Raw genomic sequence first — 113,803 nt, 5'->3', positions numbered from 1 at the left:
ACCCAGGCATGGAAAGCGGTGCCCTTACGCGCCGACATGCCCGGTTCGCGCGGAACCGGCCTCCGGAGACGCCCCAGCACGCCCGACGGGTCCTCGCCGAGGTCCACCAGGGTGGATGCAGAAATATGCCCGGGAAGGTGCACATCCTGGCCGCCGGCCCGTCGGAAGCGCCGTTCCAGCAACAGCTCCGCTTCAGTGGCCCACCCTTCCGCGTTGCCCCTTAGCCCCCGCCCGCCCGCGCCACGGTTGGCTGCCGGGGGTTCCTGCTTGTTCGATCCGCCCTCCGGGTGGTCATCTTCTGCCAGGGCCGCCAGCACCCGCGCAGCGGCAGTTTCCATGGCCGCACGCCGGCCAGGAACAAGCCGAAGCCTTTCGCCGGTCCGGGGATCCACCGGACCTTCGAGTGGGTCGTATGGCCATACTGCCACCTCTGTTTCCAGGGTCAATGGACTCTGCTCCGGTAGGGAAAGCTCATCCACGGAGGCTGGATGAACCACGGCAGGGCTGATTTCCGTACCCTCCCCCGCCTCGGTGACGAGCGGTTCCAGCTCGGCGAGGAAGGGCGACATCTCGGCCCGGCCCGCCCTGGAACCCACCCAGGCGGCACTCGAGACCCAGAGGATGTGCTTGGCACGGGTGAAGGCCACATACGCCAGGCGTCGTTCCTCGGCCTCAACATGGCCCTGAACAGCTGACTTGAAGTCCTTCTCTGCGTCCAGCCAGCCCTTCTGATCCGGCTGGTCAATGTCCCACTGGGGCAGGTCCGCACGGTCCCCGCGCAACGGCCAGGGCAGGGCCGCGGATCCGCTGCTCCACCGGGAATCCCGGTTGCTGGGAAAGGCGCCGTCGTTGAGGCCCGGCACAAAAACCACGTCCCATTCCAGCCCCTTTGAGGCGTGGACGGTCAAGAGCTGCACGGCTTCACGGTTCACCTCGGCCGCCGGCGCGTCCAGGCCGTTCTCTTCCGCCGCCGCGGCCTCCAGCCATGCGAGGAATGCCAGGACGTCCACGCGCTGGGATGTCCGCAGGAAGCCGGCAGCCGCATCCTGGAACGCGTCCAGGTTCCGGCGGGCCTGGTGGATGCTGGTGCCCGGGCGGGCCGCCACTTCGACATCCAGCAACATGGCCCGTTCCACTTCGCCGAGGAGGGTGGTCAGGTCATCCCCGAGGTAACCGCGCAGCTGCCGCAGCTCCAGGGAAAGCCGCGTGAGCCGGTGCCGGGCTTCCCCACTCAGCGCCCGTCCGTGTGAGGATGTCCAGCCGTCGCGGGGCAGCCAGTCCAGGGCTTCCACCAGGCTGGCGCCATCAGTCAGGTCACTTTCGATCACCGGATCTTCGCGGACCCCGGTTGTGCCTGTGTCGGCCGGACTTCCGTCAACAGTTTTCCCCCGCCTGCGGGCAAGCTGGCTGGACCAGTCGCGGAAGGCCATCAGGTCCGCAGTACCGATCCGCCAGCGAGCGCCGGCAAGGAGTCGCATCAACGAGTCCGAACGTCCAGGGTCAGCGAGCACCCGAAGCGTGGCGACCAGGTCAACGATCTCCGGGGTATCGAGTAGGCCCCCCAGGCCAACGATCTCGGACGCGATTCCCCGGTCCTCGAACTCGCGGCGAATGGTCTCCATCTGGGCGCGGCGCCGGCACAGGACGGCGAGCGCTGGAAGCACGGGCGTGCCGTCTGCCTTGTGCTCAAAGTCAGTGACACGGTATTTCAGCACATCCTCGGCCAAGGCGGCGGCTTCCTCTACTTCCGTCCCGAAGCGGCCGAGCACCACCCGTCCGTCCGCCGCGAAAGGGCTGGGCTGGAGCGGCGGCACGTTCGCCGCCGCGGGTGTACCCGCAGCTGCACCGGCCGGCTCCCTTTCCTTCGCCGCCCTGCCCAGAGCCTCAGACATGACGTTGGCCGCCGAGAGGATGGAACGCCCGTTACGCCACGCCGTCGTCAGATACGACGTCGGAGCAGGAGAAAATTTCCCCTGCCCGTCCGTGTCTCCGAGGCGGACGGGAAATTCGCGGACAAAGTGAAACAGCTGGCCAGCGGAAGCGCCACGAAAGCCGTAGATGGACTGGTTGGGGTCGCCGACCGCCGTGACTGCATGTCCGCCGCCGAAGAGCCTCGAAAACAGAACGAGCTGGGCGTAGGACGTGTCCTGGAACTCGTCGAGGAGAACGACCTTATAACGCTGCCGTTCCATGTCCCCAGCGAGCGGAACCTCCCTGGCCACCCGGGCAGCCAGGGCCACAAGGTCACCGAAATCAAGAGCTCCCTTTGCACGCTTGGCGGCGGAATACCGTCCCACCATGTCAGCGACGCTCGCCCTGGTCCGCAACATGGCTGCCAGTTCGGAGGCGGCCTGGGGAGCATTCTTTTTGGCCCCGGCCATGTACGGCAGCCTCTCAAATTCCGCGAGCCTCGCCATCAGCCAGGCCTCGACGTCGGCCGGCTCCTGCAGGTGCTCTGCACATTCCCCCGCAAGCTGGATGACCGCCTTCACCAGCGTGGACTTTGCCGCACTGAAGTGGCGATACTCGCCGTCGAACGCCTCAACAACTTCGGTGGCAAGCTGCCAGGCCTGGGCTCCACCCATCAGCACCACATCACGTTCCACCCCGAGCCGGAGCCCGTAGTCCGACACGATGCCGCTGGCAAACGAGTGATACGTGGACACCTTCGGCTCAAGCGCGTCTGTGCTGAGCAGTCCTTCCGGGAACACAGCGTGCCGGGTGTCCTGGGCCGCGATGCGCTGCAGTGCTGCCAGTTTGGCGCGGATCCGAGTGGCCAGCTCACCGGCAGCCTTCCTGGTGAATGTGACGCCGAGGACTTCCTCCGGCCTGACCCACCCGTTGGCGACAAGCCAGACCACACGGTCGGCCATGGTGGCAGTCTTGCCCGACCCGGCGCCCGCGATCACGAGTCTGGGCGCCAGCGGTGAGGAAATGATGGCGGACTGTTCCGGGGTTGGCGTGTTCTTCTCACCGAGCATCACGGACAGCTGCTCCGGGCTGAAACGTGGCGGGTGAACCTGTTGCCGCGAGCTCATTCCGTCACCTGCTTTCCACGCACACACAACGGACAGATCTCGGGAAGCCGGCAGCCGTGGCCTCCGTGGCCGCCCTTGGAAGGATCGTGCCGCGCCTCGAAGCTGCTGCCCGACATCACGCCCGCAGCCCCGGTGACCATCTCCAGCGCCCAGTTCTCCCGGGGATCGAGTGGTTCTTGCTGCTGCACACCGGGGTTCTTTGTGCCCGTACCCAACTGCGCCAGTACGGCGCCGCCCGGCCGTGCCGTGAGGGGCATGCCAGGGGCATCCTCGAATCCGCCGGCAAGGACTGCCGCCTGATAGGCACCAAGCTGGGGGTGCCGGGACAGATCGGCCTTGCCCGGCTGGCGTTTGCCGGTCTTGAGATCCACAATGACCAGCCTGCCCTCCGCGTCAATCTCAAGCCGGTCCACCTGTCCGCGGAGCACGGCGGAACGGGACGGAGCGCCCATGCCTGTTTCCCTGCCGGCGTCAGCGACTCCTGTGCCATCACCGCGCGCGTCCTCAGTCAGGTCCGGGAGCCGGACCTCAAAGTCCTGTTCAACCCCTAGCAGGCTCCTGCCCTCGCTCCTCATGACAAGGACGTACTGGGCGAGCTTGCGCACCATGGCCTCGGCCCGCTGGAAATCGAGCTTGCCTTCCCAGTTGTCCTTCATTCCCAACGCAGGCCACCGGCGGGCGAGCTCGGCCACATACTCGGCGCCGGAGGCTTCCGGAAGGTCCTGCGCGATGGCATGGACGAGGGTGCCGAGGCTGCGGGCGAAGTCGGTGGCTGCTTCGCCACCGGCGGCCTGCACAAACCAGTCGAGGGGTGATTTCTGCACGGATTCCACTTTGGATGGTGATACATAAACTGTTCCGTCCGGCGGCACCACAGCCTCCGTGGTTGTCAATGGAGCCAGGCCCCACCAGCTGTCAGGGTGGGCACCGGGAACGGGGGGTGCAGCGGCAGCAAGTTTGGCGAGCACCCTGGTGGCCTCGGCTGCCTCAGGGGCGTACTTTCCGTCCAGTTGGGCATACTGCCGGAGCTCCGCCACCAGGGCGCGGAGTGTCATGGGCCGCTCCACGGGCGTAAATCCCCGGACTTCCTGAGCGGGGTCCAGCGGGGCCACGTAGTCGAGGAAAGAGGACGGCTGGTCGTCCTCGGAGGAGACTGCCGTGCAGATCAGCAGTTCGCGGGCCCTGGACACGGCAGTGGAGAAACTCCGAAGTTCGTCATAGCGGATGTCCCGCAACCGGCTCAGGGGGTCCAGTTGGAGGGCATAGGCAACACTGTGCTCCACTGCGTCGGCATAAAGGGTGCTGCCCAGCAGTTCGCCGCGGAGCCGGGTGTTGGGCCATACGCCCTCCTGCAGTCCCGCCACGATCACTACCGGCCACTCCCGTCCGGCGGCGCTGGCCGGCGTCATCAGTTCGACGGCGTCGTCCACCTGTGCCCGTGCTGCCAGCGTGTCCATTGGCAGTTCTTGATTCAGGAGGTACTCGAGGAACTGTTCCGGTCCGGCACCCGGCATCTGGTCCACATATCGTTCAGCGGTGTGGAAGAGTGCCATCATGGCATCAAGGTCCCGGTCAGCTCGGGCGCCGTGGGTGCCACCGGACAAGGCGGCTTCGGTCCAGGCGTTTGCCAGGCCGGTGGAGTGCCACAGGGCCCAGAGCACGGTTTCGGCGTTGGCTCCGGGTTCAGTGGCGGCGATCCGGCCAGCTTGAATCATGCGGGCTGTTCGCCGGGCTGCCCGGCCCTCCATGCCGAGGGTCCCCAAGGCACCGGGTTCCAGAATTGCTTCAACAAGCAGTGCGTCGCTGGTCCGTCCGCCGCCGCCCAACAATTCCTCGCGCCTGAGGGACTGCCTGAGCCTACGCAGTTCAAGCGATGTGGCGCCGCCGATCCGGGAGGTGAGCAGGGAAACGGTGGCCTCGGGTGTCAGGAGGGTGGGGTCCAGGACGATCGCATACGCGTCCAGGAGGGGCCGGACTGCCACTTCATCGCGCACAGCGGATTCAGCCACCGGTACCCGCACCGGAATTCCTTGGCCCGCCAGGTAACGCTGGAGCTCGCTGAGCTGCCCGCCGTTGCGTACGATCACGGCGATTTCGCCGAGATCGCGGCGGTGGTTGATGTGCTGGTCCAGGATGCGCTGGGCAACGTAGCGCAACTCATGGACCGCCGACGGTACAAGGTGGGCCTCCACCGCCCCGGGGGGCCTCTCTTTATCTGCTGCTTGCGCGGGCTCTGGCTGCTCCAGCCGCCGGGCCAGCTGACCGCCGGCCCGCTGCGAGATCCGGCCAGCGACTCCAAGCCACGCCGTGGCAATCGCCGGTGCATGCCGATGGGTCCGCCACAATGGCCGTTCAATCACGCCGGCCCCCGCGGACAGCAGCCGCGGAAGCTCCGCCACAAGATCGGGCCGGGCCCCGCGAAAACCCTGCACCACCGTGTCCGGGGAGGATGCAACGTAGCAGTCCTTCCCCGCGGCGATGTCAGCGAGGAGTTCAAACACCGCAGGGTTTGCTTCCTGGACATCGTCCACCAGGACCAGTTGGAGGCGGTCCCGCTCCTCGGCCAGGAAGTCGGGCGCGTCCTGGAAAATCTGCCGGGCAGCTGTGATGATGCCCGCGGGGTCGAATGCCTCCGGCATACGCAGGTCAAGAACGTCCCTGTACTCGGCATACAGGGCGGCCGCAGCAATCCAGTCCGGCCTGCCGCACTGGCGGCCGAGCTCCTCAAGATCGTCTGCCGTCCGGCCTGATTCAATAATGCGGTCAAACAGCTGCCGCACTTCCTGGCGGAAGCCCCGTGTTTCCAGGGCGGCTTCCAGGTCCCGGGGCCAGGGAAGCTCCAGTCCCGGCATCCTGTGGCCGTCCAGCAGTTCCTTGATGATCAGGTCCTGCTCCGGACCCGACAGGAGGCGGGGTGGGCGGGGCAGCGGAAGAATTCCTTCCGCCTTGGCACGACGGATCAGGTCAAATGCATACGACGCCCAGGTGCGTGCGGGTGTAGTGCTGAGGCTTCTGTCCAGCCTTGCCGTAAACCGGTCCCGGAGCGAGTCCGCGGCCAACCGGCCGGGGGCCAGGATCAGGATCCGTTCAGGATCCACGCCATCGTGGAGTGCCCGGCGGACCGCCGCTTCGATCAGGACGGTCGATTTCCCGGTTCCAGGCGCTCCAGGAACCAGCACGGGTCCGGAACCGTGCGGCACCTCCACGGCGTCCCGTTGGTCGGCTGACAGCATCGGTACGTCAGCGTGGACCTCGCGCGGAGGAAGCAGCCGGAGCCCTGTTCCAGTCCGGGCTTCAGCCGGAGATTCGTTCTCGGATGCAGCAAGCGAGTCTGTGTGGGCGTCATTGAGGGGGTCAGTCTGCGGGAGTGTTACCGTCACACAGACATTCCATCATCAGCCACCGACAATCCGTGCAGCCGCCGCTCCAACAGCTCCACAATCGCATCTATGCGGTCGAAGTCGTCCTCGCCGGGCGCCCATCGGGCCGCTCCCAGGTCCACCCTCCAGCGGCCCTCGCCCGTGCGCAGATATTCGTGGTGGTGGCCCGCAAGCGGCGTCCCCTCCTGCTTGTAGTGGCCGAATGCTTCAGCTTCATGACCTTCCGGCGCGTGGCCGCTGGCCTTGAGGACGCGCCACCAAGGCACGGCACTGCCGTAGTGACTCATCACGTTGCCAACCTGCCGCGGGCCGCCTGATCCCAGGAGCTCAGCGACATCTCCATAGGCCACTGCGGTACCGGGAGGGACCAGCTCCACGACGGCCAGCACCGCCTCGACATACTCAGTCCGCATGGATCCAGAGTAGCCGCAGTGGCGCTGCAGGATACTGTCGGTGCTGGCCGGTAGCGTTGCAGCATGAGCACTTGGAACACTCTCCCCCGCGCAGCCTTCGATCTCGAAACCACAGGACGCAATTCACGCGCCGCACGGATCGTCACAGCGTCGGTGACCGTCGTTGACCACAAGGGCGATGTCATCACGGAACATGAATGGCTGGCCGATCCGGGTGTTGAGATTCCCACCGAAGCCAGCGACGTGCACGGCATCACCACCGAGCAGGCGCGGCGCGATGGCCGACCTGCCCACGAAGTGACAAGGGAGCTCGCCACCGTCCTCCAGGAACTCTTTGATACCGGTGTACCCGTCATTGCCTTCAACGCCAGCTATGACTTCACCGTCCTGGCGGCTGAATCGGCCCGCTACGGCGTGCGCCAGCTGAGCCGGTTTCCTGTCTTGGACCCGTACATCATGAACAAGCAGGTGGACCGGTACCGCAAAGGCAAGCGCACGCTCACCGCACTCTGCGAGGAATACGGCGTCAGTCTGGACGACGCCCACACGTCCGCCGCAGATGCCCTGGCCACGCTGAGGATGCTGGACGCGATGGCCATCAAGTTTCCCAAGCTGAGGATGCCGGCAAGCCAGCTCCACCAGCTCCAAGTGGACTGGGCTGTCAGCCAGGCCGCAGATTTCCAGGGCTACCTCCGCAAGACCAAGCCAGCCGCCGTGATCGAAGGCGATTGGCCGGTCCTCCCACCGGAAGATGCTAGCCGGGGCGACTTTTAGCTGCGAGGTAATTCACACTCCGCTTTGTGCCGTATGCGTCCTCAAGGGAAACGCTTGGGATTCGGCTCCACGCCGTCAAAGGCTGCAGCTCAGACCGTCCACGATCAATGCACAGAACAATATTCGCCATTCCATCATCGCGGCGGACAGTTGTTCATCTAACTGCCCGATTATTCGGAAGTGAGATGATTAAGTTTTGCGGTCACCCCTTGCCCCGGCCTTCCGTACAACGCCGGACAGACGCCAGGCGCCACCGCGCGGCGTTGCGGCCCGGTTGATCTTATGACTCAGACGAAAGTGACTACCTGATGAAAACCAAAGCCATGAAATGGCTGACCAGCGTTCCTGTGGCGATTGCGATGGCTGTCGCCCTGGCCGCCTGCGGAGGAACAGCGGGGCAGCCCAGCGGAGACCCCACCGATGCCCTCGCCGGCAGCGACCAGCAGACCCTGGACAAGTACACCACCGCCGACGTCACACCCCTGGACCAGATCGACAAGAGCAAGCTTGGCCTGAACACCGAGGGCAAGCTTGAGGTCGGCACGCTGTCCGACGCCCCGCCCAACATCTTCATTGACCCCTCAGGCAAATTCACGGGCTATGACAACGAGCTCCTGCGCGCCATCGCCGCCAAGCTTGGCCTTGAGGTTGAATTCGTGGCCACAGACTTCTCCGCCCTGCTGTCCCAGGTCCAGAACAAGCAGTTCGACGTCGGTTCCTCCTCCATCTCCACAACGGACAAGCGCCGCGAGAACGTCGGCTTCACCAACGGTTACGACTTCGGCTTCATGGCAGTCGTGGCCAAGACCGACAGTGACGTCAAGGGCTTTGACAGCCTCGATGACAGCCTCCGCATCGGCGTGGTCCAGGGCACCGTCCAGGACGACTTCGTCACCAACACCCTGAAGCTGGAACCGATCCGCTTCCCTGACTACAACACCGTGTACGCCAACGTACGCAACGGCCAGGTTGATGCCTGGGTTGCTCCGTCGCAGCAGGCAACCGGCCAGGTCAAGGAAGGCGACGGCACCGTCATCGCTGAGTCCGTGGTCAACACCCAGAACTTCACGGCGTACGCGGTCAACAAGGACAACAAGGCCCTGATCGACGCACTCAATTCAGGCCTGGACGCCGTTATTGCTGACGGCACGTGGTCCAAGCTGACCAAGGAGTGGTACCCGGACCGCGAAATGCCGAGCGACTGGAAGCCGGGCAGCAAGGCTGTCACGGTTCCCCAGAGCTGATCTGGGTAACTGAACCTATGGACACACTGGAACAGCTTGCCGACACCTTCTTCAACTGGGGTGCCATGGCCGAGGTCCTGCCGTCGTTGATCATGGTGGGCCTGCCCAACACCATCATGCTGGCGGTGTCCTCGGCCGTGTTGGGGTCGATCCTGGGCCTGGTCCTTGCTCTCATGGCCATCTCCCGCAGCGGCGCCGCCCGTTGGGTTGCACGGATCTATACCGATCTCTTCCGCGGCCTGCCCGCTATCCTGGTGATCCTGGTCATTGGCATCGGCCTCAGTCCGATTGCCCGCGACCTCACGGGGTCCAGGAGTCCGTACCCCCTGGGCATCCTTGCACTGACCCTGATCGCAGCAGCGTACATCGGCGAGATCTTCCGCTCCGGCATCCAGAGTGTGGAGAAGGGCCAGCTGGAAGCCTCGCGGGCGCTGGGGTTCAGTTACGGCAGTTCGATGCAGCTTGTGGTGGTGCCGCAGGGCATCCGCCGGGTGCTGCCGGCCCTGATGAACCAGTTCATCTCCCTGCTGAAGGATTCCTCCCTGGTCTTTATGCTCGGCCTCGCCTCTGGGGAGCGGGAGATCTTCCGGATCGGTAACGATGCGATGGCCAACTCCGGGAATCTCTCCCCGCTGGTGGCCGCCGGAGTGCTCTACCTGATCCTTACTGTCCCGTTAACGCACTTTGTGAACTTCATCGACAACCGGCTGCGCACAGGCAGGCCTGAGAAGAAGGAACCGGACGAGTTGGCGGCACCGATTGGCAAGGGGGCACAGGCATGACGGAATTTACCTCCGGCACCCTGACCGGCAAGAACCTGCACCTCTCCTTCGGGCACAACCATGTTCTCCGCGGCATTGATCTCCACGTCGAGAAGGGCACCACGGCGTCGGTGATCGGTCCCTCCGGCTCCGGAAAATCAACGCTGCTGAGGGTCATGAACCGGCTGATCGAACCAGACCAGGGTGATATTCTCCTGGACGGCCGATCGGTACTTAAGGACAACCCTGACGAGCTGCGCCAGCGCATCGGCATGGTGTTCCAGCAGTTCAACCTCTTCCCGCACAAGACCGTGGTGGAGAACGTCTCACTGGCCCTGCGGAAGCTCCGGAAACTGTCCAAGGAACAGGCTCGTGCCGAAGCCCTTGAACAGCTGGACCTGGTGGGCCTGAAGCACAAGGCTGATGCACGCCCCGCGAATCTCTCCGGCGGCCAGCAGCAGCGCGTGGCGATCGCCCGAGCCCTCGCGATGAGGCCAGAGGTGATGTTCTTCGACGAGGCCACCTCAGCCTTGGACCCTGAGCTTGTCAAGGGTGTTCTGGCACTGATGGCCGACCTCGCCAAGGGCGGCATGACCATGGTCGTGGTGACCCATGAAATGGGTTTCTCCCGCAATGTCTCGGATACCGTGACCTTCATGGATGCCGGTGTTGTGGTGGAATCCGGGCCGCCCGAGCAGGTCTTTTCCGCGCCCGAAACGGACCGCCTGAAGGACTTCCTCTCGGACGTGCTTTAGACGCACCGGCAGTAATCCCCGCCCCCCGGACCTTTCCCCCTCGCATGCGGCGGGGATTTGTCCGGGAGGCGGGGATTTCCAACTTAAGACGTTGTCAACGTCCGACGTCGGAACTAGACGTTCGCGGCGGCCGCAGCCTTCGCCGCAGCCGGCAAGGCCTCAAAGATCCGGTTCATCGCGGCGTCGTCATGGGCTGCAGACAGGAACCACGCCTCGAACACCGACGGCGGCAGGTAGACGCCTGACTCCAGCATGGAATGGAAGAACGGTGCATACCGGAAGGTTTCCTGGCCCTGGGCGTCCGCGTAGTTGTGGACCCCCGTGGCAGAGGTTCCAAAGGCAACGGAGAAGAGGTTCCCTGCAAACTGGATGGAGTGGTCCACTCCCGCGGCATCCAATGCTGAGGACAGCGCGGAGGACAGTTCCAGCGAGCGGGTGTCGATGAACGAGTACACGTCCCGTGTTGCCTGAGTCAGGGTGGCCACGCCTGCCGCCATGGCGACGGGGTTACCGGACAGCGTTCCGGCCTGGTAGACCGGTCCCAGGGGTGCGAGGTAGTCCATCACCTCGGCACGTCCGCCAAGGGCCGCCGTCGGCATTCCGCCGCCGATCACCTTTCCGAAGGTCAGCAGATCCGGCGTCCATGGTTCTGCGGCATCGGCGGCACCGCCGGTGAGGCCCCAATAGCCGGAGTAGCCGGTCCGGAATCCGGTGAGCACTTCGTCAAGGATCAACAGCGCGCCGTGCTCCCGGGTGATGCGTGACAGACCCAGGTTGAACCCTTCTCCGGGAGTCACCACGCCCATGTTGGCAGGGGCGGCTTCGGTGATGACGGCCGCGATGTTGGGTCCGTGCTTGGCGAAGGCGGCCTCGACGGCGGCGAGGTCGTTGTACGGCAGCACCAGGGTTTCTGCGGCCGTGGCTTCGGTGACACCGGCCGATCCCGGCAGGGCAAGGGTTGCCACGCCGGATCCGGCGGCGGCGAGCAGGCCGTCCAGGTGGCCGTGGTAGCACCCGGCGAACTTAATAATCAAGTTGCGGCCGGTGAATCCGCGGGCCAGCCGGACCGCCGTCATGGTGGCCTCGGTGCCGGTGGATACCATGCGAACACGCTCCGCGGCAGGGACACGCTCCTGCACGATTGCCGCCAGGTTGGCCTCATCCGGGGTGGAGGCGCCGAAGGAGAGGCCACGGTCAACGGCGGCATGGACGGCTTCCAGGACGGCCGGGTGCGCGTGTCCCAGCAGTGCCGGCCCCCAGGAGCAGACCAGGTCGACGTACTCCTGCCCGTCCGCATCCGTCAGATACGGACCCTTGGCTGAGACCATGAACCGCGGGGTACCGCCAACGGATCCGAAGGCGCGGACGGGCGAGTTGACCCCTCCGGGCATCAACTGGCGGGCGCGGTCGAAGAGTGCCTCGTTGCGAGGGTTGCTGGAATTCATGGATCCTATTCTTTCAGGTGCTTTCACTGGGCCGGTGACCCTCCGGCCAAAAGGGCGGCCACACGCGGGGCCACTTCGGTGCCGAACAGCTCGATGGAGCGCATCATTGCCGCGTGGGGCAGCGTGCCGTTGCTGTACTTGAGGTCGAATCGATCGACGCCCAGGTTCTTCTTGAGCAGGACGATCTTCGCCGCGACTGTTTCCGGCGAGCCGACGTACAGGGCTCCCTCCGGCGTGCACATCGCGTCGAATTCTCCCCTGCTGGCCGGGCCCCAGCCGCGCTCACGCCCGATCCGGTTCCGCTGTTCCAGCCAGTGCGGAAAGAACTCTTCCCGGGCCTCCTCATCGGTGGCCGCAACGTGGCCCGGGGAATGTGTGGCCATTTGCTGCATGGGATGGCCGTACTTTTCCATAGCCTCGCGGTAGAGGTTGGCAAGCGGCGTGAAGGACCGCGGTTGTCCGCCGATGATGGCGAAGATGATGGGATAGCCGTACTGGGCGCACCGGAGTACGGATTCGGGCGTCCCTCCCACCCCGATCCAGGCCGGCAGCAGGTGGTGTTCCAGCGGCGGATAGACGCTCAGGCCATTAATTGCGGACCGCGTGCGCCCTTCCCAGTGCACGGGTTTCTGCGCGCGGACCTTGTCAAAAAGCGCCAGCTTCTCCTCGAACAGGAGCTCGTAGTCCGCCAAGTCGAGGCCGAACAGAGGGAAGGACTCGATGAAGGATCCACGGCCAAGCATAATCTCCGCCCGGCCGTTGGCCAGGGCGTCCACAGTAGCGAAGCGCTGGAACACCCGGATGGGGTCATCCGAACTGAGCACGGTCACGGCCGAGCCCAACCGGATGTTCTTGGTCCGGGCCGCCGCAGCCGCGAGGAATACTTCCGGCGCCGACACCGCGAAGTCCTTGCGATGGTGCTCCCCCACAGCAAAAGCGTGGAGGCCAACCTCGTCCGCGAGTTCGGCCTGTTCAAGGAGCTGGCGCAGCACCTGGGCGTGCGGGACGGGGTGCCCGTCAGGGAAAACTCCCACGTCGCCGAACGTGTTCAGGCCCAGCAGGATCCGGTCCGGACCGACCGGCGCCGTGGTATTGCGTTCAGAAATCACCGCCGGGCCTGCGGGAGCGGTTTCGGGGTTCTCCGCCATCAGGATTCCTTCAGCCAGCCGGCGAGCTCGGACGCCCAGTAGGTCAGCACCATGTCCGCGCCCGCCCGCCTGATGCCCAACACGGATTCGGTAATGGCTGCACGGCGGTCAATCCAGCCGTTGGCGGCGGCGGCCTCGATCATGGCGTACTCCCCGGAAATCTGGTACGCCGCAACAGGGACCGGGCTCATGGCGGCCACGTCGGCCACGATGTCCAGATAGCTCATGGCGGGTTTGACCATCACGATGTCCGCACCTTCGGCGAGGTCCAGCTCAACTTCCCGGATGGCCTCGCGGCGGTTTCCGGAATCCATCTGGTAGGTCCGCCTGTCCCCCTTGAGCTGCGAATCCACGGCCTCGCGGAACGGGCCGTAGAACGCCGAGGCGTACTTGGCGGCGTACGCCACCACGGACGTGCTGGTGTGTCCGGCCTGGTCCAGCGCCCGGCGGATGGCCGCGACCTGGCCGTCCATCATCCCCGAAGGGCCCAACATGTGGGCTCCGGCGTCGGCCTGCGCCACGGCCATTCTGGCGTAGATCTCCACCGTCCGGTCGTTGTCCACGTACCCTGCGGCATCCAGCACTCCGCAGTGTCCATGGTCTGTGAATTCGTCCAGGCAGACATCACTCATGATCACCAGCTCATCGCCCACTTCGGAGCGGACATCGCGGATTGCCTTATTGAGCACTCCGTCGGGATCCAGGGAGGCACTGCCTTCGGCATCCCTGACGGCCGGTATACCGAAGAGCATGATGCCTCCGACGCCGAGCTCAACGGCCTCTGCAGCGGCCCGCTTGAGGGTGTCTGTGGTGTGCTGCACCACGCCGGGCATGGACGTGATCGGGTTCGGCTGCGTGAGGCCCTCCCTGATGAAGGCAGGCAGAATCAGCTCAGCGGGGGCCAGCCGGGTTTCAGCGGTCAACCTGCGCATCGCCGCGGTGGTGCGGAGGCGGCGCGGGCGTTGGTTGGGAAAACTCATGATCTGTCCTTCACGTCGTTTCAGTGTGCGTTGGGAGTCCTGCGCTGCGGCCCGGATCAGGGCGGCGCTTTGCGGGAGTTCAAGGCTTCGGAAATGGCGATGACCAGCCCTTCCGGCGTGGGCCTTGCCGCAACGGCCGCCACCTCAAGGCCAAGTGCGGCAGCCTCGTCCGCCGTCGACCGCCCGATGGCCACAAAGCGGCAGCCGCCCAGGGGCGAAAGCGCGCCGTGGATGCGCCGTACGGCGCTTGGTGACGCGGCGACGACGGCGTGCAGCCGGCCGGCTGCCACCTCCGCCCGGGCGCCTTCCGGACTCAGCAGCTTGTACGACGGCGGGGCCGGGGGACGTCCTGACTTCCCGGGCGGTACGTCCACCGGCGGATTGAGGGGCAGCCTGCGTTCCTCGTCCGCCGGATAGTCCACGGTCCGGTACGCCGGGACGACCGTCACGGCTGCCCCGGCGGCAGCCAGTCCCTCCGCCAGCCGAGGGGCGGCGATGTCGGCCTGCGGCAGGAGCACTTTTCCTGCATTCTCCGGCCAGACGGCCAGCAGGCCGGCGGCGGACTGCGAATCTTCGGGTGTCAGCGCCACGGCAACGCCGTCCGCTTCAAGCAGGCTGCGGGAGGCGGGTCCGATGGCGGCCACGCGGGTTGAGGCCGGCATCCAGCCGCCAAGGGTGAGGCCCCGTTCGGCCGCCTTGTCCCTGAGGACATGCACAGTGGTGGCGCTGCTGACCACCAGCCAGTCAAAGGCGCCCGCGCCCAGCGCGTCGCAGGCCACGTCAAGGGAATGCTGGTCCGGGGCGCGCTCAAAATCAATGAGCGGAAGCAACAGGGCTTCTGCACCGGCCTGTTCCAGGGCCGCGAGCAGAGTCAGTGACCGTTCGGGGCTGCGGGTGATCAGGACACGTGCATGTGCCAGCGGACGATGTTGCGGCTGGCGCCCTTCGATGCTGTCCTGGCCTGCCATCTCAAGCCGCCCGGGGCCGCGTACGCACGGCCCGGATCAGGAGGCCTGGAGGTCTGCGATGTCGGCGGCGCCGCCGGCAAGGAGGACCTCGGCCAGTTCAATGCCAAGCAGCGTGGCGCCTACCTCGGTCAGTCCGTCTGTAGCACGCTTGTCGCGGACCGAAGCCGTCCCATCCACAGCACAGACCACGGCTTCGAGGTGCAACATGCTGCCCTTGCGGTACGCATAGGCGCCCACCGGCGCGGCGCAGCCGGCTTCGAGCCGGGCAAGGAGCGCGCGCTCGGCGGTGACGGCAAGCCTGGTGTCCGGATCGTCCAGCGCCGCGAGGGCCTGGGCAAGGACGCCCTGGGAGCCTTCGGTTGAACCTGCCTTGCGGGGCGCGTCGGCGGTCCGGCATTCAATGGCCAGCGAGCCCTGTCCGGCAGCCGGGAGCATCACATCCGTTTCGAGGAACTCACTGACAGCGTCCAACCTGCTGATCCGCTCAAGCCCCGCCGCGGCCAGGACAACGGCGTCAAGGTCGCAGGATTTGCCCGGCACAACCTGGTCCGTGGTGTTCCCCGGCAGCCCGGGAACCCGGCCCAGCCGGGTGTCCACGTTGCCGCGGATATCGATGATCTGCAGGTCCGGCCGGGCCGCACGGAGTTGTGCCGCACGGCGGGGCGAACCTGTTCCCACGGTGGCGCCCGAAGGCAGGTCTGACAGCTTCAGGCCGTCGCGTGAGCAGAGGACATCACGCACATCGACCCGGCGTGGCGTGGCTGCCAGCGTCAGTCCAACGGGCGCGCCGGTGGGCAGGTCCTTGAGCGAGTGGACCGCGACATCGCACTCGTTCCGCAGCAGGGCGTCACGGAGCGCGGTCACAAATACCCCCGTGCCACCCATCTGGGACAGCGAACCTTTGAGGATGTCGCCGTCGGTGCGGATGCGCACCAGTTCAACCGCGAAACCTCCGACGGCGGCCAGCCGGTCAGCAGTCTGCTGTGTCTGCGTCAGGGCGAGCTTGCTTGCCCTGGTTCCGATCCGGACGGTCACTGGATGCCTGCTCCCCCGGCCAGGCCTGCCGTGGCAGCCGGGTACGCGTCGTGTCCGGTACCAACGGTGGTGTCAGCGCCGGCGATGGTCGGCTTCTCACCGCGGAAGTTGGCGCAGCACCCAGGCTGGCAGACGTCATACCAGGGACCCAGCTTGGTCATGGCCGGGCGGTCGCTGATGTTGTTGGACAGCGTCCGTTCCGAGATGAGGTCCACCAGCCCGCTCACGAAGGTGCGGTGCGTGCCGGGGGTGGGTACGCGGATGGCGGCAAGGCCCAGCTTGCTGCAGGTCTCCAGGGCTTCGGTGTCCAAATCCCAGACAACCTCCATGTGGTCGCTGACGAATCCCAGCGGCACAATGACGATTCCCTTGACACCTGTCCCAGCCAGTTCCTCGATGGCATCGTTGATGTCCGGCTCCAGCCACGGGACGTGCGGGGCGCCGGAGCGGGACTGGTACACCAGGGACCACGGTGCGGTCTGGCCTGATTCGGCCTCAACCCGGCTCATGACTGCCGCGCCCGTCGCAAGGTGCTGGGCGACGTACGCCGACCCTTCTTCGAAGTCGCGCGGCTCGGCCTCCGAGCGTCCGGCGGCCTCGGCGTCGCGGGTGGGGATGGAATGCGTGGCGAACAGGATGTGCATGGGGGCGTCCGGGCTGCCGGCAGCGGCCAGCTGGGCACGGACCTCGGCCAGGCCGGCAGCCGTTCCTTCGATAAACGGCTCCACGAAGCCAGGGTGGTCGAAATACTGGCGTACCTTGTCCACCTCAAGCCGGCCGTCCAGTCCGGTTTCGGTCAGCGCCATGCCGATGTCCTCGCGGTACTGGCGGCAGCTGGAGTAACAGGAGTAGGCGCTCGTGGTGATCATGAGCAGCTTGCGGTGTCCGGCGTCGTACGCTTCCTGCAGAGTCTGCGGGATGTAGGGGGCCCAGTTGCGGTTGCCCCAGAGCACAGGAAGCACAATGCCGCGGGCGGCGAGCTCCGCTTCCAGGGCGGCCTTGAGCTCGCGGTTCTGCTGGTTGATGGGGCTGATGCCGCCGTTGGCGCGGTAGTGGTGCGAAACCTCTTCGAGCCGCTCATCCGGGATGCCGCGGCCCCGCGTGACGTTACGGAGGAACGGGATGACGTCCTCTTGGCCCTCGGGCCCGCCGAAGGAGGCGAGCAGGACGGCATCGTAGTCTTTGGGCGCCATCCGTCCGGCTTCGGTAACGGGATTCACCGTGGTCCCGGCGGCCGCCGTTGTCCGGGGATCCAGCGGGCTCACGCGAGGACCTCGGCAATCTCCGCTGCTGCGATGCGGCGGCCGGTGTAGAACGGGATTTCCTCCCGCACGTGGTTGCGGGCCTCGGTGGAACGGAGGTGCCGCATCAGGTCAACGAGGTCAACCAGGTCGGGAGCTTCCAGGCCCAGGATCCATTCCCAGTCCCCCAGCGCGAAGGAGGACACCGTGTTGGAGATGACCTGCGGGAACTCGCGGCCCAGCATTCCGTGGTCGCGAAGCATCTTGCCGCGCTCGGCCTCGGGCAGGAGGTACCACTCGTAGGAGCGAACAAACGGGTAGACGCAGAGCCATTCGGCCGGTTCGACACCGCGTGAATAGGCGGGCGTGTGGTTCTTGGCGAACTCGGCCTCGCGGTGCACGCCCATGGCGGACCAGACAATTTCCGTCCCCGCGAAGAGCTTGCTGCGGCGGATATCGCGGATGGCCTGCTGCAAGGCTTCGGGCTTAGCGCCATGGAGCCACACCATAACGTCGGCGTCGGCGCGCATGGCCGAGACGTCATAGCTTCCGCGGTGGGTCACACCGGCCTCGGCCAAGCGGGACAGCAGCGCATCGAAGTCTTCGGCAGCATCGCCGCTGCGCAACACGTCAGCAGACCGCTTGAAAACAGTCCAGAGGGTGAAAAACTGCTCGGCTGATTCATCGGTTTTAGTGACAGATTCGGCAGAAGTGTGGCTCATGCTTACCAGTTTGCCCCTTCCTCTGCGCCAAGTCGAAACTGATGACTTCTACATGGCGTAGAAGTGTTGTATTTCACAGATTCAGGTCCGGCCATCACGGGAAGGACGGTCCGCGCCGGCTAGATCCGTCGGATCCTGGCGAAGACAAGTCCCGCGGCTCCCGCTGTACCCAGCAGGCCCACTCCCAGCCATACTTTGGCTGCCTCCACCGCCGGCTGCGGCGCGGGAGCCATCCCCTGCCGGCTGACCGCCGGGGTTCCTGCGGCCTGGAGGCTGGCGCTGCGGGACGTGGATCCGGCCGTTGGAGCGGTTACGCCGGGCGTGGGTTCGTCGGTCGCACCGGACTCTGCCGCGGCAGGGCCTTGCTGGTCAGCGGGCTGCTGCTCGGAGCCTGTCTGGAGTCCGGAACCGGCCCCCTGAGGTGACGGCACTGTCCCCGAGGCAGCACCCTGCATCGTACCCGTGGGGACGGCCTGGGCGGCGTTGGTGCTGCTGGTGGCAGGCGGCTGGGAAACGGCGGTGGGAGCCGGGGCAACTGGCGATATGGGAGTCGGCGACGGGGAAACAGTGCCGGCAGGCGAGGAAGTGGTGGCGGTAGGTTTCGGCGAGGCCGGTTGGGTGCCGGAACCGAGCAACCCCTGCAGCAGTCCGTCCACTACTGCCAGCTCCCCAGTAGCGGTGACCTGGACTTCCGGCTCTCCGGAATCAGGACTGCCATCTGCTGCCTGTGACGCGGGAATCCCCGCCGAAAGGACCAGTACCGCCCCGACTGCGGCGGCTGCTGTGCCGCGTCGAATTCCCCCATGGATACCGGTCCGGGAACGTGAAAGTTCGGACCTGTAATCAACCATAGTTACCGACCCTAGCCACATCGGCGGGTGAAATGAAAGTCAGCGGCGGCACTGTCGGAGCATGTTTGAGGGGCTGGCAGCGCGCTGAACAAGGGCAACGCTCAGTTGAGAAGCCTGCGGATCTGGTCCCGCGTGTCGTCCACAACGGCCGCAAGTCCGTTCCCTGCCACCCATCCGCCCACCACGCTGAGGCTGCCCGCCTGGGTGCAGGTTCGTCGCACGTCTGCCACCCGGGCCTTGTGGCCCACGGCAGCGAAGGGCAGCGCCCCCTGCCATCTGACCACGTCCCAGCCGATGACGTCTTCCGACTCGACTGGCACGTCCAGCAGCGCCGAGGCGTCCCGCAGCGACGCGGCCAGCAGTTCATTGTCGGTGGAGGGTCCGCCGGTGCCGGACGGGGACCCGTCGACGCGCCCGTACGAGAGGCGAAGGACGTGCGTGCCCGGCCCCGCCGCGGCAGCGAGCCAATCCCACTTCCCGGTTGCATGGGTCAACGCTTTTGCCTCGATGCCTCGGGTCTGGGGGGCCACCAGGATTCCGGTGCCCCGTGGCCTGCGGTCCAGTTCCGGAACGTCCACCACGAGTGTGACGAGCCTGACATCGGGTCCGCCTTCCGGGCTTTTCCCGGCGAGTCCGGGCAGTGCCTCAGCCAGCAGCCCGACGGCGGCGGGGCCGTCGAGCGCCACCACTAGCAGACCGGCGTCGTACGTTTCATGTCCCGCTGTGACGCGCCAACCGGCCGCTGTCCGGGCGACCGCGTCCGCACGGCAGCCATGCAGCAGCGTTACGCCGCGGTCCCGGAGCACGCCCAGCAACGCGGAGATCAGAATATGCATGCCGCCTTCAAGGCCGGCGACGGCTGAGCCCGCCTTGGCAATCGACGGCGCGGCAGGTGGTGACGGCGCGGCCGACGGCGGAGCTTCAGCCGGCGGCGGAGTGACGGGGCCGCGGCGTTGGGCGGCGACGGCGGCGGCCAGCGAGCCATGCAGGCGGAGTCCCGCCCGAAGCCCGGGCGCCACCATGTCCACGTCGAGGAGGCCTGGATCGGCGGAGTGCACTCCCCCCACCACCGGAGCCACGAGTCGGTCCAGCACGCGGCGGCCCATCCGTGCGCGCACCAGCGATGACACGCTGGTGACGTCGGCCGAAGTCCCAAGGGATGCGGGCAGGTATTTGTCCAGAGACGCCCGAAGCGAGCCGAGGAAACCCAGTGAACGCCGCACCTCCGGGTCCCAGGGGTTGGCGGGAATACCCAGGACGCCGGTTTTGGGCAGTTCGCGGGGACCGTCCGGAAGCTGGACCCAGGCCCCTCCCGGCCGGGGGGCAACGATTTTTTCGGCCAGTCCCAGTTCGGCGGCAAGGTCTGCCACCGCTGAGGAGCGGGTGGCAAAGGACTCAGCGCCGCTGTCGAGCGTGAGGCCGGCCACCACGTGGCTGCCGACACAACCGCCCCAAGTGTCGCTGGCTTCGAGGACTGTCACGGCGTACCCGGCCATGGACAAGTCCCGTGCGGCCAGCAGGCCTGAAATCCCACCCCCCGCCACGAGTGCAGTCTTGGCCGGTGAATCACCCACGTCAGCGCCTCGTCCCGTTCTCTCAGGCGAGTTGTCCACGGGCCTACTCCGGGGAAATGGAGTGGATGAGTTCAACAACCCGGGTCAGGACGGCGGGATCTGTTTCTGGCGGCACACCGTGGCCGAGGTTCAGCACATGCCCGGGCGCTGTGGAACCGGCCGCGATCACTTCACGGACATGGGTTTCCAAGACCTCCCAGGGGGCGGACAGCAGTGCGGGATCGATGTTTCCCTGAAGGGGCACGGTGCCGCCAAGACGGCGGTTCGCCTCATCCAGCGGAAGGCGGTAATCCACCCCCACCACATCCACGCCCACGTCGCGCATGGCCACCAGCAATTCCGAGGTTCCGGTGCCGAAGTGGACCAGCGGCGCACCGAGGTGCCGGACGTGGTCCAGTGCCCGCGCAGAGGCGGGCGCCACGTACTTGGTGTAGTCGGCCAGCCCCAGCGAACCGGCCCAGGAATCAAACAGCTGCCCCGCGGAGGCGCCGGCTTCCAACTGGGCGCGGAGGAAAAGTCCGGAGGCGTCGGCAGCCCAGTTGGCCAGAGCCGTCCAGGTGTCCGGATCTGCGTGCATCATGGTGCGCGGCCCCAGGTGGTCGCGGGACGGCTTGCCTTCAACCATGTAGGCGGCCAGTGTGAACGGGGCTCCAGCGAAGCCGATGAGCGGGGTCTTGCCCAGTTCCGCCACGGTCAGGCGTACGGCTTCCCTGATGGGTTCCAACGCTTCCCATGTGAGCTGCGGCAAGGCGGCAACATCGGCCGCGGTGCGCACCGGCTTCTCCAGTACGGGGCCCACCCCCGGCACAATGTCCACACCGACGCCGGCGAGCTTCAGCGGAATCACAATGTCGGAGAAGAAGATGGCCGCATCGACGTCGTGCCGGCGCACCGGCTGCAGCGTGATCTCCGATGCCAGTTCGGGCCGGAGGCAGGAGTCCAGCATGGCCACGCCTTCACGTATCTTGAGGTACTCAGGCAGCGAACGCCCGGCCTGACGCATGAACCACACAGGACGGCGGGACGGCTTGCCGCCCCGGTACGCCGTGATCAGCGGAGAATCTGCGGTGCGGCCGTCCATCAACGGATGGCCTGCAGCAAGGGCACCGTCATTAGACACGGCATGAGGCACGGCAGGGCTAGGAGTCATGCCTTCGATTGTGCCCAAAATCGGCTGCAAAAGATAACGACAGTCTGTCATCTGGAGCACTTCCGCCGGTCCCGTGGCAGGGATCACATCGCCAGCCGGCCGGTCCAGGCCCGGCGGGTTGTTCTACCGAGCAACGAAAAAGCTATGATTGATCTGCTGTGGTTCTTTTTTCATTGGTGGCTACACACGCCGACATCGACCTTGAGACCGTTGCTCAACTGAGCAACGGTGCTTCCGGGGTCGCCACATCCGCACTCTCCGGATCGCCGGCAGTGACGGGTGCGGTGGTGCTTGCCACCTGCAACCGCTACGAAATCTACGGCGAAGCGCCCCATGCGGACGATGTGGAGGCAGCCCGCGCGGCACTGGTGGCCCAGATCAGCGATCTCAGCGGCCTCAACGAACAGTTGGTATCCCGGTCCTTCAGTACCCGGACCGGCTCCGAAGTCAGCCAGCATCTTTTTGCCGTCAGCGCCGGACTCGATTCCGCCGTGGTTGGCGAACGCGAAATCGCCGGCCAGGTTCGGCGGGCCCTCATCACGGCGCAGCACGAAGGCACGGCCAGCTCCGGCCTGGTCCGGCTGTTTCAGGCGGCTTCCAAAACCGCCAAGGACGTCGGTGCCCAGACTGCCCTCGGCTCCCGGGGGCTGTCCATTGTTTCGGTGGCCCTGGACCTGGCAACGGATCTGTCCGAGAACCGGGACTGGTCAGCCAAGAAAGTGGTGGTGTTCGGCACCGGAGCCTACGCCGGGGCCACCATGGCTCTGCTCCGTGAGCGTGGCTGCACGGACATCTCGGTTTTCTCGTCCTCGGGCCGTGCGGAGGGCTTTGTTGCCACCCGTGGCGGCACTGCGCTGGACAACGAATCCCTTCGGCCGGCCGTGGCCGCAGCCGACGTGATGATCGGCTGCAGCGGTTCGGACACCCGGGTGGAGGCCGATGAGCTGGCAGAGGTCCGATCAGGGTCCACGCAGCCCCTGATCGCCATCGACCTCGCACTCACCCATGATTTTGACCCGGAGGTCGGAGAGCTCGACGGCGTTGAGTTGCTCACGCTGGAATCCGTGCGTTTGGCCGCGCCCCAGGAGCAGGCCGAATCCCTGGCCCAGGCCAGCGGGATCGTTTCCGGCGCGGCCCGGGCCTTCGAGCAGGAGCGGGAGGCCCGCTCCGTGGATTCAGCCATTGTTGCCCTGCGCCGGCACACCATGAATGTCCTCGACACGGAGATGGAAAAGGTGCGCGCCCGGCACGGCTGCACCGCCGCCGCGGAGGAGGTGGAGTTCGCCCTCCGCCGGATGGTGAAGCAGTTGCTGCACGTCCCTACGGTGCGGGCACGCGAACTTGCCTCAAACGGCCAGCAGGACGATTACGTGGCCGCCCTGGAAACCCTTTACGGCATTACAGTGGAGCAGCCTGCCGCGGCCGCGCAAGCCGAGTGCCCAGTGGACCGTCGGGGCCTCGAAACCGCCTGACCGGCGTCGACGCTCTCTCACTTCCTGCGGCTTCCCCAGCAACGCTCTCTCACTTCCTGCGGCTTCCCCAGCAACGCTCTCTCACTTCCTGCGGCTTCCCCAGCAACGCTTTCTCACTTCCTTCGCGGAAGTGAGAGAGCATCGTTGAAATAGGGGCAATAAGTGAGAGAGCGTCGTTGATGGGCTCAGGTTAGTACACGGGTTTGCCCGGCTCCACGTCCCTGACCCAGGCGAGGATACCGCCGTCGAGATGGCTGACCCGCTCGTATCCGGCCTTCCGGGCGGCCTCCAGGACATTGGCTGACCGGGTCCCGGCCTTGCAGTGGAACACGATGTCCCTGTCCTGGGGAAGCTCAGCCCAGGCCTCCCCCGCCAGGATCCTTCCCTGCGGGATCAGCACGGATCCGTCGATGCTCACAATGTCGTGCTCACCAGACTCGCGGACATCCACCAGGTCAAAATCCTTCAGCCCTGCCTTCCGTGACGCCAGCATTGTGGCCAGTTGGGTAGCCGTCACTGTGTGTTCGGTGTCCGCGGACGCGGCGGGGGCAATGCCGCAGAAGGCGTCGTAATCCGTCAGCTCAGTGATGGGTTCCGCGGCCGGGTCCTTGGACACCCGGATCTCGCGCCAGCTTCCGCCCAGGGCATCGAAGAGTGCCACCCGGCCCAGGAGTGAACGCCCGACGCCGGTGATCAGCTTGACCGCTTCCGTCACCATGAGTGAGCCAACAGCCGCGCATAGCATCCCGAACACGCCGCCCTCTCCACAGGAGGGGACGGATCCGGCCGGCGGAGCCTCCGGATAAAGATCGCGGTAGGTGGGTCCATGCTTTTCCCAGAAGACACTGACCTGGCCGTCAAAGCGGAAGATCGAACCCCAGACGTAGGGCTTGCCCAGGATGGCTGCGGCGTCGTTCACCAGGTAGCGTGTCGCAAAGTTGTCCGCACCGTCCAGGATGAGGTCGTAGTCGGCGAAAAGCTCCAGTGCGTTTGTTGCATCCAGCCGGACGTGGTGCAGCCGGACGTCCACCAAAGGATTCAGCCCGGCAATCGTGTTCCGGGCTGATTCGATCTTGGGCTGTCCCACATCCGCCACGCCGTGGATGACTTGGCGCTGCAGGTTGCTGAGGTCAACGGCGTCGTCGTCGATGATTCCCAGCGTGCCGACACCTGCGGCTGCGAGGTACAGCAGTGCGGGCGAGCCAAGTCCCCCGGCGCCGATCACCAGCACCTTGGCGTTCTTGAGCCGGCGCTGACCTACTGCGCCGATCTCGGGAATGATGAGGTGCCTTGAATAGCGTTCCACTTCCGCGGGCGTCAGATCAGCCGCAGGCTCCACCAACGGTTCAAGCGAAACGGAAGAAGCCTTAGCAGTGAATGTCGAAGCCATACTTCAATGTATGCCCCGAGATACCGCCCGGTCATATTACCGCGCAGTAAAGTGGAGGTAACTGCAATGGAAAGTAGGACAACTGTGGTCCATGAAGCACGGACTGACCGGGCGTCCATCGGCGAACCGGCCGCCCCGCAGCGCGCCGCCGGCCAGCGATCCGCCCGGCTTCCCCGCGACGAGCGCCGCGCGCAACTCCTCGCAGCCGCGCAGGAGGTGTTTGTGGCCAATGGCTACCACGGCGCAGCGATGGATGAGATCGCCGAAACGGCGCATGTCAGCAAACCTGTGCTCTACCAGCACTTTCCCTCCAAACGCGAACTGTATCTGGCCTTGCTGGACAGCCACCTGACGTCTCTCACGGAGCTCATGCTGGGTGCCCTCAGCTCCACCACGGACAACGATGAACGCGTTCAGGCCGTAATGCGGGCGTACTACCGGTTCATTGCCAGCGATGACCAGGCGCACCGTCTGGTCTTCGAATCGGACCTTATCAACGATCCCGATGTCAGCTCCCGCCTGGAGACCTTCAACAAGACTTTCGCGGACGCCGTCGCCCGGGTGATCGCCGAGGACACCAAACTGCCGCCCATGGAGGCGCAGCTGCTCGGGCGGGGACTGGCCGGAATGGCACAGGTCAGCGCGCGCTACTGGCTGGAAACGGACGGAAACCTAGACCTCGACGTGGCCAGCGACCTGATCTACCGTTTAGCTTGGCGCGGAATCTCTCGCTTCCCCAAGGAAACCTAGACTACAAATAAGAGAACACCCTGAAACTTTTGATTGGCTGGGAGGCCCCGCTTTGGAAATTAAGATCGGCGTACAGAACATTGGCCGCGAAATTGTGCTGGAATCGGCGCAGGATGCTGACACCGTTGCCAAAGTTGTCGAGGATGCCATCACCAATGGCAGCGAGCTGCGCCTGAAAGATGACAAGGGGCGCGTGATCATCGTTCCCGGCAACGCCCTGGGCTACGTGGAAATCGGCGCCGAAGAAGCGCGCCGGGTAGGTTTCGGCCAGTTCTAGCACACCGCCGCGGCTGACCGCATTGCCGGGCATCAGTTGCATTCCGAGGAGATTCCATGCTTTCGCTGACCATCGTTGTCCTGGTGACCGCCGCCGCAGGCTTTATCGTCTGGGCCAATGACAAGCGCCACGCCAAATACGGCATGGGGCTGCCCGCAGGTGTTGCCGTTGCCGTGGGCGCCTTCAGCTGGATCATTTTTATGGCTGCAGGCTTTGGTTACCAGCCCGGCCTGACGTGGATTCCGTGGATCCTGCCGATGGCCCTGGGCGCCGCAGCTGCGGTAGGGGCGGTGATCTACATCGGCCGGACCCGTGCCCGCCACGACACCGCACGGCTGACGGCCGCGCTCAAGCTGTAAGGACCAGGCTCAAGCTGTAAGGATTAGGCCTGGCCTGGTTCTAGCCGCCAGGCTGGTAGCCTTCCTCCGTGCACAGGCAGAGACGGTTTTCCTGCGCATCCGTGACCACCACCCAGTCGGGTGCGTGGTCACGGTCCATTAAGGCTCCGGTGGCTTCCGTCTTCGCCAGGACAGGATCCGATTCGGCTTTGCTCCGGTGAATGTCCACATGGATCCGGCTGCTGTTGGGTGTCTGCGTTTCCTGGAACCACACCGACGGTCCGCGGCCGTAGGGGTCCACCAGATCGCCGCCCTGGCCCTTTTTGTATCCCAGGGCCACGCGCCACACCTCGGAGATCTCCCCGGCGTCGGGGGTGTCGATCGCCAGTTCCACGGTCCGGTACAGTCCTGGTTCAGCCGTGGCCCCGGCGTCCGAAGCAGCGGCGCTCACGGCTGCCGCCGCCGCGGTATCACGCTCTGTGACCTCGCCTCCTGCGTCGTGGGAGGTGAAGCGGATGAACACCCGGTTGTAGCGCCAGTCGAGGTCCGGATGATGGTTCTGCTCTTCCGCCAGACGCCCGACGGCGGCCATCAGCTCCAGCGCGGCGGCCGCCGTCGGCGCCTTAAAGACCGTGACCAGTCCGCCCAGGCGGTAGCGCCAGTCGGGCAGCGCGTTGAGGGCTTCGTCGATCCGGGTGCGGGTGAGAATGTCTTCCTTGCCGGCCATCGCTGACTCCTTGGCTCGTCCTGGATGAGCCCGGTCCCGGCCAACGGCACTGGGAGCCGGTCTAGAGGAACTCTGCCCGGCCTTCCATGGCCGATGACGCCAGGGCGTGCTCGCGGCGCGGTATCCGCCCGGCCGCCTTCGCCAGCCTACCGGCGATGACGGCGTGTTTGAAGGCCTCGCCCATCCGGGCCGGATTCTGCGCACGGGTCACGGCGGTTGCCAGCAGGACTGCGTCGCAGCCCAGTTCCATGGCAAGCGCTGCATCCGAGGCCGTGCCGATGCCGGCGTCCAGCACTACGGGAACCGAAGCCCGGGAAACGATCAGCTCGATGTTGTGCGGATTCAGGATCCCCAGGCCGGTCCCGATGGGCGCTCCCAGCGGCATCACGGCGGTGGCCCCAAGGTTCTCGAGCCGCAGGGCCAGGACGGGGTCGTCGTTGGTGTAGGCGAACACTTTGAACCCGCGGTTGACCAGCTGCTCCGTGGCGTCCACGAGTTCTACTGCGTCCGGGAGGAGGGTCTGCTCGTCGGCGATGACTTCAAGTTTGACCCAGTCGGTCTCCAGCGCTTCGCGGGCCAGTTCCGCCGTCGTGATGGCGTCCCGCGCGGTGAAGCAGCCGGCAGTGTTGGGCAGGACCCGGATGCCATGGTCCACCAGGAGCTGGAAAAGCGATCCTGTTTCGGCCGGCGAATACCGCCGCATGGCCACTGTGGTCAGCTCGGTTCCGGACGCGAGCAGGGCGGCACCCAGCCCGTCAAGGCTGGGCGCACCGCCGGTGCCCATGATGAGGCGGGACCCGAGCGTGACGCCGTCGATGACCAGGCTGTCCGCGTGCTCCGGCTGGTTCAGTGTGCTGATGCTGCTGGTTTCTGTCATGGTGTCAGCCTCCCTGGACTGCTGTGACCAGTTCCACGTCGTCACCCTCGGCGAGCGCCGTGACGTACCACCGGCTGCGGGGCACTACTTCGGAATTGTGCGCCACGGCCACGCCGAGTTTCTGCCCGTCCGTCGCCTGACCGTCGGCGGCGAGCGGGCGGCCGGTGATCTGGCTGACCAGGGCGGTGATGGAGGCGCCGTCGGCCACGGCATGCTGCGAACCGTTAAGGGTGATGTTCATGCTGATTCCTTATGTAGGTCAAAGGTGTCCTGATGCCTGCGGGAAAACCTGGCGGGGCTGAAGGCCCGCCAGCGGGCGTCCTCGCTGCCGTCCATCAGTGACCGGCAGACGGCGGCCGCTGCTGGAGTGAGCAGTACGCCGTGGCGGAAGAACCCGGTGGCGATGATCACCCCGGCCACGTGTTCCGGGCTTCCGGGGACCTGTACCCTGCCCAGCAGCGGGGCGTTGTCCGGGGTGCCTGGGCGTGCCCTGGCTGTGCTTTCCAGGAGTTCCAGCTCGGCGACGGCGGGCACCAGGACCTGGGCGTCCCGCAGCAGCCGGTAGACGCCGCCGGCGGAGACCGCCTCAGCCCCGGCTGCCGACGGCGCGTCCTCACGCTGGGTGGCCCCGATCACTACAGTGCCGTCCTGCCTCGGAACGATATACACCGGAACACCGTGGACCAGGCCGCGTACCGTGGACGTGACCAGCGGCCGGAGATGCTGTGGAACCGCCAGCCGGAGGATGTCCCCATAGACCGGGCGCAGCGGCAGCTTGAGCCCTTCCGGCAGGTCCTCCAGGGAAGCCGCCTGAAGCCCGTTGGCCACCACTGTTTCGCCGGCAAGCACCGTCCCGCCGCCCGCGAGCCGCACACCGCTCACCCGGCCGTCGTGCCACAAAAGGGACGTTGCCCGGTCTGCGACGGCGAACCCTTCGTGGGCACCGTCGACGGCGGTTCCCGAACCACCCTGCTGGGCAGCCAATGCAAGCCGCAGGCACGCCACGAGCCTCCGCGGGTCCACCTGATGATCGGAGGGGATGTCCAGGGCACACGAGACAGCCGGGCTGAGGAGGGCCTCCCTGCTCCTGGCCTCGCGAACGGTGAGGGGTTCTACCGGCAGGCCATTGGCCTGCTGCACTGTCCGCAGGTCCATGAGTGCCCTGCGGTCCGCGGCGTCCGCGCCGACGGCGATGGTCGTCGTCGTCAGGTAGCCGGGATCCCGGCCCGCTGCCTCAGCAAGGTCCGCTGCGAAGGCCGGCCACTGGCCGGAGGACTCGAGCATGAGCTCCAGGAGGTCTTCCTCCTGGTAGTGCAGCTCGCTGACAGGGGCGAGCATGCCGGCGGCTGCCCAGCTGGCGCCGGAGCCTGGCGCGTCATCGATCAGGACCACGGAACGCCCGGAGCGCTTGGCTTCCCATGCGATGCCGTGGCCGATGACTCCGCCGCCGACCACTGCCACGTCGGCGCGCAGCGCCTTTGGAAGGCTGCCGGACGGGGCCCTGCCGGATGGGGGGATCATGGGTTTCCTTCCCTACGCCGGTACTAGCCGGATCAGGTCAAGCGGTCGGCTCTGACGCCCTCTCAGCCCGGCCGCTTTATGACAGCTGCCACGGGCTCCCGCAGTACCAGCCCAGTTTAGAGGAACTAGGCTGGTTTCCATGAACCCCGCCCTTTCCGCCAGCACAGCCCTTTCCACGAGCACAGCCCCTTCCGCCGGCCCTGACGCCACCGGCAGCGGTGCGCCCAGCGGGTCGGTCAGCAGTGCACGGCTGTACCTGTGCACCGACGCCCGTCGGGACCGCGGCGACTTCGCCGACTTCGTGGATGCGGCGTTTGCCGGCGGTGTGGACATCATCCAGCTCCGGGACAAGGCCATCGAAGCGGCGGAGGAACTGGAACTTCTGGAGGTCCTGAAGGCTGCTGCCGCGCGCCATGGCCGGCTGTGGGCGGTCAACGACCGTGCTGATATTGCCGTCCTTTCCGGAGCCCCGGTGTTCCATATCGGGCAAAAGGACCTTCCTTTGGCGTCAGCACGCACGCTGATCGGCAGGACGGGCCAGATCGGATTGTCCACCCACTCCACGGGGCAGATCGACGGCGCCATCACAGCCTCCGCCGCCGCAGCCGGTACCGACGGCGGTCTGGACTATTTCTGTGTGGGCCCCGTTTGGGCCACCCCCACCAAGCCCGGCAGGGCCGCCGTCGGCCTTGACCTGGTGAAGTATGCGGCCCGGGCCGTCCGCGAAGCCGGCGCCGGCACGGCCGCAGGCACGGTCCCCTGGTTCGCCATCGGCGGTATCGGTCTGGACAACATTGAACAGGTAGCGCAAGCCGGAGCCGACAGGGTGGTGGTGGTCCGGGCCATCACGGAGGCCCCGGACCCCGCAGCGGCGGCCGCGGCCCTGCTTGCCGCGCTGGACGCAGCCGCGTCCTGAAGCTCCCGGACGAGCCCCGCGCTACTGCAGGGGCCGATGCCCTGCACTATCGGAGGAATTCGGGCTAACCTGATTTTCGTGTCACATCATCGCCTGTCTCCTAACGTCCATGAGCAGACAAACGCCCTCGCGGAGGCGCTGAGCGCTCTGCGAACCGAGCTGGAGCTGCCGGGTCCGTACCCTGTGGAAGCGGTCCGGGATGCCGAGGCCGCCGTGGCTTCACTGCAGCTGCCGGCCTCCGATATGACTGACGTTGAGTTCCTTACCATTGATCCGGAGTCCTCCACGGACCTGGACCAGGCCCTGTTCATCGAGCGCGCAGCCGGAGGCTACCGGGTCCTTTATGCCATCGCGGACGTTCCGTCCTTCGTTGTTCCCGGCGGTGCGCTAGACACCGAGACCCGACGCCGCGGCCAGACGTTCTACGCTCCGGACGGCCGGATTCCGCTCCATCCCGAGGTCATCAGCGAGCAGGCCGGCAGCCTCCTCGCCGGGCAGCTGTGCTCCGCTTTTGTGTGGGAGTTCGACCTGGATGATGCCGCCCAGGTCACTTCCGTGGCTGTCCAGAGAGCCCGGATGCGCAGCCGCGCCAAGCTCAGCTACAAGAGCGTCCAGGCCGAGCTCGACGCCGGAACCGCCTCCCCGGTACTGCAGCTGCTGAAGGAAGTGGGACTCAAGCGCGTGGATCTGGAGCGTACGCGCGGCGGAGCCAGCCTGAACATGCCCGAACAGGAAATCGTCCAGCTTCCCGACGGCGGCTACCGGATTGCCGCGGCGCCACAGCTTCCAGTCGAGGACTGGAATGCCCAGATTTCATTGATGACCGGCATGGCAGCGGCCGAACTGATGCTGGAGGGCAAGGTGGGCATCCTGCGCACCATGCGGGCGCCCGACGAGCGCTCCCTGCTCCACTTCAGGCTACAGACAGAGGCCTTGGGCAGGCCCTGGGACGGCGAAATCAGCTACGGCGAATTCCTCCGCACCCTGGACCCGGTAGACCCGCGGCAGCTGGCAATCCTGCACTCGGCCGGCATGCTTTTCCGTGGCGCCAGCTACACGGCCTTTGACGGCAGCGTGCCGGATGACGCTGCGCAGGCCGCCATCGGCGCCGCGTATGCGCACACCACGGCTCCGCTGCGGCGGCTCATCGACCGCTTTGTGCTGGTGATCTGTGAGGCGCTCAGCAACGGCCGGCCTGTACCGGACTGGGCCAGGGACGCCCTACCCTCGCTGCCGGTGATCATGGCCGGATCCGACCAGCTGGCATCGCGGATGGAGCGCATGGCGCTGGACACCGTGGAGGCCGCCCTGCTGGTCAACCACATCGGGCAGGAATTCGATGCGATCGTGATCTCCGGGTCCAAGCCGCAGCGGGACAACGGCAGTGGCGACGGCAACGGCAATGGCGCCAACGGCACCGGAAGGAACGGGAACGGCAACGGCGCCAACGGCAGGAACGGAAATGGCAACGGCGCCTCCGGGATTATCCAGATTGCAGAGCCCGCCGTCACGGCGCGGTGCGTCGGCGACCTGGAATCCGGCACCAAGGTCCGCGTGCGGCTGATCTCCTCGAACATAGCCACACGGGAAGTGCACTTCGAGCTGGTCGTGTGAGCCTCTGGGTCTTGCCGTCGGTGGCTTGCCGTCTGGGCCGCGAAACGGGCCAAAGCCAGCTTTCCGGCTCCGTGCGGCTAGACTGAAGGAGTAGATATGGATGCCCGGTCGTTGATTTCCTTGATTTTGAATTCAACAAGCCCGCCCCTACGCGATCTTGAGATACACCCGTTGGTCACCAGTGCCAACATTTAGATAGCCCGCGATCGGCTTCCACTGGATTTGCTTGCGCGCCAGAGCGTGCTCCGGAACGGCCACATCGGCCGGTCCGTTGAGCAGGCAGCGCCAATGCCCAAATGAATAAGGAAACTCCCCTGTGAGTGAATTGCATACCCACCAGCTTCTGATTGACGATTCCGGCATCGAGACCATCGAGCCTGAAGAAACCATAATCTCGGATGAGAAGCCGCACGAAATCGAGGAGAAATCCTTCGCCGACTACAACGTCCGCGCCGATATCGTTGAGTCCCTGGCCGACGCCGGCATAACCCACCCGTTCCCCATCCAGGCCATGACGCTGCCCGTTGCCCTGTCCGGCCATGACATCATTGGCCAGGCCAAGACCGGTACCGGCAAGACGCTGGGCTTCGGCATTCCGGCCCTGCAGCGGGTCGTTGGCCCGGATGACGCCGGCTTCGACAAGCTCCCCGCTCCGGGCGCACCGCAGGCCCTGGTCATCGTTCCTACCCGCGAACTGGCGGTCCAGGTTGCCAATGATCTCCAGAACGCGGCCCGCAAGCGAAACGCCCGCATCACCACCATCTACGGCGGCCGCGCGTATGAGCCCCAGGTTGAGGCGCTGCAGAAGGGCGTCGAGGTTGTTGTCGGCACGCCGGGACGGCTGATCGACCTTTACAAGCAGAAGCACCTCGTCCTCAAAAACGTGAAGATGGTCATCCTGGACGAAGCCGACGAGATGCTGGACCTGGGCTTCCTGCCGGACGTTGAAACCCTGATTGCCGGCACTCCGGCCGTACGCCAGACGCTTCTGTTCTCGGCCACAATGCCCGGCCCCGTCGTCGCTATGGCCCGTCGCTACATGACCCAGCCCACGCACATCCGTGCGGCCGATCCGGATGACGAAGGCCTGACCAAGCGCGACATCCGCCAGCTCATCTACCGCGCCCACAGCATGGACAAGATCGAGGTTGTCTCCCGGATCCTGCAGGCCCGGGGACGCGGCCGCACCATCATCTTCACCAAGACCAAGCGCACCGCCGCCAAGGTTGCCGAGGAACTGGTGGACCGCGGCTTCGCTGCAGCTGCCATCCACGGCGACCTCGGCCAGGGAGCGCGCGAGCAGGCCCTTCGTGCCTTCCGCAACAACAAGGTGGACGTCCTTGTGGCCACCGACGTCGCCGCCCGCGGGATCGACGTGGACGACGTCACCCACGTCATCAACTACCAGTGCGTCGAGGACGAAAAAATCTACCTGCACCGTGTGGGGCGCACCGGCCGCGCGGGCAACAAGGGCACTGCCGTCACGTTTGTGGACTGGGACGACATGCCGCGCTGGGGCCTGATCAACAAGGCGCTGGGCCTGAGCGTTCCGGAGCCCGTCGAAACCTATTCCTCCTCGCCGCACCTCTTCGAGGACCTGGACATCCCGGAAGGCACGAAGGGCCGCCTGCCCCGTAACAAGCGGACGCTGGCCGGCGTTGACGCCGAGGTCCTTGAGGACCTGGGCGAAACCGGCAAAAAGAACACCCGTCCGGGCTCAAGGGACGGCGGACGTGACAGCGGCCGTGACAGCGCCCGCGGTGGCGGACGCGACGCCGGCCGATCCGGCAGCCGGCGCAGCGGCGGCGAGACAGGCGGACGCTCCGGTGACCGCCGTCGTCGTCCAGCCGATACTGAGGCCACGGCCGGAGCAACGGCTCCGGCGGCAGAATCCGTGGCGCCGCCAGCCGCCACAGAGGTGGACCGGGCCACCCGTGCCCGCCGCAGCCGGACCCGCACGCGCCGCCGCAACGGCGAGGTGGTGGCCGGAGGCGACAACGGCGCACAGCCGGGCAGCGCCGAGGCGTAACAGCCTCAATGACTGACTTTGTCTGGGCGCCGGACGGCAGCAACTTGGTGGTACACGCGGACAACGCGGAATTCCTCCCCTCGCTGCCGGACGGCGCCTTCACTCTCATTTACGTGGACCCGCCGTTCAACACCGGCCGGGCCCAGCGGCGCCAGGAAACGAGGATGGTGGCCAATGCTGACGGCACCGGCGACCGTGTTGGCTTCAAGGGGCGCTCGTACGACACCATCAAGGGCGCCCTGCATCGCTACGATGACGCCTTCAGCGACTACTGGTCCTTCCTGGAGCCGAGGCTCGTCGAAGCCTGGCGGCTGCTGGCGGATGACGGAACACTGTACCTGCACCTTGACTACCGGGAAGTCCACTACGCCAAGGTAATGCTCGATGCCATTTTCGGCCGCGAGTGCTTCCTGAACGAGATCATTTGGGCCTACGACTACGGTGCACGCGCCAAATTCCGCTGGCCCACCAAGCACGACAACATCCTCGTGTACGTCAAGAATCCGGCAAAGTACCACTTCGATAGCGCTGAGGTGGACCGCGAGCCATATATGGCGCCCGGCCTGGTCACCCCTGCCAAACGCGAGCTCGGCAAGCTGCCCACGGATGTCTGGTGGCACACCATCGTCTCGCCCACGGGCAAGGAAAAAACCGGTTATCCGACGCAGAAGCCAGAGGGCCTCATCCGACGGGTCGTGGCCGCCTCAAGCCGGCCAGGAGACTGGTGCCTGGACTTCTTCGCGGGTTCAGGAACACTCGGCGCAGTGGCGGCCAAGCTGGACCGGAAGTTTGTGTGCGTGGACCAGAACCAGCCGGCCATCGACGTCATGGCCAAGCGCCTGGGCGCCCACGCGACCTTTGCCTCGTTCCCACCCAACTAGCTCGCACTTAACGTCGCCATTCGCGCGTTTCGATGCGTTATGTGCCAGTCAGTTGGGGAAGGCGCACAGGGCAGGGGCTACGGGCGGACGATGGCGGTGCCCGTGCCCAGCTCCTCGATCCGGGAAAGCACCTCGGGCGCGGTGAGGTTCTCCCCCAGCAGATTGGGCTTGCCCGTGCCGTGGTAGTCGGACGAACCCGTAATCAGCAGGCCGTGGCGTGCCGCCAGCCGGCGGAGGAACTCCCGTCCCTCTTCCGGATTGTCCCGGTGGTCGATCTCCAGGCCCGCCAAGCCGGCGTCGATCATTTCCTGGTACGTGCGCTCGCCCACGATCCGGCCGCGGGCCGACGCCACCGGGTGCGCGAAGACCGGCACGCCGCCTGCCGCCCTGACAAGCTCGACGGCGGTTGCCGGGTCGGGCGCGTAGTGCTGGACATAGTAGCGCGAACGTGAGGTCAGGATGGACGTGAAAGCCTCTGAACGGTCAGCCACCACGCCGGCCGCAACCAGGGCATCGGCAATATGCGGACGCCCCAGCGTGGCTCCTGGTGCTACATGGTGGATGACATCGTCCCAGGTCAGCGGGTAGTCCTCGGCGAGGAGAGTGACCATACGTTCGGCACGCGTGAGGCGGGCGTCCTTGGCCTTGGTAATCTCCTCCAACAGCCCTGGATGGTCGGGATCGTGGAGGTAGCTCAGGAGGTGCACGCTGATGCCCTGTTCCGTGCGGCAGGAAACCTCCATGCCAGGAACCAGCGCCACACTGGCTGCCTGGGCGGCGCGTGAGGCTTCGGCCCAGCCGTCGGTGGAATCATGGTCCGTCAGGGCCACCACGTCCAGGCCCGCGCGGGCGGCGGATGCCATGACATCGGCAGGGGTCTCCGTGCCGTCGGAAACATTGGAGTGGGCATGCAGGTCTATCCTCACCTGCCCAGCCTAGTTTATGAGTACCCCGGTCAGTCCCCGGGCAGTTGGATCACGCCGAGCTGCTGCATCAACCCCAGGTCGTCCCTATTTGACCAATGCTCAACGATCCTCCCGTGCTCGATACGGTGGACGGCCACAGCGGTCTCACTCAACGTCGCACCGCTGGCAGGAAGGGGGCCAGGGAGTTCGCCTTCGTGGGTTCCCGACGCCGTCAGACGGGTCACCACTCGGTCCCCTTCGGCGACCTGGTCCTCGATCTCGTGCCGGCCCGGGGTGGCCTTCCAAAAAATGCGGAAGGCCGCCTTCAGGCCCTCGCGTCCGGCAGGCATCCCCGGGAACGGTGGATTGTGGTCAAGATAGTCCTCGGCGACCAGCTCATCCATCGCGTCGATATTTCCAGCGTCGATCTCTTCGTAGAACCGCCTGATCAGAGCCTTGTTGTCGTCGGTTTCCATTGCCATCTTCCTGGTTGTCCAGGGCAGCCTGTCCCGTACCGACCATTCCCCGTGGGAGGCAATCGTAGCGCCAAAGCTCGTGATACGGGAGGGCCGGTTCGTCTGGACGTTCGCCGCGGTATTGGCCCAGGCACTCGTGCTGGTGAGACGATGGTGCCGTGAACGATGCCGAAAACACCCCTGACTCTGCTTCCCAGCCCCTCGACGAGCGCGTCAACAACCGCTCGCAGCGGCCCAGTTCCGACGCCTTCAAGGCCTTTATGGCCAGCAACTGGGCACCGTCCAGCCAGGAGCTGCCGGCGCGCGATGCCGTGGCCGGCCACGCCGCAGCACGGCGCAAGGCCATTTCAGACCGATTCAAAGGCGAACGCCTGGTCATTCCCGCCGGTCCGCTGAAGGTCCGTTCCAACGACTGCGACTACCGTTTCCGCCCACACTCCGGCTTCGCCCACCTCACCGGCCTGGGCCTGGACCACGAGCCGGACGCCGTCCTGATTCTGGAACCCGTTGCCGAAGGTACAGGCGACGACGGCGGCCACCACCGCTCCACGCTCTACTTCCGCCCGCTGGCGGGCAGGGATACGGAAAAGTTCTACGCCGACTCACGGTCCGGCGAGTTCTGGATCGGTGCCCGACCCACGCTTGCAGAGTTCGAAGCCCGCCTGGCCCTGACCACCGCTCACATCGATGAACTCGAATCGGCAATCACCAAAAATGTGGGTGCCCCCGAGATCGGCGGCATCTCCATCCGTCTGGTCCGCAAGGTGGACGAAAACATCGATGCCCTCGTGGACACCGCCCGCTACAACACGGCCAAGGATCCCGAAAACCTGGACCTCGCCGTCCTGGACGCCCTGGATGAGAAGCTGTCCGAGGCCCTGTCCGAGCTCCGGCTCCTGAAGGACGAGTGGGAGGTCGAACAGATGGAGATGGCTGTGGCCGCCACCGTTGAGGGCTTTGTGGAAGTGGTCAAGGCCCTTCCCCGTGCGCTCACGCATGCCCGCGGCGAACGGGTTGTGGAAGGCGCCTTCTTTGCGCGGGCCCGCGAAGTGGGCAACGAACTGGGCTACGACACCATCGCTGCCTCGGGAAACAACGCCACCGTGCTGCACTGGACCCGCAACGTCGGCAAGCTCAACGCCGGTGAGCTGTTGCTGCTGGATGCGGGCGTGGAGGTGGACTCGCTGTACACGGCAGACATCACCCGGACATTACCGGCCAATGGCGTGTTCACGGATATCCAGCGCAAGGTTTACGAAGCAGTCCTTGACGCCGCCGACGCCGGATTCGCCGCCGCGCAGCCGGGCACCAAGTTCCGCGACATCCACACCGCCGCCACCACCGTGCTGGCCGAACGGCTCGCCGAGTGGGGTTTGCTCCCAGTGAGCGTCGAGGAAGCCATCAGCCCCGAGGGCCAGCAGCACCGCCGCTGGATGCCGCACGGCACCAGCCATCACCTGGGCCTGGACGTTCACGACTGCGCGCAGGCCAAGCGCGAGCTGTACCTCGATGGCGTGCTTACCGAAGGCATGGTGTTCACCATCGAACCCGGCCTGTATTTCAAGAACGAGGATCTCGGGATCCCTGAGGAATACCGCGGCATTGGCATCCGGATCGAAGACGACATCCTCATGACGTCCGGCGGCCCCGTCAATCTGAGCGCCGCGCTGCCCCGCAAGGCCCGCGACGTCGAGTCCTGGATGGCCGGCATCTACCGGGAAGCAGACGGCGAGGCCTCCTAGCAGCCCCACGTGTTAAGCGCGAACGGACACCTAAGCCCCGGGGCTTAAGTGTCCGTTCGCGCTTTGAGCGCCCTTGCAGATCAGCTAAGGCTGAGATTCATCCTTGTCCCGCTGCGGTGCCGGCGGGAGGGTGCCTTCCTGTTGCTGCCCGTTGCCCTGGGTGGTCGCGTCGGCTTCAGCAGGAGCCGGGGTGTCGGAAACACGCACGCCGTACTGGGGCCGCCCGTCGGGCAGGTCCGGATAGCGGACCGCAGCCGCAGGCGCCGGGGCCGGCTGGGCAGTTCCTTCGGGCTGGCCCTCCTGCGTCCCGGCAGCGGGATCCCCTTGTGCCGCGGGACCGGGCCCGTGTTGACCGTAGGGGTCGGTCCAGCCGGCGGGGCGGGCAGGTGCCTGGCCGGACGTCTGGCCGGGCTGTCCGGGCTGGCCCGGCTGGTTGAAAGGCTGGTTCTGGTAGTCGCGCTGGGTGTACGGCCTGGGAGCTGATGCAGCATCGGAGCGGGTCATCGGCAGTTGGTGGAGCAGGCGCCGGGCCTCGTGGGCGGCCTCCACGGACACCACCACGTCATAACTGGTGGCCACCACCTGGCTCGTGGAGGTGAAGTCCCGCTTCCCCCGCTGCATTGCATACGTGACAATGCCAAACAACATGAAGAATGCTGCGCCCATCAGCACGGAGGCGAGAATGGAGAAGTAGCCCGGGGAGGGTGCGAAGAAGGACAGCATCACACCGACGAACAGGCCGAACCACATGCCGCTGAGCGCCCCCGAGAGCGCCACCCGCGGATAGCTCAGGCGGCCGGTCACCCGCTCCACCATCTTGAGCTCGTTGCCGACGATGGAGACCATGTGGACCGGGAACTGCTGGTCGGCAAGGTAATCCACCGCCTTCTGGGCGTCCAGATAGGAGGTGTACGAGCCGACGGCGTCACCGGTGGGGACGGTACGGGACTCGTCCAGCCCGTTGGGGCCGCCGGCCTTGGGAGCACCAAAAAAGTTTGACATACCTCCATTCTTGCCCATCAGCATGTGTACCGCCTGTAAATTCAGCTAAAAGAGAGCAGACTCGGTAGCCTGTAGACGTGAGCACAAATCTTACGCGCGTCTTCGTTGCGCGCCTTCTGGGTCTTGACGTCTTCGACCCGCTGGGTGACCGTCTGGGCCGGTTGCGCGATGTTGTGGTGCTCTCCCGCGGAAGCCGCGGCGCCCCGCACGTGGTGGGCATCGTCGTCGAAGTTCCCGGGAAAAAACGCGTCTTTGTGCCCATGACCCGGATCACCTCCATCGACCAGACCCAGATCATCTGCACCGGGCTGGTCAACCTCCGGCGCTTTGAACAGCGCGGCGCGGAGACCCTGGTGGTCGCGGAAATGTTCGACCGGCGGGTGACCCTGCGGGATGGAAGCGGCGACGCCACCATTGAGGACATCGCCATGGACCAGCACCGGTCCCGCGACTGGTTCGTGAGCAAGCTTTTCGTCCGCAGGGGCCACTCGCTTTCCCCGCTCAGCCGGCTGCGCCGCAACGAAACCATGATCATCGACTGGGCCGACGCCCTCCAGGGAGCCCGCACGGAGCCGCAGGCTGCCACCCAGTTCGTGGCCAACCATGAGGACCTCAAGCCCGCCGACTTCGCCGAGGCCCTCCAGGAGATGAGCGACAAACGCCGCTTTGAGGTAGCCAGCGAACTCCAGGACGAACGGCTCGCCGACGTCCTCCAGGAACTCCCGGAGGACGACCAAGTGGAGATCCTTTCCGCCCTGGACGTCCAGCGCGCCGCCGACGTCCTGGAGGAGATGGATCCCGACGACGCCGCCGACCTCCTGGGTGAACTGCCCTCGGCCCAGGCTGAAGAACTGCTGCAGCTCATGGAGCCGGAGGGCGCCGAGGACGTCCGGCGCCTGCTGGAATACGACGAGGACACCGCCGGTGGGCTGATGACGCCCGTTCCTGTCATCCTGCCCCCTGAGGCCACCGTCGCCGAAGCCCTGGCACACGTCAGGCGCGAGGAACTCTCCCCGGCCCTTGCCTCGTCCATTTTTATTGCCAGGCCGCCGCTGGAGACGCCCACCGGCCGCTTCCTCGGCGTGGTCCACATCCAGCAACTCCTTCGCTTCCCTCCGTTTGAGCCCCTTGGCAACCTCGTGGACAAGAACCTTGAGCCGTTGTCCGACCAGGCCCACATCAGCGAAGTGGCCCGGACCCTGGCAACCTACAACCTGAACTCCCTTCCGGTCGTCAACGACGCCGGCCGGCTTGTGGGGGCGGTGACTGTTGATGACGTTTTGGATCATCTGTTGCCGGACGACTGGCGCGCCCATGATGGCGAAGCCCCGATAAGAAGGCTCGGAGGCCGCATTGGCTGACAACAGCGCCCCAAAGAACCCCAGCCAGCGGAACCTGCCCAAGGGCGCTTCAAAAGGCAGCCTCGATACACCCCTGAGCGGACGCCAGCGCATCCTGCCTAAGTTCTCGCCTGATCCTGATGCCTTCGGCCACGCTACGGAAGGCTTCGCCCGGTTCATGGGCACACCGCAGTTCCTCGTCTACATGACAGTCTTCGTCGTCATCTGGCTGGTCTGGAACACGTGGGCACCGCAGGAGTGGCAGTTCGACTCCCGCCTCCTCGGCTATACCCTGCTGACCCTGATGCTCTCCCTACAGGCCTCCTACGCGGCACCGCTGCTGCTGCTGGCGCAAAACCGACAGGACGACCGCGACCGCGTTTCGCTCCAGCAGGACCGCCAGCGGGCCGAACGCAACCTGTCGGACACCGAGTACCTCACCAGGGAGCTGGCCTCCCTGCGGATAGCCCTCCGTGAGGTGGCTACGCGGGACTACGTCAGGGCGGAGCTGCGTTCCCTCCTTGAGGACATGCTGGAGGCGCAGGAGGAGCTGCGGACCCACGATCCCTCCGGGGCCGGCAGCCACGAATCTCCGCGCGAGAAGGTCAGGGAAAGGCTGAAGGAAAAGCGGGACAAGCAACGGAGCCCCCGCACGCAGCAGATCCCCAAGGTCAAGCCCGCCCACTCCGTCCAGGATCCCCGCGTCCCGCCGCAGCCCCCAACCCCCGAAAGCTGAGCTCCGCCTTTATGAGCACTACCCTGGAACAGGCAGTCAATGCTGCACTGACCACTGTTATCGATCCTGAGCTTCGCCGTCCCATCACGGAGCTGGGCATGGTGGATTCCATTGAGATTGCCGACGACGGCCGGGTCCGGTTGGCCGTGCTGCTCACCATCGCCGGGTGTCCGCTGCGGGATACCATCACCGCCGACTCGGAAAGGGCGCTGTCCGCCGTTCCCGGGGTCACCGCCGTCGAGGTTGAACTGAAGGTGATGAACCAGGCCCAGCGTGACGCGCTGAAAGAACAGCTACGCGGCGCCGGCGGCCAGCGCGGGATTCCCTTCAACCAGCCTGGTTCGCTGACGAAGGTCTTCGCTGTGGCCAGCGGGAAGGGTGGCGTGGGAAAATCGTCCGTTACGGTGAACCTGGCGTGCGCACTGGCGGCGCAGGGGCTCCGTGTGGGAATCGTGGACGCGGATGTCTATGGTTTCTCTGTTCCGGCCCTGATGGGCATCACCCAGCCGCCCACCCGTGTGGACGACATGATCCTGCCGCCGGTGGCCTACGGCGTCAAGGTCATCTCCATCGGCATGTTCGTCACGGCAAACCAGCCCGTGGCTTGGCGCGGGCCCATGCTGCACCGCGCTCTGGAACAGTTCCTGACGGATGTCTACTTCGGCGACCTCGACGCCCTGTTCCTTGACCTCCCGCCAGGAACCGGAGACATCGCCATCTCCGTGGCCCAGCTGCTTCCGAAGGCCGAAATCCTGGTGGTCACCACGCCCCAGACCGCGGCGGCCGACGTCGCCGAACGCGCGGGGGCAATCGCCACCCAGACGGGTCAGTCCGTGGCGGGCGTCATCGAGAACATGTCCTACCTGGAAATGCCCGACGGCGGCCGGATGGAGCTGTTCGGAAGCGGTGGCGGGGCGGTCCTCGCCGAACGGCTGACGGCGACCGTCGGCGCCGACGTCCCGCTGCTGGGACAGATTCCGCTGGACATCCTGTTGCGGGAGGGCGGTGATGCCGGTTCACCCATCGTCCTTGGCCAGCCGGAAACCCCGGCAGCCGTGGCGCTGACCTCGATTGCCGGCAAACTGGCCGCCAAACCGCGGGGCCTTACGGAGATGAAGCTGGGTCTGCAGCCGCGCTGAGCGGGAAGCTCGTAGAAGCCCAGATTATTGGCCCACGCGTCCGTCGATGCACTCGCGCAGGAGGTCTGCGTGCCCGCAGTGGCGGGCATACTCTTCGATCCTGTGCACCATCAACTCCCGGATGGCGATCCCGTCCTTGCCTACGCGCTCGCCGAGGTCCGGATGCCGGGCCAGTGCGGCATCGGTGGCTGCCTGCTCACGCGCCAAATTCGCGTACGCAGCGTCCACCTCGGCCTGTTCGGCCACCGCTCCGTCGAAGTCCGCGTCGCGTTTGCCATAAAGCTTCGGAAGCGGATCGTCGTCGCCGATCCAGTTGTGCCAGTCCCGTTCCACCTCGACGAGGTGCCGAAGAAGGCCGAGCAGCGACATGGTGGACGGCGGAACCGAGCGGCGGGCCATTTGCTCGGCATCCATGCCCTCACACTTCATCAGCAGCGTCAGGCGGTAGTTCGCCAGGTAGTCCTGCAGCGTCGCAAGCTCACCGTCCGGACTGACTCCGTCGCTCTCGCGGGGGTCATTGTCCGGGTCAACCCACATATCGGCGTAGACGGTGGCCTGGGTCCATCGTGCTGGTTCTTCAGTCATGGGTTTCAGTCGCCGTCATCAGGAGCATCCCGTGGGGGAACACACCTTAGGTGGCTTCCGTGTCGAATGGCGCCACTTCGCCAGGGGGCAGGTGCTGGACGACCCGTTCAGACCGGGAGGAGCCGGCTGTCCCGCCTGCGGCAACGGCCGCTGCGCCGGACACGGCCGCCACGGCGGCAGGGGCGCCCACGCTGACAGGCTTGGAATCGTCGTCGAGCAACGCTTCCTTGATGATGCGCCGCGGATCGTACTGGCGGGGGTCGTATTTCTTCCAATCGACTTCATCGATGTCTATCCCCACCTCCTCCTTGATCTGCTCGCGCGCACCGGAGGCCATGCGGCGGACTTCCTTTACCAGATTCGCGAGCTTCTGGGTGTATTCGGGCAGCCGCTTGGGACCGATCACCATGATGCCGATGATCAGCAGAAGGAAAAACTCCGGGCCGTTGATTCCAAACACTTTAGGAAGATTACCCTCTCCGGGGTCCGGCTGACGATTCCCGCGGACAGGGTGCGGAAACAGCCCGGATCAAGGCGTCAGCATTTCCGTAATCTTACGGATTCCACGCTGCAGCCGCCCACTCAAAGAGTCGTCCCGGGCGTCGGCTTCCGCCGCAGCAGGCTCCGCAGCGATGCCGGCATTGACCCCGGCGGATGCGCGGGTACTGAGCTCCTGCAGGACAGGAACGGCGTCGTCCGCCTGCTCCTCGGGGCGGTCCGACTCATACGTGAATGTGGCCGCCGGAGTCTCGTAGGTGGCGGTCCATGGAGAGGAGCCCCGGATCTGCAGCTCCCCGACGCCGGGTTGCCCGTCCACCGGGCGCCGGCGGTCCTCGCGATGCTGTTCAAGGACCGTAGCGTAATACTTACCATCGGACAGGTGCATTTCCACGGCGGGCCGGCCGTCAACCGTTGTAACAGTCGCAGACTGGACGTGGAATCCAAGCGATTCCAGCTCAGGGCAGACCCAGCCATCAGAACGGAGTTGGGTCAGTTGGGCCTCGCTCAGCTCCCGCCCATCCGCCGGAAGGTGCTCCGACTGCTGGACCAAACTGCCTGCCAGGGCGTTCCCTGCCACCGGAAGGTCATCTCCCGCCAGCGCAAAGGCGCTGACGGCCAGTACGCCTGCTGCGGCGGCCGTTCCCCCTGCTGCAAGGACCAGGACCTTTGCTGCCAGGTGCTGCGGCGGCGCGGGGTGGGGCGGCGCAGTAGCCAATACCTGCGTCCGCGCCAGCAGCCGGGCCGTCAGGTCATCGCTTGCCGGCGGAACGGCAGCCCCACGAAGCCGTTCAATGTATTGGCGTTCGCGGTGCACCGCCGCGGCACACTCAGCGCAGGACTGCAGGTGGTCGCCGCCGCGGCGATGCCTGCGGCCAAAGGGGTTGTGGACCGTCATGGGACCGATCAGAGAAGGCCGGCGATGCGTGGCATCGACAGCTTCGGCTTCCGCGACTGCTGGGGCCGGGGATCCCGGTGCGCGAGCTTTTCGCGGAGCATGGTCCTGCCGCGGTGGATGCGGGAGCGCACTGTACCGAGCTTGACGCCCAGGGCGGCGGCCACTTCGTCGTAGGACAGGCCTTCCAGGTCACACAGCACCACGGCCGCCCGGAAGTCAGGCGGAAGTTCCTCGAGGGCTGCCTGGACGTCGAGATCAAGGTTGTTGAACTCGAAGCTCTGCTCCGGGCCGGGCTCGCGTCCGGGAATCCGTGACTCTGCGTCCTCCGCCAGCGCGTCGAACCGGATGCGGCTCTTGCGCCGTGCCTGGTCAAGGAACAGGTTAGTGGTGATGCGATGCAGCCAGCCGTCCAGGGTCCCGGGCTTGAAGTTCTCAAGTGACCGGAAGACGCGGACGAACACCTCCTGGGTGAGGTCCTCGGCGTCGAACTTGTTTCCGGTCAGGCGGTAGGCCAGCCGGTAGACCTTGGCGGAATGGTTGGCCACCACTTCTTCCCAGGTGGGTCTGACCCATTCAACCGCAGAATCTTCTGTTGCAGGGACAGGTGCCACAACTGATGCTGACATCGTCCACTCCCCTCGTGGATTGCTAACGCCCGGATACTGTTGACATCTCTGGTTCGGCGCCGACCACCACATGGATGAGCGGATCTCCATCATTTCAAAGTTGGCTGGGAATTTCCTGACCGGGCCGCCGCTTCAGCCAGAGGCGCAACCCTGCACCTTCCGCGGATGGCAGGCCCGGACACAGTACGCTGTATAAAACACTCCCCTGCCGCCCAGAAAGCGAATACCCATGAGCGCCGACAAGTCCACGAGCTGGTCCTATGCAGAAGATCTTCCCGCAGAGGATGAAGTCATGCTTCGCGCGCGGGAGCGTTCCTTCGAGCTCGGCGTGACACCGGTTGGTCCTGGCGTTGGTGCCGTGCTGACCGTCCTTGCTGCGGCCTCCAAAGCCCAGACCGCCGTCGAAATCGGAACGGGCGCCGGAGTCTCAGGCGTCTGCATCCTGCGTGGACTGGGCGCCCAGGCGGTACTGACCACCATCGACGTGGACGTAGAGCACCTCAAAGCCGCCCGCGAGGCCTTTTCGGAGGCAGGAAGCCCGGCCAACCGCACGCGCACAATTTCCGGCCGGGCAGGCGACGTCCTGCCGCGGCTAACCGATTCGGCCTACGACCTGGTGTTCATCGACGCTGACAAGCCCGGTTTGCCCGGCTACGTGGAACAGGCCATCAGGCTCCTGAAGGCCGGCGGCCTGCTCATCATCAACGACGCCCTGGACAAGGACCGCGTTGCCAACCCCGCCGACAGGGACGCCAGCACCGTGGTGCTCCGCCACGTGGGGAAGGCTATCCGCGACGACGAGCGCCTCTCCTCAGCGATGCTTCCCACCGGCGACGGCCTGCTGGTAGCGGTAAAGAAATAGGCCAGGGTCCGCAGCCCATAGCTGCGGACCCTGGCCCAGCGAGATTATTCGGTAACGCCGACGAGGCATTCCTTAAGGTTGGCCGCTTCCGCTGCATTGAGTTCGACCACAAGCCGTCCGCCGCCTTCGAGCGGCACACGCATGATCAGGCTGCGGCCCTCTTTGGTGACTTCCATAGGGCCGTCGCCGGTGCGTGGTTTCATAGCCGCCATGAGGAATTTCCCCTCCATTTAGTCCCAGGACTTATCAGCCCGGACGGGCTGTGTCCGCATGGTCAATCAAGCCGCCATGGCGGCGCGTGTAGACGCCGCCCTGACTGAACATTTTCTTGAATGCTTTTGTCCTTGCTTACTTACTATTATCCCGTAATTACCCGTACGTAGCTAATCGATGGACATTTCCCGCCGCGTCGTATTCCTGCACTACGATGCCCGGCACCGCAACTGCCTAGGGCGGATAATCGCCTCCGCCGGGCAGCTGGGCCCATGCCCACAGCCAGACGATCCAGACGATCTGGAGCAGAATGAACATGGTGAGAACCGTTCCCCGGTAAGCCCGTGAACGGGACAAAAAGGCTGCGCTGAGCGCCAGCGGAAACAGCGGAAGCAGCATGCGGAACGTACTTGTCTGCGGGTGCAGAAACAGCAGGAGGTAGCCCATGTAGCAGGCACACCACAGGCGCAGCTCCACGCCAAGCCGCACCACCGGCGGCGAGAAAAGCATCAGTCCGAAGAGTCCCGCAAAGAGGAACGGCGCCAGCAGTCCCAGCACCGGCCCGAAGAGCTGGACGCCGGTGTCGAACCACGGCTTGAAAGGCACCAGATCCTGGCCCCGCCACACGGTTTCCGTTTTGGTATACGCCAGGATGTCGCCGGTGGCGGCCCAGGCTGCAGCCGGCCAGACGAGCGCGGAGGCCCCGCTCAGGGCCGCGAGGCATGCGAGGCTGACCAGCTCGCGGGGTGTATGGCCGCCGGATTCACGGGCACGGCCGCGTTGCACCGCGCGGTAGACGAAAAGCAATCCCACCATGGCCGCAAAAGGAACACCTACCGGCCGGGAAAGGCACATCAGGAGCACCACGGGCATGGCCCACAGGTATTGGCGCCGGATCACCAGCAGCAGGGCGGCGCCCAGAAGGAGGACGGTCAGGGGCTCCGCGTAAGGGACTTGGAGAATGGCGGAGACCGGAAACGTCGCGAAGAAGGCCACGCCCCACAGCGCGGGAGCGTGCGGAGCCTTGTGCCGGAAGAGGCAGTAGACAACCAAGGCGGCCCCCAGGCCCGAAAGCATCGCAATGACTGTCAGCGAAGCGTCCGGGGCCAGGCCTGTCAGCGTCCCTAGTGCCCGGGCAAGGGCGGGGAAGAGCGGATAGAACGCCCACGCGTTCTCCTGCACGTTTCCGGCCTCATCCACGGGGAGGGCCGACGGGTATCCGTTGGTGACCACCTGCCCGTACCATCGCGCATCCCAGATATTAATGAAGTTCCAGTAATCGGGTTTGGCCGGGAACCAGGGGTTGGTTCCCTGGTGGAGGGCAGCAGCCATGAAGATGCAGGCACTCACCAGCCTGGCGCCGGTGTAGAGCGCCGCTACCTGGAGCCACCAGGGCCAGCCGCGGACGGCGTCTCCGGTGCGCGCCGTGAGCCCGCTGAAGTAAGCTGCCAGTCCCATCCGGTTACCCGTGGCGGTGCTCAAATCCCGCCCTCCGGTGCATCCCGGTCAGGCGATGCGGTGATTCCGCCCGGCTCCGGTTTGGCACCCGGCACCGCGGTTCCCACCTCCGCGGTTCGCCCCTTCGCGGGTCTCTCCTCCGCGGGTCTCTCCTCCGCAGTTCTCTCCTCCCCGGTAACCGGCGCCGCAAATGCAGCATCGGTCCGGGACTTTCCGGCTTCGAGCAGCAGCTTCCCTAGCCGATCCACTTCCTGGTCTTTGGCGGCGAGCTGGTCCCTGAGCTCGTCCAGTACCTGGTCCACCTGGTCCATGCGGTATCCGCGGAGGCCGAGGGAAAAACGGACCCGGTCGACGTCGGCCGGTGCGGCTTCCGCTGGCAGCAGAACAGGCGGAAGGTTCGCCACCGGTTGCTCGAATCCCCCACCCAGAAGCTCATGATCCAACAGCCCGGCACCGGTACGGCCGCGCCGGAAGATGCCGGATGGGCCGCCGGCGCCGACCCACACGATGGCGCCGATCAACACGATGGCAAGGAAAACCAGAAAAAAGCTCACAGCACCCATCGTGCCAGATGAGGACGTGCTGGCTATTCCGGCCGCTGCTCCCCATTGCTGGAGGGTGTTCCGACCGTGCCGTGGAGTACCCGGTCCACCGCTTCGGCGGGGTCGTCAACCAACTGGATCAGGTCCAGGTCCTTTTCCGAAACCATGCCCTCCGCCACCAGGGTTCCCCTGATCCATTCGATCATCGGCCCCCAGAACGCCACGCCGAGGAGCACAATCGGGAAGGACGTCACCTTCCGGGTCTGCACTAGCACCATGGCCTCAAAGAGTTCATCCAGCGTGCCCAGCCCACCGGGAAGGACGATGAACCCCTGGGCGTACTTCACGAACATCGTCTTGCGGGCGAAAAAATAGCGGAAGTTGATGCCAAGGTCCACCCACTGGTTGAGCCCCTGTTCAAAAGGCAGCTCAATTCCCAGTCCGACGGACACACCGTTGCCTTCAACGGTGCCGCGGTTGGCGGCCTCCATCGAGCCCGGCCCGCCTCCGGTGATCACGGCGACACCGGCAGCCGCCAGCTTCCTGCCCACCTCCACGCCCATCTCGTAGTACGGGCTCCCCGGCTTGGTCCGGGCAGAGCCGAAGACGCTGACAGCGGGGCCCAGGTCGGCGAGCGCCCCAAACCCTTCAACGAACTCGCTCTGGATCCGCAGCACACGCCATGGATCGGTATGGACGAACTGCCCGGCGCCCTTGGTGTCAAGCAAATGCTGATCGGACATTTCCACGGCCGCCTGTTTGCGGCGAAGTTCGAGGGGCCCCTTACGGCGCGGCTGGGAAGTTTTGGCCGGATCTGCGTTGATGCTCATCACCCAAGGCTAGCGCCAAGCCAGCGTCGTGGCGGCAGGTATCTCTTGAATCACGATCCGCGGGAACTTGGCGTGATTCCCGTCATAAGCGGTCATTGTTCGCTAGATTCTTCTTATGACTACTCCTGTGCCCGGCGATGCGCTCGTCTCCCTGAATGGTGTCAACAAACATTATGGTCAGCTTCACGTGTTGAAGGACATCAACCTGCAAGTCCGCAAGGGCGAAGTGGTTGTTGTTATCGGACCGTCTGGCTCGGGAAAGTCCACACTGTGCCGTGCCATCAACCGCCTCGAAACGATTGAAGGCGGCACTATCAGCATTGACGGAAAGGTTCTTCCGGAGGAAGGGAAGGAACTCGCCCGCCTGCGGGCCGACGTCGGAATGGTGTTCCAGTCGTTCAACCTGTTTGCCCATAAGACAATCCTCGAGAACGTGACCCTCGGCCCCATCAAGGTTAAGGGGACTCCCAAAGCCCAGGCGGACAAGGAGGCCATGGCGCTGCTTGAGCGCGTGGGCGTGGGCCACCAGGCTCCCAAGCTTCCCGCCCAGCTATCCGGCGGACAGCAACAGCGTGTCGCTATTGCGCGCGCCCTGGCCATGAAGCCCAAGGTCATGCTTTTTGACGAGCCCACCTCGGCTCTTGATCCGGAGATGATCAACGAGGTCCTGGATGTCATGATCCAACTGGCGAAGGAGGGCATGACCATGATCGTGGTCACCCACGAGATGGGCTTCGCCCGCAAGGCCGCAGACCGCGTGGTCTTCATGGCTGACGGCCAGATCGTTGAGGACGCCACGCCGGAACAGTTCTTCACGAATCCCCAGAGCAACCGGGCCAAGGACTTCCTGTCCAAGCTCCTCACTCACTGACACCCTCAGAACTCGCACCCAGGCCGTCACCGGCGGCCGCCCAATGAAAGGAATGTCATGAAGGCATTTTTGACCCGGAGGAAATCCCTCCTGGTAGCAGCATCCGCAGCCCTGGCACTGTCACTGAGCGCATGCGGCGGCGGCACCCCCGGCACCAGCGACCCCACCGTGGCCGAGAAGCCGACGTTCGCAGCAGGCAGCACCATGGAGAAGCTTTCCACCGCCGGAGCCATCAAGATCGGCACCAAGTACGACCAGCCACTGTTCGGCCAGGTGGGCCTGGACGGCAAACCGATTGGTTTTGACGTCGAGATCGGCAAACTGATTGCCGCCAAGCTCGGAATTTCCGCCGACAAGATCGAATGGTCCGAGACAGTTTCAGCCAACCGCGAACCCTTCATCGAGCAGGGCCGGGTGGACATCGTCATCGCCACGTACACCATCAATGACAGGCGCAAGGAAGTTGTCAGCTTCGCAGGCCCTTACTACGAGGCCGGCCAGGCGCTGATGGTCAACAAGGACGACACCTCCATCACGAAGCCTGAAGACGTCAGGGGCAAGAAGGTTTGCTCCGTGACGGGATCCACCCCGGCAGCCACCATCGTGGAGAAGTACGGAGCAATTCTCGCCCCGGCCGCGACCTACTCGCAGTGCCTTGAGCCGCTCCGCAACAAGCAGGTTGAAGCCGTCACTACGGACAACGTGATCCTCGCCGGGTTTGTCGACAAGGAGCCGGACGCCTTCAAGCTCGCCTCCGATGAGACCTTCACCAAGGAGCCCTATGGCATTGGCCTGAAGAAGGACGACACCGAGTTCCGCAACTGGATCAACGACCAGCTCGAAGAGTTCGCCAAGGACGGGTCTTACAAGAAGGCCTGGGAAGCCACCGCCGGCACTGTCATCAAGACTGCACCGGAACTCCCTGCCCTCAACCGTTACTAAGTAGCACCCAGGCGGTTGCCGGAGTCCGCTCCCCGCGGCTCCGGCAGCCGCCGCTCTTCGCTCCCGTCCGCGACACCCAGCCGAAGGATCCCATGGACGCCATTCTCGAAAACCTTCCACTCTATTGGGAGGGCCTTCTCCGAACACTGTTCCTGTCCACTGTGTCCGGAGTGATTGCCCTTGTGCTGGGGACATTGCTGGCCGCAGCCAGGGTTTCCCCCGTTGCAGCCCTGCGCGGCTTCAGCACGACCTACGTGGAAATCCTGCGGAACACGCCCCTGACCATTGCTTTTTTCTTCTCCGCGGTAGTACTGCCCCGTCTCGGAGTGACGTTCGAGCAGTTTGAAGTGGCAGCAATCATCGCCCTCAGCGCGTACACCGCAGCCTTCATCGCTGAAGCTGTCCGCTCCGGTGTCAACAGCGTTCACATTGGGCAGGCCGAGGCTGCCCGCAGCATCGGCATGAAGTTCAGCCAGGTGCTGTCGCTCATCATCCTGCCGCAGGCGCTGCGTACGGTCATCCCGCCCCTGATTAATATCCTGATCGCGCTCGTGAAGAACTCGTCCGTCGCCGGTGCATTCCTTGTGCTGGAGCTGTTCGGCTATGGCAGGCAGCTTGCCAACACCTATGGTGACCAGGTGATGGCCGTGCTGCTCGGCGTCGCGTTCTTCTACCTCCTGATCACCGTTCCGCTCGGCATTCTGGCCAGCACCGTCGAACGAAAGGTGGCGATTTCCCGATGAGCTCCGTTCTCTATGACGTCCCGGGTCCCAAGGCACGCAGGGTTTCCCTCATCGGGTCCGTAGTTGGCTCGCTGGTGATCCTCGGCTTGCTCGCCTGGATCATCATGACCCTCGCACAGCAAGGCATCTTCGAAGGCCGCCGCTGGGCCATTTTCACGCGCGCCGACGTCTGGTTACTCCTGGGGAATGGGCTAGGCGCCACGCTCACCGCGGCCGCCCTGGCAGCGGTCATCGCCTTCCCGCTGGGTCTGATGCTTTGCCTCCTGCGGATCTCGGACGTTGCCGCCATCCGGATTCCCACGCGGGTAGTGCTGGAGTTCCTGCGCGGCATGCCCGTTGTCCTGATGATGTTTTTCGTCTTGCTGGTCTTTGGCACCAACGCGTTCACCGCTGTGGTGGCCGGCCTCGTCCTGTACAACTCGGCCGTATTCTCGGAGATCATCCGTGCGGGCATTCAGTCGCTTCCCAAAGGCCAGCGCGAAGCTGGCCTCACAATTGGTCTGACGAGCTTCCAGTCCCGCATGATCATCGAACTCCCGCAGGCTGTCCGCCGCATGATGCCGTCTTTGGTGGCCCAGCTCGTGGTGCTCCTGAAGGACACCTCGCTGGGCTACATCGTGGCGTACGGCGAGCTGCTCCGGGCGGTCCAGGTCATGGCGGACTTCCTGGGGACCGCGTTCCTGTTCCCGGTCTTCTTTGTCGCCGCAGGCATCTACATCGCTGTCAATATCTGTGTTTCGCGTATTGCCGTCTGGATCGAACGCCGCGGCACCAAGAAGGCCGCCGGTGGTGTCGCAAAGGCTGAGCCCGAACCCATCGAAGCGGCTGCCCCCTAGGACCCGTTCTGACACAGGAAGGGCCCGAATCCGTCAACGGATTCGGGCCCTTCCTGTGTCTACGGGATCAATCCGTAAGCCACGTCCGCAGTGCCCGCAGGCATTCGCGGATGGCCTCGGCTTCCACGTGCTCATTGTCCTTGTGCGCCAGCAGTGGATCACCGGGCCCGAAGTTCACCGCCGGGATCCCCAGTTCGCTGAAACGCGCGACGTCGGTCCAGCCGTATTTCGGCTTCGGCTCGGCTCCGACGGCGGCCACGAAGGACGCAGCCGCGGGGTGGTTCAGCCCGGGGCGGGCGCCTGCGGCACCGTCTGTCCGCACCACGTCGAAGCCGTCCAGGAGTTCCCGGACGTGCACTTCAGCCTGGTCCGGAGATTTGTCCGGGGCGAACCGGTAGTTGATCTCCACCACGCAGCGGTCCGGAATGACGTTACCCGCAGTGCCGCCATGGATCCTCACCGCATTGAGGCTTTCGCGGTAGTCCAGTCCGTCAACGTTGATGGTCTGCGGCTCGTAGGCCGCCAGCCGGACAAGGATGGGCGCTGCAGCGTGGATCGCGTTGCTGCCCATCCAGGCCCTGGCCGAATGGGCGGCCTCGCCGAAAGTAGTTGCCTCGAGGCGCATGGTGCCGTTGCAGCCGCCTTCGACCGTGCCGTGGGTGGGTTCCAGGAGGATAGCGAAATCGCCGTGCAGGAGAACGCCGTGGTTGCGGACCAGGCGTCCGAGGCCGCTCTTGACGGCCTCCACTTCCTCATGGTCATAAAACACAAAGGTGACGTCCCGCTTCGGCGCCGTCCCGCCGTCGAACATTGTGGCTGCCAGCGCGAGCTGCACCGCCACACCGCCCTTCATATCCGTGGCTCCGCGTCCGAACAGGACCCCCTCACCCGGAACGCCGGAGTCCCAGCTGGAGGGCACCGTGCCACGGGCACCGTACGTGGCCGGAAGCGGCACAGTGTCCAGGTGCCCGGCGAGGATGACCCGCTCCGGCAGTCCCAGCTCGGTGCGGGCGATCAGGGCGTCCCCGTCGCGCACAACATGGAGTTGGGGAATGCCGCGCAGGGCCGTTTCGACGGCGTCGGCAAGCCCAGTCTCGTTTCCGGAGACACTGTTGATATCCATGATGGCAGCGGTCAGCAAGGCAACGTCCTGGCGGAGGTCCAAGGGCATTATGGCGGATTCAGAGGCGGTTTCAGCAGTCACGATGCCAGTCTAGTTCGAACCCCATGCCCGACCCTCGATAGACTGGGGCCATGACTGAGACTGCTACCTCCGCTGCGCCCGAAAACCAGAACGCAACCGCTGAAGCCCGTTCCGCTTATGGCTTCGGGCTGGCCACCATTGCCACGGCCGACGGCCAGGCAACTGTCCTTGACGTCTGGTTCCCGGAACCAGCCCTCGGGGCGGCAGCGGAAAACCTCCGCGCGGTTGAGAACGCCGATGAAGCTTTGGCCCAGATTGCCGAGAACGGCGCGGACCCGGACCGCGGAACAGAGCAGAAAGTGGTCTTCGTCCAGATCAATCTCGACGAGCCCCCGGCCGACACCGCTGATGCCTACCTCAGGCTGCACCTGCTCTCCCACCGGCTGGTCCGGCCCAACTCCATCAATCTGGACGGCGTCTTCGGCAAGCTCCCCAACGTTGTATGGACGAACTTCGGCCCGGCTGCCGTGGACGGCTTTGAACTGACCCGGGCCAGGCTGCGCCGGCGCGGCGCGGTCACCGTTTACGGCGTCGACAAGTTCCCGCGCATGGTGGACTATGTGGTCCCCAGCGGCGTCAGGATTGCCGACGCCGACCGTGTCCGCCTGGGAGCGCACCTCGCCGAGGGCACCACCGTCATGCATGAAGGATTTGTGAACTTTAACGCCGGCACGCTGGGCACCTCCATGGTGGAAGGGCGCATTTCGGCAGGCGTTGTGGCCGGCGACGGCAGCGATGTCGGCGGCGGCGCGTCCATCATGGGCACGCTCTCAGGCGGCGGGAAAGAAAAGATCGCCATCGGCGAGCGGGTCCTTCTTGGTGCAAACTCCGGCGTCGGCATCAGCATCGGCGATGACTCGGTGGTGGAAGCCGGGTTGTACGTGACGGCGGGAACCCGCGTGCGTGTGGTTGGCCCGAAGGACCCGGACGGCGAGGACACCACCAAAGTGGTCAAGGCCGTGGAACTGTCCGGCGTACCCAACCTTCTGTTCCGCCGCAACTCCACCACCGGCGCAGTGGAAGTCCTGCCCCGCAAGGGCCAGACTGTGGAACTCAACGACGCCCTGCACTCCAACTGACCCTCCGTGGCACAGAGACGTGGCATGCGGCGACTCGCGGTACTGGTGCTCACCCTCGCCCTCGTGGGAGGCGGGGTGTACACCGCTGTCGCATTCCTTCAGCGCTCTGAAACCCTGGTCGCGGAGGGCTGCACGGCCGTGGTGGGCTCCCAGTCGGCGGAACTCGCCACGGACCAGGCTGTCAACGCGTCCCTGATCACCGCGGTCGCGGTGCAGCGGGGGCTTCCGCCGCGTGCCGCCAGCATTGCCCTGGCTACGGCCATGCAGGAATCCAAGCTGCGCAACATTGGCCACGGAGACCAGGCAGGTCCGGATTCCCGCGGGCTGTTCCAGCAGCGTCCCTCCCAGGGCTGGGGAACTGAGGCCCAGGTCATGGACCCCTATTACGCTGCCAACGCGTTCTACGATGCCCTGGTGAAGATCCCCGGTTACGAGTCGCTGGAGATCACCGACGCGGCGCAGCGCGTGCAGCGGTCGGCCTACCCCGGAGCCTACGAAGAACATGAGGATATGGGGCGCTCCTTCGCTTCCGGGCTCTCCGGCCAGACTCCGGGGGCAGTGCAATGTACGCTCCGGACACCCGAGGATCCGGGCGACCCGGCGGCAATAGCCGCGGAACTCGCGCAGGCCTACGGGGCGTTGGGGATGGCCACCGAGGGACAGACACTGGTCGTGGAGGCCAGCGGCGGCCAGGCATGGTCGGTGGCGCAATGGGCCGTCACCAATGCCAAGGGCTTTGCGGTAACCAAGGTGGACGTCGACGGACGAAGCTGGAACCGGCTCACCCGGGACGGCTGGCAGGACTCGGAGGGGGTAGACGGCCAAGTCCGGATTACGGTCGCACCATTGCCGGTTTCAGCGGCCGGCTGAGCCGCTCCGGCGAAGCCGCTGCGGGGAAGCCGCTCAGACCAGCATTTCCACGACGGGCTGGACGTAGCTCCGGAACAGCTCGGGCTGGGACATCAGGTCGTGGCTCATGATGATCTTGTCCGGTTCCAGGTACCACGCGCGCTGCTCGTTCAGGGGCAGCTCGATAATGGTCAGGTTGAAGTCGCGGGAACTCCGGCCAACCTCCATCAGGCGGTCGTCAACCATGTCGTCGAGCAGCTGGTCGGAGCCGCTGGCCACCCGCTCGGCTTCCAGCTCGGCATATTCGCTGCGGCGCTCCCGAACCCATGTCAGGGCGGACCCGAAATGCGCCTGCAGGACCCGTTGCAGGGCAGGTGAGTTCCCGAAGGCCCCAAACTCGGGAGGCGAGAGCTCCGGCGACATCTGGGGGTGGGCCTTTAGCAGTTGCTCCCACCATGCTTCCCATTCGGTCTTAAGCGCGCTGAGCCCGCCTACTTCGGCAGTGAGATGGGCGTGGTCCGCATGGTGGACTTTTGGAGCGGCATGCGACAGCGCCGGACGGCCTGCACCGTCGAGTCCGGCGGCGTCACGCACATACAGCGCAATCATCATAGGGCCGGATGTGTCCATGGTTATCTGCCAGCCGGAACCGCCTGTGTGATGCATTCCATTTCCTCCCGTGGCCTGACAGTACCGGCTTGATTACCGGATCCGCTCCCCGGCTCCCAGTCTATTCCCGATGCTCCCCTACGTTAACGGCAGGAGCTGCCGCCACGCCCGCGAGGTGCCGTTCAAGGACGTCGCGGCACATCTGCGCTGTCATCCACCCGGGCTGAAGCAGGGCATGCATGCACAGGCCGTCCAAGGTTGCCAGGAGTCTCTCAGCTTCAACAACCAGGCCCTGCTGCCCCTCGCCGTCGTCTGCCACCAGGGCGGTGATCACCTGGCCGAAGATGGCCGCCACCATTCGATGGCTACGGTCGGCAACAGCTGCGAGGAACGGGCGTATTCTCGCGGCGTTCTTGAATGCCATCCAGGCGCACAATTCCACGGCCCGCCGCTCATCCAGCGGCAGCAGTTCACCCAGCAGGGTTAAAACCGCCTCGTGATGCTCCACCGTGCCGGGAGCCTCTTCCTGCATCCGCGCCAGCGCGTCCGCCAGCCGCACGATGATACCGTCGACTACGGCGGCGAAGGAATGGCTGAGGAGTTCTTCGCTGCCGGCAAAGTAGTGCCTGACTGAGCCCACCGCCAGGCCCGCTTCGTCGGCCACCTCGCGCAGCGACGCCCGCTCAAGCCCGTCAACGGCGATGATCCTGAGAACTGCCTCAACAACTTCCGCGCGCCGGGCTTCGGCATCTACGATTTTGGGCACCCCTATTTTTTAGCACACATGTGCCTTAATGCAGTGCTCCCGCTGCAGCGTTTCCGGAACCACCTGACCGGCATCCGGAATGCCGGGGCGTTTCAGGTGGTAAGTGGGATAGCGTTGGAGGCATGAAAATTCTGGTCACGGGTGGCACCGGGTATATCGGTTCCCACACTGTTTTGTCTCTGCAGGAAGCCGGCCACGACGTGGTGGTGATCGATAATCTGGTGAACTCCAGCGAGGAGTCGCTGCGCCGCGTAGCTGAGCTCAGCGGCAAAACCGCCCAGTTCCACAACGTGGACCTTGTGGACGAGGCCGCAGTGGATGCCGTCTTTGCGGCCAACAGCATTGATGCCGTCATCCACTTCGCAGGCCTGAAGGCCGTGGGCGAGTCCGTCCGCGAGCCGCTCAAGTACTATTACAACAACCTCGTGGGCACGCTGAACCTGATTCGGGTCATGGACCGCCACGACGTCCGCTCCCTCGTCTTCAGCTCCTCGGCCACCGTTTACGGTGAGCACAACCCCATCCCCTACGTGGAAAAGATGGAAATCGGCGCCAACAACCCGTACGGCCGGACCAAGGAGCAGATAGAGGACATCCTCTCCGATCTTGGCGCTGCTGACAGCCGTTGGCACATCGCCCTGCTCCGGTACTTCAACCCTGTCGGCGCACACCCGTCCGGCCGCATCGGTGAGGACCCGCAAGGCATTCCCAATAACCTGGTGCCCTTCATTGCCCAGGTCGCTGTAGGCCGGCGGGAGAAACTGATGGTGTTCGGCGGCGACTATGACACGCCGGACGGAACATGCCTGCGGGACTACATCCACGTCGTGGACCTCGCTGGAGGGCACGTGGCGGCCCTGAACCATGTGGCGGACCGGACAGGCGTCTTCCGCTGGAACCTTGGCTCAGGCAAGGGCTCCTCCGTGCTGGAGGTGCTGCGCTCGTTCGAAAAGGCCGTGGGCCAACCCATCCCCTACGAGATCACAGAGCGCCGGGCCGGAGATCTGCCGGCATTCTGGGCTGATGCCGCCTCAGCACTGGCGGACCTGAGCTGGTCCACCACCAAAACTGTGGACCAGATGTGCGAGGACCACTGGCGCTGGCAGAAGAACAACCCCCTCGGCTACAACTCCTGACATCCATTGCTCGGCAGGCGAACGACGGCGGCCGCCCACCTTCGCAGGTGAGCGGCCGCCGTCGTTAATTCAGTTGGTATCAGTCTGGGGCCCTAGCGGACGGGGTAATCGCGCTCCGGCTCACCGATGTAGAGCTGGCGCGGACGCCCGATCTTGGTGTTCGGGTCGCTGATCATCTCGCGCCACTGGGCGATCCAGCCCGGCAGGCGTCCGATGGCGAAGAGCACCGTGAACATCTTCTCCGGGAACCCCATGGCCTTGTAGATGAGGCCGGTGTAGAAGTCCACGTTCGGGTAGAGCTTGCGCTGGATGAAGTAGTCATCGCTGAGGGCCTTCTCTTCAAGCCGCATGGCGATATCCAGCAGTTCGTCATTGCCGCCGAGTTTGCTCAGGATCTCGTGGGCCGTGGCCTTGACGATCTTGGCGCGGGGATCATAGTTCTTGTAGACGCGGTGCCCGAAGCCCATGAGGCGGACGCCGTCTTCCTTGTTCTTGACCTTCTCCATGTAGTCCTCCGGCTTGGTGCCGTCGGCCTGGATCTGGCGGAGCATCTTGAGTACGGCTTCGTTGGCGCCGCCGTGGGCCGGGCCGAAGAGCGCGTTGATGCCGGCGGAGACCGATGCGAACAGGTTCGCGTTGGAGGAACCCACCAGGCGCACCGTGGAGGTCGAACAGTTCTGTTCGTGGTCCGCGTGCAGGATCAGCAGGAGGTCCAGCGCCTTGGCGATGACCGGATCCACTTCATACTGCTCGGCGGGAAGGCCGAAGCTCAGGCGCATGAAGTTCTCCACCAGGTTCATGGAGTTGTCCGGGTACAGCATTGGCTGGCCGATGGACTTCTTGTGCGCATAGGCGGCGATGACCGGCATCTTGGCCATCAGGCGGATCGTGGAGACCTCCACCTGCTCGGCATTGAACGGGTCCAGCGAATCCTGGTAGAACGTGGACAGCGCCGACACGGCTGAGGACAGTACCGGCATCGGGTGAGCATCCCGCGGGAACCCGCTGAAGAAGCCCTTGAGCTCTTCGTGCAGCAGCGTGTGACGGCGGATCTTCTGGTCGAAGTCTTCCAGCTCGGTGGGGCTCGGCAGGTTGCCGTAGATCAGCAGGTAGGAAACCTCGAGGAAGCTGGAGTGCTGCGCCAACTGCTCGATGGGGTATCCGCGGTAACGCAGAATGCCCGCATCACCGTCGATGTAGGTGATCGCCGAGGTGGTCGCTGCGGTATTCATGAAGCCGGGGTCAAAGGTGACTGCGCCCGTCTGCTTCAGCAGCTTGGAAACGTCATAGCCTTCGTTTCCTTCAATAACCTGGATGCGCGGGAGCTTTAGCTCGCCTCCTGCGTGGAGCAGGGTTGCGCTGTTGGTCTCAGTCATGGAGTCTCCTCATGAGGCGTCTGGGCCTCTGTCGAAAGCTTGATCCAACATCCGGTGAGCCGCGCACTGACCCTGTAAGCACAGGATTCCAACACCCGGGCTGCCTTCTTGTAGAAAGCCACCATTGATAGTCACTTAAAAAGTACCCGGTCCTTGGCGGGTGTCACTAATCCGCGTCGCTCCTATGTGCCCTAAAATGCCTATGTTGTGGCGCGAGTCACACGATTGTTACGGAGCCGTCGCCAGACGCGACACCGCGGCGTCGATCCGTTCGTCAGCTCCGGTTAATGCAACACGCACGAATCCGCTGCCTGCCTCACCGTAGAAGACGCCCGGACCCACGACGATTCCCCGGTCTGCCAGGCGCGCCACGGTGTCCCAGGTGCTTTCGCCCGCGGTGGACCAGAGGTACAGCCCGGCGTCGGACTCCTTGATGTCCAGTCCGAACTGCTGCAGGGCCGGCACGAGGCGTTCCCTGCGGCTGCGGTAGAGGTCCTTCTGGGCCTGGACATGCGTGTCGTCGCTCAAGGCCACGCGCATTGCCTCCTGGACGGGGTAGGGCACAATCATGCCAGCGTGCTTGCGGCTGTTGACGAGGTTCGCCATGATGCGGGGATCGCCGGCGACGAACGCGGCCCGGTAGCCTGCAAGGTTGGACTGCTTGCTCAGCGAATACACGGCCAGCAGGCCCTTGTGTGAGCCGCCGGCAACACGGGGGTCCAGGATGCTGGGCACGGGCTCGCCGCCGCGCTGGAGGTCCCAGGTACCCCAACCCAGTTCGGCATAGCATTCATCGGACGCCACCACGGCCCCCAGTTCCCTGGCCTGCGCCACGAGGGACTTGAGTGATTCAACGTCCCTGACGCTTCCGGTGGGGTTCCCGGGCGAATTCACCCAGACCAGACGGACCCTTGAACGCGTGTCGTCATCAAGTTCGTCAAGGTGGTCGGTGGCCACCGACGTAACGCCGGCGAAGGTGGCGCCGATGTCATAGGTGGGGTAAGCAACTTTAGGCCGGACGACGACGTCGTCCGGCTTCAGCCCCAGCAGCAGCGGCAGCCACGCCACCAGTTCCTTGGAACCCACTGTGGGCATGACGTTTCTCGGATCCAGACCTGGAACACCGCGGCGGCGTTCGAACCAGGCAGCGATCGCTTCCCGCAACGGGATGGTGCCGTGGACCGTGGGGTATCCCGGGGCATCCGCGGCAGCCTTGAGCGCCTCCTGGATCAGTACAGGGGTGGGATCCACCGGTGTGCCGATGGACAGGTTCACGGCCCCGCCCGGGTGCTCCGAAGCCTTTGCCAGATACGGTGCCATGGCCTCCCACGGGTAGTCGGGCAGGCTCAGGCCAAAGCTGTTCACCGCTGCGGTCACCGGGACCCCCGGCTCAGTTGTCTTGGTTCTGCGGCGGCAGGGCCGCGATCATCGGGTGGTCCTTGCCCGTGTTGCCGACCTTCGCGGCACCCCCGGGGGAGCCCAGATCGTCGAAGAATTCCACGTTGGCCTTGTAGTAGTCGGCCCACTCGTCAGGGGTGTCATCCTCGTAGTAGATGGCCTCAACGGGGCACACAGGCTCACAGGCACCACAATCGACGCACTCATCCGGATGGATGTACAGCGAACGCTCACCCTCGTAGATGCAGTCGACGGGGCACTCCTCAATACATGCCTTGTCCTTGACATCTACACACGGCTGCGCGATTACGTACGTCACGTCCCTTGCCTCTCCACGTTGGTTCCGGCGACCCGCCGGATCTTGCATCCGGCACTATGCCCGGACTGTTGACTTCTGAGCCTATTATCTCCCAGCCCGTTCCCGCGAACCTAGTGGGCCACCTAGTATGAACTGGTGAGTCTGACCGCGCCTTCGCCCCGGGAATTCCTGGCAGCCGCTGCCCCCGGAACCCGAGTGGTGGTCCGGTACCGGATCGACGGCGGCGGGCTGACCGACGCGCTCGGGTTTCTGGCGGGAACAAACGACGACGACTGCACCGTCCGCACCCGGCAGGCCGACGTCGTAATTCCCCTGGACCTGGTGGTGGCGGCTAAGGAAGTGCCGCCCGCGCCGGAGCGGCGCCGGCCGCGCGGCCCCCACAAGGGCTGAAGCGCTCCCGCTAGCGAAAAGAAAAGCTGCCGGCACGACGGCGGAAATCCACCCGCCGTACCGGCAGCTTTTGAACACCTAGGAGTTTTTGTCCGGATAAAGCGTGCAAAACCGCATTACGGTGCCTTTATCCGGACAAAACTCGACTAGACCTTGGCGCGGGCGCGGTTGGCCTTGGAACGCTCGTTGCTGTCCAGGATGACCTTGCGGATGCGGATGGATTCCGGGGTCACCTCAACACACTCGTCCTCGCGGGCGAATTCGAGGGACTCTTCGAGGGTCAGGTCGCGCGGCGGCGTCAAGTTCTCGAAGGTGTCGGAGGAAGCAGCACGCATGTTGGTGAGCTTCTTTTCCTTGGTGATGTTCACATCCATGTCGTCGGCGCGGGAGTTCTCGCCGACGATCTGGCCTTCGTAGACCTCGGACGTGGGCCTGACGAAGAAGGATCCACGTTCCTGCAGGTTGATCATGGCGAACGGCGTCACAACACCGGCGCGGTCGGCGATCATGGAACCGTTGGTGCGGTACTCGATGGGGCCGGCCCAGGGCTCGTAGCCCTCCGAGATGGAGGCTGCGATGCCCGCGCCACGGGTGTCCGTGAGGAACTTCGTCCGGAAACCGATCAGGCCACGGGCCGGAACGATGAATTCCATGCGGCACCAGCCGGTACCGTGGTTGGCCATGTTGGTCATGCGGCCCTTGCGGGCGGCCATGAGCTGCGTGACGGCACCGAGGTACTCCTCCGGCACGTCGATGGTCATGTGTTCCATCGGCTCGTGGATCTTGCCGTCGACGGTCCTGGTGACAACCTGCGGCTTGCCGACGGTCAGTTCGAAGCCTTCACGGCGCATCTGCTCAACGAGGATGGCCAGCGCGAGCTCGCCACGGCCCTGGACTTCCCAGGCGTCGGGACGCTCGGTGGGGAGAACCCTGATGGAGACGTTGCCGATCAGTTCCTTGTCCAGGCGGTCCTTCACCTGGCGGGCCGTGACCTTGGCGCCCTTGACCTTGCCGGCCAGCGGCGAGGTGTTGATACCGATGGTCATGGAGATCGCGGGATCGTCCACGGTGATGAGCGGCAGCGGCTGCGGGTTGTCGGCGTCGGTCAGGGTCTCACCGATGGTGATCTCCTCGATTCCGGCGACAGCCACGATTTCGCCCGGTCCGGCGGACTCGGTCGGAACACGGTCCAGTGCCTTGGTGGCCAGGAGCTCAGTGATCTTGACGTTCTTGAGCTCACCATTGGCGCGTGCCCAGGCGACGGTCTGGCCCTTGCGCAGGGTGCCGTTGTAGATACGCAGCAGGGCAAGGCGGCCCAGGAACGGTGAGGCATCCAGGTTGGTGACGTGTGCCTGCAGGACGCCGTTCGGGTTGTAGGTGGGCGCCGGGATGTGTTCGATGATGGTCTGGAACAGCGGCTCCAGGTCCTCGTTCTCCGGTGCGGATCCGTCGGCGGGCTGCTCGAGGGAGGCACGGCCTACCTTCGCTGCGGCATACACCACGGGAACGTTGAGGATCTTGTCCAGATCCAGGTCCGGAACCTCATCCGCAAGGTCCGAGGCGAGGCCCAGCAGGAGGTCCATGGACTCGTGGACGACTTCCTCGATGCGTGCGTCAGGGCGGTCGGTCTTGTTCACCAGCAGGATGACCGGCAGGTGCGCGGCCAGGGCCTTGCGCAGCACAAAGCGGGTCTGGGGCAGCGGGCCCTCGGAAGCGTCAACCAGCAGCACAACGCCGTCCACCATGGACAGGCCGCGCTCCACCTCGCCACCGAAGTCGGCGTGGCCGGGGGTGTCGATCACGTTGATGGTGATGGTCTCGCCATGGGAAGACGGTCCGTTGTAGGCCACGGTGGTGTTCTTGGCCAGGATGGTGATGCCCTTTTCACGCTCCAGGTCACCGGAGTCCATCACACGGTCCTCGAGGTGGTTGTGCTCGGCAAAGGAGTTGGTCTGCTTGAGCATGGCGTCGACCAGCGTGGTCTTGCCGTGGTCAACGTGGGCCACGATCGCGACGTTGCGCAGGTCACTGCGCGATGCAGTGGCTACCGCGGTGTTGGTGGTGGTTTCAGACATGCGTAATGGCTCGATTCAGTGGTGAAGTCAGCTGTTGTATCGCGACATTTCCAACTGGAACGCACGACGGATTAGTCCCTTAGCACAGGGCACCTTCCCCCAGTCTAGCCGCTGAGCCATTTATTGGCCTAAAAATCAAAAGATTGGCGGCGTTCCGCGCCGGCGCGGATTCAGGTCCGGACCCGTTTGGGCTGTGAGCAAACTCACTGGATATTCTTGACTTGATGGCCCATCATGGCTGTGATACTTCAAGCCAGCCCGGAGAACAACTGATGCGAAAAGCCTCGGCTCTGTCCCGCTTTGTCGCATCTGGAATCGCCGTCGGCGTCCTCCTGAGCGGCTGCGGGCAGGCCCAAGAACCACCTGCTGCGTCCGAAGTGGGGAAGCCTGCGGCAGGGAAGTATCTGGCGCGCGACGTTGACCCTGCCACACTTCCGGCAGGTTCCCTCTACCGCAACCCGGCAAGCGGCCGCGACGAGGTGGTGGTGCCGGACATCGGGAACACCGCCCTCCTCATAGGTGATTCGCAGTCCGAACCGTCGGACGGCTGGCCGCGGCTTGGCCTGGCCGCAGTCGGCTACAAGGTTCATTTCTGCGGGCGCGGCGGAACCGGCTTCGTGGCTGCCAATGGCAAGACCGGGAACTACATCGACGCCCTGCACCGGGGTGACTGGAAGCTTCCCCATGGGACTCCCCCGCTGATCGTTATCCAGGGCGGCGGTAACGACGCGGCGCAAGGTGCCACCGACGCACAGATCGTTGCGAATGCGGACCGCCTGATCGCCGTCCTCCAGGAGCGCTACCCGGGCGCGCGGATGGCCATGATCGGTACGCTGGCACGCGGTGCCAATTACGGCGGTGGCCGCCGCAGCCAGGTGGACGCGCTCCTGGGGACCGTGGCGGCCAAGCATGGCATGCCCTTTGTGGCGGTGGGCGACTGGCTGACCAAGTACGGCCTGGCCAAGAACCTCGACGACGCCGTCCATATGAACGCAGCCGGCCGCAGCTCGCTCGGCGCCCTGCTCGAACGCCGGCTGCGGCAGCTGCAGCTCGAAGCGCAGCCTGGCGGTACGCCCGGTTCGCTGAAAGCATCAGCGACCGATGGCCCGGAGACTGAATAGCCCGTTAAGCCAGAAGGAGCCGGCGCCCTTCCGGGCACCGGCTCCACTGCAGTTCAGCTTTTCCTGTCCAGCTTCTTCAACTTCGGGTCCTGTTGTCAGGCCACCTCCGGGGGAAGCGTCAGGCGCGCCCCGGGGATGGCGTTGAGCAGGGCCTTGGTGTATTCCTGCTGCGGCGAATCGAAGACATCATCCGTGGATCCGGTCTCCACCAGTTGCCCCTTCTCCATGACGCAGACGTGATCGGCAATTTGCCGGACGACTGCAAGGTCATGGGTGATGAAAAGGTAGGTGAGCCCCAGGTTGGACTGGAGGTCGGCCAGGAGATTGAGTACCTGCGCCTGGACCAAAACGTCCAGCGCGGACACCGCCTCGTCGCAGATAATCACTTCCGGGTCGAGAGCCAGCGCACGCGCAATGGCTACACGTTGTCGCTGGCCTCCCGAAAGTTCATTCGGGAAGCGCTGCATGCTGGACTGCGGCAGCGCCACCTGGTTCAGGAGCTCGCGGACCTTCTTTTCCCGGCTGGCCTTATCTCCGATCTTGTGAACCCGAAGGGGCTCTTCGATGGTCCGGTATATGTTGTACATCGGATCAAGCGAACCGTACGGATCCTGGAAGATGGGCTGCACGCGCCTACGGAACTTGAAGAGCTCCGTCCCCTTCAACAGCGAGGTATCGACGCCGTCAAACAGGATAGTGCCATCAGTGGGCTTTTCAAGCTGCAGCACCATCTTGGCAACAGTGGATTTGCCGGAACCGGACTCCCCCACGATCGCAGTCGTAGTGCCTCTCGTGACGTCGAAGCTCACGCCGTCGACGGCGGCAAAATCCGCAGATTTTCCGATACCCTGACGCAGTTTGTAGACCTTGCGCAGGTCCCGGATCTGCAGGACATGGTCCTTTGCCGCCGCTTCTGCGGCCGGCGCCAGGAGATCCGTCGCCTCAACCCCAAGTTCTTTCGCCGCCTGGATCCGCCGGCTGGCAAGCGACGGCGCTGATTCGACGAGGCGCCTTGTGTACGGGTGCTGCGGATACTGCAGGAGATCCAAGGAGGGGCCGGCTTCGACCACCTGCCCCTGGTACATGACCACTACCTTGTCCGCACGCTCCGCTGCCAGTCCCAAATCATGGGTAATAAGCAGCACGGCCGTTCCGAGTTCCGAAGTCATCGTGTCCAGGTGGTCCAGGATCTGCCGCTGTACGGTCACATCCAGCGCCGATGTCGGCTCGTCAGCAATCAGCAGCCGCGGCTGGCACGAGAGTCCGATGGCGATCAGCGCACGCTGGCGCATACCGCCGGAAAACTCGTGCGGATATTGCTTTGCCCGCCGATGCGCGTCCGGCAGCCCTGCCTGGGCCAGCACGGTTGCCACGTCGTCAGGACCGTCTGGCCTTCCGTTGGCCCGCAATGTCTCGCGGACCTGGTAGCCGATCTTCCACACCGGGTTCAGGTTGGACATTGGATCCTGCGGAACCATGCCAATCGTGTTGCCGCGAAGTTCTATCATTCGCTTTTCGGTTGCCTGCGCGATGTCTTCGCCATCGAGCAGGATCTGTCCCCCCGACACCCGTCCGTTGGGGGGCAGCAGGCCGATTGCTGCGAGGGCTGTGGTCGATTTACCCGACCCCGACTCCCCCACAATGGCTACGGTCTCACCGGGCATGATGCTGAGATGCGCGTTCCGGACAGCACGGACCTCCCCGCTGCCCGTTTTGAAGGTAATGGCCAGGTCGCGGATTTCCAGGAGCGGCGTCGGTTCCGTTCGCCCGGCCTCATTGATACGAATGTCTGACGTTGTCATGGCTGTTTCCCTCATCGCTGACGGCTCTTCGGATCAAGGGCATCACGCACTGCATCGCCGAGCATGATGAAGCTCAGGACCGTGATGGAAAGTGCTGCCGCGGGATAAAGCAGGATTTCCGGGTGGGTCCGAATCGATGCCTGTGCGCCCGCGATGTCATTACCCCAAGACATGATGCTGGGCGGTAACCCGATGCCAAGGAATGACAGCGTGGCCTCAGCCACGATGAATATGCCCAGGTTCAAGGTTGCGAGCACAATGATGGGGGCCAAGGCGTTGGGGAGGACATGCCTGACCAAGGCCCCAAATTTCGAGACGCCCAGAGCACGGGCAGCCGTGACAAAGTCCGCGTTCCGCACCTCTATCACGGCGCCCCGGGTAATACGGGCCATCTGTGGCCAGGCCAACAGGGAGATGACCATGACCACTGTCCAGACACTCTTGTTGTCGCGCAACGCTGGTAGCTGGGTGATGACCAGCGCACCCAGGATCAGGGGCAATGCGAAGAAAATGTCACCAAGCCGCGCGAGGACCGCGTCCACCCAGCCGCCGTAATAGCCCGCGAGCGCGCCGAGGGTCACCCCAATGATCAGGACGCAGAGCACGGACAACACACCTACGGACAGCGAGGCCTGCGTGCCGTGGACCACGCGCGAATAGATGTCGCAGCCTTGGAAGGTGAAGCCGAACGGATTCCCGGCGGTGGGGCCGGCTTCCGAGTTCGCCAGTTGACAGTCATCGTTGGGCGGCACGGTCGAAATCAGGCCGGGGAACAACGCGATGACAATCAATGCCAGAATCAGCAGCGACGAAATAATGAACAAGGGACGGCGGCGAAGTTTGCGCCAGGCATCCGCCCAAAGGCTCAGCGGTGCTTCGTCGGTCTTCAGGGCGTCTGTCGCAAGAAGCGGGGTCTCTTCGACGGGTGCTACGAAATGATTGGTTTTACTGGTCATAGCGAATCCTCGGGTCCAGCCAGGCGTACAGGAGATCAACAAGCAGGTTGGCCACTACAAAGACCAGCACCAGCACGCTCACGATGGCAACAACAGTTGGGCCCTCACTTCGCAGAGTGGCCTGGTAGAGCTTGTTCCCTACGCCAGGAACGTTGAAGATGCCTTCTGTGACGATGGCACCGCCCATCAGGCCGCCAAGGTCTGCACCCAGGAACGTCACTACCGGAATGAGCGAGTTGCGCAGGATGTGCGTCATCACCACGCGCGGCCGGGAAAGGCCCTTGGCCGTGGCTGTCCGCACGTAGTCGGCCGTCATGCTCTCGCTGACCGATGCCCGAGTCAGGCGGAGCACATAGGCAAAGGACACCAGCCCCAGGACAGTGGCCGGCAGCAGCAGGTTCCCCCAGTCAGCAGTTGCGCCGACCGTTGGTTTCGCCCACCCCAACTGGACTCCGAACACCAACTGGAAGACGAAGCCGAGAACGAAGGTCGGGACGGCGATGACTACGAGGGAGGCAACCAGAACCGTGGAGTCAAACCACTTGCCACGGCGCAGGCCAGCGAAAACGCCGAAGGCGATTCCGAAAACCGCCTCGATAACGAGCGCTTCGACGGCGAGCATTGCGGTCACCGGAAAGATCCGGGCCAAGGAGGCTGCAATGGGCTGCCCGGTGAAGTCATTCCCCAGATTGAAGGTGAATAGGTTCTTGAGGAAAAGACCGTACTGGACCCAGAAGGGTTCATCCAGGTGGTACTGGCTGCGGAGCGTGTCGATCACGGCCTGTGGGGGCTGGCGGTCGCCGAAGAGCGCAGCAATCGGGTCGCCCGGAAGGGCGAACACCATGTAATAGACCAGGAGCGTGGTGCCGAGGAAAACCGGAATCACTTGAAGGAGGCGACGCAGAATAAAGCGGACCACAGGATCACCGGCCTTCCGGAATGGAAGAAATGTGTTTCATTTGTGCCTTCCTGCCGTGCAGGCAAATGGGGGCCCGGCCGTGAAAACCGGACCCCCATGCGCCTGGCGGCAAGTTAGATCCTGGGGACTACTTGGCCGTGATGTCGAAGTAGCGGATGCCGCCGTTCCAGCCGGTTTCGGCCTTCACAACGTTGTTGCTCCACACAATCGGCTTTGCCTGATCCCAGAGTGCCAAGCCGGGCAGGTCCTCGAAAAGGATCTCCTGCGCGGCGTTGAACTTGCCGTTGGCTTCTTCGGTGGTCTTGGCAGCCAGGCCCTCCTTGAGCAGCTGGTCGAACTCAGGGTTCGAGTACTTCTCGTAGTTGGAGGACGCGCCGGTTGCCCAGACAGGTCCGAGGAAGTTATAGAGCGACGGGTAGTCGCCCTGCCAGCCGGCCCGGCTGAGGCCAGGAAGTGACTGGGACTTACGCAGGTCCAATACTTCCGCGAACTTGGCGAAGGGCTGGATTTCAGCCTGGATGCCCAGGTTGTTCTTGAAGCCGTTGGCAACGGCGTCGATCCATTCCTTGTTTCCACCGTCAGTGTTTGAGGCAATCTGGAGCGGCTTGGAATTGTCATAGGGCTGGATCGCCTCGGCCTGGGCCCACAGGTCCTTGGCCTTGGCGGCGTCAAACGTCAAGGTTTCGCTCCCCTTGAGGCCTTCCTTGAAGCCGTCGATCACTGGCGGCGCGTAGGCTTTGGCCGGCGTCCGGGTTCCGCTGAAAATCACCTTGCAGATTTCCTCGCGGTTGATCGCGTAGGACAGTGCCTGGCGGCGGAGTTTGCCTGCCTCGCCCTGGAAGTTCGGGTTGTAACCCGGAATGTTCAGCGTGGAGTTGGTAGCAACGGGCTTGGTGGCGTTACGGTCGGGGAAATCCGAGATGTACGTCTTCAGCGCATTCGACGGCAGCACATCGGTGACGTCCAGGTTGTCCGACTGAAGGTCGGTGTAAGCGGGGCCCGGGTCTGTGTAGAACTTGAAGGTCACGCCTCCGTTCTGCGACTCGCGGGGACCGCTGTAGTCCGGGTTCTTCACGAGCGAGATGGACTGGTCGTGAACCCAGGCGCCTTCTTTTGCCATCTTGTACGGGCCGTTGCCCACCGGGTTCTCACCGAAGGCCTTCGGATCCGCCAGGGCTGCCGAGGGGAGCGGGAAGAATGCGGAGTATCCGAGGCGCAGCGACCAGTCGGCCTCAGGCTGGGCCAGTTTGACCGTGATGGTGGAGTCGTCCTTGGCCTCAAGGCCTGACATGGTTTCCGCGGTGGGGGCAGGAGTGGTGGTGGTCTTACCATCTGCGGACGTCTCGGTGGTTACAGCCGAAACCTCCTCGTACCCGGCAATGGACTCGAAGAAGAATCCGTTGTTCTGGAGGTTCTCGGAGTTCGCGGCGAAGTTCCAGGAATCCACAAAGGTCTTCGCGGTGATCTCTTCGCCGTTCGTGAACTTCTGGCCCTGCTTGACCTTGATGGTCCAGTTCTGGGAATCAGTCGTTTCGATCGATTCGGCAAGGGCGTTTACTGGCTTGCCGTCGGGGTCGTAAGCCCGCAGACCTTCGAACAGCAGCTCGACAACGCGGCCGCCATACACTTCGTTGGTGTTAGCCGGCAGCAGCGGATGCTGCGGTTCATTGCTGTACGCGGTGATGATCTTATTGGGATCGCCGGTCGCTTGGCCTCCACCGTCATTGCTGCCGCCTCCAGCGCCGCAGCCGGTGAGGGCGAGTGCGGCGATTGCCACGATGCCCAGTGCTTTGGAAGTGCGCGTCAAACGCATTCCGCCTCCTATGAGTTGTGGGAGATGATTCAGGGGAAATCTTTGGCTTCCCCGCAGGCCCGCACAGTCTCAAACTGTGACGCAGCCTACATATACGAGTAGCCTAACCGCACAAAGTCCAAATGCTGGTACTCCGTTGCCAAACCGTGACCGGTCAAGGATCAGGAGCCAAGCCGGCAAGAGGCCGTAGCGCAGGTCACATGTTACTCGCCGGTAGGCCCGGCGGCGAATCAGCCGGCTTCCCATCCCACAACCCCGTTGATCGAGGCAGAAACGCGCCTACTTCATGTTCCAGTCCCACACGTTCCACCAGACCCCCAGGGGCCCGGGACTGGATTTCACCCCCGCGATCCGGCCGCTGACGGCCGTCGTGCCCGTGGTTTGGTACAGCGGCAGTCCATAGGCGCTTTCCCACACCCGTTTGTCGATCTCCGCCATCAGTTCGTCCTGCTTGGCGAGGTCGGTGGTCGTGGCCAGCTGATCCATCACCCTGTCGGCGTCGCCGTCGGAAAAGCCGTTGAAGTTGCTGCCTGCGCCTGTCCGGAAAATCTGCGGGACGCGGCTGACTCCGACTCCGGTGCTGATCCAGCCGAGGATTGCCGCGTCGTAGTCGCCGCCGCCAAGCGCCTTCGCCCAGTCGGCGTTGCCCAGTCCGGCATCAACTACTTGGAAGCCGGCGAGGCCAGCAGATTCACGGATCAGGGTAAAGGCCTGGGCACGGTTGGGGTTGTCCCGGTTGTACAGGATCCGGATGGTCGGGGTGGCTCCGTCCAGGAGCGACTTGGCGCCGTCGATATCCACCCCCGAATACTCGGCCGACCCGTTGTTCTTTACCGTATCCTCGTACTTTGGCTGCGACGGAAGGAATACATGGGAGTTCAGGGGCTTTGCGTCCGGTATCAGGCCACCCACAATCTCGTCCACGATTTCCTGCCGCGGGACGGCCTTGAGGAACGCTTTGCGGACGCTCTCTTCGGCAAAGGGACCCGAGAAGTCCAGGTCGAGGTGGTCGTACCCCGACTGGCTGTACCGCTCGACAGTGGCGCCCTGGCTCTCCAGCCCGCTGAACAGATTCTCAGAGCCGGCCGAGGGCTGAGGCGAGATAACGTCCGCCTGTCCATTCCGGAGCGCGTCTACTGCCGTCTGGACCGCCCCCGTGAACTGGATGGTGATTTCGTCCAAATGGGGTTCCGGTCCCCACACGTAGTCCCGGTTCCTGACCAGCCTCACGGAGACCTCGGGAACGATATCCCTGACGATGTACGGTCCGCTCGACAAGTAGATCGCCGGATCATCAGGCAGCGTCTTGGAATCGAATCCCGAGTTCCAGAAATCGCTGACCCTCTTCAGGTCGGAGTTAAGCGCGGGCTTTTCGCGGTCGCCCTTGGGTGAGTCCTTCAGCAGTCCAATGAGGTCTTCCTCATCGTTCAGGCCGCTTTTCGCCGCTACGACATGGGCGGGAAGTCCGACGTCGAATGCCACTTCCCAGTCAGCGTATGGCGTTGCGTACTCCAGGGTTATCGAACGGCCGTCATCGCCGAGTTCAGGAAAACCCGTGGTTGCGAGGCCGGTGGTGTCGGACGCTACCGCGAAGTATTTGTTCCCGGTGCCGGCAACTGCGTCCGCATCGTCAAAGTAACCGGACTCGGCTGCCCACGCCAGCAGCAGGTCACCTGCATCGATCGCTTCGCCGTCGGACCATTTGACGCCTTCGTTGACCGTATACTTCACCTTCAGTGGCTGGTCAGAGACCTTTTCATAGCGGCCGAACTTCTCGTTCCGGACCACCTTGGCAGAATCATCCACGTAGTAGAACCCGGAGTGGGTAATGTAGCCGACTTTGGTGTTGATGTCCGTATTTCCGTCCGTGCTGAACGGGTTGAAGGAGGACAGCGCGTTGACTTCAGCCACCGTTGCGTTTCCGCCGCTCTTTACCTCGCCGAGCGCCACCGGAGCCGTTCCCCCGCTGCTTGAGCAGCCGGAGAGAAACAGGGCTGCAACAAGCGCCCCGGTGATCATGTGAATCAGGCGCCTGAGAGGCATGCCGTCTCCTTTTGTGTTCCCTCTGCATGAGGGGTCCCCCTGGAGTCGCCAGGATCACGTCCTAAGTCCACTAGTAAGGATACGGCGTATGGTGCGCACGCAGAACACAAAGACCCCGCGGGCTAGCCGGTCGTAGAGGGCGTCGGATGGGTGGGCCAGGGTCTGAGCTCGCCGACCCTGTCTGGTCCGCTGCCGTTCGGTTAGTCTTTTGCGATGGCTGACATGGAATTCAAGAAGCGCTTGGACAGGGTTGATGCGTTGTACAACGAGCTCTATGAGTTACGGCAGAGCGGTGACGATGCCGGCAAGGAAGAGATCGTGTTAGCTGAGATGCGTTTGGATAACGCGTGGCGGGAGTTGTATGAATTTATGGAGCTACCGTTGTCGCCTGACGCCCGAACCGCTGACGGTTCCGAGTAGCCGTGGTTATGTACTAGGGGGCACAACATTTCCCAAGGCCCTGCAAGTCGCATACAGGCGGGCCAGCCACGGTTCAGTTAGTCAACAAAACCTGTCGATTGGATCCCTACAGCTTCGCTGGTACTCAGCTGAAGGGGTCCAGCGGGGGTCTTTCAAAAGGTCTATTAGTGTTCTACGGTTGCGGCTATGAAGCTGAACGTGACATACGCAGGTGGAGACAAAGATGGACAGTCCGACCTTCGGGAAACACCGGAGTTCCCGATGGATCTTCCTGGCGGAAGGTACGTCTTGACCTTTAGGCACGCGATGCAAGAGGCAGGTCCGACTGAGGCCGTGGCCACGTGGGTGCCGAACGCGGACAGGGCGACAGCTCGTAGTGCATCCGAAGGAAGCTGACTAAACCAGGCCGAAGAACAGAATCCGCGGTTCAACGGACTGCCCGGCGTGACCGCCCGCGTGCTGAGCTGAGGACCACGAGCTGCCCCGAGTCGTAGGGCTGGACCTGTGGTACTCGAAACTCACCAACGACGCGCAGAGAAGGTGCCTATATGCGCCGTTTCAGCCCGACGTGGGCAGTCCGATATCCGAGTCGGGTGTAGAAGGCTCGAGCCCGTTCCCGTGCTTCGTCGGTGGTCACCTGTGCCAGTTGCGCCCCACGCGCACGCCCAAAATTGTGTGCCCACTCAAGCATGGCCGTGCCCAAACCACGTGAGCGTTCCGCGGCTGCAACTCGCAGTCCCTCGATCTGTAGTCGGGAAGAACCACCCCGGGAAAGACCTGGAATGACGGTCAATTGCATCGTGGCAACGATGCGATCGGCACCATTGCGGACAACTCCCAGATAGTTGGAACTGTCGCGAACAACCACGTTGTAGGCCGCCTCGTATCGTTCGAGCTCTACGCACTCACGATCTGGACCGAACTGATCATCAGACAGCAGCGCGGCGATGGCCTCAACATCATCGCGACCCGCCCGTTCCAGCCTGAAGGTCCGGCCCGCCACCCGCAGCAGTCCTCGAACCGAGGATCGCGCATCTGCCTGCAAACGAGCGACCAGCAGATCAAGCCATCCGCCGACGTTGGCTCGAGCCTCAACGGTGTCGGGATAACGGCATCTCAAATGCAGACCGGATTCGTCCAGGATGAACCAAAGCATGACGCTGTCGGTGTCGATTGTCGCGCTCACATAATGGGCGTCGAGTCCGACGGAGTCGATTCGCACCGGCAGTCTGCGCAGGTCCAGCCAGGAGATCGCGAACATACCAGGAGCTACGGGCATGCCGCCCCATGGAGCCAGCACGTCCGCGAGCGGCCACGAGCCAAGCTGCACAGCCTCTTTTACCGCGGCCGCTGCAGCGCGCGGCTCGGCGACCGCCGACTCAAGTACCGAATTAGTAATGAACCAGCCGACTGAGTCATGCCATTTGCCGTCGAAGCGGCTGTGCACGGGAAAAACGGCTCGCAGCGGGGTTCCCGCCAACTCGCGGGTCACCGCTGTCATCGCAACAACAGCGAGTGCGAGCGTCGAGACACCGTCGTTGCGGGCCTGCACAGCAAATGCGGCACCGTCGTCGAAATCGAACACATCGCGCACTTCTACACGCTCGCGCTGCGGATCAGGCGCACCCAGGGGCAGCGGGAATTGCGGCATCACGCCGCCGCTGTCCCCGATGATGTCTTCCCATCGGTGACGCACGTGGTCCGGCGCCGCATTCCGATCCAGCAGTGCTTGCGTGTGTTCAACAAATGCCGGCGCTGGCCCGGGCAGTGATTCACAGCCCGCCCTCCCAGCATCGAGCGCCGACAGCAGGTCGCGCGCGATCACCAGCATCGACCACATATCGACGTGGGCGTGGTCGGCCGCAATCACGACGGTGAGTCCAGCAGCAGTCTCCAATACGCACAGCCGGTGTGAGGGCTGTTGGTATGGCGAACATGCGGCATCGAGAATGTCCCGCACTGCGTCATTGACGGCCTGACCAGGAGATACCTGATGCTCGACCCAGGTTCCCGGACCAATGTCAATTTCGTGAAGCTCCGGATCACCATCCGCACCGGGCACGAATGCCGTTCGCAGTGTGCCATGACGGGCGACGACAGCCAGCCAGGCATCGGCAATTGACTCACGACGAGTTGGTGTAGGCAGCCGAAAAGACAATGCCATCCAGGAGCCGGGGCGGTCGCCTGCCCCCACATGGAGCCGCTGGTCAAAGGACACTGGAAGACGCCGGTCGAGCGCAGACACACTGACGTCGTAGCCCCAAAGTCGTCCGAACGGTAGGCGCAGGTGCGAGACGTTGGTCAGCCGCATGGCAGTAGCCTATCGTCCCAGATAGCCTGAATGCTCAACGCGGCCGCTCGAGGTTACGCGATCAGTCACGAAATAAGGAGCCTGATGCCCACTTTCGAGGTTCCCGGAGCCGAGCTTGCGGTTGCTTTGAGCGACGAAGGTGGACACCCAGTAGTCCAACTGCATGGCCTTACCTCAAGCCGCGCGCGCGATCGGGTGCTCAACCTCGACCTCGGTCGAGGGCTTAGTGGAACACGACTGCTGCGGTACGACGCACGCGGCCATGGCCTGTCAACGGGGCGGAAGGTCCCCGAGGACTATCAATGGCAAAGCCTCGCCGACGACCTTCTGCGACTGCTCGATCACTGGTTCCCAGGCGAACGTGTCCACGGAGTTGGTCCCTCTATGGGTACCGGCACACTCTTGAACGCCGCTTCCCGCGAGCCAGACCGCTTTACTGGGCTCACGGTCATGGTGCCACCCACCGCGTGGGAAACCCGAGCTGCACAGGCTGCGAACTACAGGGTTGCCGCGGCGCTTATCGAATCTGTTGGTGTCGAGGCATTCCTCGCCACCACGCGCGGAGCAACACCGCCGCCGGCCACAATTGGTGCGCAGGATACGGTGCCCGACGTCGCCGACGCCCTATTGCCGTCGTTGTTTCGAGGCGCGGCACTCAGCGATCTGCCTGCTCCAGAGGCCGTCGCGCGAATCGACGTACCGACGACAATCTTGGCGTGGGTCGATGATCCGGGCCACCCGCTGTCAACCGCGGAATCCCTTGCCGCACTGCTCCCGCAAGCAACGCTGACGGTCGCCCGTACCCCGGGAGATGTCGAAACCTGGCCTAATATTCTGAGCCAAGATGTCGCCCGTCGGGGCTAACCGACAATTCGCTCGACTACTTGCTCACATTGAAGCGGAACTCGATTACACATTGAATCTAAATTCAACCACGTCGCCGTCGGCCATAACGTACTCCTTGCCTTCGATGCGGACTTTGCCGCGGGACTTGGCCTCCGCCATGGACCCGGCATCAATGAGGTCGTGGAAGGACACTACCTCGGCCTTGATGAACCCGAGCTGGAAGTCAGTGTGGATGACCCCTGCCGCCTGCGGCGCTGTGTCGCCCCGATGGATGGTCCAGGCGCGTGTCTCCTTGGGCCCGGCGGTGAGATAGGTCTGCAGCCCCAGCGTGTGGAATCCGACGCGTGCCAGCTGGTCAAGGCCGGACTCGTCCTGGCCGTTCATCTCCAGCATTTCGCGTGCTTCTTCCTCGTCCAGCTCCACGAGGTCCGATTCGAGCTTGGCGTCGAGGAAGATGGCGTCCGCAGGGGCAACCATGGCCCGCAGTTCATCCTGCTTTTCCGGACTGCCCAGAATGCCTTCGTCGGCGTTGAAGACGTAGATGAAGGGTTTGGCGGTCAGGAGGCTGAGCTCCTTGAGGTGCTCCATCTCCAGTCTGTCGCTCTTGATTGAGGCGAAGATGGTGTCGCCGCGTTCCAGCACAGCCTGGGCCGTCTTGATAGCGGCCAGTTCGGCGGCTTCCCGCTTCTTGATCTTGACTTCTTTTTCGATCCGGGGAATGGCATTTTCGATGGTCTGAAGGTCAGCCAGGATCAGCTCGGTGTTGATCGTCTCCATATCCGAGCGGGGATCCACCTTGCCGTCCACGTGGATGACATCGGGGTCATCGAACACGCGGACAACCTGGGCGATCGCCTCGGCCTCGCGGATGTTGGCGAGGAACTTGTTGCCCAGGCCTTCACCTTCCGAGGCGCCCTTGACGATGCCGGCGATGTCCACGAAGGATACGGGGGCAGGCAGCAGGCGCTGCGAGCCGAAGATCTCCGCAAGCTGCTTCAGCCGGGGATCAGGAAGGTTCACGACTCCGATATTGGGCTCGATGGTAGCGAACGGATAGTTCGCTGCCAGCACCTGGTTGCGGGTCAGTGCGTTGAAGAGAGTTGATTTGCCGACGTTGGGCAGTCCGACGATGCCAATAGTTAGAGCCACGAGCATTGATTCTACCCGTAGCGGGCCGTGAACGTCCCAGCGGGTGCGAGCGGGCGACGCCGGCGCTTCCGGAAAATGTCGCGTCCGAAAATTGTCACAGGGGCATGCCACAGTGAGGATATGGATGCTTTCACCCTGATTCTTGCCCTGTTTACACTGCTGCTCGGTGCCCTCGCAGGCGCCGCGGCAACCTATCTTTCCTTGCGCAGGCGCAATCACGCGCTGGAAGAGGATTTCGACGCCGTGTCATCCCGCCTCTCCGAGGTCAGTGCACAGTTCGCGGCCGCGGACGCCGAGCGGCGCCTCCTCTCCGTCCAGAACCGGGAGCTGGGTGAGTCCCGCAGCCAGGACGGGAGTGTGCTCAGGGCGCTGGCGCCGGTCGCCGAAAAACTCACGGCGGTCCAGCAGCAGGTCGCGCTGCTGGAGCGCGACAGGCTGGAGCAGTACGGGCAGCTTGCCCAGCAGCTCCAGGAGGCCCGGCTGTCCGATGAGCAGCTGATCCGGTCCACCCACGCCCTCGAATCGGCGCTGCGCTCCAACAGCGCCCGTGGGCAATGGGGCGAAGTCCAGCTGCGCCGCGTGGTTGAGGCCTCAGGAATGCTGCGGCACGTGGATTTCCTCGAGCAGGTCCACAGCGCCGGGGGCGGTTCGGCTGTACGCCCCGACCTGGTGGTGCAGCTGCCCGGGGAAAAGCAGCTGGTGGTGGACGCGAAGGTGCCTTTGTCCTCGTACCTCGAAGCCCAGGAACTCGGGGCCCAAGAGCTGGGTCGTGGCGCAGGTTCAGGGACGAATGCGGGGCCGAATCACGGGTCCCAGCAGACCCTGCTGGCCGCCCACGCCAAAGCACTCCGCGCCCATGTGGACGCCCTCAGCACCAAGAAGTACTGGGATATTCCTGGCAACTCCCCCGAGCTGGTGATTTGTTTCCTCCCCGCCGAATCGATTCTGGCGGCGGCCCTGATGGCGGATGCGACGCTGCTGGACCATGCGTTATCCAGGAACGTGGTGCTGGCGTCGCCGAGTACGCTGCTGGCCGTGCTCAAATCCGTGGCCTTCACCTGGCGGCAGGATGTGCTGACGGACAGTGCCCGGGAGCTGTTCGACCTTGCCCGGCAGCTGTATGAGCGCATGGGGACCCTGGGCGAGAACGTGAGCAAGCTGGGTTCGTCCCTGAAGTCCTCGGTGGACCGGTACAACTCGATGATCGGTACTCTCGAGGCGCGCGTGCTGCCGACGGCGCGGAAACTCAACGCCTTGGACGAGTCAGGCCTGCTGACGCCGGCCGCGTTGGAGGTTACACCGCGTTCAGTGGCTGCACCGGAGCTTCAGCACAGCGAAACTGCTGCCTGAACGCTGGGGCTACTCGCGGGAGCGGCGTCCGCCGAGGGCACGGCTGACGTCGCCTGCCTCTTTAAGGGTTGCCCGAAGCTCCTTGGGCAGCGAGAAGAGAAGGTCCTCTTCCGCCGTGACAATTTCTTCGACAGAGCCGTAGCCATAGTCAGCCAAGAGCCGCAGCACGTCCTTGACCAGCACCTCCGGAACGGATGCCCCTGACGTGACACCCACAGTTGCGACGCCTTCAAACCAGGCCTCGTCCACCTCGTTGGCAAAGTCCACGCGGTACGAGGCCTTGGCGCCGTATTCCAAGGCAACTTCCACCAGACGCACGGAGTTCGACGAGTTGGCTGACCCCACCACAATGACCAGATCGGCGTGGGGCGAGATCTTCTTGATGGCCACTTGCCGGTTGGTGGTTGCGTAGCAGATGTCATCGCTGGGTGGATCCTGCAGCGTGGGGAACCGCTCTTTCAAGAGCCGAACTGTTTCCATGGTTTCGTCCACGCTCAGGGTGGTCTGGGAAAGCCAGATGACCTTCTCGGGATCCCGGACGGTGACGTTATCCACTTCGTGGGGCCCGTTGATGATCTGAATGTGTTCGGGGGCTTCGCCGGCCGTTCCTTCAACTTCTTCATGACCGTCGTGGCCGATGAGCAGGATGTCGAAGTCGTCTTTGGCGAACCGCACGGCTTCCTTATGCACCTTGGTCACCAGGGGGCAGGTCGCGTCAATGGTGCGCAGCCCACGGTCCTCGGCCGATTGGACAACGGCAGGCGATACGCCGTGAGCGGAGAAGATCACCAGCGCCCCCTCGGGGACCTCGTCGGTTTCGTCGACGAAAATGGCGCCCTGCTCCTCCAGCGAGCTGACGACGTGGACGTTGTGCACGATCTGTTTCCGGACGTACACCGGCGGGCCATAATGCTCCAGGGCTTTTTCGACAGCAATCACTGCCCTGTCGACGCCGGCACAATACCCGCGGGGAGCCGCCAGCAGGACCTTCTTGGGACCGGATACCGCCGCCGCCGCGGATACTTCCTCAGGCGAACGCCGCCTGCGCGGGACGGTTGGCATCGAGAGGGAAACAGCTGAGGAGGTCATTTCTCCATGCTACCGGGTTACCGGCCGGCGCCCCGGCGAGGCGATGCGGATCACAAGGCCGACCACCAGAAGCGCGCCACCGGCAATGGCCGAGGCCAGGGTCCATTCCTGGAAGCTGTTGGAGGCCGCGGCGACGAACTCGTTCTTGAACATATCCGCGACCTCGTTACCGCTCGCCGCGCCCAGCACGGCGTCGGCGGCCAACTGCGATCCTGCGGTCCACAGGCCAGCCAGCAACAGGGCAGCAACACCCAAATTGAAAATCACAGCCCAGCGGCGGCGTGCAACAACCAACGCCAGCAACAGTGCGATGACCACGCCGACGGCCAGGAGGTAGCCCAGGGGGGCGTATGCAGAAACCCGTTCGATCAGCTGACGCTGGTTCGACTGCCCGATGTTGATCAGCGTCTGGCCCGGTGGATCCAGCGGCAGACCGGTGGCCTTGGATATTTCCTCCGTGCCCAATGCCACAAGGGGTGCCACGTCCAGGGTGAGTGACGTGGTGGAAACCACCTCCGGCGGCAGGTTGCGCGGGTCCGCGAAGCTGAGCCTGTGGCTCTTCCGGAGCGTCTCTTCCCAGGCGGCCGGGTAGCCTGGCAGCCGCGTCATGGAACCGGCTGCCGCGTCCAGTACCGGCTGAACCAGGCCCGCCAGTGCCTCCGGGATGGCGCCGGTATCAATGGTGCCCACGGCAGCGCCCGCCAGCCGCTGCTGGAACGCTTCATCCTTGCCCAGAGGAGAGGCCAGCGACACAAAGCCGTCCTCCTGCACGATGTTGCGGTCGAGCCAGATCGCCGGGACAGCCACGGCAGCCAAGAGGACGCCCAGGATGACGGCAACGGCAGAAACAAAAGTGCGCACAGCAGATCCTTAATTATTGTCGGCGGTATTGCCATCCTATGGGGGCTGCACGGCCAAAGAATGTCAGCCTACGGTGGTATTGGTTATGGATAAGGTTGAATGACGGTCGCCGCACAGTAAAAGCCGAACAGTAAGACAGCCAGAACAGCAACAACCAGACAAAGGAACGCACATGCAGCCAGCCACAGCTTCACCGGGGCGTGTGCATGTCTGACCAGGCAGCCCTGCCGGGCACTGCGGCCACCACGCTGCCGGCCACAGCCGCCGAGACCACCCCGGACAATCCCTGGCCTCTGCAGCTGCTGTCCCAAAAGCTGAAGGCCCACATCGACCGGACGCCGTCCGCGTGGGTCGAGGGCCAGGTCATTGAATTCAACCGGCGCGGCACCAACGCCTACCTGACGCTGAGGGACGTGGACGCGGAAGTTTCCTTGCCGGCTTCCGTCTGGTCCAAGGTCCTTGACCGTCAGGACATGCCACTGGAGCGGGGCTCCCGTGTGGTTGCATTGCTGAAACCTGAGTTTTGGCTGAAAACCGGCCGCCTGAACATGCAAGTGCGGGACATCCGGCCCGTGGGTCTGGGCGACCTCCTGGCGCGTATCGAAAGGCTGCGCCAGGCCCTCGCCGCGGAAGGCCTCTTTGCGGAATCACGCAAGAAGCCGCTGCCACTGCTCCCACACCGCATTGGCCTCATCACCGGGCGTGACTCCGATGCCAAGAAAGACATCCTCCGCAACTCAGCTCTCCGCTGGCCGGCAGTCGAATTCGAGATCCGTGAAGTCGCCGTCCAAGGCAACACGGCGGTGTCACAGATCATGCGCGCCCTGCGGGAACTGGACGGACGCCAGGACGTGGATGTAATCGTCATTGCGCGCGGCGGTGGCGCTCTGGAAGACCTTCTGCCTTTCAACAGCGAGGAGCTGATCCGGGCTGTTGCGGCCGCGGCCACTCCAGTGGTCAGTGCCATCGGGCACGAAGCCGACAGGCCCCTCCTCGACGACGTGGCCGACCTCCGGGCCTCCACGCCTACCGACGCCGCCAAACGGATCGTACCGGACGTCGCGGAAGAACTGGCTGGCGTCCTCCAAGCAAGGCACCAGCTGCGCCGCTGCATCGGCCGTCTGGTCGACAGGGAGGCCGACCGCTTGGCCTCGCTGCACTCCCGGCCGGTGCTGGCCGCTCCCGAGGGGATGATCACCCTCCGCTCCGAAGAAGTTGAGCGGCTGCTGCGCAGGTCATCCGCAGCGGTCAGTTCGATTGTGGTTCGGGCAGCCGACCAGCTGGTTCATCTGCAGGCCCAGGTCCGGGCTCTTTCACCGCAAAAGACACTGGATCGCGGCTATGCAGTGGTTGAGCTCTCCCGCGGCCAGCTGACCAGCGCGGACGACCCCGCCAGCCACTCAGTGGTCCGGGACCCGTCCGAGGCACCCGCGGGCACCGCATTGGCGGTCCGCGTAGCCCATGGCCGTTTTGGCGCTACATCCACCGGCAAGATCCAACAAGGAGACGCACATGGCTGAGACAAAACCTGATTCCGGCATCGAAGCATTGAGTTATGAGGAAGCCCGCGAGCAACTCGTGGGTGTGGTGGGCAAGCTTGAGGCGGGAGGCGCCAGCCTGGAGGAATCCCTGGTCTTGTGGGAACGCGGCGAAGCCCTTGCCAAGCGCTGTGAGGAGTGGCTCGAGGGCGCCCGTAAGCGGCTCGCCGCCGCCCGCGACCAGCCGCTTTAACGGGGCTCAGGACCTTTCGACGATCTCTCGCTCCACGGCGACGTCGAAATCGGCCTTTGGCCACTCGAGTTTGAGCTCCGAGAATGCGCCGAGCACCAGTTGTTGAACGGCGATCCGGGCAAACCACTTTTTGTTGGCCGGCACCACATGCCACGGGGCAATGTCACTGTTGGTCACGTCAATGGCAGCCTGGTAGGCCGCCATGTAGTCGTCCCAGAAAGCGCGCTCATCCAGGTCACCGCGGCTGTACTTCCAGTGCTTGGCCGGATTGTCCAGCCGCGCCAGGAGCCGCGCCTTCTGCTCATCCCTGCTGATGTAGAGCATGACCTTGACGATCTTCGTCCCCGACTCGGTCAGCCGCTCTTCGAATTCGTTGATTGCAACGTACCGGCGCTTCAATTCCTCTGGCGTGGCCCAACTGTGGACTCGATGGATCAGGACGTCCTCATAGTGGGAGCGGTCAAAGACGCCGACCATTCCGGCCGCCGGTACCTCCTTCTCGATCCGCCAGAGGAAGTCATAGGACTTTTCCTCTTCTGTGGGAGCCTTGAATGCCTTGAACTGGACGCCCTGCGGATCCATAGTGGCCATCACGTGATTGACGATGCCGCCCTTGCCAGCTGTGTCCATTGCCTGCAGGATCAGGAGGATCCGCTTGGTCCCGCCGAAACGGGACTCCGCGAACAGTTTTTCCTGCAGCTCCCCCAGCTTGCCGTCAAGGTCAGCCAGGAGTGCCTTGCCGTCGGCCTTGTTGCCGCTGTAGCCGGGGGTGGAGTCAGGGTCGACGTCCGCCAGGACAAATCTGTTTCCGGCCTTCAGCGTCTCGGAAGGGTGCTGCTTGAACTCAACCACGCCGGCCATGGGGATCCTTTGTCCGAAGTTGCACGGGCCGGCAGGCCCGTGCCCACAGGCTAGTTCCCCTGATACCTGCTTAGGAAGTCCCCCATGCGCCCGATTGCCTCTTCGATGTCCTTGACGTTGGGCAGCGTGACCATCCGGAAGTGGTCCGGGCGCACCCAGTTGAAGGCACGGCCGTGGGAGACGAGGATCTTCTCCTCTTTGAGCAGATCCAGCACAAATTTCTCGTCATCCCGGATGTGGAAGACCTCGGGGTCCAGCCGCGGGAACAGGTAGAGGGCACCCCTGGCCTGCTGAGTGCTCACGCCGGGAATGGCGTTGAGCATGTCATAGGCCTTGTTGCGCTGTTCCAGCAGCCGCCCGCCGGGGAGGATAAGGTCGTTGATGCTTTGGTAGCCACCCAGCGCCGTCTGAATGGCGTGCTGGGCAGGCACGTTGGCGCAGAGACGCATGTTGGCAAGCAGACTGATGCCCTCCAGGTAATCCGAGGCATCCTTCTTTGGGCCGGAAATAGCCATCCAGCCGGCACGGTAGCCGCAGACCCGGTAGGCCTTCGAGAGTCCGCTGAACGTGAGGCAGAGGACGTCGTCGCCGGTCAACGCTGCCAGATTAACGTGGACGGCGTCTTCGTAGAGGATTTTTTCGTAAATTTCGTCAGCGAACAGCACCAGCCCGTGCTTCTCGGCGAGCGCCACAATCTTCGTCAGCGTCTCCTCCGGGTAGACAGCACCCGTTGGATTGTTCGGGTTGATCACCACGATCCCCTTGGTGCGGGGCGTGATCTTGGCTTCCAGGTCTTCCAGGTCCGGCTGCCAACCTGACTCCTCGTCACAGAGGTAGTGCACGGGCCGCCCGCTGGCCAGGGCAACGGAAGCCGTCCACAGCGGGTAGTCAGGAGTGGGGATAAGGACCTCGTCGCCGTCGTTCAGCAAGGCCATGAGGGACATGGTGATGAGCTCACTGACGCCGTTGCCCAGGTAAATGTCATCCACATGGATGTTCTGGATCCCGCGGGTCTGATAGTACTGCGACACTGCAGTGCGTGCCGAGAAAATCCCGCGGGAGTCGCTGTATCCCTGGGCGTGGGGCAGGTGGCGGATCATATCCACCAGAATCGCGTCCGGCGCTTCGAATCCGAACGGGGCCGGGTTACCGATGTTCAGTTTTAGGATCCTGTGACCCTCCGCCTCCATCTGCTGGGCGGCCTGAAGAATCGGTCCACGGATGTCGTATAGGACGTTGTGAAGCTTGGTGGACTGCTTGAATTCTGCCATTTATCAAATATGCCATAGGAAGGATGGACTTCCATTGAGACATCAGACACAGGGAGGAACCGCGCCGTCAGCGGTTACTTAACGATTCCCTTGTCTTTAAGCCAAGCCGTGGCAGCGTCCTTGGCGTTCTGCTTCTGGCTGCCGCTGGCCGCCCGGTTGAGGTTCACGAGGTCGTCCGTGGTCAGGATCCGGGAGACGGCATTGAGTGCTTCCTTCGCCTTGTCGGACATTCTTGCCTTGTTGTAGACGGGCAGGACCTGCTGCGCTTTGAAGTTGTTCTTGGGATCCTCGAGCACCACCAGATCGTTGTCCGAGATGGACGGTGTGCTGGTGGAGATATCCGCCACCTGCACATCGTCAGTGAGCAGCGCCAGCAGCGTCTGGTTGCCGCCGCCGTCGTTGAAGGGCTTCAAGGCCTTGAATTCACAGCCGTAGCTTGCCTTGAGCCCGGGAACGCCGTCCGGCCGTGTTTCGAAGGTAGCCGGTGCTGCCATGGCCACGTCTTTGCAGACTTTGGCCAAATCCTCGATGGACTTCAGCTGGTATTTTTCGGCCGTGGCCTTGGTGACCACCATGGCGTCCTTTGACTCGGCCTTGGACGCTTCCAGGACCGCGAGTCCCTCAGGGAGCTTGTCCGTCAGTGCCTTATAGATGTCGTCGGCCGAAACCTCGGACGACCCAGGATCCGCGTGCGAGAGCAGGCTGCCGGAATAATCCGGCACCACATCAACAGAGCCGTCCTGGAGCGCCGTCAAATAGATGTCGCGCGTACCGCTGTCCGGCTTGGTTACTGCCGGGACGCCGGCCGCCGTCAATGCGCCTGTATAAATCTCTGCGACGATCTGGCTTTCCGGAGCGATCGAAGAATCAGGGGTTGGACTGCCCACGGTTATAGCCTGAACACTTGAGCTGGTGCCGGTGGGTGTCTCCACAGGAGCCACGGTGCACGCGGCTGAGACCAACAAAGTGACTACTGCCAATCCGGCACACGCTGATTTCCGCATCACGTCACCTCCAGCGGTTCTGCAGTGGACACCAACATGAACTTCACTCCATCGCTCTCTCGCGCTCATACAGGCGGACGTTCAATCTTCCGTCCATAGCCGGTTTGAAGACTCTGGCCGGAGTCATACTATCGCCAACCTACTCCAGTGGATGGGCATACTCCCTGCATCCGTTGGTCCGCCGCCTGGTCCGGCCGAATTCCGCTCCCCCGTTGCCTGCGGTCAAGCTGACACCGCGGAAGTGGTCCTACCGGCCCTGATCCGACACCAGCTGCAGAACGCCGAACACCGGTTCCTGGTCCAGGACCCGGACGTCGGTAACCCCCGCGGTGGCAAGGTGCTTCCGGAAGGTGTCCTGGAGCGGGGCCACGTTCATTCCGAGGCCTCCACCCAGAATCACAGGGCCATCGAGGCCTAGCTTCCGGAGCGCCTGCGCTGCCAGCCCGGCAAGGTCACTGCCCGCCTGGTCGAGCAAGTCCTGGCTCACCGTGTGGCCCGCCGCGGCCGCCTCCACCACCAGGCGTGCATGCTGGGCCCAGAAGCGACGCCCGGTGTCAGGGGAATGGAACAGCGCAATGAGCCGGTTCGGGTGGTCCACGCCGCAGGATTCCAGCAGCGCTGCGGTGAGCTGGTCGGCCGCGAGCCCCTGGTTCATCCTGCGAAGGCTGTGGCGGACCGCTTCCCGCCCCAGCCAGTAGCCGCTCCCCTCGTCACCCAGCAGGTAGCCCCAACCGCCTGCCCTGGCTTCTTCGCCGGCGGCGTTTTTGCCCCAGGCCGCGGACCCGGTTCCTGCGATCACGGCGACGCCGGTGCTGGCGCGTCCGGCGGCCAGCAACAGGCGGGAATCGTGGACCACGGTGATCCTTGCGCCGGGCACATGTGGCTGGATCAGAGCGGCAAGGGCGGCAGCATCGTCGTCGGTATCTATACCGCCGGCACCGGCATAGACCTGGGCGACCTCCCCGCCGCCGATCGGCGCAATCCGTGCGAACAGCCCAGCAAGATTGAAGGCGGCGTCCTCGCGGCTGACGTTCTGGACGTTGGAGCTGCCAGCCGACTCGTCCGCCACGACGATGCCATCCTCAAACCGGACTCCGCGGGTCTTAGTGCCGCCAATATCCAGGCCGATGATGGTTCCTGCCAGCCGGCCTTGTTTGACGGCGGACACATTTCCGGCGGGGACGTTCCCGGTGGAGGATGCCTGGGGATGCTCGGTGTTAGTCACGTCACCAGCCTACTGAAGCGCTCCCGGAAGCACGCACCGCCGCCGCTATGTTTCAGCGGCCCAGTGAACGTGCCCTGACCAGGCCGGCGAGCAGCTGAGGGCCTTCCTCGAGGACCATCTCCCGGAAAAGCCGGACCGGATCGGGCTCAGCATCGGGGCCTGGTTTGCGCCGGCGCCAGGACAGCCCGATCTCCCGGTAGGCAAGGCTGGACTCGAGTGCGAGTTCAACCCACCCCAGGTTCCCCGTCTCAGGACTGACGTGGCGCCCCGGCGGGCTCCCCCCGGACGGCAGGATGCTGACACCCAGTCCCGCGGAGACGAGGCCGCGGACGGTATGCGAGTCCTGGCTTTCAAAGGCAATCCTGGGCCGGAAACCTGCCTCACGGAACAGCACATCGGTCAGGGAACGCATGCCATAGCCGGGACCGAGCGCCACGAAGGGGTCCCGCCGGATGTCCTGGAGCCGGGCGCTGCTCTTCCCTGCCAAGGGGTGCCCGTGATGCACCACCAGGCGGAGGGGTTCGCGGTAGAGGGCCGCTGACGAGATAGCGCTGCCCGCAGCCGGGACCGGGGCTGTGAGCGCCAGGTCCGCCTGGCCCGACGCCAGCTCGGCCAGGCAGCCGTCCCGTGATCCCTGGCTGAGTGTGAAGCCGGCCCCGGGGTAGCGGCTCCGGAATGCGCTGATGAGCAGGGGCAGCGTGGCTTCGCCGAACGTGTGCTGGAAGGAGACGGATATTTTGCCCCGCACCACGTCAGACTCGTGCCGGACCAGGTCCAGCCCCGCCTGGAATTCTGTGAGGGCCGACTCGATGTAGGGAAGCAGCGTCTTGGCAGCGGCGGTGAGGCGCACTCCCCTTCCCTCCTTGATGAGCAGTTCGGTACCCACGACGGCGCTGGCCCGGGACAGTGCCCTGCTCACGGTGGACTGCGGTACCCCAAGAAGCTCCGCCGTTTCGGTGACGTGCTGCGTGCGGCCCAATTCGGCAAGCAAAGGCAACAGGGGCAGCAGTTGGACCAGCTGCTTATGGTCGGCGTCCACTTGGCTCACCCTCCAAACGTGATCGTTCCATATTTGACATCAGTCAGGCACGAAGCATGCATTGGAAGCATACATCCGTGGCATCTACGCTGGCACCATGCCAACGAATCTCCCGGAACCCGGCAGCCAAGTAAGAACACAGCATCCCTGGGACGGACATTCCAAAGGCTCCGCGGCCTACGGAAAGATCCTTGCCGGCCTGGCCTTCGCAGGAGTGGCAACGTTTGCCCAGCTTTACTCCACCCAGGCCGTGCTCCCCATCATGGCCACCGACCTGCAGATCACCGCAAGCGAAGCGGCACTGACCATCTCGCTGGCCACCGTCGGCCTCGCCGTCACCGTCATTCCATGGTCCTTCCTCGCAGACCGGATCGGGCGGGTCAGGGCCATGACGCTGGGAATATCAGCCGCTACTGTCCTGGGCCTCCTGGTGCCCCTCGCCAGCAGCTTCGGCGTTCTCCTGGGCCTGCGGCTGCTGGAGGGAATGGCCCTGGGCGGCATCCCGGCCATCGCCATCGCCTACCTCAATGAGGAAGTCAACAAGGCTCATGCCGCCCTCGCTGCTGGCAGCTATGTTGCTGGCACCACATTGGGCGGCCTCGCGGGGCGGCTGGTGGCCGGGCCGGCAGGCGAGCTGTGGGGCTGGCGGGCCGCTGCCCTGGCTGTTTCCCTGCTGGCAACGATCGCCGCTGTTCTTTTCCTGGCACTGGTTCCGAAGGCGCGGGGGTTCACCCCTGCCAAGGCCGCCGGACTGCGCGGTGCCGTCAGGACCCTCACCGGACATGTGCGGACACCCAGGCTGCTGGCGCTCTACGTGCAGGCCTTCCTGATGATGGGCGGCTTTGTGGCCGTCTACAACTACCTTGGCTTCCGGCTGTCCGGTGAGCCTTTCAGCTTGCCCGCCACCCTGATCAGCCTGATCTTCCTCGCCTACCTGTCCGGAACAATCTCCTCCCGCTGGGCAGCCGGTCTGACGTTGCGCTTTGGCCGAAGGAATGTCCTGCTGGCGGGAGTCCTCCTGATGGTGATGGGGTTGGCGCTGACGCTGACGCAGCTGCTCGCCCTGATCCTGGCGGGCCTCGTGGTGTTCACAGGCGGCTTCTTCGCTGCCCACAGCATTGGTGCCGGCTGGACAGGGAGTATCGCAACCACTGGCCGGGCCCAGGCGGCGTCGCTCTACAACCTGGCCTACTATCTGGGATCAAGCGTTATCGGGTGGGCCGGCGGCCTGGTTTTCCAATCCCTGGGCTGGACGGCGCTGGCCATCACCGTGATGATCCTGGCGTGTATCACGGCGGTGACCATCGCCGTCGTCCATCCGCGGACGGACGGCCGGAGTGAGTCCTCCGCCACCCAAAGGCGGCAGGGCATGGCTGCCGCCCGAGGTTGAACTATCCAGCGCCAAAGCGGCCGGACCTCCGGTGATAATTCGACGGATGCCGGGAACCACCGGTGTTTGGCCGGAAACGGACGTCTAGGATGAACTCAGCAAACTTTGAGGAGATTCCATGAGCAGCAATGCGAAGAACATCCGGCCGGGGACACACCTTGAACCGCTGGATGCCATCGATGAGCGGCTTCTCGCCGCGCTGGTGGCCGACGCCCGGATCTCTAACAAGCAACTGGCTGAACTTGTGGGCATCGCCCCGTCAACGGCCCTGATGCGGACCCGCGCGCTGTCCGAGCGTGGAATTGTCCAGGGATTCGAAGCCAAGCTCAGCCTCTCGGCGATCGGTAGGTCCGTGCAGGCGCTGGTGGCCGTCCGGCTCAGGGCCCACGACCGGGACCAGATCGACCGCTTTACTGCCCGCGTTCCGCATCTTCCGGCGGTGCTCTCCACCTTCCACACCTCAGGCTCCGTTGACTACCTGCTGCACATCGCAGTGGCCAGCACCGAAGACCTGAGGGACTGGGTGTTGGACAACCTGGCAACGGACCCCGTGGTAGGACACACGGAGACAACACTCGTCTTCGACCATATCCAGGGAAACCACGGGCCACTCCCGGACTAGGAGCGCCGGGCCCGCCGCGGGCCGCCCGGCAGCACCGCACTACGCAGGGTTACGGCGGCGAGCACCAGGGCCGCGGCGCTGCAGAGCAGCACAAAGCCGGCGACCGACGCCTGCAGCCCGAAGGCCGCCGTCGCCCATCCCAAACCAGCCACCGGCACGGCACTGCCCAGGTAGGTGATGACGTACACGGTGCTGATGATCTGGGCGTGGCGCGAGGACTCCACCTTGTTGGCCACATCGTTGAAGACGCTGCGGAACGCAACCCCCTGACCCAGACCCGCCGAGATGCTGGCGGAAACCAGCAACAGCGGACTGCTCCAGGCTCCCGCTGCCGCCAAAAGCAGCACCGACACGCCCAGGACGGCAAGGCCCGCCGGAACCACATAGCGGCCCCGCACTGTCAGCAACTGGCTCAGGGCTGAGGCGCCAAGCGTCAGTCCGGCAAGGGCACCGGTCAGCGGGCGGGAATCGACATGCACGATCTGGGCAAAGTAGCCGGGCGCCAGGGAAAGGCAAAAACCAAAGACGGAAAAGCTGAGGAAACCGACGGCGGACGCCAGCCAGAAGGCGCCCCTCGCCTCCGTGGATACCGACGGCCGGCGCGGCGCCAGCACCTTCATCGGCTGCGCTCCGGCCGGAAGCTGGATGGCAGGGTGGGCCCGCAGCAGGTACAGCGGTACAAGCAGGCCCGCAAGGACTATTGAATGCACGTAGTACGGCGCTGTGGTGGGCCCTGGCAGCATGGACAGCGCTCCGCCGATGACGGGACCGGCCGCCACACCCCCGGCCGAGGCCAACAACGTGAAGCGGGAGGCCCAATCCGGGCGTGACGGGAGCAACTCACGCAGCGCGGCAGCACTCGCTCCGGTGGCCAGCGCCACCGCCACGCCTTGCAGGGCACGGCCTGCGGAAAGGGCCGCCAGGCTCTGCGCGTGCGCGAAAACCGCGCCTCCGGCCAACCCTGCGATGACTGCGAGTATGAGGGCGGCCCGGCGGCCGATGTGGTCCGACCAGTGGCCAGCCAGCATCAGCGTGGAGACGAGTGCCAGGACGTAACTGGCGAAGGCGGCCGTAACGCCCAGTGGTGAGAGTCCCAGGTTTGCCTGCAGCAGCGGATACAGGGGCGTTGCCAGGTTCGCACCCACGAGCAGGGTGAAGATGACAGATCCCGCCATCACCAGGCGCGCGGTATTGGAGGCATCCCAGCCCGATGGCGCAGCGGTGGCCGGACGCATACGGAGCTCATTGAAGACGGTCATGTTTGCGCCTCTTAACTTATACCGGGGCGGGATGTCCTTATGGGACGCGGCCCCGGGGTGGAAATTGGTACCTCCAGAATGCGGCACTTCTGCCTGATTCAGCGGCGCTTCATGGAAGAATTGAGCAAAATCATCAATCCTGGATGGTCCTGATAACTGAAAGTGACAGTTTGAATAACCTCGACCCCACCGACCTGAAGATCCTGCTGGAACTTATCCGCAATCCCCGTGTCCAGATTGGTGAGCTCAGCGAATCACTGGGTATCGCGCGGAACACGGCGCAGTCGCGCGTGCGGCGCATGCTTCGGGCCGGAATACTTCACGACGGCGGCAGGGAGATCGACCTTGGGGCGGTGGGCTACGACGTCGTCGCCTTTGTGACGATCGAAGTGACGCACCGTGAACTGGACGGCGTGGTGGGTGCGCTTCGGCTCCTCCCCCAGGTTCTGGAGGTCCATGAGATCTCGGGCCGGGGTGACGTCTGGTGCCGGGTGGTGGCCACTGACACGCACAACCTGCAGGCTGCCCTGCGCCAGGTCCTGAGGATCAAGGGTGTCATCCGCACGGAAACCGTTCTGGCCCTGCACACCCATATCCCGTATCGGACCGAACCCCTGATCAGCCGCCTCGCGCAGGGTGCGGGCAATCAGCCAACACGGCCGCACTAACCACACCGGCACCTCCAGCCCCGGGTGAACGGCTAGGATTCGAGCATGGACTGGCTCTCATATATTTCGCAGATCAACTGGCTCGCCGTGCTGCTGGCCTTCATCGCCAGCATGGCCATCGGCTTTGTCTGGTATATGCCCGCGGTGCTGGGCAACCGGTGGATGGCCGCCATAGGCAAAACGGAGGAAGACCTCAAGAACATCGGCGGCGGCCCAGGGATCTGGGTGCCCATGATGGTGGCAGCGGCCCTGACCGCCATCCTGCTGGCCGTCCTGATCAGCAAGCTCGGCCTGGACAACGCCGTGGCCGGAGGCTGGTTCGCCCTCGTCCTGGCCCTCGTGTTCCGCGCCGGCGGCCACGTGATCCACAACGGCTTCGCAGGACGCCCGGCCGCCGTCACGCTCATCGACTCCGGCCACGACCTGGTTGCCATGACGGTGGCGGGCGCGATCATCGGGGCCATGTCCTGATCATGCGGCCCATGTCCGCCCGGATGGAGAATGCCCGCCTGTGACCATCATTGACAATGCGGTCTACGTCGACGGCGTCCGCAGCGCTGAGCCCGAGAGCCTGGAGCAGACCTTCGAGACCCTGACCCAACACGGGGGAATGGCCTGGATCGGGCTGTACCGGCCCACGAAAGCCGAAATGGCCGCCGTTGCCAGCGAATTCGGCCTCCACGCGCTGGCGGTGGAGGACGCCATTTCCGCGCACCAACGGCCCAAGCTGGAGCGCTACGACGACAACCTTTTCACTGTGCTCAGACCGGCCCGGTACCTCGATGCCACTGAAACAGTGGAGTTCGGGGAGCTCCACGTATTCACCGGAAGAAACTTTGTTGTCACGATCCGCCATGCCGAAATGGCCGGAGTCGCCAGGGTCCGGCGCCGGCTGGAGTCCCGCCCGGACCTCCTCCGGCACGGCCCTGAAGCCGTGCTCTACGCCCTCCTGGACCGGGTGGTGGATGATTATGCGCCCGTGGTGGCAGGGCTTGAAAACGACATCGACGAGATTGAAGACCAGCTGTTCAGCGGGGACAGCACGGTCTCGCGCCGCATCTACGAACTCTCCCGCGAAGTCATCCAGTTCCAGCGCGCCATCCACCCGTTGCCTGGCATGATGCAGCAGCTCAAGCGGGGGTTCGAGAAATACGGCGTGGAAACCGAACTGCAGCACAGCCTGCGGGACGTGGAGGACCACGTGGAGCGGGTCATCTCCCGGGCGGACTCCTTCCGGGACCTGCTCCAGAATGCCCTTACCCTTGACGGAACCCTGACCGCCAACCGGCAGAACGAGGCCAGTGCCGAACAGAACGAGCAGGTCAAGAAGATCTCCTCGTGGGCGGCGATTTTCTTTGCGCCATCCATTGTTGCGGGGGTCTATGGAATGAACTTTGACCACATGCCCGAACTTCACTGGATCCTGGGCTACCCGATGGCCATCGGCCTCATGGCCGGCACGGCAGCGCTGATGTACGGCATCTTCAAGAAGAAGGGCTGGCTCTAGGACGTGGCCAGCGGAGATGGCGAGGCGAAACCTGCCTTTGCCCGGGGCCGGATCATCATCCCCGGCACGGAGCACCAACTGGGCACCTACGGCCTGTTCCCGCCGTCGTTCGCCCAGCAGTGCACGCTCAAGCCCGGCACGCAGCGGTTCTCCGCCAAGAACGCGGAACCGGAACTGCTGTGGATCAGTTTCACCGAACTATGCGCCGGCCAGGCGTCAAAGGCCGACTACGAGGCCCTGGCAGGCCAACACAGTACGTGGGTCATAGACGGTGTTCCCGCCCCTGAGACGGTGGGATCAGAGCAGAAGTCCCCGGCCTGGCACCGGTTTGGAACCTTGGTAGACGTTCTCTACGAGCGGGACGTCACGCTGTTCCTGATCGCGGCCGGATTGCCGGCGGACTTGCCGCGCGTAGCCAGCCGTCTGTCCCTGCTGACACGGGTGGAGTCCACCGAGGAAGCCCCGGTTGAAGGAATTTCCGGGAGCTAGGCAACCCGTACGCTGCCGGCAGGCCCGGAGGCTTCGCCGCTGAAAACCAGCCGCCGGTTGGCTATCTTGTCCGTGAAGAAGCGGTCGTGGCTGACCACCACCACTGCCCCCGGAAAATGCAGCAGGGCGCGCTCCATGACCTGGGTGCTGGACAGGTCCAGGTGGTTGGTGGGTTCATCCAGCAGCAAAACCGAGGCGCCCGACAGCAGGCACTGCGCCATGGCCACCCGGGCACGCTGGCCGCCTGACAGGCTGCCGATCCTCTGTTTGAGGTCCGCCTCGGAGAACTGGAACATCGCCAGGAACCTGTTCACGGATTTCCTGGTTGCAGTCAGCGCCAGGCTGTCGGGCATCGCATTGACAGCGTGGGTGACGGTGTCGTCGTCGTTAAGTTCCTCGAGGACCTGGTTGTAGGAGACCATTCCCGCGCCCTTGGACCAGGTCACCGAGCCGGAATCGGCAGGCTCCTCACCGGTGAGCACCCGGAGCAGCGTCGTCTTTCCACTGCCGTTGGATCCGATCACCGCAATCCGGTTGCCACGGCCGATTTCGAAGGCCAGGCCGCTGAACAGCGTCCTCCCGCCGTAAGCCTTGCTGAGCGACTCAACCCGGCACAGCACATCCTTGACGTAAAGGCCGCTGTAGATTTCGGTGATGATCTTGTCCACCGGCCGGGGCGCGCGGGACTTCTTGATCTTCGCCAACTGGTTCGCCAGGCCCTTGCTGGCTGCTTTGGCGGCCTCGCGGCGGTCGGAGATTCCCTCGGATTCAAACGCGAGGAGCTCGGACTCATGCACGAACTGGCTCTCCAGGCTCTTGAGCCTGAACTGCTTTGCCACGACGTACTCGGCAAAGTTGCCCGGATATTCATGGAGGTGGAAGTTTTCCACTTCGATGATCCGGTTTACCACTGCGTCCAAAAACTTCCGGTCGTGCGAGACGATGATGGCGGCGCCTTTGAACGTCCGGAACCAGCCTTCGAGCCATTCGACGCCAGCCACGTCCAGGTAGTTCGTGGGTTCGTCGAGCAGCAGGACGTCGGGGGCTTCGAGCAGGATTTTGGCCAAGGCCGCACGGTTTCGCCAGCCGCCGGACAATTCGTCGATGGAGCAGACGCGGTGGGTTTCGCTGAAGCCAAGCGTGGTGAGCACTTTGTCGATATTGCGCTTGTAGTCCCAGCCGTCCAGCCGGTCCATGTCCTCAAACAACTCGGACTGCCGGTGGATCAGCCGGTCCAGCTGCCCACCATCCATGGAGTCCGCGGCTATGGCGGCATCGATTGACGCCAGTTCAATCTCAATGTCCTTGATGTGCACGAACAGCTCGTCCAGGACCTCGGCAATGCTCGATTCGCCGTTCAGCTCCGAGAACTGGGAGAAATATGCGGTTCTGATGCCCAGGTCCTGGGCGATGGTCCCGGTGTCAGGCGCCACCTGGCCCAGAATCAGCTTCAGGATGGTCGACTTCCCGGAACCGTTCTTGCCGATGAGTCCCACCCGGTCGCCCGCTTCGAGCCGGAAGAAGGCTTCACGCAGCACCTGCGTTTTATCGAAGCCGACGCTGACGTCGTTCAGCCGGATCAAGCTCATTGATTCTGTCCAATCCAGGGATGGTTGAGGCCGGAAAATACCGCCCGCATCAGACAGCCATTTTTGTGGAGCTAAGGGGATTCGAACCCCTGACCTCGTCTCATGGAACCATGGTTTCCGTCCGTTGTCATATGTTGCAGATTCCCTCAGATTCCAGGGATTCGGCCACGATCGGGAGCACCAGTAAGTGTTGACATGCCGCTCGTTTGCACCTGCGATTCGGCATCCTGAATACCTCGACTGATCAGTGGTGGGCGGCGGCCCGTAGTCATTGGCGGACCCTGGGCGCTGCCGGTCGCACGCTTCTGCGTTCTGTCCCGAATCGAGTTCCAACCCTTTCCCGCATCGTCCGTCGCCCCTCGCCGCTGACACTAAAACGTGACCTGATTTCCTTGACCCAACGGTTTGTTAGCGTTCACACTTATCGCTGGGAGCAATCGCTCTCTATGCAGCAACGGTGATTTGTGGGGTCTCCTGTCTGCAATTCACGCTTCCGGGAGGACCGTTGTGTTCAAGAAATCTCTCATTGCGGTCATGGCCGCATCAGCTCTCGCCCTGACCGCCTGCGGCGGCGGTACCCAGGCCGCCCCCAGCGGCGGCGCAGACAAGAAAATCGTGATGGGCTTTGCCCAGGTCGGCGCCGAAAGCGGCTGGCGGACCGCCAACACCAAGTCCGTCCAGGAATCCGCCAAGGAAGCCGGGATCGACCTGAAGTTCTCCGACGCCCAGCAGAAGCAGGAAAACCAGATCAAGGCGATCCGGTCCTACATCCAGCAGAAGGTGGACGTCATCGCCTTCTCCCCGGTCGTTGAATCCGGCTGGGACACGGTCCTGAAGGAAGCCAAGGACGCCAAGATCCCCGTCATCCTGACCGACCGCGCCGTGGACTCGGCCGACAAGTCCCTCTACAAGACCTTCCTCGGCTCCGACTTCGTCCTCGAAGGCAAGAAGGCAGGCGAATGGCTCGTGGCCGAGTCCAAGTCAGCCACCGACACCGTGAACATCGTCGAAATCCAGGGCACCACCGGCTCCGCCCCGGCCAACGACCGCAAGCAGGGCTTCGAAGAGGCCATCAAGGCCGATCCGAAGCTGAAGATCATCGCCTCCCAGAGCGGCGACTTCACCCGCAGCGGCGGCAAGCAGGTCATGGAAGCCTTCCTGAAGAACAACGCCGACATCGACGTCGTCTTCGCCCACAACGATGATGAAGGCCTCGGCGCCATCGAAGCCATCGAAGCCGCCGGCAAGGTACCGGGCAAGGACATCAAGATCATCACCATCGACGCCGTCAAGGACGGCATGACCGCCCTGAGCGCAGGCAAGATCAACTACATCGTCGAGTGCAGCCCGCTGCTGGGCACCCAGCTCATGGACCTGGCCAAGAAAGTCCTCGCCGGCGAAACAGTGCCCGAACGCGTCGTCACCGAAGAAACAACCTTCACCCAGGAACAGGCCACCAAAGCCCTGCCCACCCGTCAGTACTGAGCCAACACTCACCTGACCGCCCGTGCGGTGGCAGTGCCAGTGCCTGACACTGCCACCGCACGGAATCGACCACGCCGCAGCAATGCCGCGCCAAGCATCGGCACCATCATGGATGCCGCTCAAAAGGATTGCCCGATCATCCAGGGCACAGAAAGAAGGCGCAACGATGCGATCCTTACGTTTGCTTACCAGGGCGGCAGCCGCCGGGGCCGTAGCCTCCGCGCTGGCCCTGACCCCGCTGGTCCCGGCGCTTGCCGAGACCGCCCCGGACCCAAGGCTTGTCCTCCGCTATGCCCTTGACCAGACCGGCGGCACGGTCGCCGTGGACTCTTCCGGAAACGGACGCGACGGCGCGGTAGTCAATGGCGGCACCTGGGCAGGAAACGAGGGCCTGAAGCTGGACGGTGTCAACGACCACGTCCGCCTTCCGGACAACATCATGCAGGGCCTGTCCGCCATCACCATCAGCACAGACGTTCTCATGGCCCCGACGCAAGCCACGCCGTACTTCATCTACGGACTCGGCAACACAACATCCAACGCAGGCAACGGGTATCTTTTCACCACAGGTGACAGTTACCGCACGTCCATCGCCTCAGGCAACTGGTCGACGGAACAGACCATCTCCCAAAACCAGCCGCTGGCGCGCGGCGTCTGGAAGACCATCACCTACACGCTCGCCAACGGCACCGCCACGCTGTTCCTCGACGGCGTACAGGTCGGACAGAAAACCGGTGTCACCATTACGCCAGGCAGCATCGGCAACGGGCTGACCACGGCGAACTACATCGGCCGCTCGGTCTACACGGGAGACAAGTACCTTTCCGGTTCCGTTCGCGACTTCCGGATCTACAACACGGCCCTGACCCCCGGCGAGGTTGCAGCGTCCATCGTACCGAGCGACCAGCTCCGGGCTGACCGGGATGCTGCTGTCCTCAATCTGGGCGACCTTTCAGCGGTGACAGGCAGCCTGTCGCTTCCAGCCACGGGCGTCAACGGTTCCACTCTTACCTGGGCATCAAGCGACCCAGCCGTCATTTCACCCACCGGAGTAGTGACACGCCCCAACGCAACGAAGGGCCCGGCAACTGTCACCCTGACCGCAACCCTCACGCGCGGTGAAGCGTCCGGTACCAAGACGTTCACCGCAACCGTGCTCCCCGCCGAATCCGACGAGGAGAAGCTTGCTGCCGCCACGGCCGCCCTGACGCTCCCCGCCGTCGACGACGTCCGTGGAAACATCACCCTGCCGCCCACCAGCGGGCAGGCAGCGGTGACGTGGCAGTCTTCAAGCCCCATCATCGACACCTCAGGCATTGTTAACCGCCCGACGGCGGACACCGACGTCGTCCTGACAGCTACCTTGAAAGTGGGGGCCGCCAGCGGAACGAAGCAGTTTACGGCGCAGGTGAAAGCCAAGCCGGCGGTTGCTCCCTTTGCTGGTTACGCCTTCGCCTACTTCACGGGTAACAGCGTGGCAGGGGAGAACATCTTCATGGCTGCCAGCCGCGGAAACGATGCCCTCCACTGGGACGAGACCAACGGCGGCAAGCCGATCCTGACGTCGTCCATGGGTACCAAGGGCCTGCGGGATCCGTTTGTCATCCGCTCTCCCGAAGGCGACAAGTTCTACATGATCGCCACCGACCTTTCCATCGGCAGCGGAACCTCCTGGGACTCCTCCCAGCGGCAGGGCAGCCAATACCTGGAAGTGTGGGAATCCTACGACCTCAAGACGTGGTCAGAGCAGCGCCACGTGAAGGTATCCCCGAGCACGGCAGGCAACACCTGGGCCCCCGAGGCCTACTACGACGAGAGCATCGGCGCGTACGTTGTTTTCTGGGCGTCGAAAATCTACGCCGAATCGGATCCCGGCCACACCGCCGGGGTTGTAAACAAAATGATGTACTCAACCACCAGGGACTTCCGGACGTTCTCCGAAGCCAAGGTCTGGAACGACCCCGGCACTTCGGTGATCGATTCCACCGTCATCAAGGACAAAGACACGTATTACCGCTTCACCAAGGACGAAGGCGGTGTTTCGGGCTGTATTGACATCATGGAGGAAAAATCCAAGAACCTGCTGGCCGTCGACCTTCCGTCCACAAGCCCCCGCAACTGGTCCCTCCTCAGCTCCTGCATTGGCAAGAAGGCGGGAACCGCTGCTGTTGAGGGCCCTACCGTCTTCAAATCCAACACGGAGGAAAAGTTCTACCTCTTCGTTGATGAGTTTGGAGGACGCGGCTATATCCCGCTTGAGAGCACCAGCCTGGAAACTCCGAACTGGAAGCTGTCCACTAACTACAAGCTGCCGGCCAGCCCCCGCCATGGCACCGTCCTCCCGGTGACGCAAGCCGAACTGGAGGGGCTGCGCCAGACGCCGAAACCCGTTCCGGCCAACGAAAAGGGTGAGATCCTCCGCTACACCTTCGATCAGACGTCGGGAACGGAAGTGGCCGATTCTTCCGGCAACGGCCTCAGCGGCAAAATTGTCGGCGGCAGCAGCTGGCAGCCGGATGGCGCCCTCAAGCTCGACGGAGCCGGCGGTTACGTGGACGTCCCGGATAACATCCTCTCCGGGGTCCAGGACGTGACGGTGGAAGCGGATGTCAAGGTCAGCGCCTCCCAAAGCGGGGCCTACTTCATCTATGGATTCGGCAACACCGACGCCGGCGGTGTCGGCAACGGCTACCTGTTCGCCACGGGCAACTCGGTCTACAAGACCGGCATTGCGTCCGGCAACTGGTCAACAGAGCAACTTGCCAACAGCACGTCGGCCCTTCCCCGTGATTCGTGGAAGCACCTGGTGTATACGCTGAAAGGCACGGTAGCCACCGTGTACCTGGACGGCATCAAGGTCGGCGAGAACCTGAACACCACGCTCAACCCGGCGGACATCGGCCTGGGCAGCACCACGGCCAACTACCTCGGCAAGTCCGTCTACAGCGCGGACAAGACCCTGAACGGCTCCATCCGCGAATTCGCGATCTACAACCGGGCCTTGTCAGCCGAGGAAGTCCGGAACATTTCGGCCGACAAAACGGGAATCGCGGATGTTTCCCTTACCGAGGCCAGCGAGCTGAAAGTGGCACCCATCATGGACACCGCAAGCAAGAAGATCACTTTTGCCGTCAAACCGGGGACAGATTTGAGCAAGCTCGCTCCCACGTTCAGCCTCTTCCCCGGTGCTGTCTCGAGCCCGGCTTCCGGTACGAACGTGGACCTAACCAAGCCGGTCACGTACACCGTTACCGCGCCGGATGGTGCAACGGCGGAATGGACCTTTTCGGCGCTCGAGATGAAGAGCCCGGTACTGCCCGGCTACACCGCTGATCCCAACATTGTCGTATACGGAGACACCTATTACATCTACCCCACGACCGACGGAATTGCCTCGTGGGGCAGCACGAAATTCTCCGCCTACTCCTCAAAGAACCTTGTGGACTGGACGGATGAAGGCGTCGTGCTGGACCTCGCGAACGTCAGCTGGACACATTCCAATGCGTGGGCGCCTACAGCAACATCGAAAGACGGCAAGTACTACCTTTACTTCACCGCGGGTCAAAGCATCGGCGTCGCTGTCGCTGACTCACCCACGGGGCCGTTTGTGGACTCCGGCGCTCCACTGGTGGACAAGGCTGCCTACGGCGGCGCGCAACAGATTGATCCGGCCGTCTTTACTGATGACGACGGCGTCTCCTATCTGTTCTGGGGCAACGGTACGGCGCGTTATGTGCCACTGAACGCGGACATGGTCTCCTACAGCGCTGCGAACGTGAAAACGATAGGGGGCCTTACCCAGTTCAGGGAAGGCCCTTTTGTCCACAAGCGCAACAGCACCTACTACATGACCTATTCGATCGACGACACCAGGAGCGAGAACTATCGCGTCGGCTACGCCACGGCCAGCAGCATCGCCGGACCGTGGACGTACAAGGGAGTTATTCTCCAGAAGAAACCCGAACTGGGCATCCTTGGAACCGGCCACAATTCTGTCCTGCAGGTTCCGGGTACGGACGACTGGTACATCGTTTACCACCGCTTTGCCATTCCGGGCGGAGACGGGATGCACCGGGAAACCACCATCGACCGCCTCACCTACGCCGAGGATGGATCCATCAATCCGGTAGTCCCCACCCTTGAAAGTGTCGGCCCACAGTTCGCCGATACCTCCGCACCGACGGTGATGATCGCCACCGCGCCTGCAGCGCCTGACGGTGCCGGCGACTGGTACCTGGACCCTGTCACAGTCAGCGTTGAAGCCAGCGATAACTCCGGCGCGGCTCCCACGGTGGAGGTAGCGGTCGACGGCGGCTCCTGGGTTCCGTATTCCGCCTCCTTCGAAGTCGCGTCCGACGGCCCCCACACCGTCAGGGCAAGGGCGACCGATGCGGCCGGGAACACCTCCGCGGAAGCCTCAATCGCGGTGAAGATCGATCGGACCGCGCCCCAAACAGCTGCCACCCTCGACGAGGACCGGACGCTTACCCTCACCGCTGTTGATCCATATTCAGGGCTCGCTTCCCTTGAGTACCGTAGTGGCACGGCTGAATGGGCGCCGTACTCAGCGCCCATTCCCGGGGGCCGCACGGCAGCAACGGTGGAGTTCAGGGCCGTCGACAAAGCCGGCAATTCCACCCAGGGAGCGGTGGACGTCCCGGCACCGGCCAGCCAGTCGATCTCGTTCGACGACATCACCCCCAAAACGCTCGGCGACTCTGACTTCACCGTCAGCGCATCATCAACGTCGGGCCTTCCTGTAAGTTTCAAAGCCGCCGGCTCGTGCGCCCTGCTTGGCTCCTCCGTTCACCTCACCGGGGCCGGGACGTGCACTGTCACAGCCCAACAGGAAGGCAACCAGCGGTTCCTGGCGGCGCCCGACGTCGTCCGTTCATTCCAGGTCAAGGCGCCCTTACTGGACACCTTTGACCGCGCCAACGGTCGTGTTGGCAGTTCGTGGAGCGGCGAGACCGGACCCCAGTCCTACGTCATCAAGGACAAGACCCTCAGTCCGCTCCTTGGCGGCTCGCTGCTCTACTCCAGCACGTTCGGGTCCGACCAGACGGCTTCCTTGACCTTGAAGGCCATCGCGCCGAAATCGGTCCAGGGCGTGCTCCTGAAGGCGCAGTCCGGAAAGCCGTTCCTCTCGGGGGCGGTCTCGGTGGTCTATGACACGCCCACGAAGTCGGTTCGGGTGACCACCCTGGGTGTCGACAATAACGCCTGGTACTCCTACGGCGGTGTCGCTGCTTCATTCAATGCCGGGGACGTCATGACCGCGAGTTATGTGGATGGCACCGTTACCGTCTACCGCAATGCCGACGTCGTGGCTGTTGTCCCGCTGCGCGCAGCAGACATGCAGTACTTTGCCGGTAAGACCGGCAAGACCGGTATCTCCTCAACGCTGGCAACCGGCAGCACGCTGGATGACTTCCGGGCCGCGAGCATCACCCGGTAAGTAGCACGCCCGCTAACGGGAGGCGGCCATTCATCTGTTCCAGGTGGATGGCCGCCTTACGCAAAAACACCCCGGTCCGAAGGCCGGGGTGTAACCGAGGACTCGACTCATCCGTGAAGGATGTCTCGACTCACCACATTTGTGGAGCTAAGGGGATTCGAACCCCTGACCTCTTCGATGCGAACGAAGCGCTCTACCAACTGAGCTATAGCCCCGGAACAGCCCGCGAACCCTGGGGAACGGCGGCGCCGGTGACCCTAGGCTACAAATTTTCCGGACGCATTACCAACTGGCGCCCAGCCGGTCCCTGTCTCAGGTCCCGCCTTCCGGATGGTTCGCCGGCCGGAAGGGTCAGGCTCGGCGCCGCTGCAGGACATCGTCCAGGTTGCTGAGGGCGCTCTGGGCCTTGGTGAGCGGCTTGGCGGAAGGCGTGGCTGCCGGCGCGGCGGGAACACCCTGCTTGAGTGACGGTTTGCCCACGGCTTTCGGGGCTTCGGGCAGATCGAGGGGTTCCGGCGCGGGCCGTTCAGCCTTGGCGGCCTCAACGTAGACGGGCTTGGGTACATCCACGGGCTCCCAGGTTCCGCCAACCGGTGAGGCAGCTGCAGCCACCCTGACGCTGGTGTCTCCGGCCTCCAAAGCCACCGCAAGCGCCGCTTCCCGGAGTTCCATGGCAGTCAGGGGCTTGGCCTTGGGCCGGTGGGCCTCAGCATCGAACAGCGGGCTCTCTGGCTGGGCCAGCGTGGACTTTGGCGTGGCGGTTGTAGCCCGGGCAGCGGCGGAACCGTCCTGGCGCCGGGACGGCGCGCTCATAGCGGCGGCGAAGGCCGCCTCGACCTTGGCCCCGCGGTCCCGGACAGCCAACCGTCGGAGCAGCACGAAGGAGGACAGGGCAACTACGAAGGAACCTACCGGAAGCACGGCTGAGCCCAGCCCGAACGGCAGCAGCACCCCGGAAACGAAAGCGGTCAGCAATGCCGCCAGACCTGCCAGTGCGATGCCCGTCCTGCCATATCGGATACGGAAAGTGCCCGACGTCGCCATGCGGGCGTTGCCCGACGTCGCGGCGCCGGCAGCGTCCGTTGCGGATGCGGGGCTCTTCCTGATGTCCATGGCTTTCTCCTGCTGGGCGGTGATATTCATTACCGTCCCGGCCCTCGGGTTCGATGATTCAGCGGCTGGTGCATCAGCCGAAAACTCGGCTGCGGCCTGGAACTGGTGCGTGCGGTTCCGTAGGACGTACGGGGCGACCCACACTAGCCAGAGCACAACAGCAACCACCAGGATGACTGAGCTGCTAAGGGGGAAGTCCACAATCAAAACCGTAAGAGCATTACGTCAGCGGCCGCCGCATTACCTCCGGTGTGTCGCCGGCTAGGTGGCAAATCAATGGATTTGCGACGTCGCGGGGACTATCAACAGGATCATGATGGCCGGGACGCCAGCCAGCGCGGAAGCAGTCCTTCCGGAACCTCCTCCGAGGTCAGGGCAAACGTACGGTGGTCTGCCCACTCCCCGTTGATGTGGAGGAAGCGTGGCCGGTATCCCTCGTCGCGGAAGCCCAGCTTTTCAACAACACGCAGGCTGGGGCTGTTCTCGGGACGGATGTTGATCTCCATCCGGTGCAGGCCCAGGGTCCGGAAGCAGTGGTCCGTGGCCATGGCAACGGCAGTAGGTGCGATGCCGTGACCGGCCCTTGCCTGGTCCACCCAGTAGCCCAGCGTTGCCGTCAGCGCCGAGCCCCACACAATCGAGGAAACCGTCAGCTGTCCCACAATGACCGGTGAACGGAAGCCGGGGGTGTGTTCGGTGATGAGGAATGGCAGGGCGGTGGCCTGGGCAGCCTGGATGTTCAGGGACCGCACCATGTGCCGGTAATCCGGCAGGCCTCCGCCGGGTGCAGGGTTGGAGGCTTCCCAGGGAGCCAGCCATTGGCTGTTGCGCGCACGGACCTGGGTCCACTCCTTTTTGTCCCGGTAGCGGATGGGTCGCAGGACCAAGTCGCCGCACTCCAGCGTTACGGGCCAAATTGGACCAGCGCGCACGGGCTTTACTTGGAAAGACCTGCGGTGAAGCCTGGCAGCCACTCCCGCAGACCGGGGCCCAGGTCGTCGCTGTCGATGGCCAGCTGGACGCACGCCTTGAGGTAGCTGAGCTTGTCACCAGTGTCATAACGCCGTCCCCGGAAGACAACGCCGTAGACTCCGTAGCCTTCGCCGTCTCCGGCTGCCAGTTCCTGAAGCGCGTCGGTCAGCTGGATCTCGCCACCGCGGCCCGGACCGGTCCGCTCCAGGACCTCAAAGACCGTCGGGTGCAGTACGTAACGTCCGATGACGGCGAGATTGGACGGTGCCTCGTCCACGTCCGGCTTTTCCACAAGCTTGTTGATCCTGACGAAGCCCTCGCCATCGATGCCCTGGACGTCGGCACAGCCGTAGGCGCTGATCTGGGACGGCTCCACTTCGATGAGGGCCACAACAGACCCTCCGGTCTTCGCCTGGACTTCGATCATGGTGCTGAGCAGCTCGTCCCGGGCGTCAATCAGGTCATCACCGAGGAGGACGGCAAACGGTTCGAAGCCCACGTGCTGCTTTGCCCGGAGTACGGCATGGCCGAGGCCTCTGGGGTCGCCCTGCCGGACGTAATGGATGTCTCCCAGGTTGCTGGCTGCCTGGATGGACGCGAGTTTCGCTGTGTCTCCCTTGGCCTCCAGCGTTGCTTCCAGGGCCGGGACCCGGTCAAAGTGGTCTTCCAGCGCCCGCTTGTTGCGGCCGGTAATCATCAGCACATCGTTGAGGCCCACGTTGACGGCTTCTTCAACCACATACTGGATGGCGGGCTTGTCCACCACCGGAAGCATCTCCTTGGGCATGGCCTTCGTGGCAGGCAGGAACCTGGTGCCGAGTCCCGCAGCAGGAATAACGGCCTTACGTACTGTCTGGTCAGTGGTAGTCACTGGACTAATCTAACGGAGGGGACCAATCATTCAGTAATTATTGAAGCGGCGGCCCAAGTTCAGCACGTATGCCGGAACGGTACTTAGCAGAACATATGGTCTGGGGCGGAGAGAGGAGTGGGAATGTCCGGGGACAGCAACAAAGCAGGCAAGGACCGGATCCGTGCGCTGCACCGTGAACGCCGCGCCACGATGGATGGCGGCCAGCGGGAAGCGGCTGGAACCTCCCTTGCCGTCCATGGCCTGGCGTGGGCCGAAAAGATAGCGGGCGGGACGCCGTCGAGGTTTTGTGCTTACCTGGGCGTTGGCTTCGAGCCGCCAACCGAGCCCCTGATCAGAGCCCTGCACCGCCGGGGCCATGAAGTCCTGCTCCCCGTCTGCGAACCGGAGCGCCGCCTAAGCTGGGTCTATTGGACTCCAGATGCGGAATTCGTGCGGAGCCGGTACGCCCCCATCCTGGAGCCGGCCGGCACCCGTCACGGCTTGGAAATCATGGCCGGGGTGGCGGCCCTCTTCATTCCAGCCACGGCCGTGGACAGGAGCGGAAACCGGATCGGTCAGGGCGGTGGATATTACGACGTCTTGCTGGGCTCCCTCGCCGACAGCGTGCCGGACGTACCGCTGGCAGCCGTCGTCTACGACCAGGAACTGCTTCCTGCCGGCAGCCTTCCCGCCGAGGTCTTTGACCGGAAAGTACCGGCGGCGCTGATGCCGGCAGGATTCGTCAGCCTGGGAGACGCCTGAGGAGAGCAAGCCCCACAGGACGGGATGATAGAATTGGCACTCAGGCCCTGCGACTGCTAATGGACGGTTGGTTCCGACCATCGCAGCACGGGACCTCTCGTTTGCCCAAGAGGAGGAGCACCAGTGCCAACGTATGCGTACGCCTGCAAGGATTGCAGCCATGCCTTCGACATCGTCCAGTCGTTTACGGACAGTACTCTGACGTCCTGCCCCGAGTGCCAGGGAACCTTGCGCAAGAAGTTCAACAGCGTGGGCGTGGTCTTCAAGGGCTCAGGTTTCTACCGGACCGACTCCCGCGATGCCAAGGGAAGCGCCGTCTCCCCTGCACCCGCCGCGCCCGCCGCGCCAGCCCCGGCACCGGCTCCGGCGGCCGCAGCGAGCTGACGCCGCGCGCTTCCGCCCACGCTGACGCGTCAAGCCCTAAAACAGTTCGACGCCGGCGGCCAGGTTGTCCACATAGGCGCCACTGCCACTGTTGTCCCTCAGTCTGCCAAACGTAGCGTGGGCCCATGCCCGCCACACTCTTTCGCCCCAGCCGGAGAAAAGCCCCGCCGCGGCGCGCACCCCGGCGCACCCTCGCCGCGCCCGCCATGAAGCGCCGGCCAGGCCATCGGATGACGCTGTGGCTTAGCCGGAACCGTCGTCTGTCGGTGGCGCTCCTGCTCTGTATCGCTGCCAGCATCACGGTCCATCAGCTCACGCCGCCGCCTGCCGATACAGTCACCGCGTTGGCTGCAGCGCGGGATCTTCCGGCAGGCGCGGCCATGGTGGTGTCGGATCTGGAGGAAGTCCAGATCCCTCCCGGCATGATGACGTCCGGGTCCTTGCAGAAAAGCAGCGACGTTACAGGCAAGCAGTTGGCAGCGCCGCTACGGAAAGGCCAGCTGGTGACTGACGCCCAGCTGCTGGGGCCAGGACTTCTGGCCGGCACTCCCCCTGGATCAGCGGCCGTGCCCCTCAGAATGGCGGATCCGTCGTCGATCCAGCTGGTATCGCCCGGGCAGCTTGTCAACGTGGTCTTGACCAGGGCGAATGGCTACGACCAGCAAGCCCCCTCCGAGGTGCTGGCCTCGGCCGTCCCGGTGCTGTGGACCTCAGGACAGGGCGGCAAGACAGGCCAATGGCTCGGTACGGGCGAGACCGACGGACTGATCGTGGTGGCAGCGGATCCGGAGCAGGCAGCGCGCCTGGCAGGCGCTTCTACCCAGGGGAAGCTGTTCTTTGTCCTGGTGGGCCCGCAGTCCGGCCAGGCAGTTGGCTAAGGCAGTTGGCTAAGGCAGTTGGCTAAGGCAGCGGTGGATTTGGCCGAAGCCCTTCAGTCCCAGTGCGGTGGCTTCTGTTCCTTCAGCCACGCGTCATGGTCAGCGTCCGGCACATCGCCCCAGCGTCGCGGGTCATCTTCAGATGCCTTGTTGGGAAGATCGCCTGACGTCCCGGTTTGCGCAGCATCCGGTCCTGCCGCCGGCTCTGCGCCGCTTACCGGGCCATTGTTCGAGTTACCTGGAATCACGGCAACCGTCTCCTCGCTGTCCAGGCTTCCGGCCTGGTCCTCGTTGTTATTATCCTCTGCCGGACCCTGCATCGCGGCATAGCCGGATTCCGGCCCCTGGTCCTCGTCCTCGAGGTTTGCCAGCGTCAGTGGGTCCACATCATCGTCAAAGAAGCCCGCCGAGGCCGTGGCACGTCCGGGCAGCACCACCCTTTCAAGGCCAAGGTAGCCGGCAATCCGGTCCGCGCAGGCCGACGGATCGGTAAAGACCTCAATGGTCCACAACGGCATGTAACGCCAGCCCAGTCGTTCCAGGAGCTGCGGCCGGAGACGGCTCCGCTCACGGACACTCATGGTGCGGTACTGCTCTGTGCCGTCCGATTCGATGGCCACCGGCCACGGGACCTCCGCGTCATCGTTGCCCATGGTACTCAGGGGATCAGCCGCGGCCACAACGTCGATGACGCCGTCGTACTGGTGCCAGACGCGGGCGCCGCGGGCCCGCAGACGGTCGCCAAGATCGGCCACCAGCGGGTCCGCTCCGAGTGCCTGTTCGCTGGCCGCGGCCCGGGACGCCGGAGTGCCGAGGTCAGTGTTTCCGGAAATTTCCCGGTCCAGCAGCTGATAGAAATCAATGGCGCCGTGTGCCAGCCGGGTGTGGTCCAGGTCTTCCGGCCGGAAGCAGGTCAGGACGTGCAATGACCGCCGGGCGCGCGTCATCGCCAGGGCGAACTTCTCCCTTCCGCCTTCTGCGGAGAGCGGGCCGAAGTTGTGCAGGGCGCGCCCATGGGGGGTGCGGCCGAAGCCAGGCGAAAAAATCACATGGTCCCGGACCAGGCCCTGGGCCCGCTCAAGGTCCACAACGCGAAACGACTCAGGCCCCGCACCGAAGAATCCGGCCAGGCCGGGATGGTTGGGCAGCTGCAGCCGGATGGATTCGCCGATCCGGGCCGCATGTCGCAGGCTGGCGGTCACCACGGCCAGCGATGTACGGGGGCGAAGGCGCGCATGCTCAAAGACCAGTTGCACCACCCGGTTGACCTCTGCCACCACGGATTCGACGCCTTCATGATCCGCGCTGGGCAGCCCCGTGCCGTCCGGCAGGTACTCGACCAGCAAGGCCCGGTCCAGCCCCGTGGCCGACTGGCCCTCAGGCAGGCGGCGGAGGCCGCCGTCGTAAAAGTTCTTACTGAGCTGCAGGACCAGGTCCTCGTCCACGGCCCGGTACACGAAGTTCAGCCGCCAGACGGGCAGGACGGCAGACAGCGCGGAAAAGGCGCTCTCTACGCGCTGGTGTGGCGGTTCACCGGCCGCAAGCCGCTCGACACCCACGGTGAACGTCCGGGGGCTGGCGATCCTGGAATCGCCAAAGGCTATGACCTGTTTCGCCCGGGCAATGGATGGCAGGACCGCCTGGAGCGACGTCGCTTCGGCATCCAGGATGACTACTGCATCAAAGCTTCGTTCAGCCGGAATGAGTCCGGTCATGAGGTAGGGGCTCACAGACCACACCGGCACGAGCATGGGGACCAGTTCGGGGGCCTGGGCGGTCAGCGCGGCAAGGGTAACCCTGCCGTCCTTCAGCAGGCTGCGGAGGAGGGCGGCCTGGCGCGGGTGCTGGCCGATGGCTGCGCGCCATCTCTCGGCAAGGTCCCACCGCAGGCGCGCGGCTCCGCTGGCGATGTGGGCGTTGTCGGCCAGCCGGTATTCAGCCTCCAGCTGCCGAAGGGCGTCGCCGTCGGACATGGCGAGATAATCGTCACCGCTGATCATGGCTTCAAGGGCAGACTGCCACCACGCGAGTTCAAGCTCGGCGGCCACCGACTCAACCGGCACCTCCCGCTCTGCAAGATCGGTAAGGAGTTCTCCGAGCCCGTGTTCGCGCATGTTTTCCACGAGCAGCGTCCGCTCCGGCAGCGTTTTAAGGGCGTGGGTGTCCGCGACCAGCCGCTCGAGCCGTTCCATCAGTTCGCCGTAGGGAGTGGTGCTCAGCGAGCCGCCCGCTTCGGTGTGCTGCAGGGCGTCCCCCAACTGCGCGAGCTCGCGGTCCAGCGAGCGGTACATAACGTTCATCTCAGCGAGGCCGGAGGGGACCGCGGGATGGCGCTGCGACGTTGCGTAGCCGGCCCACTGCGCGCGTTGCTCCTGCACGAGCACCAGCGAACTGTGGAGATCCGTTATATGGACTCCGGGACGCACGTATTCCTTGGCCACACGGCGGAGGCGGGACCGCTGCATGGAGGCCATGTCGATGTTCCGCTCCCGGCGCCAAGCAGAGGAAGCAGTGGCGGAGATGAGATCATGCACGGGACGGTCGAAGATGTCCGGGGTGAACTTGTCCAGGCTTTCCCGGACCGCCATCAGCAGCTCCAGCTGGGCACCCCACTCGGCGAAGGATGAGCCAAGGCGGATTTCGGCGTGCTCGGCAACAGCATTCATCCGGTTCCGCAGTACCGGCAGGTTCTTTCCTACGGAGCGCGCCAGCTCCTGTGCCTCTTCCGTCTCCTTGCGCGTCAGCAGCCTGGCGCCGTGCCAGGGACTGGTGGTGGACGCCCGGCTGAAGCTGCCAAGCTCCGCGGCGCGGCGGAGCCTGCCGGCAAGCTCGTCCCGGTCCCGGATGCTGTCCAGCACGCTCCGTTTAAGCCTGACAGTGGTGGCAGGTGCAGGCTGGATGGACGTCAGCTCGGCCAGCGACTGCATGGCCTGATAGGGCGAGCACCCCCAGCGCTTGCGCACGTTGTGCAATGAGGCAACATGGTCCATCAGCGCGTGGCGATGTTCCGTGAGGGTCTTGTGGAGGTTGCCCAGCTGCGGTTCGAGTGATTTTTCGTTCCGGACAATGGCCCGGACCAGCTGCGATTTCAGTTGCTGCGGGGTGGCCGTGCCGGACAGCTGGAACAGAATGGATTCAAGGCCCAAGGTTTCAAGCTGGCCTGATATTTCGTTGAGGCTGGCCCGGCGGTCGCCGACGACCAGGACCGTTTTGCCCTCGTCCACCAACGCACCGATGGTGTTAATGGCTGTTTGCGTCTGACCCGTCCCTGGCGGGCTGCTGACCACCAGGGACTCACCGGTGCGCGCGGCATCAATCACATACTGCTGGTCCAGGTCCGCATCGAGCAGGAGCAGCTCATCGTCGGGGTGGCGCTTGTCCACGCTGGGAAAGCGGGAGGCGTCGGGCTCCTCGATGTCGACCACTTCGCCGTGGGCGGCCTTGGCCAAGGATGTCACCAGAGGGTTGCCTGCGTTGATCCAAGGGTCATCCAGGTTGCCGGAAAGATCCGCAAAGGTGGACACCAGCAGGTTGTGCTGCGCCTCTGCGCCGTGAATGGGCCTGATCAGGGTGCCCAGCCGGTCCAGGACAGGCTGGGGGTCGAACCTGGCGGTGCTGTAGGCCATGCGGGTGATGGCGTTGACGTCAAAGACGATGCCGTGGATGTTCTTCAGGTGGCGAACCAGCGCCGGGTTGATGTGCGCCTGTTCGGTGAGCTGCAATTCGTAGTCATCCTCGCCGGGACGGACTGTCAGCGAAATTGCGGTGAGCATTACCGGGGCTGAAATCCGCTGGGGTTTGCCTCCGACGGCGGATGTCCACACCACCGTTCCTGCCGACAGGTACCCGGCGTCGATGCCACGGTCATTTCCGAGCTCGAAGATTTTGGAACGGATGTTCCTTGATGCCCGGGCCGCAACGACGTACTGCTGGTTGTCCCGGATCAAGGTAGAGAGCCGCGTCCGGCGGCCTGCCATCAGCTGCGCCAGGCCGGATGGGTGTGCATGGGTCAGGTCGATGGAGCCTTCGGGGGTCTTGGTGAAACGCAGCATGGTGTCTGCCCCGGTAACAGATTTGAGCCCGGACAGCCATTTCCTGAGCTCCTCCGAACCCTCCGGGTGGCCTTGACCAACTGACACTACTGCCTTCTTTTCTGCGTTTTCACGTGACGCCCTGGACCATACCGGCATACTTTCGAGCGTAGCCGGAAAGAAGCCATAGTGAGAGACCGCAACACTGGATCACGCTAAATTGCGGAGGATTCACCGGATAAGAGAGTAGTGGCCGGTCTCCATTCCGGAGACCGGCCACTCATGACGCTATTCCCACTCGATGGTTCCGGGCGGCTTGCTGGTGACGTCCAGTACTACGCGGTTGACACCGTCCACCTCGTTGGTGATCCGGTTGGAAATCCGGGCCAGGAGATCGTACGGAAGCCGCGACCAGTCCGCGGTCATGGCGTCTTCGGAGGAGACAGGACGGAGTACGATCGGGTGCCCATACGTGCGTCCGTCGCCCATAACGCCAACGCTGCGGACGTCGGCCAGCAGGACAACCGGCATCTGCCATACATCGTTGTCCAGCCCAGAGGCGGTCAGCTCGGCGCGGGCAATGGCGTCGGCCTTGCGCAGCAGGTCAAGGCGCTCCTTGGTGACCTCGCCCACGATGCGGATTCCCAGGCCAGGCCCGGGGAAGGGCTGGCGGCCGACGATCTCCTGCGGCAAGCCCAGCTGGGCGCCGACCGCGCGGACTTCGTCCTTGAACAGTGCACGCAGCGGTTCGACGAGCTCGAACTGCAGGTCCTCCGGGAGGCCGCCCACATTGTGGTGGCTCTTGATGTTTGCCGCACCCTCGCCGCCGCCGGATTCGACGACGTCCGGGTACAGCGTGCCCTGTACCAGGAACTTGATCTTCTCACCGTGCGCGGCCGCATCGTCGATGATGGCAAGTTCGGCTTCTTCGAAGGCCCGGATGAATTCCCGGCCGATGATCTTGCGTTTCGTTTCTGGATCGCTCACTCCAGCCAGCGCAGACTGGAACCGCTCCTGCTCGTTGGCGACGTACAGCTTGACGCCGGTGGCGGCAACGAAGTCACGCTCCACCTGTTCGGCTTCGCCTTCGCGCAGCAAGCCGTGGTCCACGAACACACACGTCAGCTGGTCGCCCACAGCCCGCTGGACCAGGGCCGCAGCAACGGCGGAGTCAACGCCGCCCGAGAGTCCACAAATGACCTTCGCATCGCCGATCTGCTTGCGGATGCGCTCCACCTGTTCCTCGAGGATGTTCCCCGTGGTCCAGTTGGGTTCCAGCTTGGCTCCCTTGAAGAGGAAGTTTTCCAGCACCTGCTGGCCGTAGGCGGAGTGCTTGACCTCCGGGTGCCACTGCACTCCGTACAGGCACTTCTCCTCGTTGGCGAACGCTGCCACTTCAGCGCCGGCGGTGGTGGCCAGCACTTCAAAGCCTTCCGGCGCCTCGTGCACGGAGTCCCCATGGCTCATCCAGGTGTTCTGGTGCTGCGGCATCCCTTCCAGCACCGAACGACCCTCGCCGAGGATGGTGGTCTGGGTGGAGCCGTACTCACGCAGGCCGGTCTTGTCGACTTTGCCGCCCAGGGCATTTGCCATGGCCTGGAAGCCGTAGCAGATGCCGAAGACCGGGATCCCGGCTTCAAAGAGGTCGGCCCCGACGGACGGTGCACCGTCGGCGTAGACGCTGGACGGGCCGCCTGAGAGGATGATGGCGGCCGGGTTCTTGGCCAGGAGTTGCTCGGTGGTGAAGGTATGCGGAACCACTTCCGAATACACATTCGCTTCCCGGACGCGGCGTGCAATCAGCTGCGCGTACTGGGCACCGTAGTCAACAACCAGCACCGGCTTCTGGGAAGTCTGGGATGCAGTGGGAGTAGTCACCGTACTACCCTACTTTGCGCGGTTGCCCCGCCGCACATTCAGGGCCGCCGGTGTGACGGAGTGAACGTCCGACGGCGGGTCGGCCGCTCCCGGACCGCCGTCGCCCTAGTACCGCTGGGGCGCCTGCGGGTTTGCCGCCAGTTCCGCCTCCACCTCGGCATGGAACTTCTTCTCCACAATGAAGGACAGGAACGGAATGACGCCGCCCAGCGCGAGCAGGATGAGCTTGGCAAACGGCCAACGCATCAGGGACCACAGGCGGAAGTTGGACATCAGATAAACCACATACATCCAGCCGTGGACTATGAGCACGGCAACGGATACATTCACTCCGCCCACCACACCCTGCGGCTCGGCGTCGGCGAACCCCAGTCCGAAGGCCTGGCCCGTGATGGCGTTGCTGCCGCCGGCAAAGAGGTACTGGCCGAACGCGTACCGCGCGATGAGTTCGGCGCAGAGCAGCAGCAGCATGGTACCGGTGAGGTACGCCAGCACCTTGTAGAACTTCAACGCGGCGCGGATTTGCGCCTCAGTGCCGCCGAAGCGACGTTTCCTGCCTGTTTTCCCCGGGACAGCGCCCTTCGGGCCCGCGCCCTGGGCGTTTCCGTCGGACGGCTGTGCCTGCATTGCCGGTTTCGGTTCAATCATGGCTGTACCTTTTGTTCGGTGGGTTCAGAAGAAGAAGTTTGGGCTTTCGGGTGACTCTCCGCAGGACCGGCGTCAGGCTGGTGGGCTGACCCGTCCTCCAGGCGGTCTTCAAGATCGCGGAGGTAGTCGTCCTTCACCAGGCGCCACCAGATGAAGATGGCGAAGCCGGCAAAGACAACCCACTCCAGTGAGTAGAAGAGATTGAGCCAATTGACCTGCTGGGCCGGCGGCTGCGGCCCGATACGGAGGGGCTTGAGCTCCCCGGGTACGGCCGCCGGGCTGACGTCTGAGCCATTGGAGATTTCGGCTGTGGCAGCGATGAAACCGGGGTAGCTGCTGACGCCCCAGTAGTTGATGAGTTCAGCCACGGAAACCGCTGTTGCCCGTCCCTGTTCCGGGGCGGTCTCCGGCACCGGGGATTCCGACGGCAGCAGCCGCCCAGTGAGTTCCAGGGTGCCCGACGGCGGCGCGGCCGCGTCTGCCGGATCGGCCACCCAGCCGCGTGCCACCGGGATCCAAGTCTGCGGGGAAGCGGCAACTCCGCTGAGTGCCGGCGCGCCGGTGACGGCGAAGGCCGAGACCACCCAGTAACCGGACTCGCCGTTGTACAGCCGGCCGGGGACCAGAACCTGTTTTGCCGGATCGTAGGAGCCTTCTGCGGTGACCATCTGGTCCGCAACCGAGCCGTGGAAGAAATCTCCGGGCTGCAGGGTGTCGGTGAGCGCCCTTGCATCCTCCGTGGCCGGGTTGACGGGGATTTCGGGTTGTGTGGACCGCCCGAACTGCCACTGGCTCAGCAGGACAAACACCCCGGACACGGCGATCGCGAAGACCAGGCCTGCGATCCATCGGGGTTTAAGGGCTGTTTTCCACACGTCTTAACCGTACTTCGTTCCTCTGTAGAACAACTAAACGGGCGGTTGGCCCTGGCGGACCAAAGTTACGGCACGCCCCGCCTCAGTGGTCGAAGAACACCAGGCTGGAGTTGATGAGTTCGGCGATCACTTCGGCATCATAGGCCCGACGCAGTGACTCCCGGAAGGACTCCTTGGAGAGGGAGCGCGCCAGCGTGGCCAGGACTTCCAGGTGGTCGGAAAATGAGCTGGCCGGGGTGGCGATCAGGAGTATCACAGTGGCGGGGCCGTCGGTTGCGCCAAAATCCAGAGCATGGCCGTATTTGGTGATGCCGACTGCGATGGACGTCCTTGAGACAAATTCGCTGCGGGCGTGCGGGAGCCCGACGCCCCCGGGGAGGCCCGTGGCGAGCTGGTGCTCGCGGGCGGTGACGTG

The 113,803-nt window shown here is 64.3% G+C and carries 102 protein-coding genes, 1 tRNA gene and 1 riboswitch (2 of these 104 running past the window's edge); of the genes, 42 read left to right on the top strand and 61 right to left on the bottom strand.

The window, feature by feature from the left end:
- The 3 genes from QFZ30_RS05380 to QFZ30_RS05370 form a co-directional block, all read right to left on the bottom strand.
- Window positions 1–3,038, bottom strand: the 5' portion of a protein-coding gene (locus tag QFZ30_RS05380) for an ATP-dependent helicase (protein ID WP_307074181.1). 466 nt of this gene lie to the left of the window's left edge; the window shows 3,038 of its 3,504 coding nt (coding positions 1–3,038); the start codon lies at window positions 3,036–3,038; its stop codon lies beyond the left edge, outside the window.
- Window positions 3,035–6,271: an ATP-dependent helicase gene (locus QFZ30_RS05375; RefSeq protein ID WP_307080060.1), complete on the bottom strand. Its 3,237-nt coding sequence runs from the start codon at window positions 6,269–6,271 to the stop codon at window positions 3,035–3,037. Before QFZ30_RS05375 ends, QFZ30_RS05380 begins: the two co-directional genes overlap by 4 nt.
- A gap of 143 nt (window positions 6,272–6,414) precedes the next feature.
- Complete coding sequence (locus QFZ30_RS05370; RefSeq protein WP_307074179.1) at window positions 6,415–6,831, bottom strand: MGMT family protein; 417 nt, start codon at window positions 6,829–6,831, stop codon at window positions 6,415–6,417.
- 63 nt (window positions 6,832–6,894) lie between these two features.
- Here QFZ30_RS05370 and QFZ30_RS05365 point away from each other — a divergent pair, with 63 nt between their 5' ends.
- The 4 genes from QFZ30_RS05365 to QFZ30_RS05350 all read left to right on the top strand — a co-directional run bounded on the left by QFZ30_RS05365 (window position 6,895) and on the right by QFZ30_RS05350 (window position 10,365).
- A complete protein-coding gene (locus QFZ30_RS05365; protein WP_307074177.1) occupies window positions 6,895–7,605 on the top strand; it encodes a 3'-5' exonuclease in 711 nt (236 codons plus the stop codon).
- 308 nt (window positions 7,606–7,913) lie between these two features.
- Window positions 7,914–8,849, top strand: a complete 936-nt coding sequence (locus QFZ30_RS05360; RefSeq protein WP_307074175.1) for a substrate-binding periplasmic protein — start codon at window positions 7,914–7,916, stop codon at window positions 8,847–8,849.
- A 17-nt stretch (window positions 8,850–8,866) separates the two neighbouring features.
- Entirely contained in the window at window positions 8,867–9,631 is a 765-nt protein-coding gene (locus QFZ30_RS05355; RefSeq protein ID WP_307074173.1) for an amino acid ABC transporter permease, read from the top strand.
- Window positions 9,628–10,365, top strand: a complete 738-nt coding sequence (locus tag QFZ30_RS05350) for an amino acid ABC transporter ATP-binding protein (RefSeq protein WP_307074171.1) — start codon at window positions 9,628–9,630, stop codon at window positions 10,363–10,365. The genes QFZ30_RS05355 and QFZ30_RS05350 overlap by 4 nt, the downstream gene beginning before the upstream one ends.
- A gap of 113 nt (window positions 10,366–10,478) precedes the next feature.
- On the opposite strand, the gene hemL is transcribed toward QFZ30_RS05350, so the two are convergent.
- The 10 genes from hemL to hemE all read right to left on the bottom strand — a co-directional run bounded on the left by hemL (window position 10,479) and on the right by hemE (window position 21,479).
- Window positions 10,479–11,810 carry a glutamate-1-semialdehyde 2,1-aminomutase gene (gene hemL / locus QFZ30_RS05345; RefSeq protein ID WP_307074169.1) on the bottom strand — a complete coding sequence of 444 codons (1,332 nt, stop codon included), beginning with the start codon at window positions 11,808–11,810 and terminating at the stop codon, window positions 10,479–10,481.
- A 23-nt stretch (window positions 11,811–11,833) separates the two neighbouring features.
- Window positions 11,834–12,958, bottom strand: a complete 1,125-nt coding sequence (locus QFZ30_RS05340) for an LLM class flavin-dependent oxidoreductase (protein ID WP_307074167.1) — start codon at window positions 12,956–12,958, stop codon at window positions 11,834–11,836.
- Window positions 12,958–13,938, bottom strand: coding sequence for a porphobilinogen synthase (gene hemB / locus QFZ30_RS05335; RefSeq protein WP_307074165.1), 981 nt, complete (start codon window positions 13,936–13,938; stop codon window positions 12,958–12,960). The genes QFZ30_RS05340 and hemB overlap by 1 nt, the downstream gene beginning before the upstream one ends.
- Before the next feature lie 56 nt (window positions 13,939–13,994).
- A complete protein-coding gene (locus tag QFZ30_RS05330) occupies window positions 13,995–14,906 on the bottom strand; it encodes a uroporphyrinogen-III synthase (RefSeq protein WP_307074163.1) in 912 nt (303 codons plus the stop codon).
- A 36-nt stretch (window positions 14,907–14,942) separates the two neighbouring features.
- Window positions 14,943–15,941 (bottom strand): hydroxymethylbilane synthase, encoded by a 999-nt coding sequence (hemC, locus tag QFZ30_RS05325; RefSeq protein ID WP_307074161.1) that lies wholly within the window; start codon window positions 15,939–15,941, stop codon window positions 14,943–14,945.
- A complete protein-coding gene (locus tag QFZ30_RS05320; protein ID WP_373462814.1) occupies window positions 15,938–17,206 on the bottom strand; it encodes a ferrochelatase in 1,269 nt (422 codons plus the stop codon). Before QFZ30_RS05320 ends, hemC begins: the two co-directional genes overlap by 4 nt.
- A complete protein-coding gene (gene hemQ, locus QFZ30_RS05315) occupies window positions 17,203–17,904 on the bottom strand; it encodes a hydrogen peroxide-dependent heme synthase (protein WP_307074158.1) in 702 nt (233 codons plus the stop codon). Before hemQ ends, QFZ30_RS05320 begins: the two co-directional genes overlap by 4 nt.
- Window positions 17,905–18,023: 119 nt before the next feature.
- Complete coding sequence (locus QFZ30_RS05310; RefSeq protein WP_307074156.1) at window positions 18,024–18,755, bottom strand: hypothetical protein; 732 nt, start codon at window positions 18,753–18,755, stop codon at window positions 18,024–18,026.
- 101 nt (window positions 18,756–18,856) lie between these two features.
- Window positions 18,857–20,329: a protoporphyrinogen/coproporphyrinogen oxidase gene (locus QFZ30_RS05305; RefSeq protein WP_307074154.1), complete on the bottom strand. Its 1,473-nt coding sequence runs from the start codon at window positions 20,327–20,329 to the stop codon at window positions 18,857–18,859.
- A 43-nt stretch (window positions 20,330–20,372) separates the two neighbouring features.
- Window positions 20,373–21,479 (bottom strand): uroporphyrinogen decarboxylase, encoded by a 1,107-nt coding sequence (gene hemE / locus QFZ30_RS05300; RefSeq protein WP_307074152.1) that lies wholly within the window; start codon window positions 21,477–21,479, stop codon window positions 20,373–20,375.
- Window positions 21,480–21,637: 158 nt separating this feature from the next.
- On the opposite strand from hemE, the gene QFZ30_RS05295 reads away from it, so the two are divergent.
- On the top strand, window positions 21,638–22,951 hold the full coding sequence (locus QFZ30_RS05295; RefSeq protein ID WP_307074150.1) for a glutamyl-tRNA reductase: 1,314 nt from the start codon (window positions 21,638–21,640) through the stop codon (window positions 22,949–22,951).
- Window positions 22,952–23,141: 190 nt separating this feature from the next.
- On the opposite strand, the gene moeB is transcribed toward QFZ30_RS05295, so the two are convergent.
- The gene (gene moeB, locus QFZ30_RS05290) at window positions 23,142–24,341 is read right to left on the bottom strand and encodes a molybdopterin-synthase adenylyltransferase MoeB (RefSeq protein ID WP_307074148.1); all 1,200 of its coding nucleotides are present in this window, start codon (window positions 24,339–24,341) and stop codon (window positions 23,142–23,144) included.
- Window positions 24,342–24,425: 84 nt separating this feature from the next.
- On the opposite strand from moeB, the gene QFZ30_RS05285 reads away from it, so the two are divergent.
- From QFZ30_RS05285 to QFZ30_RS05275, 3 genes are read left to right on the top strand one after another with little or no spacing between them, the layout of a single operon-like run.
- Entirely contained in the window at window positions 24,426–25,091 is a 666-nt protein-coding gene (locus QFZ30_RS05285) for a TetR/AcrR family transcriptional regulator (protein WP_307080056.1), read from the top strand.
- 52 nt (window positions 25,092–25,143) lie between these two features.
- Entirely contained in the window at window positions 25,144–25,368 is a 225-nt protein-coding gene (locus QFZ30_RS05280; protein WP_307074146.1) for a DUF3107 domain-containing protein, read from the top strand.
- Between the two features lie 56 nt (window positions 25,369–25,424).
- Complete coding sequence (locus tag QFZ30_RS05275; protein WP_307074144.1) at window positions 25,425–25,727, top strand: hypothetical protein; 303 nt, start codon at window positions 25,425–25,427, stop codon at window positions 25,725–25,727.
- Between the two features lie 40 nt (window positions 25,728–25,767).
- On the opposite strand, the gene QFZ30_RS05270 is transcribed toward QFZ30_RS05275, so the two are convergent.
- From QFZ30_RS05270 to thiO, 4 genes are all read right to left on the bottom strand, one after another.
- Window positions 25,768–26,433, bottom strand: coding sequence for a 4a-hydroxytetrahydrobiopterin dehydratase (locus tag QFZ30_RS05270; RefSeq protein WP_307074142.1), 666 nt, complete (start codon window positions 26,431–26,433; stop codon window positions 25,768–25,770).
- A gap of 61 nt (window positions 26,434–26,494) precedes the next feature.
- Window positions 26,495–27,310, bottom strand: coding sequence for a thiazole synthase (locus QFZ30_RS05265; RefSeq protein WP_307074140.1), 816 nt, complete (start codon window positions 27,308–27,310; stop codon window positions 26,495–26,497).
- Between the two features lie 4 nt (window positions 27,311–27,314).
- Window positions 27,315–27,551, bottom strand: coding sequence for a sulfur carrier protein ThiS (gene thiS, locus QFZ30_RS05260; RefSeq protein WP_307074138.1), 237 nt, complete (start codon window positions 27,549–27,551; stop codon window positions 27,315–27,317).
- The gene (gene thiO, locus QFZ30_RS05255; protein ID WP_307074136.1) at window positions 27,548–28,831 is read right to left on the bottom strand and encodes a glycine oxidase ThiO; all 1,284 of its coding nucleotides are present in this window, start codon (window positions 28,829–28,831) and stop codon (window positions 27,548–27,550) included. Before thiO ends, thiS begins: the two co-directional genes overlap by 4 nt.
- Window positions 28,824–28,943: riboswitch (TPP riboswitch) on the bottom strand. It overlaps the preceding gene by 8 nt.
- Window positions 28,944–28,970: 27 nt before the next feature.
- Here thiO and thiE point away from each other — a divergent pair.
- The 4 genes from thiE to QFZ30_RS05235 all read left to right on the top strand — a co-directional run bounded on the left by thiE (window position 28,971) and on the right by QFZ30_RS05235 (window position 34,271).
- Window positions 28,971–29,747 (top strand): thiamine phosphate synthase, encoded by a 777-nt coding sequence (thiE, locus tag QFZ30_RS05250; RefSeq protein WP_307074134.1) that lies wholly within the window; start codon window positions 28,971–28,973, stop codon window positions 29,745–29,747.
- A 78-nt stretch (window positions 29,748–29,825) separates the two neighbouring features.
- Window positions 29,826–31,361: an RNB domain-containing ribonuclease gene (locus QFZ30_RS05245; RefSeq protein WP_307074133.1), complete on the top strand. Its 1,536-nt coding sequence runs from the start codon at window positions 29,826–29,828 to the stop codon at window positions 31,359–31,361.
- 316 nt (window positions 31,362–31,677) lie between these two features.
- On the top strand, window positions 31,678–33,390 hold the full coding sequence (locus QFZ30_RS05240; RefSeq protein ID WP_307074131.1) for a DEAD/DEAH box helicase: 1,713 nt from the start codon (window positions 31,678–31,680) through the stop codon (window positions 33,388–33,390).
- Between the two features lie 8 nt (window positions 33,391–33,398).
- Window positions 33,399–34,271 (top strand): DNA-methyltransferase, encoded by an 873-nt coding sequence (locus QFZ30_RS05235; protein WP_307074130.1) that lies wholly within the window; start codon window positions 33,399–33,401, stop codon window positions 34,269–34,271.
- Between the two features lie 77 nt (window positions 34,272–34,348).
- On the opposite strand, the gene QFZ30_RS05230 is transcribed toward QFZ30_RS05235, so the two are convergent.
- Together QFZ30_RS05230 and QFZ30_RS05225 are read right to left on the bottom strand one after the other, a co-directional pair.
- The gene (locus tag QFZ30_RS05230) at window positions 34,349–35,197 is read right to left on the bottom strand and encodes a PHP domain-containing protein (protein ID WP_307074128.1); all 849 of its coding nucleotides are present in this window, start codon (window positions 35,195–35,197) and stop codon (window positions 34,349–34,351) included.
- Window positions 35,198–35,226: 29 nt separating this feature from the next.
- The gene (locus QFZ30_RS05225; RefSeq protein WP_307074125.1) at window positions 35,227–35,652 is read right to left on the bottom strand and encodes an ester cyclase; all 426 of its coding nucleotides are present in this window, start codon (window positions 35,650–35,652) and stop codon (window positions 35,227–35,229) included.
- A 158-nt stretch (window positions 35,653–35,810) separates the two neighbouring features.
- Between QFZ30_RS05225 and QFZ30_RS05220 the strand changes: the two genes are divergently transcribed.
- Entirely contained in the window at window positions 35,811–37,394 is a 1,584-nt protein-coding gene (locus tag QFZ30_RS05220) for an aminopeptidase P family protein (RefSeq protein WP_307074123.1), read from the top strand.
- A gap of 84 nt (window positions 37,395–37,478) precedes the next feature.
- Here the strand turns inward: QFZ30_RS05220 and QFZ30_RS05215 are convergent, their stop codons facing one another.
- Window positions 37,479–38,396, bottom strand: coding sequence for a general stress protein (locus QFZ30_RS05215; protein ID WP_307074121.1), 918 nt, complete (start codon window positions 38,394–38,396; stop codon window positions 37,479–37,481).
- A gap of 77 nt (window positions 38,397–38,473) precedes the next feature.
- Here QFZ30_RS05215 and QFZ30_RS05210 point away from each other — a divergent pair, with 77 nt between their 5' ends.
- The 3 genes from QFZ30_RS05210 to QFZ30_RS05200 are packed head-to-tail and all read left to right on the top strand — an operon-like array spanning window position 38,474 to window position 41,611.
- A complete protein-coding gene (locus tag QFZ30_RS05210) occupies window positions 38,474–39,757 on the top strand; it encodes a magnesium transporter MgtE N-terminal domain-containing protein (RefSeq protein ID WP_307074119.1) in 1,284 nt (427 codons plus the stop codon).
- A complete protein-coding gene (locus tag QFZ30_RS05205; RefSeq protein WP_373462813.1) occupies window positions 39,750–40,472 on the top strand; it encodes a DUF1003 domain-containing protein in 723 nt (240 codons plus the stop codon). The genes QFZ30_RS05210 and QFZ30_RS05205 overlap by 8 nt, the downstream gene beginning before the upstream one ends.
- A gap of 11 nt (window positions 40,473–40,483) precedes the next feature.
- Window positions 40,484–41,611, top strand: a complete 1,128-nt coding sequence (locus tag QFZ30_RS05200; protein WP_307074117.1) for an Mrp/NBP35 family ATP-binding protein — start codon at window positions 40,484–40,486, stop codon at window positions 41,609–41,611.
- Window positions 41,612–41,635: 24 nt separating this feature from the next.
- On the opposite strand, the gene QFZ30_RS05195 is transcribed toward QFZ30_RS05200, so the two are convergent.
- The 4 genes from QFZ30_RS05195 to sigE all read right to left on the bottom strand — a co-directional run bounded on the left by QFZ30_RS05195 (window position 41,636) and on the right by sigE (window position 44,218).
- Entirely contained in the window at window positions 41,636–42,196 is a 561-nt protein-coding gene (locus QFZ30_RS05195) for a DinB family protein (RefSeq protein WP_307074115.1), read from the bottom strand.
- Window positions 42,197–42,242: 46 nt separating this feature from the next.
- Entirely contained in the window at window positions 42,243–42,656 is a 414-nt protein-coding gene (locus QFZ30_RS05190; RefSeq protein WP_307074113.1) for a Sec-independent protein translocase TatB, read from the bottom strand.
- A 69-nt stretch (window positions 42,657–42,725) separates the two neighbouring features.
- Window positions 42,726–43,592, bottom strand: a complete 867-nt coding sequence (locus QFZ30_RS05185; RefSeq protein WP_307074111.1) for an anti-sigma factor — start codon at window positions 43,590–43,592, stop codon at window positions 42,726–42,728.
- An 8-nt stretch (window positions 43,593–43,600) separates the two neighbouring features.
- Window positions 43,601–44,218 carry an RNA polymerase sigma factor SigE gene (gene sigE / locus QFZ30_RS05180; protein WP_307074109.1) on the bottom strand — a complete coding sequence of 206 codons (618 nt, stop codon included), beginning with the start codon at window positions 44,216–44,218 and terminating at the stop codon, window positions 43,601–43,603.
- 229 nt (window positions 44,219–44,447) lie between these two features.
- Here sigE and QFZ30_RS05175 point away from each other — a divergent pair, with 229 nt between their 5' ends.
- A complete protein-coding gene (locus tag QFZ30_RS05175) occupies window positions 44,448–45,080 on the top strand; it encodes an O-methyltransferase (protein WP_307074107.1) in 633 nt (210 codons plus the stop codon).
- Between the two features lie 44 nt (window positions 45,081–45,124).
- Here the strand turns inward: QFZ30_RS05175 and QFZ30_RS05170 are convergent, their stop codons facing one another.
- The 4 genes from QFZ30_RS05170 to QFZ30_RS05155 all read right to left on the bottom strand — a co-directional run bounded on the left by QFZ30_RS05170 (window position 45,125) and on the right by QFZ30_RS05155 (window position 48,123).
- Complete coding sequence (locus QFZ30_RS05170) at window positions 45,125–45,292, bottom strand: DUF3117 domain-containing protein (RefSeq protein ID WP_009357720.1); 168 nt, start codon at window positions 45,290–45,292, stop codon at window positions 45,125–45,127.
- A 235-nt stretch (window positions 45,293–45,527) separates the two neighbouring features.
- Complete coding sequence (locus QFZ30_RS05165; protein WP_307074104.1) at window positions 45,528–46,751, bottom strand: hypothetical protein; 1,224 nt, start codon at window positions 46,749–46,751, stop codon at window positions 45,528–45,530.
- Window positions 46,752–46,771: 20 nt separating this feature from the next.
- Window positions 46,772–47,305: a DivIVA domain-containing protein gene (locus tag QFZ30_RS05160; RefSeq protein WP_307074102.1), complete on the bottom strand. Its 534-nt coding sequence runs from the start codon at window positions 47,303–47,305 to the stop codon at window positions 46,772–46,774.
- 32 nt (window positions 47,306–47,337) lie between these two features.
- Window positions 47,338–48,123: an LOG family protein gene (locus QFZ30_RS05155; protein WP_307074099.1), complete on the bottom strand. Its 786-nt coding sequence runs from the start codon at window positions 48,121–48,123 to the stop codon at window positions 47,338–47,340.
- Between the two features lie 115 nt (window positions 48,124–48,238).
- Here QFZ30_RS05155 and QFZ30_RS05150 point away from each other — a divergent pair, with 115 nt between their 5' ends.
- The 4 genes from QFZ30_RS05150 to QFZ30_RS05135 all read left to right on the top strand — a co-directional run bounded on the left by QFZ30_RS05150 (window position 48,239) and on the right by QFZ30_RS05135 (window position 51,515).
- Window positions 48,239–48,994, top strand: a complete 756-nt coding sequence (locus QFZ30_RS05150; protein ID WP_307074097.1) for an amino acid ABC transporter ATP-binding protein — start codon at window positions 48,239–48,241, stop codon at window positions 48,992–48,994.
- Window positions 48,995–49,051: 57 nt separating this feature from the next.
- Entirely contained in the window at window positions 49,052–49,936 is an 885-nt protein-coding gene (locus QFZ30_RS05145; RefSeq protein WP_307074095.1) for a glutamate ABC transporter substrate-binding protein, read from the top strand.
- Window positions 49,937–50,028: 92 nt separating this feature from the next.
- Window positions 50,029–50,679, top strand: a complete 651-nt coding sequence (locus QFZ30_RS05140; protein ID WP_307074094.1) for an amino acid ABC transporter permease — start codon at window positions 50,029–50,031, stop codon at window positions 50,677–50,679.
- On the top strand, window positions 50,676–51,515 hold the full coding sequence (locus QFZ30_RS05135; RefSeq protein ID WP_307074092.1) for an amino acid ABC transporter permease: 840 nt from the start codon (window positions 50,676–50,678) through the stop codon (window positions 51,513–51,515). Before QFZ30_RS05140 ends, QFZ30_RS05135 begins: the two co-directional genes overlap by 4 nt.
- Before the next feature lie 67 nt (window positions 51,516–51,582).
- Here QFZ30_RS05135 and dapE read toward each other — a convergent pair whose 3' ends face one another.
- On the bottom strand, window positions 51,583–52,686 hold the full coding sequence (dapE, locus tag QFZ30_RS05130) for a succinyl-diaminopimelate desuccinylase (protein ID WP_373462882.1): 1,104 nt from the start codon (window positions 52,684–52,686) through the stop codon (window positions 51,583–51,585).
- Window positions 52,687–52,769: 83 nt separating this feature from the next.
- On the opposite strand from dapE, the gene dapD reads away from it, so the two are divergent.
- Both dapD and QFZ30_RS05120 read left to right on the top strand, forming a co-directional pair.
- Window positions 52,770–53,798 carry a 2,3,4,5-tetrahydropyridine-2,6-dicarboxylate N-succinyltransferase gene (gene dapD, locus QFZ30_RS05125; protein WP_307074087.1) on the top strand — a complete coding sequence of 343 codons (1,029 nt, stop codon included), beginning with the start codon at window positions 52,770–52,772 and terminating at the stop codon, window positions 53,796–53,798.
- Window positions 53,799–53,804: 6 nt separating this feature from the next.
- Window positions 53,805–54,668, top strand: coding sequence for a hypothetical protein (locus tag QFZ30_RS05120; RefSeq protein WP_444875968.1), 864 nt, complete (start codon window positions 53,805–53,807; stop codon window positions 54,666–54,668).
- A gap of 33 nt (window positions 54,669–54,701) precedes the next feature.
- On the opposite strand, the gene QFZ30_RS05115 is transcribed toward QFZ30_RS05120, so the two are convergent.
- A complete protein-coding gene (locus tag QFZ30_RS05115) occupies window positions 54,702–55,313 on the bottom strand; it encodes a hypothetical protein (RefSeq protein WP_307074083.1) in 612 nt (203 codons plus the stop codon).
- A 64-nt stretch (window positions 55,314–55,377) separates the two neighbouring features.
- Window positions 55,378–56,022 carry a TetR/AcrR family transcriptional regulator gene (locus QFZ30_RS05110; RefSeq protein WP_307074081.1) on the bottom strand — a complete coding sequence of 215 codons (645 nt, stop codon included), beginning with the start codon at window positions 56,020–56,022 and terminating at the stop codon, window positions 55,378–55,380.
- A 122-nt stretch (window positions 56,023–56,144) separates the two neighbouring features.
- Between QFZ30_RS05110 and galE the strand changes: the two genes are divergently transcribed.
- Window positions 56,145–57,158 (top strand): UDP-glucose 4-epimerase GalE, encoded by a 1,014-nt coding sequence (galE, locus tag QFZ30_RS05105; protein WP_307074079.1) that lies wholly within the window; start codon window positions 56,145–56,147, stop codon window positions 57,156–57,158.
- A gap of 92 nt (window positions 57,159–57,250) precedes the next feature.
- On the opposite strand, the gene QFZ30_RS05100 is transcribed toward galE, so the two are convergent.
- From QFZ30_RS05100 to fdxA, 3 genes are all read right to left on the bottom strand, one after another.
- Window positions 57,251–58,534 (bottom strand): citrate synthase, encoded by a 1,284-nt coding sequence (locus QFZ30_RS05100; protein ID WP_307074077.1) that lies wholly within the window; start codon window positions 58,532–58,534, stop codon window positions 57,251–57,253.
- A gap of 228 nt (window positions 58,535–58,762) precedes the next feature.
- Complete coding sequence (gene dapC, locus QFZ30_RS05095) at window positions 58,763–59,911, bottom strand: succinyldiaminopimelate transaminase (protein WP_307074075.1); 1,149 nt, start codon at window positions 59,909–59,911, stop codon at window positions 58,763–58,765.
- Between the two features lie 13 nt (window positions 59,912–59,924).
- On the bottom strand, window positions 59,925–60,251 hold the full coding sequence (fdxA, locus tag QFZ30_RS05090) for a ferredoxin (RefSeq protein ID WP_307074073.1): 327 nt from the start codon (window positions 60,249–60,251) through the stop codon (window positions 59,925–59,927).
- Between the two features lie 135 nt (window positions 60,252–60,386).
- On the opposite strand from fdxA, the gene QFZ30_RS05085 reads away from it, so the two are divergent.
- Window positions 60,387–60,641 (top strand): putative acetyltransferase, encoded by a 255-nt coding sequence (locus QFZ30_RS05085; protein WP_307074071.1) that lies wholly within the window; start codon window positions 60,387–60,389, stop codon window positions 60,639–60,641.
- A 146-nt stretch (window positions 60,642–60,787) separates the two neighbouring features.
- Here the strand turns inward: QFZ30_RS05085 and typA are convergent, their stop codons facing one another.
- Window positions 60,788–62,716 carry a translational GTPase TypA gene (gene typA / locus QFZ30_RS05080; protein WP_307074069.1) on the bottom strand — a complete coding sequence of 643 codons (1,929 nt, stop codon included), beginning with the start codon at window positions 62,714–62,716 and terminating at the stop codon, window positions 60,788–60,790.
- A gap of 272 nt (window positions 62,717–62,988) precedes the next feature.
- Between typA and QFZ30_RS05075 the strand changes: the two genes are divergently transcribed.
- Window positions 62,989–63,837, top strand: coding sequence for an SGNH/GDSL hydrolase family protein (locus QFZ30_RS05075; RefSeq protein ID WP_307074067.1), 849 nt, complete (start codon window positions 62,989–62,991; stop codon window positions 63,835–63,837).
- A gap of 95 nt (window positions 63,838–63,932) precedes the next feature.
- Here the strand turns inward: QFZ30_RS05075 and QFZ30_RS05070 are convergent, their stop codons facing one another.
- The 5 genes from QFZ30_RS05070 to QFZ30_RS05050 all read right to left on the bottom strand — a co-directional run bounded on the left by QFZ30_RS05070 (window position 63,933) and on the right by QFZ30_RS05050 (window position 71,370).
- Window positions 63,933–65,639 (bottom strand): dipeptide ABC transporter ATP-binding protein, encoded by a 1,707-nt coding sequence (locus tag QFZ30_RS05070; RefSeq protein ID WP_307074065.1) that lies wholly within the window; start codon window positions 65,637–65,639, stop codon window positions 63,933–63,935.
- Window positions 65,640–65,650: 11 nt separating this feature from the next.
- Window positions 65,651–66,595 carry an ABC transporter permease gene (locus tag QFZ30_RS05065; RefSeq protein WP_307074063.1) on the bottom strand — a complete coding sequence of 315 codons (945 nt, stop codon included), beginning with the start codon at window positions 66,593–66,595 and terminating at the stop codon, window positions 65,651–65,653.
- Window positions 66,585–67,514, bottom strand: a complete 930-nt coding sequence (locus tag QFZ30_RS05060) for an ABC transporter permease (RefSeq protein WP_307074061.1) — start codon at window positions 67,512–67,514, stop codon at window positions 66,585–66,587. Before QFZ30_RS05060 ends, QFZ30_RS05065 begins: the two co-directional genes overlap by 11 nt.
- 127 nt (window positions 67,515–67,641) lie before the next feature.
- Window positions 67,642–69,327, bottom strand: a complete 1,686-nt coding sequence (locus QFZ30_RS05055) for a peptide ABC transporter substrate-binding protein (protein ID WP_307074059.1) — start codon at window positions 69,325–69,327, stop codon at window positions 67,642–67,644.
- A 279-nt stretch (window positions 69,328–69,606) separates the two neighbouring features.
- Window positions 69,607–71,370 carry an ABC transporter family substrate-binding protein gene (locus QFZ30_RS05050; protein WP_307074057.1) on the bottom strand — a complete coding sequence of 588 codons (1,764 nt, stop codon included), beginning with the start codon at window positions 71,368–71,370 and terminating at the stop codon, window positions 69,607–69,609.
- 213 nt (window positions 71,371–71,583) lie between these two features.
- Here QFZ30_RS05050 and QFZ30_RS05045 point away from each other — a divergent pair, with 213 nt between their 5' ends.
- Window positions 71,584–71,790 (top strand): hypothetical protein, encoded by a 207-nt coding sequence (locus QFZ30_RS05045; RefSeq protein WP_307074055.1) that lies wholly within the window; start codon window positions 71,584–71,586, stop codon window positions 71,788–71,790.
- Between the two features lie 544 nt (window positions 71,791–72,334).
- On the opposite strand, the gene QFZ30_RS05040 is transcribed toward QFZ30_RS05045, so the two are convergent.
- Window positions 72,335–74,101: a GNAT family N-acetyltransferase gene (locus QFZ30_RS05040; RefSeq protein ID WP_307074053.1), complete on the bottom strand. Its 1,767-nt coding sequence runs from the start codon at window positions 74,099–74,101 to the stop codon at window positions 72,335–72,337.
- A gap of 84 nt (window positions 74,102–74,185) precedes the next feature.
- Between QFZ30_RS05040 and QFZ30_RS05035 the strand changes: the two genes are divergently transcribed.
- Entirely contained in the window at window positions 74,186–74,965 is a 780-nt protein-coding gene (locus QFZ30_RS05035) for an alpha/beta fold hydrolase (RefSeq protein WP_307074052.1), read from the top strand.
- Window positions 74,966–75,010: 45 nt separating this feature from the next.
- Here QFZ30_RS05035 and ychF read toward each other — a convergent pair whose 3' ends face one another.
- Complete coding sequence (gene ychF, locus QFZ30_RS05030) at window positions 75,011–76,096, bottom strand: redox-regulated ATPase YchF (RefSeq protein ID WP_307074050.1); 1,086 nt, start codon at window positions 76,094–76,096, stop codon at window positions 75,011–75,013.
- 120 nt (window positions 76,097–76,216) lie between these two features.
- Here ychF and QFZ30_RS05025 point away from each other — a divergent pair, with 120 nt between their 5' ends.
- Window positions 76,217–77,446, top strand: coding sequence for a DNA recombination protein RmuC (locus QFZ30_RS05025; protein WP_307074049.1), 1,230 nt, complete (start codon window positions 76,217–76,219; stop codon window positions 77,444–77,446).
- 9 nt (window positions 77,447–77,455) lie between these two features.
- Here QFZ30_RS05025 and QFZ30_RS05020 read toward each other — a convergent pair whose 3' ends face one another.
- Together QFZ30_RS05020 and QFZ30_RS05015 are read right to left on the bottom strand one after the other, a co-directional pair.
- Window positions 77,456–78,535 (bottom strand): 4-hydroxy-3-methylbut-2-enyl diphosphate reductase, encoded by a 1,080-nt coding sequence (locus QFZ30_RS05020; protein WP_307074047.1) that lies wholly within the window; start codon window positions 78,533–78,535, stop codon window positions 77,456–77,458.
- 9 nt (window positions 78,536–78,544) lie between these two features.
- Entirely contained in the window at window positions 78,545–79,396 is an 852-nt protein-coding gene (locus QFZ30_RS05015) for a hypothetical protein (protein WP_307074045.1), read from the bottom strand.
- Between the two features lie 206 nt (window positions 79,397–79,602).
- Between QFZ30_RS05015 and xseA the strand changes: the two genes are divergently transcribed.
- A complete protein-coding gene (gene xseA / locus QFZ30_RS05010) occupies window positions 79,603–80,916 on the top strand; it encodes an exodeoxyribonuclease VII large subunit (RefSeq protein ID WP_307074043.1) in 1,314 nt (437 codons plus the stop codon).
- Entirely contained in the window at window positions 80,909–81,127 is a 219-nt protein-coding gene (locus tag QFZ30_RS05005) for an exodeoxyribonuclease VII small subunit (RefSeq protein ID WP_307074041.1), read from the top strand. Before xseA ends, QFZ30_RS05005 begins: the two co-directional genes overlap by 8 nt.
- Window positions 81,128–81,133: 6 nt before the next feature.
- Here QFZ30_RS05005 and QFZ30_RS05000 read toward each other — a convergent pair whose 3' ends face one another.
- From QFZ30_RS05000 to QFZ30_RS04980, 5 genes are all read right to left on the bottom strand, one after another.
- Window positions 81,134–81,988, bottom strand: coding sequence for a polyphosphate kinase 2 family protein (locus tag QFZ30_RS05000; protein WP_307074039.1), 855 nt, complete (start codon window positions 81,986–81,988; stop codon window positions 81,134–81,136).
- A gap of 50 nt (window positions 81,989–82,038) precedes the next feature.
- On the bottom strand, window positions 82,039–83,259 hold the full coding sequence (locus QFZ30_RS04995) for a pyridoxal phosphate-dependent aminotransferase (RefSeq protein ID WP_307074037.1): 1,221 nt from the start codon (window positions 83,257–83,259) through the stop codon (window positions 82,039–82,041).
- 74 nt (window positions 83,260–83,333) lie between these two features.
- Window positions 83,334–84,263, bottom strand: a complete 930-nt coding sequence (locus tag QFZ30_RS04990; protein WP_307080052.1) for an ABC transporter substrate-binding protein — start codon at window positions 84,261–84,263, stop codon at window positions 83,334–83,336.
- Between the two features lie 247 nt (window positions 84,264–84,510).
- Window positions 84,511–85,488: an N-acetylglucosamine kinase gene (locus QFZ30_RS04985; protein WP_373462812.1), complete on the bottom strand. Its 978-nt coding sequence runs from the start codon at window positions 85,486–85,488 to the stop codon at window positions 84,511–84,513.
- Between the two features lie 52 nt (window positions 85,489–85,540).
- Complete coding sequence (locus QFZ30_RS04980; protein WP_307074035.1) at window positions 85,541–86,527, bottom strand: LysR substrate-binding domain-containing protein; 987 nt, start codon at window positions 86,525–86,527, stop codon at window positions 85,541–85,543.
- A 97-nt stretch (window positions 86,528–86,624) separates the two neighbouring features.
- Between QFZ30_RS04980 and QFZ30_RS04975 the strand changes: the two genes are divergently transcribed.
- Complete coding sequence (locus QFZ30_RS04975) at window positions 86,625–87,917, top strand: MFS transporter (protein WP_307074033.1); 1,293 nt, start codon at window positions 86,625–86,627, stop codon at window positions 87,915–87,917.
- Window positions 87,918–88,035: 118 nt separating this feature from the next.
- Window positions 88,036–88,539, top strand: a complete 504-nt coding sequence (locus QFZ30_RS04970; RefSeq protein ID WP_307074031.1) for an Lrp/AsnC family transcriptional regulator — start codon at window positions 88,036–88,038, stop codon at window positions 88,537–88,539.
- On the opposite strand, the gene QFZ30_RS04965 is transcribed toward QFZ30_RS04970, so the two are convergent.
- Window positions 88,536–89,798, bottom strand: a complete 1,263-nt coding sequence (locus QFZ30_RS04965; RefSeq protein WP_307074029.1) for an MFS transporter — start codon at window positions 89,796–89,798, stop codon at window positions 88,536–88,538. The two genes, QFZ30_RS04970 and QFZ30_RS04965, sit on opposite strands and share 4 nt — an antisense overlap.
- Window positions 89,799–89,968: 170 nt before the next feature.
- On the opposite strand from QFZ30_RS04965, the gene QFZ30_RS04960 reads away from it, so the two are divergent.
- From QFZ30_RS04960 to zapE, 4 genes are read left to right on the top strand one after another with little or no spacing between them, the layout of a single operon-like run.
- The gene (locus QFZ30_RS04960) at window positions 89,969–90,466 is read left to right on the top strand and encodes an Lrp/AsnC family transcriptional regulator (protein WP_307074027.1); all 498 of its coding nucleotides are present in this window, start codon (window positions 89,969–89,971) and stop codon (window positions 90,464–90,466) included.
- A gap of 45 nt (window positions 90,467–90,511) precedes the next feature.
- A complete protein-coding gene (locus tag QFZ30_RS04955) occupies window positions 90,512–90,937 on the top strand; it encodes a DUF1761 domain-containing protein (RefSeq protein ID WP_307074025.1) in 426 nt (141 codons plus the stop codon).
- Between the two features lie 40 nt (window positions 90,938–90,977).
- A complete protein-coding gene (gene corA, locus QFZ30_RS04950) occupies window positions 90,978–91,973 on the top strand; it encodes a magnesium/cobalt transporter CorA (protein ID WP_307074023.1) in 996 nt (331 codons plus the stop codon).
- A 3-nt stretch (window positions 91,974–91,976) separates the two neighbouring features.
- On the top strand, window positions 91,977–92,462 hold the full coding sequence (gene zapE / locus QFZ30_RS04945; RefSeq protein WP_307074021.1) for an AFG1/ZapE family ATPase: 486 nt from the start codon (window positions 91,977–91,979) through the stop codon (window positions 92,460–92,462).
- On the opposite strand, the gene QFZ30_RS04940 is transcribed toward zapE, so the two are convergent.
- Entirely contained in the window at window positions 92,459–94,051 is a 1,593-nt protein-coding gene (locus QFZ30_RS04940; protein ID WP_307074020.1) for an ABC-F family ATP-binding cassette domain-containing protein, read from the bottom strand. The genes zapE and QFZ30_RS04940 overlap by 4 nt on opposite strands.
- A gap of 507 nt (window positions 94,052–94,558) precedes the next feature.
- On the opposite strand from QFZ30_RS04940, the gene QFZ30_RS04935 reads away from it, so the two are divergent.
- Both QFZ30_RS04935 and QFZ30_RS04930 read left to right on the top strand, forming a co-directional pair.
- A complete protein-coding gene (locus QFZ30_RS04935) occupies window positions 94,559–95,536 on the top strand; it encodes an ABC transporter substrate-binding protein (RefSeq protein WP_307074018.1) in 978 nt (325 codons plus the stop codon).
- Window positions 95,537–95,702: 166 nt separating this feature from the next.
- Window positions 95,703–100,994, top strand: a complete 5,292-nt coding sequence (locus QFZ30_RS04930; protein ID WP_307074016.1) for a family 43 glycosylhydrolase — start codon at window positions 95,703–95,705, stop codon at window positions 100,992–100,994.
- A gap of 142 nt (window positions 100,995–101,136) precedes the next feature.
- Here QFZ30_RS04930 and QFZ30_RS04925 read toward each other — a convergent pair.
- The 4 genes from QFZ30_RS04925 to galU form a co-directional block, all read right to left on the bottom strand.
- Window positions 101,137–101,209: transfer RNA gene (locus tag QFZ30_RS04925), tRNA-Ala, on the bottom strand.
- Window positions 101,210–101,345: 136 nt separating this feature from the next.
- Window positions 101,346–102,308 (bottom strand): hypothetical protein, encoded by a 963-nt coding sequence (locus tag QFZ30_RS04920; protein ID WP_307074014.1) that lies wholly within the window; start codon window positions 102,306–102,308, stop codon window positions 101,346–101,348.
- A gap of 110 nt (window positions 102,309–102,418) precedes the next feature.
- A complete protein-coding gene (locus QFZ30_RS04915) occupies window positions 102,419–103,039 on the bottom strand; it encodes a GNAT family N-acetyltransferase (protein WP_307074012.1) in 621 nt (206 codons plus the stop codon).
- A 5-nt stretch (window positions 103,040–103,044) separates the two neighbouring features.
- Complete coding sequence (gene galU, locus QFZ30_RS04910; protein WP_307074010.1) at window positions 103,045–103,950, bottom strand: UTP--glucose-1-phosphate uridylyltransferase GalU; 906 nt, start codon at window positions 103,948–103,950, stop codon at window positions 103,045–103,047.
- Window positions 103,951–104,073: 123 nt separating this feature from the next.
- Between galU and QFZ30_RS04905 the strand changes: the two genes are divergently transcribed.
- From QFZ30_RS04905 to cpaB, 3 genes are all read left to right on the top strand, one after another.
- Window positions 104,074–104,694, top strand: a complete 621-nt coding sequence (locus tag QFZ30_RS04905) for a 5-formyltetrahydrofolate cyclo-ligase (protein ID WP_307074008.1) — start codon at window positions 104,074–104,076, stop codon at window positions 104,692–104,694.
- 123 nt (window positions 104,695–104,817) lie between these two features.
- Window positions 104,818–105,078: an FmdB family zinc ribbon protein gene (locus QFZ30_RS04900; RefSeq protein WP_307074006.1), complete on the top strand. Its 261-nt coding sequence runs from the start codon at window positions 104,818–104,820 to the stop codon at window positions 105,076–105,078.
- 125 nt (window positions 105,079–105,203) lie between these two features.
- Window positions 105,204–105,956, top strand: a complete 753-nt coding sequence (gene cpaB, locus QFZ30_RS04895) for a Flp pilus assembly protein CpaB (RefSeq protein ID WP_373462811.1) — start codon at window positions 105,204–105,206, stop codon at window positions 105,954–105,956.
- A gap of 53 nt (window positions 105,957–106,009) precedes the next feature.
- Here cpaB and QFZ30_RS04890 read toward each other — a convergent pair whose 3' ends face one another.
- From QFZ30_RS04890 to QFZ30_RS04870, 5 genes are all read right to left on the bottom strand, one after another.
- On the bottom strand, window positions 106,010–110,146 hold the full coding sequence (locus QFZ30_RS04890) for an AAA family ATPase (RefSeq protein WP_307074005.1): 4,137 nt from the start codon (window positions 110,144–110,146) through the stop codon (window positions 106,010–106,012).
- 129 nt (window positions 110,147–110,275) lie between these two features.
- Window positions 110,276–111,865, bottom strand: coding sequence for a glutamine-hydrolyzing GMP synthase (gene guaA, locus QFZ30_RS04885; RefSeq protein WP_307074002.1), 1,590 nt, complete (start codon window positions 111,863–111,865; stop codon window positions 110,276–110,278).
- A gap of 105 nt (window positions 111,866–111,970) precedes the next feature.
- Complete coding sequence (locus tag QFZ30_RS04880) at window positions 111,971–112,513, bottom strand: DUF3817 domain-containing protein (protein ID WP_307074001.1); 543 nt, start codon at window positions 112,511–112,513, stop codon at window positions 111,971–111,973.
- On the bottom strand, window positions 112,510–113,388 hold the full coding sequence (locus QFZ30_RS04875; protein ID WP_307073999.1) for an SURF1 family protein: 879 nt from the start codon (window positions 113,386–113,388) through the stop codon (window positions 112,510–112,512). Before QFZ30_RS04875 ends, QFZ30_RS04880 begins: the two co-directional genes overlap by 4 nt.
- 82 nt (window positions 113,389–113,470) lie before the next feature.
- Window positions 113,471–113,803 carry the 3' portion of a PTS sugar transporter subunit IIA gene (locus tag QFZ30_RS04870; RefSeq protein ID WP_307073997.1) on the bottom strand. The gene runs 156 nt beyond the window's last position, so 333 of the gene's 489 nt are visible here — the last part of the coding sequence; the start codon falls outside the window, past its right edge; it ends in the stop codon at window positions 113,471–113,473.

Origin of the sequence: Arthrobacter pascens (genome assembly GCF_030815585.1) — a bacterium.
In the GTDB taxonomy this organism is placed as follows: Bacteria; Actinomycetota; Actinomycetes; order Actinomycetales; family Micrococcaceae; genus Arthrobacter; species Arthrobacter pascens_A.
The sequence above is the reverse complement of the archived record's forward strand: the minus strand, read 5'-3'. Positions and strand labels throughout refer to the sequence as shown.

What these genes read in the sequence shown, in the direction of transcription:
- QFZ30_RS05050 (WP_307074057.1), bottom strand. Translation starts at nt 71,370, where the DNA reads ATGCCTCTCAGGCGCCTGATTCACATGATCACCGGGGCGCTTGTTGCA.
- QFZ30_RS05185 (WP_307074111.1), bottom strand. Translation starts at nt 43,592, where the DNA reads ATGACGGTCCACAACCCCTTTGGCCGCAGGCATCGCCGCGGCGGCGAC.
- moeB (WP_307074148.1), bottom strand. Translation starts at nt 24,341, where the DNA reads ATGGCTTCGACATTCACTGCTAAGGCTTCTTCCGTTTCGCTTGAACCG.
- QFZ30_RS05155 (WP_307074099.1), bottom strand. Translation starts at nt 48,123, where the DNA reads ATGAGCATCAACGCAGATCCGGCCAAAACTTCCCAGCCGCGCCGTAAG.
- QFZ30_RS05145 (WP_307074095.1), top strand. Translation starts at nt 49,052, where the DNA reads ATGAAGGCATTTTTGACCCGGAGGAAATCCCTCCTGGTAGCAGCATCC.
- QFZ30_RS05235 (WP_307074130.1), top strand. Translation starts at nt 33,399, where the DNA reads ATGACTGACTTTGTCTGGGCGCCGGACGGCAGCAACTTGGTGGTACAC.
- QFZ30_RS05005 (WP_307074041.1), top strand. Translation starts at nt 80,909, where the DNA reads ATGGCTGAGACAAAACCTGATTCCGGCATCGAAGCATTGAGTTATGAG.
- QFZ30_RS05350 (WP_307074171.1), top strand. Translation starts at nt 9,628, where the DNA reads ATGACGGAATTTACCTCCGGCACCCTGACCGGCAAGAACCTGCACCTC.
- QFZ30_RS05140 (WP_307074094.1), top strand. Translation starts at nt 50,029, where the DNA reads ATGGACGCCATTCTCGAAAACCTTCCACTCTATTGGGAGGGCCTTCTC.
- hemQ (WP_307074158.1), bottom strand. Translation starts at nt 17,904, where the DNA reads ATGAGCCACACTTCTGCCGAATCTGTCACTAAAACCGATGAATCAGCC.
- QFZ30_RS05020 (WP_307074047.1), bottom strand. Translation starts at nt 78,535, where the DNA reads ATGACCTCCTCAGCTGTTTCCCTCTCGATGCCAACCGTCCCGCGCAGG.
- typA (WP_307074069.1), bottom strand. Translation starts at nt 62,716, where the DNA reads ATGTCTGAAACCACCACCAACACCGCGGTAGCCACTGCATCGCGCAGT.
- QFZ30_RS05135 (WP_307074092.1), top strand. Translation starts at nt 50,676, where the DNA reads ATGAGCTCCGTTCTCTATGACGTCCCGGGTCCCAAGGCACGCAGGGTT.
- QFZ30_RS05270 (WP_307074142.1), bottom strand. Translation starts at nt 26,433, where the DNA reads ATGGCCGGCAAGGAAGACATTCTCACCCGCACCCGGATCGACGAAGCC.
- QFZ30_RS05195 (WP_307074115.1), bottom strand. Translation starts at nt 42,196, where the DNA reads ATGACTGAAGAACCAGCACGATGGACCCAGGCCACCGTCTACGCCGAT.
- QFZ30_RS05040 (WP_307074053.1), bottom strand. Translation starts at nt 74,101, where the DNA reads ATGCGGCTGACCAACGTCTCGCACCTGCGCCTACCGTTCGGACGACTT.
- QFZ30_RS05360 (WP_307074175.1), top strand. Translation starts at nt 7,914, where the DNA reads ATGAAAACCAAAGCCATGAAATGGCTGACCAGCGTTCCTGTGGCGATT.
- xseA (WP_307074043.1), top strand. Translation starts at nt 79,603, where the DNA reads ATGTCTGACCAGGCAGCCCTGCCGGGCACTGCGGCCACCACGCTGCCG.
- galE (WP_307074079.1), top strand. Translation starts at nt 56,145, where the DNA reads ATGAAAATTCTGGTCACGGGTGGCACCGGGTATATCGGTTCCCACACT.
- QFZ30_RS05100 (WP_307074077.1), bottom strand. Translation starts at nt 58,534, where the DNA reads ATGACTGAGACCAACAGCGCAACCCTGCTCCACGCAGGAGGCGAGCTA.
- QFZ30_RS05165 (WP_307074104.1), bottom strand. Translation starts at nt 46,751, where the DNA reads ATGGGACTGGCAGCTTACTTCAGCGGGCTCACGGCGCGCACCGGAGAC.
- QFZ30_RS05115 (WP_307074083.1), bottom strand. Translation starts at nt 55,313, where the DNA reads ATGCATCACACAGGCGGTTCCGGCTGGCAGATAACCATGGACACATCC.
- QFZ30_RS05070 (WP_307074065.1), bottom strand. Translation starts at nt 65,639, where the DNA reads ATGACAACGTCAGACATTCGTATCAATGAGGCCGGGCGAACGGAACCG.
- thiE (WP_307074134.1), top strand. Translation starts at nt 28,971, where the DNA reads ATGAACCCCGCCCTTTCCGCCAGCACAGCCCTTTCCACGAGCACAGCC.
- QFZ30_RS05025 (WP_307074049.1), top strand. Translation starts at nt 76,217, where the DNA reads ATGGATGCTTTCACCCTGATTCTTGCCCTGTTTACACTGCTGCTCGGT.
- QFZ30_RS05170 (WP_009357720.1), bottom strand. Translation starts at nt 45,292, where the DNA reads ATGGCGGCTATGAAACCACGCACCGGCGACGGCCCTATGGAAGTCACC.
- QFZ30_RS05200 (WP_307074117.1), top strand. Translation starts at nt 40,484, where the DNA reads ATGAGCACTACCCTGGAACAGGCAGTCAATGCTGCACTGACCACTGTT.
- QFZ30_RS05075 (WP_307074067.1), top strand. Translation starts at nt 62,989, where the DNA reads ATGCGAAAAGCCTCGGCTCTGTCCCGCTTTGTCGCATCTGGAATCGCC.
- QFZ30_RS05225 (WP_307074125.1), bottom strand. Translation starts at nt 35,652, where the DNA reads ATGGAAACCGACGACAACAAGGCTCTGATCAGGCGGTTCTACGAAGAG.
- QFZ30_RS05365 (WP_307074177.1), top strand. Translation starts at nt 6,895, where the DNA reads ATGAGCACTTGGAACACTCTCCCCCGCGCAGCCTTCGATCTCGAAACC.
- QFZ30_RS05355 (WP_307074173.1), top strand. Translation starts at nt 8,867, where the DNA reads ATGGACACACTGGAACAGCTTGCCGACACCTTCTTCAACTGGGGTGCC.
- QFZ30_RS05265 (WP_307074140.1), bottom strand. Translation starts at nt 27,310, where the DNA reads ATGACAGAAACCAGCAGCATCAGCACACTGAACCAGCCGGAGCACGCG.
- QFZ30_RS04970 (WP_307074031.1), top strand. Translation starts at nt 88,036, where the DNA reads ATGAGCAGCAATGCGAAGAACATCCGGCCGGGGACACACCTTGAACCG.
- QFZ30_RS05150 (WP_307074097.1), top strand. Translation starts at nt 48,239, where the DNA reads ATGACTACTCCTGTGCCCGGCGATGCGCTCGTCTCCCTGAATGGTGTC.
- QFZ30_RS05175 (WP_307074107.1), top strand. Translation starts at nt 44,448, where the DNA reads ATGAGCGCCGACAAGTCCACGAGCTGGTCCTATGCAGAAGATCTTCCC.
- dapD (WP_307074087.1), top strand. Translation starts at nt 52,770, where the DNA reads ATGACTGAGACTGCTACCTCCGCTGCGCCCGAAAACCAGAACGCAACC.
- hemB (WP_307074165.1), bottom strand. Translation starts at nt 13,938, where the DNA reads ATGAGTTTTCCCAACCAACGCCCGCGCCGCCTCCGCACCACCGCGGCG.
- cpaB (WP_373462811.1), top strand. Translation starts at nt 105,204, where the DNA reads ATGCCCGCCACACTCTTTCGCCCCAGCCGGAGAAAAGCCCCGCCGCGG.
- QFZ30_RS05375 (WP_307080060.1), bottom strand. Translation starts at nt 6,271, where the DNA reads ATGCTGTCAGCCGACCAACGGGACGCCGTGGAGGTGCCGCACGGTTCC.
- QFZ30_RS05370 (WP_307074179.1), bottom strand. Translation starts at nt 6,831, where the DNA reads ATGCGGACTGAGTATGTCGAGGCGGTGCTGGCCGTCGTGGAGCTGGTC.
- QFZ30_RS04975 (WP_307074033.1), top strand. Translation starts at nt 86,625, where the DNA reads ATGCCAACGAATCTCCCGGAACCCGGCAGCCAAGTAAGAACACAGCAT.
- QFZ30_RS04940 (WP_307074020.1), bottom strand. Translation starts at nt 94,051, where the DNA reads ATGAGCTTGATCCGGCTGAACGACGTCAGCGTCGGCTTCGATAAAACG.
- QFZ30_RS05215 (WP_307074121.1), bottom strand. Translation starts at nt 38,396, where the DNA reads ATGTCAAACTTTTTTGGTGCTCCCAAGGCCGGCGGCCCCAACGGGCTG.
- QFZ30_RS04990 (WP_307080052.1), bottom strand. Translation starts at nt 84,263, where the DNA reads ATGCGGAAATCAGCGTGTGCCGGATTGGCAGTAGTCACTTTGTTGGTC.
- QFZ30_RS04965 (WP_307074029.1), bottom strand. Translation starts at nt 89,798, where the DNA reads ATGACCGTCTTCAATGAGCTCCGTATGCGTCCGGCCACCGCTGCGCCA.
- QFZ30_RS05045 (WP_307074055.1), top strand. Translation starts at nt 71,584, where the DNA reads ATGGCTGACATGGAATTCAAGAAGCGCTTGGACAGGGTTGATGCGTTG.
- thiO (WP_307074136.1), bottom strand. Translation starts at nt 28,831, where the DNA reads ATGATCCCCCCATCCGGCAGGGCCCCGTCCGGCAGCCTTCCAAAGGCG.
- QFZ30_RS05310 (WP_307074156.1), bottom strand. Translation starts at nt 18,755, where the DNA reads ATGGTTGATTACAGGTCCGAACTTTCACGTTCCCGGACCGGTATCCAT.
- QFZ30_RS05065 (WP_307074063.1), bottom strand. Translation starts at nt 66,595, where the DNA reads ATGACCAGTAAAACCAATCATTTCGTAGCACCCGTCGAAGAGACCCCG.
- QFZ30_RS04890 (WP_307074005.1), bottom strand. Translation starts at nt 110,146, where the DNA reads ATGCCGGTATGGTCCAGGGCGTCACGTGAAAACGCAGAAAAGAAGGCA.
- QFZ30_RS04955 (WP_307074025.1), top strand. Translation starts at nt 90,512, where the DNA reads ATGGACTGGCTCTCATATATTTCGCAGATCAACTGGCTCGCCGTGCTG.
- hemE (WP_307074152.1), bottom strand. Translation starts at nt 21,479, where the DNA reads ATGACTCCTAGCCCTGCCGTGCCTCATGCCGTGTCTAATGACGGTGCC.
- thiS (WP_307074138.1), bottom strand. Translation starts at nt 27,551, where the DNA reads ATGAACATCACCCTTAACGGTTCGCAGCATGCCGTGGCCGACGGCGCC.
- QFZ30_RS04930 (WP_307074016.1), top strand. Translation starts at nt 95,703, where the DNA reads ATGCGATCCTTACGTTTGCTTACCAGGGCGGCAGCCGCCGGGGCCGTA.
- sigE (WP_307074109.1), bottom strand. Translation starts at nt 44,218, where the DNA reads ATGTCAGCATCAGTTGTGGCACCTGTCCCTGCAACAGAAGATTCTGCG.
- QFZ30_RS05055 (WP_307074059.1), bottom strand. Translation starts at nt 69,327, where the DNA reads ATGCGTTTGACGCGCACTTCCAAAGCACTGGGCATCGTGGCAATCGCC.
- QFZ30_RS05340 (WP_307074167.1), bottom strand. Translation starts at nt 12,958, where the DNA reads ATGGCGGAGAACCCCGAAACCGCTCCCGCAGGCCCGGCGGTGATTTCT.
- QFZ30_RS04880 (WP_307074001.1), bottom strand. Translation starts at nt 112,513, where the DNA reads ATGATTGAACCGAAACCGGCAATGCAGGCACAGCCGTCCGACGGAAAC.
- hemL (WP_307074169.1), bottom strand. Translation starts at nt 11,810, where the DNA reads ATGAATTCCAGCAACCCTCGCAACGAGGCACTCTTCGACCGCGCCCGC.
- QFZ30_RS05330 (WP_307074163.1), bottom strand. Translation starts at nt 14,906, where the DNA reads ATGGCAGGCCAGGACAGCATCGAAGGGCGCCAGCCGCAACATCGTCCG.
- QFZ30_RS05035 (WP_307074052.1), top strand. Translation starts at nt 74,186, where the DNA reads ATGCCCACTTTCGAGGTTCCCGGAGCCGAGCTTGCGGTTGCTTTGAGC.
- QFZ30_RS05275 (WP_307074144.1), top strand. Translation starts at nt 25,425, where the DNA reads ATGCTTTCGCTGACCATCGTTGTCCTGGTGACCGCCGCCGCAGGCTTT.
- dapE (WP_373462882.1), bottom strand. Translation starts at nt 52,686, where the DNA reads ATGCCCTTGGACCTCCGCCAGGACGTTGCCTTGCTGACCGCTGCCATC.
- QFZ30_RS04995 (WP_307074037.1), bottom strand. Translation starts at nt 83,259, where the DNA reads ATGGCAGAATTCAAGCAGTCCACCAAGCTTCACAACGTCCTATACGAC.
- QFZ30_RS04905 (WP_307074008.1), top strand. Translation starts at nt 104,074, where the DNA reads ATGTCCGGGGACAGCAACAAAGCAGGCAAGGACCGGATCCGTGCGCTG.
- QFZ30_RS05000 (WP_307074039.1), bottom strand. Translation starts at nt 81,988, where the DNA reads ATGGCCGGCGTGGTTGAGTTCAAGCAGCACCCTTCCGAGACGCTGAAG.